At 58.9% G+C, this 111,626-nt stretch carries 120 protein-coding genes, 2 tRNA genes and 1 pseudogene (1 of these 123 running past the window's edge); 35 read left to right on the top strand and 88 right to left on the bottom strand.

Features of this window, described 5'->3' with window-relative positions; translation table 11 throughout:
- The 7 genes from AMM33_RS12155 to AMM33_RS12190 form a co-directional block, all read right to left on the bottom strand.
- Positions 1–297 (bottom strand): helix-turn-helix domain-containing protein (locus tag AMM33_RS12155; RefSeq protein ID WP_194945429.1); only part of this gene is annotated, 297 nt, incomplete at its 3' end.
- Positions 298–625: 328 nt separating this feature from the next.
- Complete coding sequence (locus AMM33_RS12165; protein ID WP_090141596.1) at positions 626–868, bottom strand: hypothetical protein; 243 nt, start codon at positions 866–868, stop codon at positions 626–628.
- A gap of 64 nt (positions 869–932) precedes the next feature.
- On the bottom strand, positions 933–1,568 hold the full coding sequence (locus tag AMM33_RS12170) for a response regulator transcription factor (protein WP_090141597.1): 636 nt from the start codon (positions 1,566–1,568) through the stop codon (positions 933–935).
- Positions 1,569–1,774: 206 nt separating this feature from the next.
- Complete coding sequence (locus AMM33_RS12175; RefSeq protein WP_228768100.1) at positions 1,775–4,243, bottom strand: Lon protease family protein; 2,469 nt, start codon at positions 4,241–4,243, stop codon at positions 1,775–1,777.
- A 286-nt stretch (positions 4,244–4,529) separates the two neighbouring features.
- Positions 4,530–5,090 carry a PAS domain-containing protein gene (locus AMM33_RS12180; RefSeq protein ID WP_194945430.1) on the bottom strand — a complete coding sequence of 187 codons (561 nt, stop codon included), beginning with the start codon at positions 5,088–5,090 and terminating at the stop codon, positions 4,530–4,532.
- A 35-nt stretch (positions 5,091–5,125) separates the two neighbouring features.
- Entirely contained in the window at positions 5,126–7,711 is a 2,586-nt protein-coding gene (locus tag AMM33_RS12185) for a chemotaxis protein CheB (RefSeq protein ID WP_369802437.1), read from the bottom strand.
- Positions 7,708–8,406: a Crp/Fnr family transcriptional regulator gene (locus AMM33_RS12190; protein ID WP_228768101.1), complete on the bottom strand. Its 699-nt coding sequence runs from the start codon at positions 8,404–8,406 to the stop codon at positions 7,708–7,710. Before AMM33_RS12190 ends, AMM33_RS12185 begins: the two co-directional genes overlap by 4 nt.
- A gap of 313 nt (positions 8,407–8,719) precedes the next feature.
- Here AMM33_RS12190 and AMM33_RS12195 point away from each other — a divergent pair, with 313 nt between their 5' ends.
- Positions 8,720–8,989 carry a VF530 family protein gene (locus AMM33_RS12195; RefSeq protein ID WP_369802438.1) on the top strand — a complete coding sequence of 90 codons (270 nt, stop codon included), beginning with the start codon at positions 8,720–8,722 and terminating at the stop codon, positions 8,987–8,989.
- On the opposite strand, the gene mgtA is transcribed toward AMM33_RS12195, so the two are convergent.
- The 14 genes from mgtA to AMM33_RS12265 form a co-directional block, all read right to left on the bottom strand.
- On the bottom strand, positions 8,980–11,568 hold the full coding sequence (gene mgtA / locus AMM33_RS12200; RefSeq protein WP_228768102.1) for a magnesium-translocating P-type ATPase: 2,589 nt from the start codon (positions 11,566–11,568) through the stop codon (positions 8,980–8,982). The genes AMM33_RS12195 and mgtA overlap by 10 nt on opposite strands.
- 508 nt (positions 11,569–12,076) lie before the next feature.
- Positions 12,077–13,891: an aspartate--tRNA ligase gene (aspS, locus tag AMM33_RS12205; protein WP_090141602.1), complete on the bottom strand. Its 1,815-nt coding sequence runs from the start codon at positions 13,889–13,891 to the stop codon at positions 12,077–12,079.
- A 60-nt stretch (positions 13,892–13,951) separates the two neighbouring features.
- Positions 13,952–14,617: a DUF502 domain-containing protein gene (locus AMM33_RS12210; protein WP_090141603.1), complete on the bottom strand. Its 666-nt coding sequence runs from the start codon at positions 14,615–14,617 to the stop codon at positions 13,952–13,954.
- Positions 14,618–14,654: 37 nt separating this feature from the next.
- Positions 14,655–14,978 carry an FmdB family zinc ribbon protein gene (locus tag AMM33_RS12215; RefSeq protein WP_090141604.1) on the bottom strand — a complete coding sequence of 108 codons (324 nt, stop codon included), beginning with the start codon at positions 14,976–14,978 and terminating at the stop codon, positions 14,655–14,657.
- A gap of 189 nt (positions 14,979–15,167) precedes the next feature.
- Positions 15,168–16,643, bottom strand: a complete 1,476-nt coding sequence (locus AMM33_RS12220; RefSeq protein ID WP_090141706.1) for a high affinity choline transporter 1 — start codon at positions 16,641–16,643, stop codon at positions 15,168–15,170.
- A 24-nt stretch (positions 16,644–16,667) separates the two neighbouring features.
- Positions 16,668–18,236 carry a ubiquinone biosynthesis regulatory protein kinase UbiB gene (ubiB, locus tag AMM33_RS12225; protein ID WP_090141605.1) on the bottom strand — a complete coding sequence of 523 codons (1,569 nt, stop codon included), beginning with the start codon at positions 18,234–18,236 and terminating at the stop codon, positions 16,668–16,670.
- On the bottom strand, positions 18,233–18,670 hold the full coding sequence (locus tag AMM33_RS12230; RefSeq protein WP_228768103.1) for a hypothetical protein: 438 nt from the start codon (positions 18,668–18,670) through the stop codon (positions 18,233–18,235). The genes ubiB and AMM33_RS12230 overlap by 4 nt, the downstream gene beginning before the upstream one ends.
- Before the next feature lie 206 nt (positions 18,671–18,876).
- Positions 18,877–19,857, bottom strand: coding sequence for a Tim44 domain-containing protein (locus AMM33_RS12235; protein ID WP_090141607.1), 981 nt, complete (start codon positions 19,855–19,857; stop codon positions 18,877–18,879).
- A 38-nt stretch (positions 19,858–19,895) separates the two neighbouring features.
- Complete coding sequence (gene ubiE / locus AMM33_RS12240) at positions 19,896–20,630, bottom strand: bifunctional demethylmenaquinone methyltransferase/2-methoxy-6-polyprenyl-1,4-benzoquinol methylase UbiE (RefSeq protein WP_090141608.1); 735 nt, start codon at positions 20,628–20,630, stop codon at positions 19,896–19,898.
- A 113-nt stretch (positions 20,631–20,743) separates the two neighbouring features.
- On the bottom strand, positions 20,744–21,190 hold the full coding sequence (gene trxC, locus AMM33_RS12245) for a thioredoxin TrxC (protein WP_090141609.1): 447 nt from the start codon (positions 21,188–21,190) through the stop codon (positions 20,744–20,746).
- A 135-nt stretch (positions 21,191–21,325) separates the two neighbouring features.
- Positions 21,326–21,580, bottom strand: coding sequence for a translation initiation factor IF-1 (infA, locus tag AMM33_RS12250; protein ID WP_053171832.1), 255 nt, complete (start codon positions 21,578–21,580; stop codon positions 21,326–21,328).
- Between the two features lie 14 nt (positions 21,581–21,594).
- Positions 21,595–21,810: a hypothetical protein gene (locus AMM33_RS12255; RefSeq protein ID WP_228768104.1), complete on the bottom strand. Its 216-nt coding sequence runs from the start codon at positions 21,808–21,810 to the stop codon at positions 21,595–21,597.
- Positions 21,811–22,186: 376 nt separating this feature from the next.
- Positions 22,187–22,381, bottom strand: a complete 195-nt coding sequence (locus tag AMM33_RS12260) for a DUF2905 domain-containing protein (RefSeq protein WP_090141610.1) — start codon at positions 22,379–22,381, stop codon at positions 22,187–22,189.
- Between the two features lie 19 nt (positions 22,382–22,400).
- Positions 22,401–23,558, bottom strand: a complete 1,158-nt coding sequence (locus tag AMM33_RS12265) for a class I SAM-dependent methyltransferase (protein WP_228768105.1) — start codon at positions 23,556–23,558, stop codon at positions 22,401–22,403.
- Positions 23,559–23,635: 77 nt separating this feature from the next.
- Between AMM33_RS12265 and AMM33_RS12270 the strand changes: the two genes are divergently transcribed.
- From AMM33_RS12270 to AMM33_RS12295, 6 genes are read left to right on the top strand one after another with little or no spacing between them, the layout of a single operon-like run.
- Positions 23,636–24,409: an SDR family oxidoreductase gene (locus AMM33_RS12270; RefSeq protein ID WP_090141611.1), complete on the top strand. Its 774-nt coding sequence runs from the start codon at positions 23,636–23,638 to the stop codon at positions 24,407–24,409.
- Positions 24,406–24,801: a dihydroneopterin aldolase gene (locus tag AMM33_RS12275; protein WP_089953340.1), complete on the top strand. Its 396-nt coding sequence runs from the start codon at positions 24,406–24,408 to the stop codon at positions 24,799–24,801. Before AMM33_RS12270 ends, AMM33_RS12275 begins: the two co-directional genes overlap by 4 nt.
- Positions 24,798–25,169 carry a dihydroneopterin aldolase gene (locus AMM33_RS12280; RefSeq protein WP_090141612.1) on the top strand — a complete coding sequence of 124 codons (372 nt, stop codon included), beginning with the start codon at positions 24,798–24,800 and terminating at the stop codon, positions 25,167–25,169. Before AMM33_RS12275 ends, AMM33_RS12280 begins: the two co-directional genes overlap by 4 nt.
- A 5-nt stretch (positions 25,170–25,174) precedes the next feature.
- Positions 25,175–26,113, top strand: coding sequence for a tRNA 2-thiocytidine(32) synthetase TtcA (gene ttcA / locus AMM33_RS12285; protein WP_090141613.1), 939 nt, complete (start codon positions 25,175–25,177; stop codon positions 26,111–26,113).
- 17 nt (positions 26,114–26,130) lie between these two features.
- Positions 26,131–26,772: a DUF4136 domain-containing protein gene (locus AMM33_RS12290; RefSeq protein WP_090141614.1), complete on the top strand. Its 642-nt coding sequence runs from the start codon at positions 26,131–26,133 to the stop codon at positions 26,770–26,772.
- 24 nt (positions 26,773–26,796) lie between these two features.
- A complete protein-coding gene (locus AMM33_RS12295; protein ID WP_090141615.1) occupies positions 26,797–27,441 on the top strand; it encodes a histidine phosphatase family protein in 645 nt (214 codons plus the stop codon).
- An 84-nt stretch (positions 27,442–27,525) separates the two neighbouring features.
- On the opposite strand, the gene arsB is transcribed toward AMM33_RS12295, so the two are convergent.
- The 4 genes from arsB to AMM33_RS12315 form a co-directional block, all read right to left on the bottom strand.
- Positions 27,526–28,566, bottom strand: coding sequence for an ACR3 family arsenite efflux transporter (arsB, locus tag AMM33_RS12300; RefSeq protein WP_090141616.1), 1,041 nt, complete (start codon positions 28,564–28,566; stop codon positions 27,526–27,528).
- Between the two features lie 72 nt (positions 28,567–28,638).
- A complete protein-coding gene (locus AMM33_RS12305; protein ID WP_090141708.1) occupies positions 28,639–28,971 on the bottom strand; it encodes an ArsR/SmtB family transcription factor in 333 nt (110 codons plus the stop codon).
- Positions 28,972–28,994: 23 nt separating this feature from the next.
- Positions 28,995–30,245 (bottom strand): organoarsenical effux MFS transporter ArsJ, encoded by a 1,251-nt coding sequence (arsJ, locus tag AMM33_RS12310; protein ID WP_090141617.1) that lies wholly within the window; start codon positions 30,243–30,245, stop codon positions 28,995–28,997.
- 1 nt (position 30,246) lies between these two features.
- Positions 30,247–31,290: an ArsJ-associated glyceraldehyde-3-phosphate dehydrogenase gene (locus AMM33_RS12315; protein WP_090141618.1), complete on the bottom strand. Its 1,044-nt coding sequence runs from the start codon at positions 31,288–31,290 to the stop codon at positions 30,247–30,249.
- Positions 31,291–31,512: 222 nt separating this feature from the next.
- Here AMM33_RS12315 and AMM33_RS12320 point away from each other — a divergent pair, with 222 nt between their 5' ends.
- Positions 31,513–33,738: a PhoX family protein gene (locus AMM33_RS12320; protein ID WP_090141619.1), complete on the top strand. Its 2,226-nt coding sequence runs from the start codon at positions 31,513–31,515 to the stop codon at positions 33,736–33,738.
- Between the two features lie 207 nt (positions 33,739–33,945).
- Here AMM33_RS12320 and ruvB read toward each other — a convergent pair whose 3' ends face one another.
- A complete protein-coding gene (gene ruvB, locus AMM33_RS12325) occupies positions 33,946–34,992 on the bottom strand; it encodes a Holliday junction branch migration DNA helicase RuvB (protein ID WP_053171811.1) in 1,047 nt (348 codons plus the stop codon).
- A gap of 13 nt (positions 34,993–35,005) precedes the next feature.
- Positions 35,006–35,581: a Holliday junction branch migration protein RuvA gene (ruvA, locus tag AMM33_RS12330; protein WP_090141620.1), complete on the bottom strand. Its 576-nt coding sequence runs from the start codon at positions 35,579–35,581 to the stop codon at positions 35,006–35,008.
- 93 nt (positions 35,582–35,674) lie between these two features.
- Between ruvA and AMM33_RS12335 the strand changes: the two genes are divergently transcribed.
- Both AMM33_RS12335 and ybeY read left to right on the top strand, forming a co-directional pair.
- A complete protein-coding gene (locus AMM33_RS12335; RefSeq protein ID WP_090141621.1) occupies positions 35,675–36,655 on the top strand; it encodes a PhoH family protein in 981 nt (326 codons plus the stop codon).
- A 20-nt stretch (positions 36,656–36,675) separates the two neighbouring features.
- Positions 36,676–37,131: an rRNA maturation RNase YbeY gene (gene ybeY / locus AMM33_RS12340; protein ID WP_090141622.1), complete on the top strand. Its 456-nt coding sequence runs from the start codon at positions 36,676–36,678 to the stop codon at positions 37,129–37,131.
- A gap of 74 nt (positions 37,132–37,205) precedes the next feature.
- Here the strand turns inward: ybeY and AMM33_RS12345 are convergent, their stop codons facing one another.
- Positions 37,206–38,003, bottom strand: a complete 798-nt coding sequence (locus tag AMM33_RS12345; protein ID WP_090141623.1) for a DUF3047 domain-containing protein — start codon at positions 38,001–38,003, stop codon at positions 37,206–37,208.
- A gap of 230 nt (positions 38,004–38,233) precedes the next feature.
- On the opposite strand from AMM33_RS12345, the gene AMM33_RS22470 reads away from it, so the two are divergent.
- On the top strand, positions 38,234–38,515 hold the full coding sequence (locus AMM33_RS22470; protein ID WP_228768106.1) for a tripartite tricarboxylate transporter substrate-binding protein: 282 nt from the start codon (positions 38,234–38,236) through the stop codon (positions 38,513–38,515).
- Between the two features lie 286 nt (positions 38,516–38,801).
- Here AMM33_RS22470 and AMM33_RS12355 read toward each other — a convergent pair whose 3' ends face one another.
- The 8 genes from AMM33_RS12355 to AMM33_RS12390 form a co-directional block, all read right to left on the bottom strand.
- Positions 38,802–40,169 (bottom strand): ABC transporter substrate-binding protein, encoded by a 1,368-nt coding sequence (locus tag AMM33_RS12355; RefSeq protein ID WP_369802440.1) that lies wholly within the window; start codon positions 40,167–40,169, stop codon positions 38,802–38,804.
- A gap of 317 nt (positions 40,170–40,486) precedes the next feature.
- Complete coding sequence (locus AMM33_RS12360) at positions 40,487–41,494, bottom strand: ABC transporter ATP-binding protein (RefSeq protein ID WP_228768107.1); 1,008 nt, start codon at positions 41,492–41,494, stop codon at positions 40,487–40,489.
- Positions 41,491–42,459 carry an ABC transporter ATP-binding protein gene (locus AMM33_RS12365; protein WP_090141624.1) on the bottom strand — a complete coding sequence of 323 codons (969 nt, stop codon included), beginning with the start codon at positions 42,457–42,459 and terminating at the stop codon, positions 41,491–41,493. Before AMM33_RS12365 ends, AMM33_RS12360 begins: the two co-directional genes overlap by 4 nt.
- Positions 42,456–43,367: an ABC transporter permease gene (locus tag AMM33_RS12370; RefSeq protein ID WP_090141625.1), complete on the bottom strand. Its 912-nt coding sequence runs from the start codon at positions 43,365–43,367 to the stop codon at positions 42,456–42,458. The genes AMM33_RS12365 and AMM33_RS12370 overlap by 4 nt, the downstream gene beginning before the upstream one ends.
- A gap of 2 nt (positions 43,368–43,369) precedes the next feature.
- Positions 43,370–44,959 (bottom strand): ABC transporter substrate-binding protein, encoded by a 1,590-nt coding sequence (locus tag AMM33_RS12375; RefSeq protein WP_228768108.1) that lies wholly within the window; start codon positions 44,957–44,959, stop codon positions 43,370–43,372.
- A 41-nt stretch (positions 44,960–45,000) separates the two neighbouring features.
- On the bottom strand, positions 45,001–46,251 hold the full coding sequence (locus AMM33_RS12380; protein ID WP_090141626.1) for a M20 aminoacylase family protein: 1,251 nt from the start codon (positions 46,249–46,251) through the stop codon (positions 45,001–45,003).
- A gap of 2 nt (positions 46,252–46,253) precedes the next feature.
- The gene (locus AMM33_RS12385; protein WP_090141627.1) at positions 46,254–47,234 is read right to left on the bottom strand and encodes an ABC transporter permease; all 981 of its coding nucleotides are present in this window, start codon (positions 47,232–47,234) and stop codon (positions 46,254–46,256) included.
- On the bottom strand, positions 47,234–48,841 hold the full coding sequence (locus tag AMM33_RS12390) for an ABC transporter substrate-binding protein (RefSeq protein ID WP_090141628.1): 1,608 nt from the start codon (positions 48,839–48,841) through the stop codon (positions 47,234–47,236). Before AMM33_RS12390 ends, AMM33_RS12385 begins: the two co-directional genes overlap by 1 nt.
- 185 nt (positions 48,842–49,026) lie before the next feature.
- On the opposite strand from AMM33_RS12390, the gene AMM33_RS12395 reads away from it, so the two are divergent.
- Together AMM33_RS12395 and AMM33_RS12400 are read left to right on the top strand one after the other, a co-directional pair.
- On the top strand, positions 49,027–49,710 hold the full coding sequence (locus AMM33_RS12395; RefSeq protein ID WP_090141629.1) for a glutathione S-transferase family protein: 684 nt from the start codon (positions 49,027–49,029) through the stop codon (positions 49,708–49,710).
- A gap of 14 nt (positions 49,711–49,724) precedes the next feature.
- Positions 49,725–51,047: a multifunctional CCA addition/repair protein gene (locus tag AMM33_RS12400; protein ID WP_090141630.1), complete on the top strand. Its 1,323-nt coding sequence runs from the start codon at positions 49,725–49,727 to the stop codon at positions 51,045–51,047.
- An 80-nt stretch (positions 51,048–51,127) separates the two neighbouring features.
- Here the strand turns inward: AMM33_RS12400 and AMM33_RS12405 are convergent, their stop codons facing one another.
- Positions 51,128–51,547 (bottom strand): gamma-butyrobetaine hydroxylase family protein, encoded by a 420-nt coding sequence (locus tag AMM33_RS12405; RefSeq protein WP_090141631.1) that lies wholly within the window; start codon positions 51,545–51,547, stop codon positions 51,128–51,130.
- A 41-nt stretch (positions 51,548–51,588) separates the two neighbouring features.
- Positions 51,589–55,464, bottom strand: a complete 3,876-nt coding sequence (locus tag AMM33_RS12410; protein WP_090141632.1) for a DUF3683 domain-containing protein — start codon at positions 55,462–55,464, stop codon at positions 51,589–51,591.
- A 291-nt stretch (positions 55,465–55,755) separates the two neighbouring features.
- Here AMM33_RS12410 and ugpB point away from each other — a divergent pair, with 291 nt between their 5' ends.
- The 5 genes from ugpB to ugpQ all read left to right on the top strand — a co-directional run bounded on the left by ugpB (position 55,756) and on the right by ugpQ (position 60,744).
- Positions 55,756–57,060, top strand: coding sequence for a sn-glycerol-3-phosphate ABC transporter substrate-binding protein UgpB (gene ugpB, locus AMM33_RS12415; RefSeq protein ID WP_090141633.1), 1,305 nt, complete (start codon positions 55,756–55,758; stop codon positions 57,058–57,060).
- A gap of 100 nt (positions 57,061–57,160) precedes the next feature.
- The gene (gene ugpA, locus AMM33_RS12420; RefSeq protein WP_090141634.1) at positions 57,161–58,042 is read left to right on the top strand and encodes a sn-glycerol-3-phosphate ABC transporter permease UgpA; all 882 of its coding nucleotides are present in this window, start codon (positions 57,161–57,163) and stop codon (positions 58,040–58,042) included.
- 9 nt (positions 58,043–58,051) lie between these two features.
- On the top strand, positions 58,052–58,906 hold the full coding sequence (gene ugpE, locus AMM33_RS12425; protein ID WP_090141635.1) for a sn-glycerol-3-phosphate ABC transporter permease UgpE: 855 nt from the start codon (positions 58,052–58,054) through the stop codon (positions 58,904–58,906).
- 60 nt (positions 58,907–58,966) lie between these two features.
- On the top strand, positions 58,967–59,980 hold the full coding sequence (gene ugpC, locus AMM33_RS12430; protein WP_090141636.1) for a sn-glycerol-3-phosphate ABC transporter ATP-binding protein UgpC: 1,014 nt from the start codon (positions 58,967–58,969) through the stop codon (positions 59,978–59,980).
- Positions 59,977–60,744 carry a glycerophosphodiester phosphodiesterase gene (ugpQ, locus tag AMM33_RS12435; RefSeq protein WP_090141637.1) on the top strand — a complete coding sequence of 256 codons (768 nt, stop codon included), beginning with the start codon at positions 59,977–59,979 and terminating at the stop codon, positions 60,742–60,744. Before ugpC ends, ugpQ begins: the two co-directional genes overlap by 4 nt.
- A 61-nt stretch (positions 60,745–60,805) precedes the next feature.
- Here ugpQ and AMM33_RS12440 read toward each other — a convergent pair whose 3' ends face one another.
- A complete protein-coding gene (locus AMM33_RS12440) occupies positions 60,806–61,081 on the bottom strand; it encodes a hypothetical protein (RefSeq protein WP_090141712.1) in 276 nt (91 codons plus the stop codon).
- 135 nt (positions 61,082–61,216) lie between these two features.
- Between AMM33_RS12440 and hemA the strand changes: the two genes are divergently transcribed.
- From hemA to grxD, 4 genes are all read left to right on the top strand, one after another.
- Entirely contained in the window at positions 61,217–62,488 is a 1,272-nt protein-coding gene (gene hemA / locus AMM33_RS12445; RefSeq protein ID WP_090141713.1) for a glutamyl-tRNA reductase, read from the top strand.
- 119 nt (positions 62,489–62,607) lie between these two features.
- Positions 62,608–63,696 carry a peptide chain release factor 1 gene (prfA, locus tag AMM33_RS12450; protein ID WP_090141638.1) on the top strand — a complete coding sequence of 363 codons (1,089 nt, stop codon included), beginning with the start codon at positions 62,608–62,610 and terminating at the stop codon, positions 63,694–63,696.
- Positions 63,696–64,553 (top strand): peptide chain release factor N(5)-glutamine methyltransferase, encoded by an 858-nt coding sequence (gene prmC, locus AMM33_RS12455; RefSeq protein ID WP_090141639.1) that lies wholly within the window; start codon positions 63,696–63,698, stop codon positions 64,551–64,553. The genes prfA and prmC overlap by 1 nt, the downstream gene beginning before the upstream one ends.
- 85 nt (positions 64,554–64,638) lie before the next feature.
- Positions 64,639–64,962: a Grx4 family monothiol glutaredoxin gene (gene grxD / locus AMM33_RS12460; RefSeq protein WP_053171770.1), complete on the top strand. Its 324-nt coding sequence runs from the start codon at positions 64,639–64,641 to the stop codon at positions 64,960–64,962.
- Positions 64,963–65,012: 50 nt separating this feature from the next.
- Here grxD and AMM33_RS12465 read toward each other — a convergent pair whose 3' ends face one another.
- Positions 65,013–65,645 (bottom strand): lytic transglycosylase domain-containing protein, encoded by a 633-nt coding sequence (locus AMM33_RS12465; protein ID WP_228768109.1) that lies wholly within the window; start codon positions 65,643–65,645, stop codon positions 65,013–65,015.
- Positions 65,646–65,731: 86 nt separating this feature from the next.
- Positions 65,732–67,477 carry a proline--tRNA ligase gene (locus AMM33_RS12470; protein ID WP_090141641.1) on the bottom strand — a complete coding sequence of 582 codons (1,746 nt, stop codon included), beginning with the start codon at positions 67,475–67,477 and terminating at the stop codon, positions 65,732–65,734.
- 100 nt (positions 67,478–67,577) lie between these two features.
- Here AMM33_RS12470 and AMM33_RS12475 point away from each other — a divergent pair, with 100 nt between their 5' ends.
- On the top strand, positions 67,578–68,195 hold the full coding sequence (locus AMM33_RS12475) for an RNA pyrophosphohydrolase (RefSeq protein ID WP_090141642.1): 618 nt from the start codon (positions 67,578–67,580) through the stop codon (positions 68,193–68,195).
- A 26-nt stretch (positions 68,196–68,221) separates the two neighbouring features.
- Here the strand turns inward: AMM33_RS12475 and proB are convergent, their stop codons facing one another.
- The 4 genes from proB to rplU all read right to left on the bottom strand — a co-directional run bounded on the left by proB (position 68,222) and on the right by rplU (position 71,229).
- Positions 68,222–69,358: a glutamate 5-kinase gene (gene proB / locus AMM33_RS12480; protein ID WP_090141643.1), complete on the bottom strand. Its 1,137-nt coding sequence runs from the start codon at positions 69,356–69,358 to the stop codon at positions 68,222–68,224.
- A gap of 57 nt (positions 69,359–69,415) precedes the next feature.
- Positions 69,416–70,540, bottom strand: coding sequence for an Obg family GTPase CgtA (gene cgtA, locus AMM33_RS12485; RefSeq protein WP_090141644.1), 1,125 nt, complete (start codon positions 70,538–70,540; stop codon positions 69,416–69,418).
- A 104-nt stretch (positions 70,541–70,644) separates the two neighbouring features.
- Entirely contained in the window at positions 70,645–70,905 is a 261-nt protein-coding gene (gene rpmA / locus AMM33_RS12490) for a 50S ribosomal protein L27 (protein ID WP_019430604.1), read from the bottom strand.
- Between the two features lie 12 nt (positions 70,906–70,917).
- On the bottom strand, positions 70,918–71,229 hold the full coding sequence (gene rplU / locus AMM33_RS12495) for a 50S ribosomal protein L21 (RefSeq protein ID WP_090141645.1): 312 nt from the start codon (positions 71,227–71,229) through the stop codon (positions 70,918–70,920).
- A gap of 212 nt (positions 71,230–71,441) precedes the next feature.
- Here rplU and AMM33_RS12500 point away from each other — a divergent pair, with 212 nt between their 5' ends.
- The 8 genes and pseudogenes from AMM33_RS12500 to AMM33_RS12535 all read left to right on the top strand — a co-directional run bounded on the left by AMM33_RS12500 (position 71,442) and on the right by AMM33_RS12535 (position 78,158).
- Entirely contained in the window at positions 71,442–72,425 is a 984-nt protein-coding gene (locus tag AMM33_RS12500; protein WP_228768110.1) for a polyprenyl synthetase family protein, read from the top strand.
- 657 nt (positions 72,426–73,082) lie between these two features.
- Positions 73,083–73,159, top strand: a tRNA-Pro gene (locus AMM33_RS12505).
- A 129-nt stretch (positions 73,160–73,288) separates the two neighbouring features.
- Positions 73,289–74,515 (top strand): annotated as a pseudogene (locus AMM33_RS12510) (GspE/PulE family protein); the annotation flags it as partial.
- The gene (locus AMM33_RS12515; protein WP_090141647.1) at positions 74,512–75,720 is read left to right on the top strand and encodes a type II secretion system F family protein; all 1,209 of its coding nucleotides are present in this window, start codon (positions 74,512–74,514) and stop codon (positions 75,718–75,720) included. The pseudogene AMM33_RS12510 and the gene AMM33_RS12515, both read left to right, overlap by 4 nt.
- 1 nt (position 75,721) lies before the next feature.
- Positions 75,722–76,552, top strand: a complete 831-nt coding sequence (locus AMM33_RS12520) for a prepilin peptidase (protein ID WP_090141648.1) — start codon at positions 75,722–75,724, stop codon at positions 76,550–76,552.
- Positions 76,549–77,166: a dephospho-CoA kinase gene (coaE, locus tag AMM33_RS12525; RefSeq protein WP_090141649.1), complete on the top strand. Its 618-nt coding sequence runs from the start codon at positions 76,549–76,551 to the stop codon at positions 77,164–77,166. Before AMM33_RS12520 ends, coaE begins: the two co-directional genes overlap by 4 nt.
- 24 nt (positions 77,167–77,190) lie before the next feature.
- A complete protein-coding gene (gene zapD / locus AMM33_RS12530; protein WP_090141650.1) occupies positions 77,191–77,946 on the top strand; it encodes a cell division protein ZapD in 756 nt (251 codons plus the stop codon).
- Positions 77,943–78,158 carry a DNA gyrase inhibitor YacG gene (locus AMM33_RS12535; protein WP_090141651.1) on the top strand — a complete coding sequence of 72 codons (216 nt, stop codon included), beginning with the start codon at positions 77,943–77,945 and terminating at the stop codon, positions 78,156–78,158. Before zapD ends, AMM33_RS12535 begins: the two co-directional genes overlap by 4 nt.
- Positions 78,159–78,173: 15 nt before the next feature.
- Here AMM33_RS12535 and AMM33_RS12540 read toward each other — a convergent pair whose 3' ends face one another.
- From AMM33_RS12540 to secA, 4 genes are all read right to left on the bottom strand, one after another.
- Entirely contained in the window at positions 78,174–78,644 is a 471-nt protein-coding gene (locus tag AMM33_RS12540) for an NUDIX domain-containing protein (RefSeq protein WP_090141652.1), read from the bottom strand.
- A complete protein-coding gene (locus tag AMM33_RS12545) occupies positions 78,641–79,525 on the bottom strand; it encodes an ATP-binding protein (RefSeq protein ID WP_090141653.1) in 885 nt (294 codons plus the stop codon). Before AMM33_RS12545 ends, AMM33_RS12540 begins: the two co-directional genes overlap by 4 nt.
- Positions 79,522–80,751, bottom strand: a complete 1,230-nt coding sequence (argJ, locus tag AMM33_RS12550; protein WP_090141654.1) for a bifunctional glutamate N-acetyltransferase/amino-acid acetyltransferase ArgJ — start codon at positions 80,749–80,751, stop codon at positions 79,522–79,524. The genes AMM33_RS12545 and argJ overlap by 4 nt, the downstream gene beginning before the upstream one ends.
- 111 nt (positions 80,752–80,862) lie before the next feature.
- Complete coding sequence (secA, locus tag AMM33_RS12555) at positions 80,863–83,610, bottom strand: preprotein translocase subunit SecA (protein ID WP_090141655.1); 2,748 nt, start codon at positions 83,608–83,610, stop codon at positions 80,863–80,865.
- 217 nt (positions 83,611–83,827) lie between these two features.
- Here secA and AMM33_RS12560 point away from each other — a divergent pair, with 217 nt between their 5' ends.
- The gene (locus tag AMM33_RS12560; protein WP_090141715.1) at positions 83,828–84,136 is read left to right on the top strand and encodes a DciA family protein; all 309 of its coding nucleotides are present in this window, start codon (positions 83,828–83,830) and stop codon (positions 84,134–84,136) included.
- 92 nt (positions 84,137–84,228) lie between these two features.
- Here AMM33_RS12560 and AMM33_RS12565 read toward each other — a convergent pair.
- From AMM33_RS12565 to petA, 6 genes are all read right to left on the bottom strand, one after another.
- A tRNA-Thr gene (locus tag AMM33_RS12565) sits at positions 84,229–84,304 on the bottom strand.
- A gap of 58 nt (positions 84,305–84,362) precedes the next feature.
- Positions 84,363–84,806: a ClpXP protease specificity-enhancing factor gene (locus tag AMM33_RS12570; RefSeq protein WP_090141716.1), complete on the bottom strand. Its 444-nt coding sequence runs from the start codon at positions 84,804–84,806 to the stop codon at positions 84,363–84,365.
- Between the two features lie 18 nt (positions 84,807–84,824).
- On the bottom strand, positions 84,825–85,436 hold the full coding sequence (locus tag AMM33_RS12575; protein WP_090141656.1) for a glutathione S-transferase N-terminal domain-containing protein: 612 nt from the start codon (positions 85,434–85,436) through the stop codon (positions 84,825–84,827).
- Positions 85,437–85,528: 92 nt separating this feature from the next.
- Entirely contained in the window at positions 85,529–86,284 is a 756-nt protein-coding gene (locus AMM33_RS12580) for a cytochrome c1 (protein WP_090141717.1), read from the bottom strand.
- A 29-nt stretch (positions 86,285–86,313) separates the two neighbouring features.
- The gene (locus AMM33_RS12585) at positions 86,314–87,723 is read right to left on the bottom strand and encodes a cytochrome b (protein ID WP_194945432.1); all 1,410 of its coding nucleotides are present in this window, start codon (positions 87,721–87,723) and stop codon (positions 86,314–86,316) included.
- Between the two features lie 11 nt (positions 87,724–87,734).
- Entirely contained in the window at positions 87,735–88,331 is a 597-nt protein-coding gene (gene petA / locus AMM33_RS12590; protein WP_090141658.1) for a ubiquinol-cytochrome c reductase iron-sulfur subunit, read from the bottom strand.
- Positions 88,332–88,471: 140 nt separating this feature from the next.
- Between petA and mscL the strand changes: the two genes are divergently transcribed.
- The gene (mscL, locus tag AMM33_RS12595) at positions 88,472–88,897 is read left to right on the top strand and encodes a large conductance mechanosensitive channel protein MscL (RefSeq protein WP_090141659.1); all 426 of its coding nucleotides are present in this window, start codon (positions 88,472–88,474) and stop codon (positions 88,895–88,897) included.
- Positions 88,898–88,916: 19 nt separating this feature from the next.
- Here the strand turns inward: mscL and pdxA are convergent, their stop codons facing one another.
- Positions 88,917–89,984, bottom strand: coding sequence for a 4-hydroxythreonine-4-phosphate dehydrogenase PdxA (gene pdxA / locus AMM33_RS12600; RefSeq protein WP_228768111.1), 1,068 nt, complete (start codon positions 89,982–89,984; stop codon positions 88,917–88,919).
- Positions 89,981–90,733 (bottom strand): Nif3-like dinuclear metal center hexameric protein, encoded by a 753-nt coding sequence (locus tag AMM33_RS12605; protein WP_090141661.1) that lies wholly within the window; start codon positions 90,731–90,733, stop codon positions 89,981–89,983. Before AMM33_RS12605 ends, pdxA begins: the two co-directional genes overlap by 4 nt.
- A gap of 92 nt (positions 90,734–90,825) precedes the next feature.
- Between AMM33_RS12605 and AMM33_RS12610 the strand changes: the two genes are divergently transcribed.
- Entirely contained in the window at positions 90,826–91,977 is a 1,152-nt protein-coding gene (locus AMM33_RS12610; RefSeq protein ID WP_090141662.1) for a S1C family serine protease, read from the top strand.
- 194 nt (positions 91,978–92,171) lie between these two features.
- Here AMM33_RS12610 and tatC read toward each other — a convergent pair whose 3' ends face one another.
- The 9 genes from tatC to AMM33_RS12655 all read right to left on the bottom strand — a co-directional run bounded on the left by tatC (position 92,172) and on the right by AMM33_RS12655 (position 95,922).
- A complete protein-coding gene (gene tatC / locus AMM33_RS12615; RefSeq protein ID WP_053171718.1) occupies positions 92,172–92,960 on the bottom strand; it encodes a twin-arginine translocase subunit TatC in 789 nt (262 codons plus the stop codon).
- 42 nt (positions 92,961–93,002) lie between these two features.
- Positions 93,003–93,470: a Sec-independent protein translocase protein TatB gene (gene tatB, locus AMM33_RS12620; RefSeq protein ID WP_090141663.1), complete on the bottom strand. Its 468-nt coding sequence runs from the start codon at positions 93,468–93,470 to the stop codon at positions 93,003–93,005.
- 34 nt (positions 93,471–93,504) lie between these two features.
- A complete protein-coding gene (gene tatA / locus AMM33_RS12625; RefSeq protein WP_090141664.1) occupies positions 93,505–93,747 on the bottom strand; it encodes a Sec-independent protein translocase subunit TatA in 243 nt (80 codons plus the stop codon).
- 96 nt (positions 93,748–93,843) lie between these two features.
- On the bottom strand, positions 93,844–94,200 hold the full coding sequence (locus AMM33_RS12630) for a histidine triad nucleotide-binding protein (protein ID WP_090141718.1): 357 nt from the start codon (positions 94,198–94,200) through the stop codon (positions 93,844–93,846).
- Positions 94,201–94,229: 29 nt separating this feature from the next.
- On the bottom strand, positions 94,230–94,592 hold the full coding sequence (locus AMM33_RS12635) for a DUF4870 family protein (RefSeq protein WP_090141665.1): 363 nt from the start codon (positions 94,590–94,592) through the stop codon (positions 94,230–94,232).
- Between the two features lie 9 nt (positions 94,593–94,601).
- Positions 94,602–94,970, bottom strand: coding sequence for a phosphoribosyl-ATP diphosphatase (locus AMM33_RS12640; RefSeq protein ID WP_090141666.1), 369 nt, complete (start codon positions 94,968–94,970; stop codon positions 94,602–94,604).
- Between the two features lie 5 nt (positions 94,971–94,975).
- Positions 94,976–95,365, bottom strand: coding sequence for a phosphoribosyl-AMP cyclohydrolase (hisI, locus tag AMM33_RS12645; protein ID WP_053171708.1), 390 nt, complete (start codon positions 95,363–95,365; stop codon positions 94,976–94,978).
- A 54-nt stretch (positions 95,366–95,419) separates the two neighbouring features.
- The gene (locus AMM33_RS12650; RefSeq protein WP_090141667.1) at positions 95,420–95,674 is read right to left on the bottom strand and encodes a Txe/YoeB family addiction module toxin; all 255 of its coding nucleotides are present in this window, start codon (positions 95,672–95,674) and stop codon (positions 95,420–95,422) included.
- Positions 95,671–95,922 (bottom strand): type II toxin-antitoxin system Phd/YefM family antitoxin, encoded by a 252-nt coding sequence (locus AMM33_RS12655; RefSeq protein ID WP_090141668.1) that lies wholly within the window; start codon positions 95,920–95,922, stop codon positions 95,671–95,673. Before AMM33_RS12655 ends, AMM33_RS12650 begins: the two co-directional genes overlap by 4 nt.
- Before the next feature lie 364 nt (positions 95,923–96,286).
- Here AMM33_RS12655 and AMM33_RS22015 point away from each other — a divergent pair, with 364 nt between their 5' ends.
- Positions 96,287–96,433 carry a type II toxin-antitoxin system RelE/ParE family toxin gene (locus AMM33_RS22015; RefSeq protein WP_194945433.1) on the top strand — a complete coding sequence of 49 codons (147 nt, stop codon included), beginning with the start codon at positions 96,287–96,289 and terminating at the stop codon, positions 96,431–96,433.
- A 115-nt stretch (positions 96,434–96,548) separates the two neighbouring features.
- Here the strand turns inward: AMM33_RS22015 and AMM33_RS12665 are convergent, their stop codons facing one another.
- The 22 genes from AMM33_RS12665 to AMM33_RS12770 all read right to left on the bottom strand — a co-directional run.
- Positions 96,549–96,812, bottom strand: a complete 264-nt coding sequence (locus AMM33_RS12665; RefSeq protein ID WP_090141669.1) for a Txe/YoeB family addiction module toxin — start codon at positions 96,810–96,812, stop codon at positions 96,549–96,551.
- Positions 96,809–97,051 (bottom strand): type II toxin-antitoxin system Phd/YefM family antitoxin, encoded by a 243-nt coding sequence (locus AMM33_RS12670; RefSeq protein WP_090141670.1) that lies wholly within the window; start codon positions 97,049–97,051, stop codon positions 96,809–96,811. Before AMM33_RS12670 ends, AMM33_RS12665 begins: the two co-directional genes overlap by 4 nt.
- 89 nt (positions 97,052–97,140) lie before the next feature.
- Positions 97,141–97,701, bottom strand: coding sequence for a GNAT family N-acetyltransferase (locus AMM33_RS12675; RefSeq protein ID WP_090141671.1), 561 nt, complete (start codon positions 97,699–97,701; stop codon positions 97,141–97,143).
- A 115-nt stretch (positions 97,702–97,816) separates the two neighbouring features.
- Positions 97,817–98,194 (bottom strand): VOC family protein, encoded by a 378-nt coding sequence (locus AMM33_RS12680; RefSeq protein ID WP_090141672.1) that lies wholly within the window; start codon positions 98,192–98,194, stop codon positions 97,817–97,819.
- A gap of 145 nt (positions 98,195–98,339) precedes the next feature.
- Entirely contained in the window at positions 98,340–98,702 is a 363-nt protein-coding gene (locus AMM33_RS12685; protein WP_090141719.1) for an antibiotic biosynthesis monooxygenase family protein, read from the bottom strand.
- 32 nt (positions 98,703–98,734) lie between these two features.
- The gene (locus tag AMM33_RS12690) at positions 98,735–99,571 is read right to left on the bottom strand and encodes a VOC family protein (protein ID WP_090141720.1); all 837 of its coding nucleotides are present in this window, start codon (positions 99,569–99,571) and stop codon (positions 98,735–98,737) included.
- 97 nt (positions 99,572–99,668) lie between these two features.
- The gene (locus AMM33_RS12695) at positions 99,669–100,118 is read right to left on the bottom strand and encodes an SRPBCC family protein (protein ID WP_090141673.1); all 450 of its coding nucleotides are present in this window, start codon (positions 100,116–100,118) and stop codon (positions 99,669–99,671) included.
- 157 nt (positions 100,119–100,275) lie between these two features.
- Positions 100,276–100,797 (bottom strand): cysteine dioxygenase family protein, encoded by a 522-nt coding sequence (locus tag AMM33_RS12700; RefSeq protein ID WP_194945434.1) that lies wholly within the window; start codon positions 100,795–100,797, stop codon positions 100,276–100,278.
- 70 nt (positions 100,798–100,867) lie between these two features.
- Entirely contained in the window at positions 100,868–101,281 is a 414-nt protein-coding gene (locus tag AMM33_RS12705; RefSeq protein ID WP_090141675.1) for a GNAT family N-acetyltransferase, read from the bottom strand.
- 486 nt (positions 101,282–101,767) lie between these two features.
- On the bottom strand, positions 101,768–102,568 hold the full coding sequence (gene hisF, locus AMM33_RS12710) for an imidazole glycerol phosphate synthase subunit HisF (RefSeq protein ID WP_090141676.1): 801 nt from the start codon (positions 102,566–102,568) through the stop codon (positions 101,768–101,770).
- 3 nt (positions 102,569–102,571) lie between these two features.
- Complete coding sequence (locus tag AMM33_RS12715) at positions 102,572–102,781, bottom strand: hypothetical protein (RefSeq protein WP_194945435.1); 210 nt, start codon at positions 102,779–102,781, stop codon at positions 102,572–102,574.
- An 8-nt stretch (positions 102,782–102,789) separates the two neighbouring features.
- Positions 102,790–103,320, bottom strand: a complete 531-nt coding sequence (locus tag AMM33_RS12720) for a zeta toxin family protein (RefSeq protein WP_090141678.1) — start codon at positions 103,318–103,320, stop codon at positions 102,790–102,792.
- The gene (locus AMM33_RS12725) at positions 103,317–104,171 is read right to left on the bottom strand and encodes a D-hexose-6-phosphate mutarotase (protein WP_090141679.1); all 855 of its coding nucleotides are present in this window, start codon (positions 104,169–104,171) and stop codon (positions 103,317–103,319) included. Before AMM33_RS12725 ends, AMM33_RS12720 begins: the two co-directional genes overlap by 4 nt.
- Before the next feature lie 21 nt (positions 104,172–104,192).
- Entirely contained in the window at positions 104,193–104,933 is a 741-nt protein-coding gene (gene hisA, locus AMM33_RS12730) for a 1-(5-phosphoribosyl)-5-[(5-phosphoribosylamino)methylideneamino]imidazole-4-carboxamide isomerase (protein WP_053172214.1), read from the bottom strand.
- 49 nt (positions 104,934–104,982) lie between these two features.
- Positions 104,983–105,639 carry an imidazole glycerol phosphate synthase subunit HisH gene (gene hisH / locus AMM33_RS12735; protein ID WP_090141680.1) on the bottom strand — a complete coding sequence of 219 codons (657 nt, stop codon included), beginning with the start codon at positions 105,637–105,639 and terminating at the stop codon, positions 104,983–104,985.
- A gap of 2 nt (positions 105,640–105,641) precedes the next feature.
- Positions 105,642–106,232, bottom strand: a complete 591-nt coding sequence (gene hisB, locus AMM33_RS12740) for an imidazoleglycerol-phosphate dehydratase HisB (RefSeq protein ID WP_090141681.1) — start codon at positions 106,230–106,232, stop codon at positions 105,642–105,644.
- Positions 106,229–107,311 carry a histidinol-phosphate transaminase gene (hisC, locus tag AMM33_RS12745; protein ID WP_090141682.1) on the bottom strand — a complete coding sequence of 361 codons (1,083 nt, stop codon included), beginning with the start codon at positions 107,309–107,311 and terminating at the stop codon, positions 106,229–106,231. The genes hisB and hisC overlap by 4 nt, the downstream gene beginning before the upstream one ends.
- Positions 107,308–108,702: a histidinol dehydrogenase gene (gene hisD / locus AMM33_RS12750; protein ID WP_090141721.1), complete on the bottom strand. Its 1,395-nt coding sequence runs from the start codon at positions 108,700–108,702 to the stop codon at positions 107,308–107,310. The genes hisC and hisD overlap by 4 nt, the downstream gene beginning before the upstream one ends.
- Positions 108,703–108,716: 14 nt before the next feature.
- On the bottom strand, positions 108,717–109,358 hold the full coding sequence (gene hisG / locus AMM33_RS12755) for an ATP phosphoribosyltransferase (RefSeq protein ID WP_090141683.1): 642 nt from the start codon (positions 109,356–109,358) through the stop codon (positions 108,717–108,719).
- Positions 109,355–110,620 (bottom strand): UDP-N-acetylglucosamine 1-carboxyvinyltransferase, encoded by a 1,266-nt coding sequence (gene murA / locus AMM33_RS12760; RefSeq protein WP_090141684.1) that lies wholly within the window; start codon positions 110,618–110,620, stop codon positions 109,355–109,357. Before murA ends, hisG begins: the two co-directional genes overlap by 4 nt.
- A 103-nt stretch (positions 110,621–110,723) precedes the next feature.
- The gene (locus tag AMM33_RS12765) at positions 110,724–110,966 is read right to left on the bottom strand and encodes a BolA family protein (RefSeq protein WP_090141685.1); all 243 of its coding nucleotides are present in this window, start codon (positions 110,964–110,966) and stop codon (positions 110,724–110,726) included.
- A 6-nt stretch (positions 110,967–110,972) separates the two neighbouring features.
- On the bottom strand, positions 110,973–111,626 hold the 3' portion of the coding sequence (locus tag AMM33_RS12770; RefSeq protein ID WP_090141686.1) for an ABC transporter permease. Its footprint extends 102 nt past the window's final position; 654 of the gene's 756 nt are visible here — the last part of the coding sequence; its start codon lies beyond the right edge, outside the window; its stop codon occupies positions 110,973–110,975.

A 111,626-nucleotide genomic window follows, 5' to 3' on the forward strand; every position in this document is an offset into this window, starting at 1 on the left:
GACAGCCACCTTGCCTGCAATCTGCTCGGGGCTCCATTGAATGCCCAGGTAGAAATCCACATCGGACCAGACTTTGGAATCTACACGGCGGGCATTACGGCTTTGCTGTGCCCGCTCAGTCGCCTTGGCGCAGGCTTGTTCGGCGCGATAGCCACGCTGGCCACGACCACGGCTGAGTTCGCGGCTGATGGTGCTGCGGCTCCTGCCCAATGATCGGGCGATCTCGGTGATGGTCTGTTTGGCTTTCAAGAGGCTGTGAATTTGATATCGTTCTTCTCGGCTGAGGTGCTTGTACATCTGGCAACTTGGACTTGGCGGTTTGAGTGGCCATGATGCCTTGACATCCTCAGCCACCCATCACCGGGTTCATCTTTGTTGCACCTCGTACTTGAATCCGCCGATACTCCTTGAAGCTAGCGGTAAAAAAACTGTTACATGGGTTCCGTGATCCAAACATGCAACTGCCCCCAAAAAAGACGGCTGACCTCTACGTCACTGGGAAAGTGTAAACAGCAATACCCTAATTGAATGTGCGGCGTAGCACATATGGACAGCATTTTTATCTGTCTTGCATCACTGAGAAAAATGTCCACCGCCAACATCACCAGATGCACTGAGCGGCGCATCAGGACCGTGCATTTTTTTCGCAAATGGTGAGCACCTCTTTCAGGTGTTCGTGTGCATCAAAAGTATGTTGTTTGGAAAGCCTGGCGTGATGCAGCGCCGCCTTGAAGGCACCGACCTCATGGTGGCGAGCGGCTTCCTTGTTGCGCTGGTAGGCGTGCAACAAATTTTCCGAAGCCTTGCGGTAATGATTGCAGACTAGATCAATGGAGACGTTGCACAGCAACTTTTTTTCTTCACTCATATCAACTCCTGATTGAAGTGACAGGAAGTTCCGGCAACAAGCCATTGAACTCCGAGAGACAGTTTCAAGCCAATCCTTGCTCTTGCATATAACGCTGCAATGACATGCGCCCTGGGCAGTTGAGCTTTTGATAGATATGGTGCAGATGCAACTTGGCAGTACCTTCACTGATGAACAACTTGGTGGCGATTTTTTTATTCGGCCAGCCTTCCGTCACCATCCGTGCCACCATCATTTCACGGGGCGTGAGCAGTTGAGATGCCTGAGCATTTTTCTTTTGCTGTTCGAGCAAAAGGGACATGGTTTTCACAGTCAAATCCCTGTCCAGCCACTTCTCACCTTCGTGCACAGACTTGATGCAACGCGTCAGGACTTGACTGGACTTTTCCTTAGAAACCAGACCAGGAATGTCCAAGTCGATGGCGCGCATCACCTCGCCTACCGAAGCGCCCGTGAACACAATGGGACGAGTCTGCAATTTTTGGGCTTTCATCTCCTCCAGCAAGGCCAACCCACTGCGCTGCGTCAAAGACAAATCCATCACCAAAATATGCGGTGCATGCTGGCGCACTGCATGCAACGCATCTTCGCCATTCCTGACGCAGGACTTGACCGAAAAATCGGGCGAAGCACCAAACACATGAGACAAGCCGTCCAGCATGACTGGATAGGGGTCGGCCAGTACGAGATCAATACACATAGGCGCAATCCTTATCAATGAGCCATTCAACCGCCGTTCTGTATCTTGAAAAAGATGACGACTGTCGAATCTCTTTAACAGAATAAAGTCAAATCCCAGAGATGAACATCCTCGGAATTGGTGAAGTGCCATACTGCAAAACCAGTAAAGCCTCTGAATACTGGCACCCGCAAACACCTAAAAATGCAGGGTCTGCATGCGGCTCTTTACAGGCCTGACCTGCGCTGATGCGCCACAGCCACATGCGCGGCATGTGGACGACGGGCAGCAAGTCCCTCGCATGCACGCCGGTACCGCAGCAAGGTTTTTTGGGCTCGACCCAATACCGTGTCCGCACCATAACCGCCCACTCTCCCATCACCGAAGGGCCAACCCGTCAACAAACTCATACCTTCAGCGACACGATCAGCGGTGTAAATGTGAAATCGCCCTTCAGCGACCGCAGACACCACACGCCTGTCCAACATCAAATGCCGCACGTTGCGACGAGGCATCAAGATGCCCTGCTGACCATCGAGACCCAAGCATTCACAACTTCGGAAATAACCTTCAATTTTTTCGTTGATGCCCCCGACCGGTAACACTTGCCCATGCTGGTTGATGGCCCCCGTGACGGCTATGCCCTGGCGAAGGGGCAATGCCGACAAACTCGAGAGCAGGGCATAGAACTCGGCGCAAGAGGCAGAGTCGCCCTCCACACCGATGTACTCCTGCTCAAACACCACGGAGGCATTCATGGCCAAGGGCGCGATGTGGGCGAACAAGGCCGATAAATAACTGTGCAAAATCAAAACGCCCTTGTCATGTATGGGGCCAGACAATTCGACTTCCCGCTCCAGATTGAGCAAGCCCTCCTCACCTGCACAAGTGCGCGCCGTCACACGAACCGGAAAACCAAAACGGTAATCCCCCAAATCCACCACCGTGAGGCCATTGATCTGCGCCACCTGTTCGCCTGTGACTTGCAGCAAGCGTTCGCCATCGGCAATCGTTTCCTGCAAGCGCTGCTCGGGGTAATTGAGGCGGTGGGTGCGCGCTTGCATGGCAGCCCACACATCGCAGGCCTGCACCGAAGTGCTCGCACGCGCGCGCGCCAATGCGCTGCTTTCCAAGACCAAGGCCTCTGACAACGCAAAGATGGCGCTTTGGCGCGCCTGATCATCGGCCTCACGATGGGTTTGCTCAATCAGCACCGCCACCGCCTCGGCGGAAAAATGCAACAACTCCAAGCGACGACAGGTGTGCGCCACAAACACAGCTGTGGCATGTGCCGACTCCGGTGTAGCCAGAAAACTTTCAGCAAAATCAACCTTGCAACGAAAGCGCCGGGCAAATTCCGGGTCGCCTTCTTGCACGGCATAGTACTCTTCGACCGAAGCGATCAGGATGATTTTCACAGCCACATCCACCATCTCAGGCTCCAGCGACACCGCAGCTACAGGCGCATACATCATGCCCGGCTCTTCAATCTGCAAACGACCGCTGCGCATGAAGCGGCGCAATTTTTCCCAAACAGGAGGGTCGGCCAGCAAGTCACGCAAATGCAACATGAGAAACCCCCCATGCGCCTTAAGCAGACTGCCCGCTCGGATGCGTGAAAAATCCGTCATCAGATCACCATCGTCTGATTCATATTCAATACTGCCAAACAACACCCTGAACACGGGGTTGTCCTCCCGAATCACCGGGGCACCCTGAAGGGCGTGGTTGTCAACCGCCACATTCACACTGAACAAGGCCAATACGGCAGCGAGTTCATCGAGCCGAGTGTCTTCATCATCGCCCGCTTCAAAAAGCATCAGATTCTCAAGCACGCAGTGTCGCACCTGATCCAGAAAGGCGCTCAATTTCACGCTGTCCACAGAAGATGGCGTCATGGCAGCAGTGATGGATTGCAGTTCCTGCTCCAGCAATGGCTGAACGGTTTGTCGACGCAAAGCCATCAGGCTGTCGTTCATCACACGCTCCATGTCGCGTACCTTATCCAGATGGCGAGTGATTTCACTGCGCAATGCATCCTCGTCTGCATCAATTTGCGCACGCTCGTCGCGACTGAGCGCCAGTGCTTTGCCTGCAGTCACAGGCTCGCCCTGGGCATCCTTCAAGGTGAACACCATATGCCCTTCATCGCGCATCAGGGCAAACCGGTGTGCTTCTGCATAGGCACTCAGTTCAAGATAACTCTGATCTTCCTGCGCCTTGGAGGCACGGGTGATGCGTTGACTTTGCGTCTTGAAATCGTCTTGTGCTGTGCGTTTGGGAATATCGCTTTGCAAACGCTTGGCCAGTTGCACCATCATCTGGCGCAACACACGCCCCTGGCCTGCAGGCAAGCGCAATGCACGGGGGTGTTCGGGTTCATCAAAATTGTGCAAAAAACACAAATCTGACGGGACAGGGTGCTGAGCGGCCTCAGACTGCATCATCTGTGCGAGCAAGGTGGTTCGGCCACTGCCCACCTCGCCCAATACAAACAAGTTGTAGTCAGGCTGGTTCATCTGCATGCCAAATTGGGCCGCTTGCTTGGCGCGCTCCTGCCCGATCCACGGCAAGGGCAAATGCATCAACTCCGACGTATCCGCGAAGCCCAGAGCAATTGGATCAATCGTGCGACGCAATTCAGACGCAGACAGAGGACGGACCATCATGACCCGCAAGAAGCGAAAACTGGGCATTCCCATAACTTCTCACTTCTTTGATGTTGAGCAAAAAGGTGGGACTTCAAGGGCAGCCCCAAACAGGACCCATCAGGAATAGAAAAGTCTGCTGAAAACAAGAAGTAACCTTTCCGACAAGCACTGACAAATGCGCCTTCATACAGCCATTGCCCGCAAGCGTCATGCACGCTCACAAAGGAGAAGTTACCTTACGCCATTCAATCGGCCAGCACTGTGCCGCATCGCACAAACTGCGTTCACCGATCTGCACAGCATGCCGGGGTTTTCGAGCGCCCCAAAAAATTCAACACGCAGGCCATGGCAACCAAGCGAGTACATGACCGTTTCCCTCTGGGTGAGGGCGAAGCGATGCACAGACCTGATAAGCATTGTTCCCCTGTATTTTCAAGATCAAAAAAAACGAAGACATGCGGTCCGCTTGTTGCATGGCCTTGACCTGAGACTGCAGTTGAAGAACACTTTCGGCTGTCAAACAAGCATCCATTCTTTGCCCCATCAGTCGCTTGCAAGCTTTAGCATCCAAACCCAGGTCATGCGATGCGGTTTCATTCATGTCAACCAATCTTCCTTGGGTATCGATCAGCAGCTGGGCACAAGGGGATGCATCGAAGAGTTGTCGCTGACGAGCCACCATCGACTCCAGTTGCAGCAGAGACTGACTCATCTCCTCGGTCTGCAAATCCAGCTCTACCTGATGAACCTGCAGTTCGTGCAAGAGCGCCAGGGCATCGGATGCAGTGTCTGCGTTGGCGGCCAAATCAAACAACACACGCAAGGCCTGCGTGGCGTCGATCCATGCGCCTGTGGAATTCCCTTTCAACTGGGCTTGGGCACGCGCACGCAAAGCGGTGGAAGAAGAAGTGATTTTTTTGGACGAAGTCATGGCAATGGCATCTGGTTAGGGGTACTGGCTTGGGTTTGACGCAATTGCAGCTCAAGGGCTTTTGACTGCGTGATGTCGACAAAGGTCATCACAGCGCCCTGAATAGTGTTTGACAAGGTTCGATAAGGCATGATCCGAACCGAGAACCATCGCCCATCGGTCGAGACAATCGACTTGGTGCATGGTGTCAATGTCCTCAAGGTCTCCATCAAGTCAAGCTTCAGGTCGGGGTAGTCCAATGTATTGGCCAGATCACTCAATGGCCGTCCCACATCACCCTCCCGAAAATGAAAGATGCCCGCAGCTTTCTCGGTGTAGCGCCTGACATTCAGATCATTGTCCAAAAACAGCGTGGCAATGTCTGTGCTGTTGAGCAGGTTTTGCATGTCGCTTTGAGCCAATGCCAACTCATCGAGTCGACTTTGCAATTCACCATTGAGTGTCTGCAACTCCTCATTCATTGACTGGCCTTCTTCCTTGGAAGTGGTCAACTCCTCATTGGCCGATTGCAACTCTTCATTCATGGATTGCAAGGATTCATTGGATGCTTGCAAAGTTTCCTTGAAAGTTTTCATCTCATGGCGCAATGTCAAGATTTCTTCGCGCGCATTGTGCAACTCTTGCACGAGAGAGTCATTCGGCGCCGGCATGGCCTGCACGCTACTGATGCCCACTGGTATGTCCAACTCTTTGAAAATCACCAACGCCATGCCAGCCAAAGTCTGGGGCTCTTTCAGCGCCTGGACAGTCAGCAGCAGACTGCAAGGCATTTCGTCCTCTAGGTGGAGAACCTGAACAGACACCAATTGTTGCGTTTTAAGGGCCTGGCGAAGGGCTATGGCCAAAGAGGCTCGCAAACACGGGATGGCCATCACATGGACATTCCAGTTGGCCTTACCCGCAGCAGGCTCCAGATATCGGCCTGTGCGTCCATGGATGTACAAAATATCACCCGCTTCATTGACCAGCACTGCAGGTGGGGTGAAGGTTTGGAGCAGGAGCTTCTCAACCAGCGTTTGCAAGTTGGGAAAACTGGGACTGGGCACGGTCATCTCTGGTACAGGCATAGACATCAGGATTTGGCGTTGAACGGGAAAGTCGACCGAGCCAGGCAACAAAGGCAAATCATTGCGCCGGAAAATACGCGATTTGGACACCAAAGGGGTGAACAATGCCTGCGATCGCCCCACACTCTCTGCGCCTCCCAAAATCAACACGCCGCCCGAACGCAGGCTGTAGTGAAACAGTGGCAACAGTCGATGCTGCAAAGTCGCATTGAAGTAGATCAGAACATTGCGACAGGACAACACATCGAGTTGCGTGAACGGTGGATCGAGGATCACGTCATGCCTTGCAAAAAGGACCATGCCGCGTATGAACGGACGGATCGAAAACCCACCCAAGTGAGGGGTGAAAAACCGCTCCAGCCGCTGCTGCCCCATGCCTTGCAGGGCCTTGGCGCAATACCAGGCTTTGCGGGCGACTGCAATGGCATGGGCATTCAAGTCGGTGGCAAATATTTGCATGCGCAATCCCTGTAGACCAGGTTGACTGTCTTTCAGTTCCTGAAAAACCATGGCCAAGGTGTAGGCTTCTTCACCGCTTGAGCAACCCACAATCCAGGCGCGCAAAGTCCCCCCATGAATAGGCGATCGAATCAGGTCTGGCAACACCTGATTTTTCAAATCAAGCCACACCTCGGGATCTCTGAAAAACGAGGTCACACCGATCAGCATTTCCGCGAACAAAAAATCCAGCTCTTGTGCATTGCCCCGCAGTAACTTGATGTAATCATCCATGGTCGTCAGGCTATGCGCCGACATGCGCCGCTTGATGCGACGCATCAAGGTGCTTGTCTTGTAAAGCGACAAGTCGCTCTTGCTGTGTTCATGCACCAAACTCAAAATTAAGGCCAAGGCCTGGCCCTGTGCCGTTTCGGAAACCACGGTGCCACTGCTTTGTTCACGCACCATCTGTATGATCAGCTCAGGCATATCTTCGGGGGCTGCGACCACTTGAACGCACCCTGCAGCAATGGCACTTTGTGGCATGGATGAGAAGCCCGCTGTTTCGGGCTGCTGGGCAAGGGTCAGGCCACCTTGAGCATGAATGGCCTGCAGGCCTGCGACACCATCTTGCCCCATACCAGACAACACCACCCCGATTGCATGACGCCCTTGCTCTTGGGCCAAGGTCTTGAAAAAACCATCAATCGGATAATGCGTCATTTGCGCAGATGTGGACGCCAGAAAGTGCAAGCAACCATGCGCCAGTTTCAATTCCCCACCTGATGGCATGACATACACCGTATTGGCTTGCACCACCATCAACTCTCGCACTTCATGCATTGACAGACTGGTCACCCGGGACAGCAAATGGGACAAAGTAGTTTTGTGATCAGGCCCCATGTGCTGCAGCACGACATACGCCAATCCTGAATCCAATGGCACATGGGAAAAGAAGGATTTGAGGGCTTGCAATCCACCGGCAGAAGCCCCCAAGCCCACTACGCGGATCATCCCTCTGGACGCATCAAGCGACACCTTTTTGGACTGAGCGATCGTTTGCGCACTCGACATCATGGTGCCCAATTTGGAGGTAAAAGTCGTTCATATTCTTTTTTAATTGCCGCGTAGCACTCACAGCTCACATGCTGCAAAGCGCTGCGATCAGGCACCACAATGCGACCGCGGGAATAGTGGATCAAGCCCCTGCGTTGCAATCGGACAGCGGCCTCACTGACCCTCTCCCTGCGCAGCCCCAGAATCTGTGCGATCCAGCCTTGCGTCAAGCTCAGCTCGCTCGACTGCACACAATCCAGCCCCAAGAGCAGCAAACGGCTCATGGCCTGGTCGACTGAATGGTATTGATTGCACAGCGCGGTCTGGGCCATTTGAGAAATGAGTGCTTGCGTGTAACGCAACATCAAATACATCACCGCATTGGAGCTTTCAAATTCATGCCGCAATGCCAAAGCCCCCATTCGCAGGGCAGGTCCTGACGACAAAACAACTGCATCGTTGGTGCTGGAGCCTCCGCCCAGAAAACTGACGATTCCAACCAGCCCTTCTCTTCCGACCAAGGCCAATTCAGACATCAAGCCACTTTGGCTCATGCCATGCAAGGCCACGATGGACCCCATTGGAAAGTACACATAATTCAAGGCCTGCCCCGATACATAAAGTGATTGGCCTTGCTTCAATTCCACGTGTTTCAGCAAGGGCAGCCATCGTGCCTTATCAGCTGCAGGCAACAAAGCCAACAATTGATTGTTCAATGGGTCCTCAGGAAGCGCCAATGGGTTTATCCATTGTGGAAATGGACTACTCCCGTTAAGAACCAGCGTACATGCATGATGTTCAAACACCTATTCATCGTAGTGACAAGCGCAAATCATTGAAGACACACTTGGTAGTGAATCGCGGATATCTTTGTCAATGCGGCGGGTAAAGACTCTCAAGATCCAGCGCCATTTTTGATAAAACACTTTCACCTGTCTGTGCGCTAACGCACCCAGATACCCAAAGGTGCGCAGCCCCCCCAGATCCGTTCATTCGGTGTGCATTGCAAATCAGAAGACAATGGCGGTCATGGACTCAATACATGCCCCATCCACACAAACGCGAAACCCTCTGCATGGCCTGACACTGGAAGCCATCGTCATTCAACTGGCCGACCATTACGGCTGGGCCGATCTGGGCAGCCGCATCCCGATTCGATGCTTCACCCACGAGCCCTCAGTGGGCTCCAGCTTGAAATTTTTACGCAAAACCCCTTGGGCGCGTGACAAGGTCGAAAGTCTTTACCTGTTCATGTTGCGGGAACAAAAACGCTACAACGCTCAACTTGGTCATCGCTGATGGGGCACCCACGCCAAACCGAAGTGTTGATAGAAGATTTTTTTGCACACCTCGACCGCCACCACATAAGTCAAGGTCAAACCGACCAAGCCCCCCATCAGTGAGATCGGCAACGGCACAAAACCCAACATGGCGCTCCAAGGCCAATACGGCATGCTCAGCGCCACACACAGCACCACTGCACTGCTCACCCACAAGCCCGTGCCGGGTCGGCTGCGGTAGAACGGCCTTCGCGTTCTGACCACCATGGCGATGACCAATTGCGTCATCAGGGACACCACGAACCAGCCGGTTCTGAATACTTCTGGGGTTGCCTGAAACACCCACAGCAACACCCCAAACGCCATGAAGTCGAAGGCCGAACTCAGCAATCCGAACACCAGCATGTAGTTGCGAATGAACAGGGTGTCCCAATGGCGCGGCTGGGCCACCGACTCCGGGTCCACCCGATCCCCGGCAATGGTCGTGGCCGGTATGTCGGCCAGAAAACTGTTGAGCAAAATTTGCGAGGCCAGCAGCGGCAAGAAGGGCAAGAAAACCGAGGCCACAGCCATGCTGACCATGTTGCCAAAATTGGCACTGATCGTGGTCAGGATGTATTTCAGCGTGTTGGCAAAGGTCATGCGCCCTTCGTCAATGCCTTCGCACAAGATGTCCAGGTCTTTGCGAAGCAGCACAAAGTCAGCCGCATCCTTGGCCACATCCACGGCCGTGTCCACCGAAATGCCCACATCGGCTGCATGCAAGGCCAGCGCATCGTTGATGCCATCGCCCATGTAGCCCACCACATGCCCTGTTTTTTGCAACGCCAAAATGATGCGTTCTTTTTGGTTCGGGTCCACCTCGGCAAACACCGTGGCCTGCCAGGCAATGTGCATCAAGGCTTCATCGCCCACATCGTGCAACTCACGGCCCGTGACCACCTGAGTCACTGGCAAACCCACCGCCTGCGCCACATGCCGGGCCACCTTGTGGTTGTCACCCGTGATGATCTTGAGCTGCACGCCCCGCTGCGTCAGATCCCGCAAGGTCTGCTGCACATCTAACTTGGGCGGGTCCATGAACAGCAAAAAACCTTCAAAGTTCAAACCGCTTTCATCGTCCCGTGTGTAGGGCACGCTTCGCGCATCGATCACCCGCGATGCCACCCCCAAGACCCGAAAGCCCAGCTCACTCCAGCTTTCAAACTGCGCGTCGATGCGCTGCGCCCAAGCCTCGTCCAACAGCAGCCCTGCGCCCACACTGACGCAACGCCCCAGCACCTTGTCAAGAGCGCCCTTGGTGATCAACGTGCTCACACCGGCCTCATCCACCACCACCGACAAACACTTGCGCACGAAGTCGTACGGAATTTCATCGCGCTTATGCACCTGCGCCACATCCAGCTGCGCTTTTTGCAAGGCCGCTGTCACTGCCTCATCCAGCGGATTGGCCAGCCCCGACTGAAACTGTGCATTGATCCCTGCCAGCCTGAGCACACGCGCCGAGGCCTGGCCCTGCACATCGAAAGCGCCGTCCAGCGCGACCACACCTGCCGTCAGGGTGCCGGTCTTGTCCGTGCACAACACGTCCATGGCGCCCAGGTTTTCAATCGAATTGAGACGCCGAACAATCACGCCCAGCCGGGCCATGCGCTTGGCCCCATGCGACAAGGTGATGCTGACGATGGCCGGCAAGAGTTCAGGCGTCAGGCCCACTGCAAGCGCCAAAGCGAACAGCAAAGAATCAATGGGTGGTTTGGCCATGAATACATTGATCGCCAAAACAATCACCACCATCACCACCATGATGCGCGTGAGCAAATAACCAAAGCGGTGGATGCCCCGCTCGAATTCGGTCATAGGCGGACGCAGCGCCAGCTTGCTCGCGATCTGACCGAACACTGTGGATTTGCCCGTTTGCACCACCAGCATGCGCGCGGTGCCACTGCTCACACTGGTGCCCATGAACACCGCATTGCTGCGCTCACTCAAACTGGCTGCCACGTTGACCACCCCGGGCTTTTTTTCCACCGGAAAGGTCTCGCCCGTGAGCACCGCCTGGTTGATGAAAAAGTCTTTGGCCTCCAGCACCACCCCGTCTGCGGGAATCAGGCTGCCTGCCGACAGCAAGACCACGTCGCCTGGAACCACCCTGTCGGAGGGCTGGTTGCGGGCCTGGCCATCGCGCAACACCAGCGAATGAATCTTGACCTGAGTGCGCAGTTTTTCAATCGCATTGCCCGCCATGAACTCCTGCCCGAAACCCAGCAAAGTACTGCCCAGCACAATGGCCAGCACCACTGCGGCGTCGATCCACTCGGCGGCAAACATCGAGATGACCGATGCCACGATCAAGATCAGGACCAGGGGACTTTTGAATTGACTGAGCAGGAAACCCCAACCTGATGTGCTCGTGGAAGCGGCTAAAGCATTGGGGCCTAAGCGATTGAGCGTGGTTTCTGCCTGGCTCTGCTTGAGGCCATTGGACGATGACGACAGCTCTTGCAACAACTTGTCAGTGGGGCAGCTCCAATATTCGCCATCCACCACGGTCCGGCCGGACAGTGAATCTGTGGGACGCGGGCGAAATCTGTCCAACAACGACATCCATGGACTTTCGGGGCATTGCGAAGGTGCACCCTAAAGAATGACAGTAATTGAGCTACTGGCCCGCACTGAATTCACCTTTTTTGACCCTGGTCAACCCCTTCCCATAAGTCCCCAAGGAAGCTGGTTTTACGGATCTTGGGGCTTGGGTTCAAATGACATGACTTTTTCTTGCGAACAACAGCGTATTTCCTTATAGATTCGGCCCGATGAAGTCTGAGCCGTGTTGCCAGTTGGGAGGAGTTTGTGGGAGCTTCCAGCCAAGCGAAAAGCCAGTGGTCCACAAGCGTCTGATCGCCAGCAGGGCCAGCTCCCACAAGGTGCAAGATTGAAGTCACCCTGCACACTTCACAGGGCCGGATCAATAGATGCCTGGGTCACGGGCCCACATGACCGTTTGCGTGCTCACTGTGTGCGCGTATGGACTCATCGTCTTGATTATTCAATTGAAAAAAGCGCTGAATTCAGCGCTTTTTTTGTGGGTGATCCTCCGCGGGAATCAAGCCGCCTTGACAGCGTCAGGGTTGCGCAAACGGATGTGCAATTCGCGCAACTGCTTTTCGTCCACCACGCTGGGCGCCTGGGTGAGCAAGCACTGGGCACGTTGGGTTTTGGGGAAGGCGATCACGTCGCGGATCGACTCGGCGCCGGTCATGAGCGTGACGATGCGGTCCAGGCCGAAGGCCAGGCCGCCGTGCGGTGGCGCGCCATATTGCAGCGCGTCGAGCAGGAAGCCAAACTTGAGCTGGGCTTCTTCGGGCGTGATTTTGAGCGCGTCAAACACTTTTTGCTGCACGTCGGCGCGGTGGATACGCACCGAACCACCGCCCATTTCCCAGCCGTTGAGCACCATGTCGTAACCCTTGGAGATGCACTTCTCGGGCGCGGTGACCATCCAGTCTTCGTGGCCGTCTTTGGGCGCGGTGAAGGGGTGGTGCACGGCGGTGTAACGCTGGCTTTCGTCGTCGAACTCGAACATGGGAAAGTCGACCACCCACATGGGGGCCCAACGGTCTTCGAACAAACCGTTCTTTTTGCCGAACTCGCTGTGGCCAATCTTGATGCGCAAGGCACCGATAGCATCGTTGACGATCTTGGCTTTGTCGGCACCGAAGAAAATCAGGTCGCCGTTTTGTGCACCCGAACGCTCAAGCACAGCCGTCAAGGCCGCGTCATGGATGTTTTTGACGATGGGCGACTGCAGTCCATCACGGCCTTTGGACAGGTCGTTGACGCGGATGTAGGCCAGGCCCTTGGCACCGTAGATCTTGACGAACTCGGTATAGGCATCGATCTCGCCACGGCTGATGCCGCCGCCCTCGACCGAGCCACCCGGCACGCGCAGGGCCACCACGCGGCCGCCCTTCATGTTGGCCGCACCGGAGAACACTTTGAAGTCCACATCGCCCATGACATCGGTCACTTCGGTGAACTGCAGTTTCACGCGCAGATCGGGCTTGTCCGAGCCGTAGAGGTGCATCGCGTCCTGGTAGGTCATGACCGGGAAATCGCCCAGGTCCACGCCAATGGTTTTCTGGAACACGCGTTTGATCATGCCCTGGAACATGTCGCGAATTTCTTCTTCGGTCAGGAACGATGTTTCGATATCGATCTGGGTGAATTCGGGCTGGCGGTCAGCGCGAAGGTCTTCGTCGCGGAAGCACTTGGTGATCTGGTAGTAACGGTCATAACCCGCCACCATCAAGAGCTGCTTGAACAGCTGGGGCGACTGAGGCAAGGCAAAAAACTGACCATCGTGCACTCGGCTGGGCACCAGGTAGTCGCGCGCGCCTTCGGGCGTGCTCTTGGTGAGCATCGGGGTTTCAATGTCCACAAAACCGTTTTCGTCGAGGTACTTGCGCACTTCCATGGCCACTTTATAGCGCAGCATCAGGTTGTTTTGCATGTAAGGGCGGCGCAGGTCCAGCACGCGGTGGGTCAGGCGGGTCGTCTCCGACAGGTTGTCTTCGTCGATCTGAAAAGGAGGCGTGACGGATGCATTGAGCACAATCAGCTCGTGGCACAGCACTTCGATCTTGCCGCTTTTGAGGTTGTCGTTGGTGGTGCCGTCTGGACGGGCACGGACCACGCCTTTGATCTGCACGCAAAATTCGTTGCGCACGTCTTCGGCCACTTTGAACATCTCTGGACGGTCGGGGTCGCACACCACTTGCACATAGCCTTCACGGTCGCGCAGGTCGATGAAGATCACGCCGCCGTGGTCACGGCGACGGTTGACCCAGCCGCACAGGCTCACGGATTGGCCAGTCAGGGCTTCGGTCACCAGACCGCAATAGTGGGAACGCATGGACATGTTGTTGGTCTTTCTAAATTCGGAAATTGACGGGCGAGTGATTCGCACGGCACACAAGGTTTATTGAGGGGTTGCGGGTGCGGCCAGTGGCAGTTGTTCGGGACCACCGGGCACCACCACCCCCATGGAGATGATGTATTTCAAGGCGTCATCGACCGTCATGTCGAGCTCGATCACGTCGGCTTTGGGCATCATCAAAAAGAAGCCTGAGGTCGGGTTGGGTGTGGTGGGCACATACACGCTGACCAAGGGCTGGTCGAAATGCCGGGCCACGACACCACCGGGCGTGCCTGTCAAAAAGGCAATGGTCCATGAACCTTCGCGTGGATACTGCACCAGCAGGGCTTTGGAAAACGCATGACCACTGCCCGAAAACAAAGTGTCGGCCACCTGTTTGACGCTGGTGTAGATGCTGCGCACCACAGGGATGCGGTTCATCAAATTGTCCCACTGACGAAACAACCACTGACCAAACATATTGGCCACAAAGACACCGGTGGAAAAAATGACCAGGGCCACCAGGATCACACCCAGACCGGGCACACCCCGCAGGTAATCGGCCAGCGCATGCATGCCAGGGATGAGCGTGTCGGCTGCATGCAAGACCGCCAGAAAAATACTGTCCAGCAAGCCCACCAGCCAGGTCAGCACCCAGACGGTGATACCCATGGGCAACCACACCAGCAGGCCGGTGATGAAGTACTGTTTGAAGCTGCGTTGTTTCATGGGGTGGGGCAATCGGTGAAGTCAGCGTTCAGAATAATCAATGGCAGGCGCACGAAGCGGCGCAGCCTGCGGCGCTGGCCGTTGCGGCAGGCGCTGCAGTGTCGCTGGCTGGAGCTGGTGACGGTGCGGCGACAGCATCTGCTGCGGTGCCCGCTGCGGCAGGCACTGCGGCTGCTCCGCCGCCCTTGAAGTCAGTGGCATACCAGCCTGTGCCCTTGAGCTGGAAACCCGGGGCGGTGAGCTGTTTGTTGAATTTGGGAGCGCCGCAAGCGGGGCAATCGGTCAATGGATCGTCGCTCATTTTTTGCAGAACATCCTTGGCATGGCCGCAGGCGTCGCATTTGTAGGCGTAAATGGGCATGTGAAGAGCCTTTGAAGGTGATGCAAGAAAACCTTCAATTATAGGCTTGGCATCGCCCTTCAAGCCCCAAGACCCAAGGCAACACCCCAGCGCTGGCCCGGCCTCACGGCTTGGGTTGTGGCCAAGGGGCCTTGTCGGCCGATGGCCAAAATGTCCGCGCTGGCCACAGAGGCCACTGCGGCCGCGGCTTCAGCGGCTGGAGGTGTCCCGGGCGGCGTGGTCCAAGGCGCTGGCCATGGACTGACCCCGGTTGGTGATCACGCTCGGTGCCAAAGAGCCCAGCAGCATGCCCACGATGGACGCCATCAGGCCGAGCAAGTTGGCCGGCACCAGGGTTTCGGGAGCCAGGAAGTTGAACACCAGCCAGGTGCCCACGCCCAACACCACCGAAAACAAGGCCCCCTGGGTGTTGGCCCGCCGCCAGAAGGCTCCGGCCACCAGCGGCACAAAGGCTCCGGTCAAGGTGACGTTGTAGGCGTTTTGCACCATCTCGTACATGGTGCTGGTGCTGTTGAGGGCAAACAACAGGGCAAACGAGGTGAAAGTGACCAAAATGACGCGCAGCAGCAGCAAGAACTGGCGGTCGCTCATGTGGGGCACAAAAGGCTTGAGCACGTTCTCGGTAAAGGTAGCGGTGGGGGCCAACAAGGCACCGCTGGCGGTCGACAAAATGGCCGACAACAAAGCACCAAAGAACAAAATCTGCGCCCACATGGGCATCTTGCCCAGCACCAGATCGGGCAGGATGCGCTGGATGGTCCGGGCGTCTTCCGACTCGAACAAGGCTTTGAGCTCGGGATGGGCGATCAGGGCCGCATAAGCGATGTACAGCGGAATGAAAGCGATCACAAAGTACATCAAGGCCCCAATGACGGTGCCGCGCACGGCAGTTTTTTCGTCCTTGGCGCTGGTCATGCGCTGAAACACGTCCTGCTGCGGAATGGAGCCAAAGGCAAAGGCGAAGAAAGCACCCGCCATGGCCCACCAGGCGGCGGCGTCCATATCAACCGGGAACATGTCGAACTTGCCGTCGGCCGCCGCTTGCGCCACCACCTTCTCAAAGCCGCCCGCATTGCCGCCCACCAAGGTGGCCACGAGGACCAGGCCCACCACGATCACCACGGTCTGGAACAAATCGGTGAAAGCGACCGACCACATGCCGCCAAACACGGTGTAGACCAGCACCACGGCGGCGCCCATCATGATGGCGTAGTTCAGATCAATCGCCCCGGACGAGAGCACATGAATGACCAAGCCCAGCGCCGTCAATTGCGCAGAGGTCCAGCCCAGGTAAGACAACACAATCGCCACACTGGTCAGCACCTCCACCGACTTGCCGTAGCGCACCTTGTAGAAGTCGCCAATGGTGAGCAGGTTCAGGCGGTAAAACAGCTTGGCAAACAGCAAAGCCGCCAGCACCAGGCAAACCGTGGCACCAAAGGGGTCACCGGGGATGCCATTGAGGCCATCCTTGGCAAAGGTGGCCGACACCGACAGGACCGTCTCGGCCCCGAACCATGTGGCAAAGACGGTGGCCACGTTCATGTACAGCGGCAAACTTCGGCCCGCCACCAGATAGTCCTTGGCCCCATGGACCCGGCGTGCAGCCAACAAACCAATGCTGATGGTCACGGCCAAGTAAGCGATCACAAAAGTCAACAGCACCTTCATACCCTCCAGAATTCAGGCTTAGTAAATCAGTTGCAGGTGCATGCCCACCTGCAAAACGAGCAAGGAAACTACAAAGCCCAGTCCGGCGTAAATCAGGGTTTGCAGCAATCTGTTGGTGCGCCTCTGCTCTGCCAACAACTGATCAAGCTGTTTTGCATCACCTTGACGTGGCTGCTTGAGGTAGTCGTGCAACAAGCGCGGCAATTGTGGCAGCAATTTGGCGTAATGCGGCGCTTGCGCCTTGAGCTCTTCCCACAGCTTTTTGGGGCCGATCTGGTCAAGCATCCATTTTTCAAGGAATGGCTTGGCGGTGCTCCACAGGTCGAGTTCCGGGTCGAGCTGCCGGCCCAGTCCTTCAATGTTGAGCAAGGTCTTTTGTAAGAGCACCAGCTGCGGCTGAATCTCGACCTGGAAACGGCGCGAGGTCTGAAACAGCCTCATGAGCACCATGCCCAGAGAGATTTCTTTCAAGGGCCGGTCGAAGTAAGGCTCGCAGACAGCGCGAATGGCCGACTCCAGCTCATCCACCCGCGTGTCGGGCGGCACCCAGCCGGACTCGATGTGCAGCTCGGCCACGCGCTTGTAGTCGCGGCGAAAAAAGGCCGTGAAGTTTTGCGCCAGATATTCTTTGTCGTACTCGGTCAAAGTACCGACGATGCCAAAGTCCAGCGAGATGTAGCGACCAAAACTCTCTGGGTCAAGGCTGACCTGGATGTTGCCCGGGTGCATGTCCGCATGGAAAAAACCATCACGAAAGACTTGCGTGAAAAACAGGGTCACACCGTCTCGCGCCAACTTGGGGATGTCCACCCCGGCTTCGCGCAGGCGATCCACATGGCTGATGGGCACGCCATGCATGCGCTCCATCACCAGCACTTCGTTGTGGCAGTAATCCCAGATCATCTCGGGAATCAGCACCAGATCGAGGCCTTCCATATTGCGGCGCAGTTGCGCAGCATTCGACGCTTCGCGCACCAGGTCCAGCTCATCGTTGAGGTACTTGTCAAACTCGGCCACGACCTCGCGGGGCTTAAGGCGCTTGCCATCTGCGCTCAGGTTCTCGACCCAGCCGGCCATCATGCGCATGAGGCTCAGGTCTTTCTGGATGACGGGAAGCATGCCCGGACGCAAAACCTTGACCGCCACTTCACGCAGTTCGCCCGTTTTGCTGCGCAAGGTCGCAAAGTGCACCTGCGCAATGGAGGCGCTGGCCACTGGCTGGCGCTCAAACGACTCGAAGATGGTGTCCACCGGTTTGTGAAAGGCCCGCTCTATCGTGTCTACCGCGATGTCCGAGCTGAATGGCGGCACCCTGTCTTGCAGCTTGGCCAGCTCTTCGGCGATGTCCAATGGAAGCAGGTCGCGGCGGGTAGACAGCACCTGTCCGAACTTGACAAAGATGGGACCCAAGCGCTCGAGTGCTTCGCGCAAGCGGACAGCACGGGGTGACCTCAGATCGCGCCCCACCGACAAGATGCGGGCCAGCAGGCGAATCCAAGGCTTTTGAAAACTGGAAAGCACCAACTCGTCCAAGCCATAACGCAGAACGATGAAGACGATGAATGCACCGCGACCCAAGCGGCTCATGTTGCGCTACCAAAGGTGTTTGCAAGCTGACCCGAAAAGGCCTTGCCATCAGCGCCTGAACCCTCTGAACGCGATGCGACGAAACCGCGTAAACCTTCAAAAGCTTTGCGTGCAGCCTCTGCCAAGGTGTGGGCTGCAGCATCACCCACCAGACGTGCCAAATCTTCCTCGGCGTCCCAGCGCACATGGTCAATCAGCCAATTGATTTCGGCAGCCAATTGCACATCGCCTTCGATGCGGACCTTGGGTTTGTTGCCTTGTGCCAGGGCGGAAGCCAAAGAAAAAGGCGAGGTTTCGACCACAGTCAGTCTCAGGTCAAACCCCTCGAATCGGCCTCGTTCCAGCAAACCCGCAGGCGTTGGAGTCAACAGCAGCAGCAAGCGGTCCCAAACAAACTCGATGCGTTGGCTTTTTTGACGGGCCAAGCGTGCCATGGCTTCCGGTTCACTTTGCAGAACATGGTTCAAAAACAAAACGAGACGGTTGACCGTCTCATCGACGGCCCAAGCTGGTGGCTGAAAATGAGCGGCCAAGTCGTTGGCCAGTTGAGGCAGCGCCTGAGCGGCCCAAGAAAAAGGGGACTGTTTTGACATAGTCCCCGATTATTCCCGAAAGAAGGAGCCCACCAAGGGCCACGTCTTTATTGAAGCGCTTGCACGCCCGCCACCAGCCAACCACCGCCCTGTTTAGACTTGGTCATATTCCAGACTTCGCGGAATGGGCTTGGGCCTGCCGATGCATCTTCACGGATCATGCCGTTGAACTCGACACTGGCCAGGTAAGCTTCGGCTTGCTCTTCAATACCCAGCAACTGAGCATCCAACATGACCACTTCAGTCTTGTTGGGCTGACCTGGGAACTGGGCTTCGCGTTCAGCCAACTGACTTCGAATTTCAACCACCATGGCGTCTGTCATCATGGCGCGCAGTGCGCCAATGTCAGATCGGTCCCAAGCGTCTTGCAAAGTCACAAAGTTGCGTTTGGCAGCAGTGACAAAGCCCTCGACATCAAAACCAGCGGGAATGCCCCAAGTCTGCGAACCGCCCAATGCGGCACCAATCATGGAACCGCTGGTTTGCGTGGCAGCCGAACTGTCAAAACGGGTGTTTTGACCCTCCCAAGGCCGAGCAGATGCATCGTTACCCACATTTTGAGGGCTGTATTGCTTGAGTGAAGCGGGGTTATCAGCGGAAGCGCCTGCACCCTGATAGGCCAGACCACCCGTCTGGGCAGCACCACCACGTCGGGCACGCATGATCATGCCGATCACAGCCAACACGGCCACACCAATCAACAAGGCCATCAAGATATTGCCAAAGGCTGCACCCAAGCCTAAAGAACTGGCCAGCCAGGCCAGGCCCAGGCCAGCAGCCAAACCACCCAACATGGCACCCCATGGTTTCTTGGGGGCAGCAGCTGGTGCTGCTGCAGGCTTGGCAGCATTGGTGGGCGCAGCACTTTGAGCCGGTGCACTGGGAGTTTGTGGCGCAGCCTCACGTTTGGTGACCTGGCTCGATTGCTGACCAACAGATTTACCGCCACCCATGCGGCGAGCCGCTTCGGCATTGAGACTACCCAAGGCCAAAACGCCCGCGAGCATCAGTGTCATCAACTTATTCATGGAGTCTCCAACTCAAATCAAAACTCAGTTTTCAGGCATCAACACTTGATACCTGCGTGCAAGGCTACCACCCCGGCCGACAAGTTATGAAAGTCCACATGGGCAAAACCGCTATTTTTCATAAGGGTTTTCAATTCCTCTTGACCGGGGTGCATGCGGATGGATTCAGCCAGGTATCGGTAACTGTCAGCATCACCCGCGACCAGTTGCCCCATGTGGGGCAGGACCTTGAAGCTGTACCAGTCATATATTTTCTCGAGGGGCTTGGCCACTTTGGAAAACTCCAAAACCAATAATTTCCCCCCTGGCTTGAGTACGCGGCACATTTCCTTGAGGGCAATATCCTTGTGCGTCATGTTTCTCAGACCAAAGGCAACACTGACCACATTGAAATGCTGGTCCGGAAACGGCAACTTTTCAGCATCACAAACCAGTGTGGGGAGCACCAAACCGTGATTGATCAGGCGGTCGCGCCCGGTGGACAACATGGCTTCATTGATGTCGGTGTGCACCACGCGACCCGAGGCACCTACTTTTTTGGCAAAGGCCATCGACAAATCGCCCGTGCCCCCTGCGATGTCCAGGACTTGATCGCCCTCCTTCAGATTGGCCACCTGCACGGTGTAAGCCTTCCACACGCGGTGCAAACCCATGGACATCAGGTCGTTCATCACGTCGTATTTGGACGCAACCGAATCAAACACACCACGGACGTGTTTGGCTTTTTCTTTTTCGTCGACGGTCTTGAAACCGAAATGGGTGGTATTGGTCATAGCCGGCATTGTAGAAGGCTGCCTTGAAAACCCTTCATGTTGCTGTTCGGGATGCACTCGTGTTTCATTCACGCTTGCATTTCAGGAATGCGCAAGTTGGATTTCGACAGCTCTCAAAGGTGTGAACGCGCCCACTGCGCAATGTCAGCAGCCGAGCGAAAAGCGCCAGCCTGACCGGCAACCTCTTTGCCGTTCACAAACAAGGCGAGCGTGGGGATGCTGCGGATATTGAAACGAGCAGCAAGGGCCTGCGCTTCTTCGGTGTTGAGCTTGGCGAGCCGGACATGGGGCTCCAAAAGACCCGCCGCTTGCTCGAACGCCGGGGCCATCATGCGACACGGCCCACACCATGGCGCCCAGAAATCCACCAGCACGGGAATCTGGTTGCGGCCAATGTGGCGGTCAAAACTGGTGGCGTCCAGCGCCAGCGGCTGCCCGCTAAAAAGTGCTTGGTGACATTGCCCACATTCGGGTGATTTGTCCTGATCAGCCACACGCACCCGGTTGGTGGTGTGGCAATGAGGACAAACAATGTGCAAACTCTCGGCAGAAGTGGTCATGTCATTCCTTCATGGGTATGAAGAAACACGTGGGGGTCATCTTCAGCGCTTCAAGGGCCAGTAGTCAGGGCCATCACCGCCCAAGAATGACATGGCTCGGGCCAGCGACACAGCAAGCGCCGCAGATTCAATCAATCAACGGGGGTTGCGTGGCGCCATCGGGGGGCGGCCAGCCAGGTGACGGAAGCTGATGCGACCCTTGCTCAGGTCATAGGGCGACAACTCCAGCGTCACGCGGTCACCCGCCAAAATGCGGATGTGGTTCTTGCGCATCTTGCCTGCGGAATAAGCAATCAATTGGTGGCCGTTGTCCAAGGTCACGCGAAAACGGGTGTCGGGCAACACCTCGTTGACCACGCCCATCAGTTCAATCAGTTCTTCTTTAGCCATTTAACACGTCTTTCTCAAAACAGAATCGGTTTGGTTGTCTGGCGCTCCACCCAAAGCACGCCTTCATCGAGGGCGTACTGGCTGGCAGCGGCAGGTGTTGCAAATTCGGGCACAAACCGCATCACGCGGTCGGTGCTGGCGCTGCCGTGGCCACTGGCCACCGACACTTGCGCGCCATAAGCGCCATTGGGCAAAGCCCGGGAGCAAGGTTCAATACGGTACTTGCCCATCGAAATGGGCTTGTGAAAACAATGGTGAATCGACATGGATTTTAACTAATGGAGTTCTTGCCGTTTTTACTGCCTCTTTGGGGGCGGCTTGGCGGCTCGGTTTTGGCATGTCCCGGTGCCAAAAAACGCCTCCATATGAACGCCAAGACAGGCGGATCACACAACGTCACCGTGCAGAGGTGAGCGAAAAGGAAGCAAAAAATCGTCTGAGCCCAGCTCTTGAAAAGCATGGCGGGCGATGAGCACAGTGGAGGACAAGACTGGCACCCCTCTGCCGGGATGCGCTATCGGCTCAGCAAGAGCAAGATGGGCATAAGTCGCCAATGGCGTGATGCACTGTAACACAGTTCGCAATTTTGATACTTTCACCCAAGACTCACAGCCACTTGGCCACCAAGCTGGCCAGCATGCTCAAAAGCAAGGTACTGGTGATGGGCAAAAACCATTCACGACGAAACAGCCTGAACCGGAAGTCGCCGGGCAATCGCCCAAAACCCAACTTTTGCAGCCACGGCTGCAGACCGCTGAACACAATCAAAATCAGAAACACCACAATCAGCCAACGCAACATACCGTTCCTTCCAAAGTGTTCAGAGACGGTGCGATCGGTCACCCCGGGCAAAGCCCAAGGCCGATCCATCGGCCGATGTGGAAAACCCGATCACCTTGAACAGCTCGCCCATTTCATGCTCGTTGATCAGGCGCTGGGCTTGGCTGCGCTCGGCCAAGCTGGCGGCAGCCATGCGCTCTGCCAGACCCAGATTCAGCAAAAACCAGGCTTGGCTGGTGTAGCCCAGCACATTCAAACCGGCGTTTTGACCAGCCAAGGCCACCCCGGTGAAGTTGACATGTGCGGTGATGTCTTTTTGGCCCACTGCCACCAAGGGGTTGTCGTCGGCCTGGTGCAATTGGTGGCACATGACGGTGCCCATGTGGCGCTGCGGGTGAAAGTATTCAGCCTCAGGAAAACCGTAATCCAAAAAGAAGGCCGCCCCGCCCCGCCCGGCCAGCAGCCGCTCAGCCAGGCTGGCCACAAAGGCCTCGGCCTGGGGGTGGATTTCGGTCAGGTAATCGTGCTCGCCGTCGATCTCGACGGGCGGGCGCAAGTCGGTGACCCGGTCTTGCCAAGCGAATTCTTCACCAGTGCTGACCACCCCGCGCTCGTGCCAGATGCCCTGCGTGCGCTGCAGCAGCTGCACCGGCATGGCGTCCAGCACCTCGTTGCCCACCACCACGCCCTCGATGGCGTCGGGCCAGGCGTCCAGCCAACGCACTTTGTCGGCATGTTTGAGCAAAGTGTCAGCCTGACGGGCGCGCAAAGTGCCCGACAAATCGATGATGGTGTAACGCTTCACGGCGTCGCCCAGACTGTCCAGTAATTGCAAGGCCAGGACTCCGGTGCCCGCACCAAACTCCCAGACTTCATCCGTGCCTGTGGCCGCCAGTGCCTCTTTCACCTGCACCGCCAGGGTCTGGCCAAACAGGGGCGACATGCCCGGCGCGGTCACGAAATCGCTGCCTGAAGCGGGCATGGCGCCGAACTTTTGCAGGGCGTTGGTGTAGTACCCAAAGCCCGGCTCGTACAAGGCCATGGCCATGAAACGGTCAAAACCGATCCAGCCCCCCGCCTGGGCGATGGCCTGGTGGATAAGTGGGGTCAGCTCGAAAGGGGGATGGGGATTTGGCTTGGACACTCGGCGATTGTCGCCGAAGGCGTACGGGGGTTTGCCGGGGTGCCGGGGGCCCAATCCATGGCTTGCCCGATAATTCAGCCCTTTGTCAACTTGGATGTTCCTGCGCAGCCCCATCTGCCCAGCCCCCCTTCATGAAACAAGTTCTGGTCACCGGAGGCGCTCACCGCCTGGGCGCAGAGATCGTTCGCCAATTCGCAGCGGCGGGCTGGCGCGTGTGGTGCCATTACCAACGCTCCGCAGCTGCGGCGCAGGCCTTGCAGGCCGAGCTGCAGTCGCAGGGCGCCAATGTCGAACTGGTGCAGGCCGATCTGGCGCAAAGTGCCGAGGTTGAACGCATGGTGGCCCACATCGCGCAAGCCACAGGGCCGCTGGACTGCCTGGTGAACAACGCCTCGCTGTTCGAGCCGGACGAGGGGACCGACATGGATTTACCCGGCGCGCGCTTGCAACTCGAAGTGAATTTGATCGCGCCCATGCTCTTGGCCTCGCTGATGGCCCAGCAGGCCGCGCCCAAGGCCACGCCCGGCCAGCGCAGCGTGGTCCACATCCTGGACCAGAAGGTGTTCAACCTGAACCCGGACTATTTTTCTTACACCGTGTCCAAACTGGCGCTGGAGCGCGCCGTGGCCTTGCAGGCCCAAGCTCTGGCCCCCTTGCGCGTGTGCGGCGTGGCGCCAGGCCTGATGTTTTTGAGCGGCCCGCAAACCCAAGAGAACTTTGACCGCAACAGCCGCGTGAACCTGCTGAGCGAGCCGATCGACCCGGCGCAGGTGGCGGCCACCTGCCTGTTTTTGGCACAAAACCCCTGTATCACGGGCACCACGGTGTGTGTGGACAACGGCCAGCACCTGGTGCCTTTGGCGCGCGACGTGATGTTTTTGGGTGAACCGAAAGACCCTGCATGAGCGAGCTGATGACCGATTTGGCGCTGAACTGCCGACGCCTGTTTTTGCGCAACCACACGGTGGATGTTCGCATTGGTGCGCACGACTTTGAAAAGCTAGGCCCCCAGCGCATCGTGTTCAATGTGGAACTGTTCGTGCCCTACAGCGCGTCCACCCCCACGCAGGACGACCTGGCCGAGGTGGTGGACTACGACTTCATCCGTGAGGTGATTGCGCGCCGGGTAGCCCAAGGCCACATCGTGTTGCAAGAGACTTTGTGCGACGACCTGATGCGCGAGCTGATCGCCCACCCGCAGGTGCAGGCGGTGCGCCTGTCCAGCTGCAAACCCGATGTGTACCCGGACTGCGAAGCGGTTGGGGTTGAAATTTTCCAGATTAAATCTCCGACATGAAAACCCCAGCCGGACACCAAACCCTGGAGCTGACCGGTTTGCGCTTTGACGCGAACCTGGGCATCCTGGAACATGAAAAAATCGACCCCCAGCCGATCCAGGTCGATGCCGAGCTGAACCTGGGTACGCAGCCCCTGCTGCCCAGCGACGACGACATCCACCATGTGCTGGACTACCGCAAGGTGCGCAAGATCATCATCGATGAGTGCACCGCCGAGCACATCAACCTGCTCGAAACCATGATCGGCAAACTCTCGAACCGCCTGATGCAACTGCCCGGCGTGTTGGGCGTGCGCGTCAAGATTGCCAAACTTGAAATTTTTGAAGACTGCGAAGTGGCCATTCGCATGGAAACCGGACAGTGGTGAACCTTATGAACACAGACACAGAAGCCGACAACGCCTGGGTACAAGCACAAGCCGAATCAGAGGCTGCCAAAGCCATCAAGATCGAACGCGAAACCCACAAGCTTGAAAAACGCCTGTGCCGCCAAATGGGCCAAGCCATCAGCGACTTCAACCTGATCGAAGCGGGCGACCGCATCATGGTCTGCATGTCGGGCGGCAAAGACAGCTACGGCATGCTCGACATCTTGCTCAAGATGAAGGCCCGCGCCCCGGTGGACTTTGAACTGGTGGCGGTCAACCTGGACCAAAAGCAGCCGGGTTTCCCGGACCACATCCTGCCCGCTTACCTCAAAGAGCTGGGCGTGGAGTTCCACATCGAGACGCAAGACACGTATTCGATCGTGAAGGACAAGATTCCCGAAGGCAAGACCATGTGCAGCCTGTGCTCGCGCCTGCGCCGGGGCATTTTGTACCGCGTGGCACGGGAGCTCAAGTGCAACAAGCTCGCGCTCGGCCACCACCGCGACGACATGCTGCAGACCTTCTTTTTGAACATGTTTTTTGGCGGCAAGCTCAAGGGCATGCCCCCGAAGCTGGTCAGCGACAACGGCGAGTTCATGGTGATCCGCCCGCTGGCCTATGTGGCCGAAACCGACCTCATCCGTTGGGCAGAGCACCGACAGTTCCCCATCATCCCGTGCACCCTGTGTGGCAGCCAGGAAAACCTGCAACGCCTGCAGGTGGGCAACATGCTGCGCGAGTGGCAAAAGAAGCACCCTGGCCGGATTGAAAACATGTTCTCGGCTTTGCAAAATGTGGTGCCCTCGCATTTGATGGACGCCAAGCTGCACGGCTTCAAGGACCTGAAAATCACAGGCATCGAGTCAGACGACGGCGACAAAGCCTTTGACGAGGAAGAGTTCAAGGAGCCCTCTTTGCCAGGCATCCAGGTCATCTCGATGTAAACCCAAGGAGACCCAGCATGCGCCAAGTCACACCGCAATTCACGCGACGGATTTCATGGACCCTGGCCGCATTGGCCCTGACGCTTTTGACAGGCTGCGCCTCGATGCGCCTGATCGACAGCGATGTGGTCTCTGTAGCCGCCGTGCCGCCCGGCATGAGTTTGCAGGGGGCCAAATACCGCTTTGAGCGCCTGCCCTCGCAAGTGCACAACCCTGAAGCCGGTTTGGCAGAGCAACAAGCACAGGCCGCCATGGCGGCTGTGGGTTTGGTGCGTGATGACGCCGCCGCCAGCCTTAGCGTGATGGTGGGCTTCAGCGGCACGCAGTACCTGGCAGACCCTTGGGGCCGCCCATTGGGTCCGGGCTGGACGCCTTACGGCAGCATCGCCATCGGATCAGGCTTTGGCGGGGGCTTTGGTTCGCACATCGGTCTGGGCATGGGCATGCGCTTTCCGCCGCCCACGCATTACCGCCGTGAAGTCAGCGTCGTCATGCGCGACCTGAAATCAGGCCAGGTGGTCTATGAAACCCGCGCCAGCCACGCCGGCCCCTGGAGCGACAGCGTGCCGATTTTTGCCACCTTGTTTCAGGCTGCACTGGCCAACTTTCCCTACCCGCCCGCAGGCCCACGCCGGGTCAACATCGAACTGCCGCGCTGAAGCGCTGCCCTCCCCCAAGAATTCATGGAACCCACCCGCATTCTGGCGATTCGCCACGGCGAAACCACCTGGAACGTCGACACCCGCCTGCAAGGCCATCTGGACATCCCGCTCAACGAAGTGGGCATGCGCCAAGCGCAGCATCTGGCCCAAGCACTGGTGCAGCAAGACGCCATTGATGCGATTTATGCCAGCGACCTGTCGCGCGCCCACACCACCGCCCACGCCATAGCACAGGCCTTAGGTCATAGCGTGAACACGCACCCTGGTTTGCGCGAACGCCACTTTGGTGCATTTCAGGGCCGCACCTTTGCCGAGATCGAAGCTGAGCTGCCCGAGCAGGCCTGGCACTGGCGCAAACGCACCCCCGACTGGACGCCCCCCGAAGGTGGCGAATCATTGCAGATGCTGCGCGAACGCATCGTCAACACCGTGAACGAACTGGCCGCACGCCACCCCGGCGAGCAAATCGTGATGGTGGCGCACGGCGGGGTTCTGGACATCCTGTACCGCGCCGCCACCCGGCTGGAATTGCAAGCGCCGCGCACCTGGCAACTGACCAACACCGCCGTCAACCGGCTGTTGTGGACGCCGCAAGGCTTGTCGATGGTGGGCTGGGGCGATACCTCCCACCTGGATGCCCTGGGCAAGGAAGAAACCATCACCTGAGGGCTTCGTGTTGCGCAGCGCTCAACACCTTCTTGCCATCCAGTTCCCCAGCTTGTCACGGCAAGGGGAGCCTTCCTCAACCGTTCATGGGCCGGACAGGTCAGCCATTGGGTCGACTGCTGGCGGTGCCCAACGGTTGATCAGCGCCACCAGCGACAGCATGACTGGCACCTCGACGAGCACACCGACCACGGTAGCCAGGGCTGCGCCCGAGTGCAGGCCAAACAGCGAGATGGCCACCGCCACCGCCAGTTCAAAAAAATTCGACGTGCCGATCAAGCAAGCGGGCCCCGCCACGCTGTGTGGCAGTTTGAGCCAACGAGCGCCCCACCAGGCGATGAAGAAAATGCCATAGGTCTGCAGCACCAGAGGCAGGGCAATCATCACGATAACGAGCGGCTTGTCCACGATGGTGGGTGCCTGAAAGCCAAACAACAAGACCACGGTGGCGATCAAGCCCGTGACCGACCACGGCTTGAGCTGGGCCATGCGCTGCTGCAAGTGTTCAGCCCCGCGAGAGAGCCATAGGCGGCGGCACAGCATGCCTGCGGCCAGCGGCAAAACCACATACAAAACGGTGGAGAGCACCAGGGTTTCCCAGGGCACGGTCACATCGGTCACCCCCAGCAAAAAAGCCGCAATGGGCGCAAAGGCCACCACCATGACCAAGTCGTTCACCGAGACCTGCACCAAGGTGTAGCTGGCATCACCCTTGACCAGCTGGCTCCACACAAACACCATGGCGGTGCAAGGCGCCACGCCCAGCAAGATCATGCCAGCGATGTATTCTTGGGCCGATTGCGGATCGACCCAGGGCGCAAAGAAGTATTGAAAAAACAGCACACCCAAAGCGGCCATGGTGAAAGGCTTGATGAGCCAGTTGACCACCAGCGTGAGCAGCAGGCCTTGCGGCTTTTGGCTCACCTCTTTCACGGCGTTCCAGTCGATCTGCACCATCATCGGGAAAATCATCACCCAGATGAGCACCGCCACCACCAAGTTGACGTGTGCAAATTCCAAGAGGGCCACCGCTTGAAACAAGCCAGGCACCAGCAGACCCAAACCCGCCCCGGCAGCTATGCCCAAAGCCACCCAAATCGACAAGAAGCGTTCAAATATTCCCATGTCCTGTTTGTACCCTATCCCTGCGCCGTCCTTTGGAATGGATGAGCTGCATGGGCGTGTCGATGGGCAGGCTCAGCAGCGACCGGGCTCGCAAGCCAGATTGAGCACATCACCGCAGGGCACGCCCTGGCAGCAATGCGCCATTAAAAAGTCCATCAGGCTTTGCATGGCACCCAGGTCGGCGCGGTAGCGCAAAAAACGGCCCTCGCGCTGCACGCTGACCAAGGCCGCGTGGTGCAGTTCTTTGAGGTGAAACGACAGCGTGTTGGCTGGAATGTCGAGCGCTGCAGACAGCTGCCCGGGTTGAATGCCCTCTGGCCCCGTGCCCACGATGGCGCGAAACACCTTCAGGCGCGAGCTTTGCGCCAAAGCCGCCAAGGCCTTGACGGCCACGTCCTCGTCCATGACGCTGAACAAAGAAACGGGGTTCATGGCGTGGCCTTTTCTGCAGGGTTGGGGGTGAGCAAGCCCATGGGCAAACGCAGTGTGGCCAGCCAGCACAAGAGCAGCATCAAAGCCGAGCCCAAGAGTGCGTACATCAACCCGCCCCATTGGTAGAGCAGGCCCGACAGCAGCGTGCCCATGAAGCGGCCCAGCGCATTGGCCGCGTAATAAAAGCCCACGTCTTCGGCCGCTTTTTCAGAACCCGCATAGGCCAGCACCAAGTAGCTGTGCACCGACGAATTGATGGCAAAAGCAAAGCCGAACAAACTCAGGCCCACCACCACCCACCACTGCAGCTGCGGCGCCTGCAGCCACATGGCCGCGGCAATGCCCAGCGGAATGAGCATGAGCACCGCCGACCACCAGCGCGCAGCGGGCACCTCGCGGCTCAGGCCATCGGCGCTGCGGCGCACGATCTGTGGCGCCAGCGCTTGCACCAGGCCATAGCCAATGGTCCACGCGGCCAAAAAGCCGCCCACCATGGTGAAGGTCCAACCCACCGAGTAGAGGAACACCGGCACGCCCACCACAAACCACACATCACGCGCCCCAAACAAAGCCACGCGTGCGGCCGCCAGCGCGTTGATGCCGGCGTTTTTGGCGAACAACTCTTTGGCCGAGCCCGAAGGCTTGCTCTTGCCCATCATGGGCGGCAAACTGGTCACCACACCCAGCAGCACCAAAGCGAGCAGGCCCGCCATGGCCCAGAGCGAGCCCTGAAAACCCAGCGTCTCGAGCAGCAAACCCCCCAGAAAAAAGCCAAAGCCCTTCATGGCATTTTTGCTGCCGGTGAACCAGGCCACCCACTTGAACAGCTGGCCGTTGCCTTGGTCTTTGGCTTGCGCCTGCGTGATCTTGATGGCCGATTTGCTGGCGGTTTTGGTCAGGTCTTTGGCCACGCCACACACGCCTTGCGCCAGCACCACCCAGGCCACCGACATGGCCGCTGTCCATTCAGGCTGCAAGGCCGAGAGCAAGCCAAAGCCGATGATCTGCGTGACCAGGCCCACGGTGAGCATGCGGGCAATTCCAAAACGCGTGGCCAGCCAGCCGCCGATCAGGTTGGCCAAGACGCCCGCGCCTTCGTACAGCAAGAACAAAAAGGCCAGCGTGAATGGCGAGTAACCCAGCTTGTAAAAGTGCAGCAGCACCAACATGCGCAAAGCGCCGTCGGTCAGGGTGAAGCCCCAATAGGCGGCAGTGACGATGCCGTAGTGGCGTTCAGCAGCATTCATCTCAGATGCCCACCTCGTTCATGTGGCAGGCCAAATCGACCATGCGGCAGGCGTAGCCCATCTCGTTGTCGTACCAGGCGTAGATTTTGAGCAGCGTGCCGTCGGTCACCAGGGTGGACAGCGCGTCCACAATGGCGCTGCGTGTGTCGCGGGCGTAATCCACGCTGACCAAGGGCCGCTCTTCGTAACCCAAAATGCCCGCCAGCGGGCCTTCGGCCGCAGCGGCAAACAGGGCGTTGACTTCCTCGGCGCTGGTTTCGCGCTTCATCTCGAACACGCAGTCGGTCAGCGATGCATTGAGCACCGGGGCACGCACGGCGTGGCCGTTGAGCTTGCCCTTGAGTTCGGGGTAAATCAAAGCAATGGCTGTGGCACTGCCGGTGGTGGTGGGGGCCAGGCTGACCATGGCGCTGCGGGCGCGGCGCAGGTCTTTGTGCGGGGCATCGACCACCAAGTTGGTGTTGGTCGGGTCGTGGATGGTGGTGATCTGACCGTGCCGGATGCCAATGGCTTCGTGCACGACTTTGACCACCGGTGCCAGGCAGTTGGTGGTGCACGATGCGGCCGTGACGATGCGGTCTTTGGCCGGGTTGTACAGCGTGTGGTTGACGCCCACCACGATGTTCAGCACATCGCCCACCTTGACGGGCGCGGCCACGATCACGCGCTTGGCGCCCCTGTCCAGGTGGCCTTGGATGGTTTCGGGTGTCAAAAATTTGCCCGTGCATTCCAGCACCAGGTCCACACCCAGGTCGCCCCATGGGATGTCGGCTGGGTGGGCGTGCGATGAAAAGCCCAGGGTGCGGTCACCGATGCGAATCTGGCTATCGCCTTCAGCCGCAATGCGCTCACGCCACTTGCCCTGCACGCTGTCAAAGGCCAGCAAATGCGCGGTGGCCGCTGCGCCGCCTTTGAGTTCGTTCAGGTGCACCACCTCCAGGCGGTTGCCTGCGCGGGGGTCGTCTTGCTGGCGCTCGGCAGCGCCCATGGCCGCACGCAGGGCCAAACGGCCGATGCGGCCCATGCCGTTGATACCGACTTTCATGGTCTATCCTTCGATGGTTCTGGAAATGTCAATGACCGAACTTTGCCACGTTTGTGTGACGCAACCATGACAAGATTTAGCCGCCCTTGCGAAACACTTGGACTCGCCGCAATGAGTTTCTGGCTCATCCACTGTGTGAGCGGTGCACTCGCCGCGAAGGCTGGTTTGACATCAAACGGTCACAGAAACACTCTCCAATCGGTGTTTTCAAATGGAGTTTTCATGTCGCACCACGATCACGACCCCGTCTTCAACACCTCTGGCAACCCCCACTTTCAAGATGTTTTGGCGCAATCCCTGCAAAACCCGTCACGCCGTGGTTTGCTGCGCGGTGGTTTGGGTTTGGCTGGCTTGGCCATGCTGCCCGGTTGCGCCAGCCTGACTTCGGGCAGGGCCGCTGCGCCATCTGCTTTGGGATTTGCCGCCGTTGAGAAAAGCCTGCTCGACCAGGTGATGCTGCCGCCAGGCTACCAATACAGCGTGTTGCACGCCACGGGCGATGCGCTTGATTCGGCCTTGGCCGCCTACTCCAACAAAGGCACAGAAACGGACGACTGGTCGCGCCGTGTGGGCGATCACCACGACGGCATGGACATTTATTACATCGACGCCCATGGCCGTTACTCCGAAAAGGAAACCGGTCGTGCCGTGCTGTGCGTGAACCACGAAAGCTCGGCCGACTCGCATTTCTTGCACCCCAATGGCCAGACCTCCAAGCAAGTCAGTGGCAAAAAATTCACCCAATTTGGCGACTGGGATTTGGGCACGCGTCCTGAGCTGGAAGTGCTCAAAGAGATCAACTTGCATGGTGTGAGCGTGGTGGAGATCGTGAAAACCCCACAAGGCTGGCGCATTCGTCAAGACTCGCCGCTGAACCGCCGCATCACGCCGCAAACGCCGGTACGCATCAGCGGGCCTCGCGCGCACATTGAGCAAATTCGCGGCTTCATGAGCACCCGCTGGGACACGGCCGGGGCCATGTCCCGTGGCACGCTGAACAACTGCGGCCACGGCAAAACGCCTTGGGGCACCTATCTGGGCTGCGAAGAAAACTGGGCTTACTACTTCCACACCACGGCGGGTGGCGCAGCCTTTTCGGCCAAAGAAGCGGCCTCGCTCAAGCGCTATGGCCTGGCGGGTGTGGCCCCGGCAGCCGGTGCAAGCAAAGCGCAAGGTCAAGGCTGGCACACCGTATCGGCCACCGACGACCGTTTTGCCCGCTGGAACCTGGCCGCCACAGGCGCCAATGCCGAGAAAGATTTCCGCAATGAAGCCAACACCTTTGGCTTCAACGTCGAAATCGACCCACTGGCCCCCAATTCCACGCCCGCCAAGCGGGTGGCCATGGGTCGCTTTGCCCACGAAGCGGCGGTGTGCGGTGTGCCCAAGGCGGGCGAGCCCTTGGCGTTTTACATGGGCTGCGATTCGCGCAACGAATACATCTACAAGTTCGTGAGCACTGCTGTGTGGGACCCCCGCGATGTGGGCGGTGGCTTGGTCGCCGGTGACAAATACCTGAGCGAAGGCAAGCTGTATGCCGCCCGCTTTGACGCCACGGGCCAAGGCGAGTGGCTCGAACTCAGCTTCACCGACCCGCGTATCGCCCAGCACAGCGCCTACACATTTGCCAACCAGGCCGATGTTTACGTCAACGCCCGCTTTGCGGCCGATGCCGTGGGTGCAACCAAGATGGACCGGCCGGAGTGGGGTGCGGTCAACCACCGCAACGGCGAAATCTATTTCGCCCTCACCAACAACAGCGCAGCCAACCGCACACCGAGCAAAGTGGATGCAGCCAACCCCCGTGCTTACATGGACATGGATGGTGTCAAAAGCATGGGCAACCCCAATGGCCACATCATCCGATTCAAAGAGGCCGATGCCAAATCCACCGCCAAAGCCTTTGCCTGGGACATTTTTGTCTTCGGTGCCGAAGAAGATTCGGGCGATGCCAACTTGTCGGGCTTGACCTCCAGGAACGCGTTTTCTTCGCCTGACGGCCTGTGGTTCAGCCAAGCCACAGGCATTTGCTGGATCCAGACCGACGACGGCGCTTTCACCGACGAGACCAACTGCATGATGCTGGCGGCGATTCCGGGCCAAGTGGGTGACGGGGGCAAAGTCACCGTCAAAAACAAGATGCTGGTGGGCGGTGCAGAGCAAACCGGCACGCAAGAAACCTTTTTGGGCGCAGCTTTGGGCGAAGCCAAACTGCGCCGCTTTTTGGTGGCGCCCAAAGGTGCTGAAGTGACGGGTATCACCGAAACCGCCGACGGCCGCACCTTGTTTGTCAACATCCAGCACCCCGGCGAATTGTCCAAGCCACTGGCATCGGGCTCTGCACCTCAAAGCATGTGGCCAGGCAACGCCGGTTACGGCCCGCAAGGCCGTCCACGTTCAGCCACCATCGTGATCACGCGCCAAAATGGCGGTGTGATCGGGCTCTAAGGCGCAAGAAGCACGCGCCTCGGTGAGGCTGTGTGCGGTACTCAAAGTGCCCCCATTCACAGGGGCATTTTTTGTCGCTGGCTGTTTGTTGCTGGCTGTGGGTCTGATCGGTTCAATGTTGGTAGCGCAGCTCAGACCTCAACCATGGGGCGAGCTGTTGCCCCACCACATCCAGACACATTGTGGTTTTTCGAGGCACCCAGCGCGTCACTGCCCAAACGACTTGGGCGGCGTGACGCCCAAATGCTTGAAGGCCGCCAGCGTGGCGATGCGCCCACGCGGGGTGCGCTGCAAATAGCCTTGCTGAATCAAATACGGCTCGATCACGTCTTCGATGGTGTCGCGCTCTTCGCCGATGCTGGCGGCGATGTTGTCCAAGCCCACAGGCCCGCCGTCAAAACGGTGGATCACCGCTTCCAGCAGCTTGCGGTCCATCAGGTCAAAGCCTTCCGGGTCCACGTCCAGCATGACCAGGGCCTTTTGCGAGATGGCCTTGTGGATGGTGCCGTCGCCCTTCACATCCGCATAGTCACGCACCCGGCGCAGCAATCGGTTGGCGATGCGCGGCGTGCCGCGTGAGCGGCGGGCGATCTCGAACGAGCCTTCGGGGTCAATCGGTGCTTTGAGCAGACCGGCACTGCGGGTCACGATGCGGGTCAGCTCCTCAGGCGTGTAAAACTCCAGCCGCGACACGATGCCAAAGCGGTCGCGCAAGGGGTTGGTGAGCATGCCCGCCCGCGTGGTCGCACCCACCAGCGTGAAAGGCTGCAGGTCCAACTTGATGGACCGCGCTGCTGGCCCTTCGCCGATCATGATGTCGATCTGATAGTCCTCGAGCGCGGGGTACAAAATCTCTTCGACCACAGGCGAGAGGCGGTGGATCTCGTCGATGAAGAGCACATCGTTGCGCTCCAAGTTGGTGAGCAGCGCCGCCAAATCCTTGGGTTTTTCGAGCACCGGACCGCTGGTCTGACGCAGGTTCACACCCAACTCAGCAGCAATGATGTGACTCAGCGTGGTCTTGCCCAGACCGGGCGGGCCAAACAGCAGCACATGGTCCAGCGGTTCCTCGCGCATCTTGGCCGCGCTGATGAAAATCTCCAGCTGCTCACGCACCTTGACCTGGCCCACATATTCATCGAGCAGCTTGGGGCGCAAGGCGCGCTCAATGGCCTCTTCTTGATGGGACACGGGGGCCGCAGAAATGACCCGGGGTTCGGGCTGGGGGGCGAAGTCGTCGGTGCGGATGCTCATGGCTCAGATCGCTTTATTTGTTCAAGGCCTTGAGCGCCAGCTTGATGCCCTCGCTCACTCCTACATCCACAGGCAGGCTCTTGAGTGCGGCAGCGGCTTCCTTGTCGCTGTAGCCCAGCGCCAGCAAGGCTTGCTGGATGTCGCTTTGTGCGTCGCTGGTGTTGACGGCAAACAAGCCGCCGATGTCGCCGCCCAGTTTGCCTTTGAGTTCAAGCAGCAAACGCTCGGCGGTTTTTTTGCCGATGCCGGGCACCTTGACCAAGCGCCCGACTTCTTGCGTGGTGATGGCCTGCGCCAAATCGGTCACGCTCATGCCCGACAACACGCTCAGGGCCGTGCGGGGGCCCACACCAGAAATCTTGATCAGCTGGCGAAAGGCCTCGCGCTCGCTAAAAGTAGCAAAGCCGTAGAGAATTTGTGCGTCTTCGCGCACCACAAAGTGCGTGACCAGACTGACTTTTTCGCCCGTGGCGGGCAAGTTGTAGAAAGTGCTCATCGGCACATTCACCTCGTAGCCCACGCCGTGGCAGTCCACCACCACCTCGGGGGGGTTCTTGTCGCTCAGGATGCCGGTGAGTTTGCCAATCATGGGGGGTGACGCCTTAAATGCCTGCGATGGGAGAAAATGCGCATTCGCCCGGTCGATCCGGGCTACAAACCGCGCACAGCTAGGATTATCAACTTGATCGTCAGACACACCTTCACGCCGCACAACAACACCCGCCTGTCGCACCTGTGCGGCCCCATGGATGCGCACCTGCGCACCATCGAGGCGGGCTTGCAGGTGAGCATCGCGCACCGCCATGAGCAGTTCAAGGTGGATGGCCCCAAGGCTGTGGCGCTGCGGGCGATGGAGATTTTGCAGGCGATCTACGAACGCGCCGACCGCCCGATTTCGCCCGACATGGTGCAACTCATGCTGGTGGGTGACAGCGGGGGCGAAGAAGCCAACCTGCCCGCCCTGCAAACCCGCCGCGCCGACCTGAAGGCGCGCACCCCGGTGCAGGCCGCCTATCTGGAGAGCATTGCCTCACACGACATCACCTTCGGCATTGGCCCGGCCGGTACGGGCAAGACCTACCTGGCCGTGGCTTGCGCGGTGGATGCGCTGGAGCGCGCCAGCGTGCAGCGCATTGTGTTGACCCGCCCAGCGGTGGAAGCGGGCGAGCGACTGGGCTTTTTGCCGGGTGACCTGTCGCAAAAGGTGGACCCGTATTTGCGCCCGCTGTACGACGCGCTGTATGACCTGATGGGCTACGACAAGGTGCAAAAGGCCTTTGAGCGCAACGCCATCGAGATCGCGCCGCTGGCCTTCATGCGCGGGCGCACGCTGAACAACGCGTTTGTGATCCTGGACGAGGCGCAAAACACCAGCACCGAACAGATGAAGATGTTCCTGACCCGCATTGGCTTTGGCGCCAAAGCCGTGGTCACGGGCGATGTGAGCCAGATTGACTTGCCCAAAGGCCAGCTCAGCGGGCTGATCGACGCCGAGCGGGTCTTGAAGCGCGTCAAGGGCATTGCCTTCACACGCTTTTCGAGTGCCGACGTGGTGCGCCACCCGCTGGTGGCCCGCATCGTGGACGCCTACGACGCGCAAGGCAGCGCCGCCATGCGGGCGGGCGTCACGACCCGCCGCAAGCCTTTGCCCACCGACGATTGAACTCCGAATCCAGCACACCCATGGCCCTCCAAAAACTCCAGCTGTCCCTGCAATTTGGCGACATTCCCTATGCAGCCCGCCACCGCGCCGCCCTGCCCCGCCATGCGGTCATCCGCGCCATTCGCCATGCCTTGGCCGATGACGCCGAAATCACGGTGCGCATCGTGGGCGAAGAAGAAGGCCGCGAGCTGAACAAGAGTTACCGCAAAAAAGACTACGCCACCAATGTGCTGACCTTTGATTACGAGCAGGAAACGGTGGTGATGGCCGATTTGGTGCTGTGCGCCCCGGTGGTGGCGCGTGAGGCCAAGGAGCAAGGCAAGACGCTGGCGGCGCATTACGCGCATTTGCTGGTGCACGGTACGCTGCACGCGCAAGGCTGGGACCATGAGACCAGCGCCGCCGACGCCGAAGAGATGGAGGCCTATGAGGTGGCCATTTTGGCGGGGTTGGGCTTGAAAAACCCTTACCGCTGATTAAGCGGTGTCTTCGGGCGCGTGTACTGCGCTCAACCGGGGGCGCGCGTCTCGAGTGAGCTATTGCGCTCGCATCATGGGCGCTTTACCCATTGCGTCGTGTCCGCCACATGGCTGGGACCCATCAAGCGGATGTCTCCGTACCAGGCCCGAACACTGCTGCGCGTGTTGTCGCTGTCGGTCATGATGGCCAGATTGAGGAGTGCGCCAGGCGCTTCGCCAAAGGCTTTTTCAAAGTCGGCACGAATGTCGCGCTCATACAGCAACCATTGCTTGAGCCGGTTGCCACCTGACTCGACCACCAGTTTGCGGATGCGGTCGCTGCGTGGGTTGTTGATCACCGACTCCACAGGGCGCTGGTTGCACCAGACGTACATCAGCGTTGCATAAGGCAGCGGTTCGCCCGTCAAGGCTTGGGTCAATTCGCTGAGCATGGCGTTTTTGGCAGAAAACCGACTGCGGTCACCGTCAAATGTCAGAATCAAACGTACCGGGGAATCTTCTGCTTCGCGCTGCGCCATGTCAGCGCCCGCTATCAGGTTCTCCACTTGCCACTGAAACTGTAAACGCCCCAATTGATCAGGCGGCAGATTCAGGCGCTGCCTCAACAGGCTGGCAGACGATTCAGCTTGCGCCTGCACCGCAGGCCGATTTTGATGTCTCTCCAGCCTGAATGCCGTGCGCAGTTTGCCGGGCAGCTGCACCCTTTCCCACTGGACACTGGCATCGGGCGTGAAGTGCAAGATGCCATGGGTGGGCTGAGGACCTGTGTCGGCCCTTCTGGCGGGCGCATCTACCGTGCTGCAGCCCAAAAGGACGAACAGCAGGCTCCCCCATAAAACCAAACGCCCCCAAAACCATCTTGATGCCATGAAAGTTCCGTCAATTGTGTGTATGCAAACCACGCTTTTGTCTGTCTTGCATTCTGACATGCATGTATGATTTTTTCAATTTTGAAGGATTTTCAATGTGTCAGCGTCGCCTTTGGTGACCCCACAAAAACCTGGGGAAATTGGTCAACTTTGTTCAGCCGCCCCGGCAAGCCGAAAATTGGATCGATCAACCAGGGCAGCACCCAGCACTTGGCGGCTCAATTGCCACCTTGGGCAATCTGCTGGTGCAAGTGTTTCCTTACAACGGCACACATGCAGTCATGAACGCATTGCGCGGGGGTCAAATTGACGCTTCGGTTGCAGTTTTAGGCCTGCCGAAACCACACATCAGTGCCAAGTCCGTGCGGCTGCTTGGCGTGATGGGCCAGCGTCGTCCCCAAGACATGCCGCAAGTGCCCACTGTGCGCGATTTGCTCGGACTGAGCCAGCTCAACGTGTCCTCGTGGAACGCCTTAGAGCCCCTGAAAACCCCTATAGATTCGGCCCGATGAAGTCTGAGCCGTGTGTTGCCCGTTGGGAGGATTTTGTGGGAGATTGCCAGCCAAGCGAAAAGCCTGTGGTCCACAAGCGTCTGATCGCCAGCAGGGCTAGCTCCCACAAGGTGCAAGAATGAAGTCACCGTGCAAACTTCACAGGGCCGGATCAATAAGGTCATCGTGAATCGCCCGAACCAGGAACTGGTCAACGTGCTTGCTCAGCCCGAGTTGGTCCAGCGCATGGCCTACTTCATCGTCCAAGCCAAATTTAAGCAACCATGGTGCTCAGAAGCGATGGAGATCAATCCACCCGAACCAGATGCCAGTCGATGCGGTTGTCAGGCCTGAAAACGACGCTGATGTTTTTGGTCATCGCCCATGAAATGAGCTGATTGTGCAGGGGGATCATGGCCACGTCGTCGCTTTGCAATTGCAAAGCGGTCGTCAACAAGCGCGAACGGGTGACGGGGTCAGACTCGGTTTTGGCGCGATCAATGAAGTTATCCAAAGCCGGGTTGCTGTATCGGCCCAGGTTGTAGGCGCCGTCACCACCTTTGCCGGTTGTTCGAACGAGCGATTGCAAGGTGTACAAAGCATCAAACGTGGGCACGCCCCAGCCAATCAAATAAATGCTGGCCTCATAACGCTGCATCATGGGCAGGTAAAGGGGCGCATTGATGATCCGCAAACGGGCTTTGATGCCCACCTTGGCCCACATGCCTGAGATGGCCTGGCAAATTTCACTGTCGTTGACATAGCGTCCGCTGGGACAAGCAAAGTCCACCGTGAGACCCTCTGCATAACCTGCCTGAGTCAACAGTTTTTTGGCGATCTCCGGGGAATATGGCTGGCGAGCATGCAGCTTCTCGGTCCAGCCATTGACTTGGGGTGACACCAAAGCTCCGGTATTTTGGGATTGCTTGCGCATGATGATCTCGTGCAGGGAAGTCATGTCAATAGCTTGGTATAGCGCACGCCTGACCCGCAAGTCCTTCAGCGGGTTCTTGCCCTTGACACTGGAGCCAATCAATTCCGTTCTGAACTGGTCCATGCCCAGCATGATGGTTCGAAATTCCGGACCCGTGAGCACTTTCAGATCATCATTTTTTTGCAACCTGTAAAGATCTTGCGGATTCGGGTCTTGCACCACATCCACGGTTTGATCTTGCAAAGCGTTGATGCGGGCGGTGTCCGAGCGAATGGGGGTGTACACAATCTCAGTGACATTGCCTCCCATCTTGCCCCACCACTTGGGGTTTTTCACCAGGATGAATTGTTGACGTGGCACCCATTTCTTCAGGATGTAAGGTCCCGTTCCGTTGGTTTGACGGTGTGACGCCGTGTCCTGGTTGTTATTGATGTCTTTAGGCTCAACGGAGTCATTGGCCTGGGCCCAGGCTTTGCTCATGATCCGCAATTCAGTGAGCTGGGCCAGCAACACGGGGTCAGGCGCTTGCGTGAAGACATCCACTGTGAAATTGTCTACCTTCTCCACTTTTGCGATGCTGCCCATTTGCGCTATGAAGGTGGATGTCATGGCCGTAGCACGTCTCAATGAATACACCACGTCATCCGCAGTGAAATCGGAGCCATCATGAAATTTGACACCCTGGCGCAGGGTGAAGCGCCATTGCAAAGGCGTCACCATTTTCCAGCTGGTGGCCAGCATGGGTTCCGGCTTGAAGTTACGAGAATTGAAATACACCAAGGACTCATAGACCGCAGCGTGCACGCCATTTTGAAAGCCATTGATTTGGGAATGGATGTCCCAAGTCGTAACGTCACTGGCGCCCGTCCATCGCACCGTTTTTGACCACGCTGGAAGTGTTGTGCAACAGATTGCCAATCCCACCAGCCCCGCGTGCACGGTATGTCCAATCAAACTCAACTTGCGTAAATGTTGCATATGCACCTCGAATGGGTGCATTTTGGGCAATTTGGATGAATTGAAATATTAAATAATCAAAATTCAACTAAAAAACTACTTTAATTTACAGCATGACATGCGATTTTGATCCCTCTGAGTTCGCGCAAGGGCGGACGCTCTGATCTGCAGATATCGGTGGCCTGAGGGCAGCGCGGGTGGAAAGTGCAGCCGCTCGGTGGGTTGAGCGGGTTGGGCACCTCGCCTTGCACCGGGGTGCGGGCTCGGCCGGTGTCGTGCATCTTCGGAATCGCGTCCAGCAGCATCTTGGTGTAGGGGTGCTGCGGGTTGCCAAACAGGGTGTGTTTGTCGGCCAGCTCCACCAGTCGGCCCAAATACATCACGCCCACCTGGTCACTCACATGGCGCACCACAGCCAGGTTGTGGCTGATGAACAGATACGTCAAGCCGCGCTCGCGCTGCAGGTCCTTCATGATGTTGAGCACCTGCGCCTGCACGCTCACGTCGAGCGCTGAGGTTGGCTCGTCACACACCAAAAATTCCGGCGCGGTGGCCAAAGCGCGGGCGATCGAGATGCGCTGGCGCTGACCACCCGAGAACTGGTGCGGGTACTTGACCATGTCGAGCGGCGACAAGCCCACCGACTTGAGCAACTCGGCCACACGGGCTTTGAGCTCTTCGGCATCGCTGATCAAGCCGTGCTCTTTGAGCGGCTCGCCAATGATGTTGTCCACCGTCCAGCGCGGATTCAGGCTGGCATAGGGGTCCTGGAAAATCATCTGGATGCGCTGGCGCATGGCCTTGGCATCGTTCGATTTGAAAGCGGCGTGCGCGTCTTGGCCATCGAAGGTCAGGCCGCCGCGTGTGGGCTCGTAAAGGCCCACCAGCAAGCGGGCCACGGTGCTTTTGCCACAACCGGACTCGCCCACCAAGGCGAGTGTTTTGCCGCGCTCGATCTCGAAGCTCACGCCGTCCACGGCGTTGAGCATCTGGCGCGGCTTGCGCTCGATCACACGGTTGAGCCACGGGGCCGACACGTCAAAGGTTTTGGCCAGGTCGTGTGCCACGACCAGAGGTTGCGTCTTGGCGTTGGTCATGTTGTCGCTCATGCCGCGCTCCCGTCGTGCAACCAGCAAGCGGCCTGGGTCACACCAGCCTGGACCAAATTGGGTCGGTCCTGGCGGCAGCGGTCAAAGGCTTTGGGGCAGCGCGGGTTGAAGGCGCAGCCTTGCGGGATGGCGTTCAGGCGCGGCATCGCGCCGTCAATTTGGTTCAGGCGTTCGCGGTCACTGTCCATGTCGGGGATCGAGGCCATCAGGCCTGCGGTGTAAGGGTGGGCCGGGTGGTTGATGACCTGGTGCACCGGGCCGATTTCGGCCACGCGCCCGGCGTACAACACGGCCACGCGGTCACAGGTCTCAGCGATCACACCCATGTCGTGCGTGATCAGCATGACGGCAGCGCCCCGGTCCTTGCAGACCTTTTTGAGCAAGCTGATGATCTGCGCCTGGATCGACACATCGAGCGCCGTGGTCGGCTCGTCGGCCACAATCAGTTGCGGCTCGGCCGCCAGGGCCAAAGCAATCACCACGCGCTGGCGCATGCCGCCCGAAAACTGGTGCGGGTAATGGTCGATGCGCTCTTCGGCAGCCGAAATGCCGGTGTCCTTGAGCAGTTGGATGGCGCGTTGCCGCGCCTCTTGGGGCGTCACGGGCAGGTGGGCCAAAATGGTTTCGGTCAGTTGCCTGCCGATGCTGTACAGCGGGTTGAGCGAGGTCAACGGGTCCTGAAAAATCGCACCGATCTTGCGGCCCCGGATGTGACGCATCTCGTCGTTGTTCAGGTGGTCGATGCGCTGGCCCTCGAGCAAGATTTGCCCCCCGGCCACACGGCCCGGCGGCTCCAGCAGGCCAATGATGGCCGCGCCCGTGAGCGACTTACCTGCGCCCGATTCGCCCACCACCCCCAGAATTTCACCGGGGGCGATGTCGAAAGAAATATCGTCCAGCGCACGCAGTGTGCCGTGGCGACTGGGGAATTCCACCACCAGGTTTTTGACTTGTAAAAGACTCATCGCAATCTCGGATTCAGCGCGTCGCGCAACCAGTCACCCAGCAAGTTGACCGACAAGGCGATCAGCACCAGCATCAGGCCCGGGAAAATCGTGATCCACCACTCACCCGAGAACAAATAATCGTTGCCCACGCGAATGAGCGTGCCCAGCGATGGCGAGGTGGGCGGTGCGCCCACCCCCAGAAACGACAGCGTCGCCTCGGTGATGATGGCGGTCGCCACCTGGATGGTGGCCAGCACCATGACCGGGCCCATCACGTTGGGCAGCACATGCTTGACCATGATGCGCAGCGAGGGCACGCCCGTCACACGCGCGGCTTGCACGTATTCCTTGTTGCGTTCCACCAACGTGGTGCCACGCACCGTGCGGGCGTATTGCACCCAACCCGTGAGCGAGATCGAGATGATCAGCACGCCGAAGGCCAGGGACTCGTGCGCATTGGGAAACAGCGCACGACCCACACCCGCGATCAAAAGGGCCACCAAAATGGCGGGGAAAGACAGCATCACATCGCACAGGCGCATGAGCAAGGCGTCGATCCAGCCCCCCCGAAAACCCGCCAGCAAACCCAGACCCACGCCCACCACCACCGACAAAATGACGGAAGCCAGGCCCACCACCAAGGAGATGCGCGAGCCGTAGATGATGGCCGACAAAATGTCCCGGCCCTGGTCATCGGTGCCCAGCAAGAACTTGGTGCTGCCACCCTCCATCCAGGCCGGGGGCAAGCGGGCGTCGCTCAGCTCCAGCGTGGCCAGATCAAACGGGTTGGTGGGTGACACCCAGCCGGCGAACACGGCCGCGAACAGGCACACAAAGGCAATCGCTGCCGCCACCATGGCGGTGGGCGACTGGCGGAAGCTGTAGCCCACATCGCTGTGGAGCCAACGGGTCAAGGCATTGCTCATGGTCACTTCACAGAGATGGACTTGAAGGGCATGTAGTTGTCACCACGCTGGACCAGGGTGACCTTTTTGCTGGTGCCCCAGGCCAAGGCCTGTTGGTGCAAAGGCAGGTGACCGATGTCGGCGCTGTGCAGCTCAAAGGACTCGCGGATCATGGCGTTGCGCTTGGCTTGGTCGGTCTCGCTTTGCACCTTGATCATCAACTCGTCGACCTTGGGGTTGCAGTAAGAGCCCAGGTTGAACTGGCCTGCACCCTTGTCGTCGGGGCAACGCATCAGCGCGTTCAGGGCGTTGTGCGCGTCATAGGTGCTGGGGGTCCAGCCCAACAAATAGAAGCTGGTGTCGCGGCGCAGGATTTTGGGGAAATACGTGCCCTTGGTTTCGGCCTTGAGGTTGACCTTGATGTTCACGCGTGCCAGGTTGGCCGCCACGGCTTCGCAGATCTGGCCGTCGTTCACATAGCGGTCGTTCGGGCAGTTCATGTCGATGGTGAAGCCTGTGGGGTAACCGGCTTCGGCCAGCAGCTTTTTGGAGGCCTCGGGGTCGAAGGGCAGGCGCTTGTTCAGATCGGGGTTGAAGCCGTTGATGCCCGGGCCCACCATCAGGGCGCTGGGGTTGGAGGCACCGCGCATCACCACACGCTTGATGCCTTCGATGTCGATGGCTTGGTAGAAGGCCTGGCGCACGCGCTTGTCCTTGAAGGGGTTCTTGCCCTTCACGCTGGAATACAGCAACTCGTCACGTTTTTGGTCCATGCCCAAAAAGATGGTGCGCAGCTCGGGAGCCACCAGGGCGCGGGCATTGGGGCTGGCGTTGATGCGGGGCACGTCCTGCACAGGCACGGGCTCCATCACGTCGATCTCACCGGACAACAGGGCCGCGACGCGGGTGGGGTCGTTGGCAATGACCGAGAAGATGACTTCGTCCACATTGCCTTCGATCTTGCCCCAGTAGTTGCCGTTGCGAACAAAAGTGGTGCGCACATTGGGCTGGCGCTCGCGCAGGCGGTAGGGGCCTGTGCCGTTGGCGCGGAAGGAAGCGGCGTTTTCAATGCCTTTGCGGCGGTCTACCGGGCGCGTGGCCTGGTTGTCCTCGCACCACTTCTTGCTCATGATGTACACGGTCGACAACACGTTGGGCAAGATCGGGAACGGGGCTTTGGTCTCGATCTCGATGGTGTGGCTGTTGATCTTGCGCACTTCCTTGATGTCGTTGGTGTTGCTGCGCATGTCCGAGCCTTCACCTGCAGCGCGGTTGAGCGAGAACACCACGTCGTCGGCGGTGAAAGGCGTATCGTCATGGAAGCGCACGTTCTTGCGCAGTTCAAAGCGCCACACGGTGGGTGAGGTCTGCTTCCACGAAGTGGCCAGGCCGGCCTCGAACTTCAGGTCTTTGCTGACACCGACCAGCGATTCGTAGATGTTGTTGGTCACGCTCAATTGCAGCGACTCGTTGAGCGAATGCGGGTCCATGGACAAGGCATCGCCCTGGTTGGCCACGCGCAGTGTGGCCGCGTGGGCACCGCCCGCAGCCAAGGCCAAGGCAGACACCACGGCCAAAGCGGTCAATGTGCGGTTAAAGGAATGCATGCGCATGAAAAACTCCTGATAGTGGTCAGTGAAAGAGGTTGAAAAAATCATGAACTGCTCAAGGCAGAACTCAATGGCAAAGCCTGCTCGATCAAGCTGGCATGTAAAGCTGCACCCAAGGGCAGGATGTCGTCGTTGAAGTCGTAGCGGCTGTTGTGCAGCGGATGCGGGCCAGGGCCATGCGGCAGGCCTTGGCCAATGCGGATGTATGCGCCGGGCTTGGCCTGGAGCATGAACGAGAAATCTTCGCCGCCCATGCTGGGCAGCATGTCGCGCCAGACCTTGTCTTCGCCCACCAAAGCGGCTGCCACGTCGCAGGCAAACTGCGCTTCGGGCACGGTGTTCACGGTGGCGGGGTAGACGCGCTCGTAAGTCAGTTCGGCCGAGGCCCCAAAGCCTTGGGCCACACCGTTGCACAAGGCGCGCAGGCGGTCTTCGATCTGGTCTTGCACGCGCTCGCTGTAAGTGCGCACCGTGCCCACCAAGGTGGCCTCGCCCGGGATCACGCTCATGGCGCCGGGGTGGCCGGCCTGCATCGAGCAGATGCTGATGACCGCTTGGTCGAAAGCCGACAGGTTGCGCGAGACCACGCTTTGCGCGGCCGTGATGATGTGGCCGGCCACCAGCACCGGGTCCACCCCCTGGTGTGGACGTGCGCCATGTCCGCCTTTGCCGATGATGCGGATCTCGATGCGGTCTACCGCCGCCTGCATGGGGCCGGGGGTGATGCCGATCACGCCCAAGGGCGTCTCGGGGGAGTTGTGCTGGGCATAGACCTGCTCGCAGGGAAAGCGCTCAAACAGGCCGTCTTGCATCATGGCGCGGGCACCCGCATAGCCCTCTTCTCCGGGCTGAAAAATCAGCACGGCCGTGCCATCAAAACGACGGGTTTCAGCCAGATAACGCGCCGCACCCATCAGCATGGCGGTGTGGCCGTCGTGGCCACAGCCGTGCATCAGGCCGGGCGTGCCCGATTTCCAGGTGCATTCGTTGTGCTCGGTCAACGGCAGCGCGTCCATATCGGCACGCAGGCCGATCATGCGGCCCGGGTTGCTCGCCGAACGGCCCTGGCCATGCACCAAAGCCACCACGCCGGTTTTGCCGATGCCGGTGTGGATGCTGTCCACGCAACAGACCTTGAGCATCTCGGCCACGCGGCCCGAGGTGTACACCTCTTCAAAGCCCAGCTCGGGGTGGGCGTGCAGGTCGCGCCGAAAAGCCGTGAGTTCGGGGTGGAACTGGGCAATTCGGACAAAAGCAGCGCCCCGCCCCAACACCGATTGCAAAGAAGCGCCCATGCTCAATGCCCCCCGGGCTTGCCCACGCGCAGACGTGGGTCGACCACAAAATAAAGCAAATCCACCACCAAATTGATGACGACAAAAATCAGCGCAATCAGGCACAAATAAGCCGCCATGACTGGAATGTCGGCAAAGGTCACTGCCTGAATGAACAGCAAGCCCATGCCGGGCCACTGAAACACCGTCTCGGTGATGATGGCGAACGCGATCAAACCGCCCAACTGCAAACCGGTGATGGTGAGCACGGGCACCAAGGTGTTCTTGAGCGCATGGCCAAAGTGGATGGCGCGGTTGGACAGGCCGCGAGCCCGGGCGAACTTGATGTAGTCGGTGCGCAGCACCTCCAGCATCTCGGCGCGCACCAGGCGCATGATGAGCGTGAGCTGAAAAATGGCCAGTGTGACGGCGGGCAGCACGATGTGGTGCCACCCCTTGGCCGTCATCAAACCGCTGGACCACCAGCCCATCTGCACCACTTCACCCCGACCAAAACTGGGAAACCAGCCCAGCATCACGGCAAACACCAAAATCAACAAGATGCCGATCAGGAAAGTAGGCAGTGACACCCCCAAGAGCGACACCGTCATGATGAGCTGGCTGGCCCAGGTGCCCCGGCGCAAGGCCGCGTACACCCCCATCGGGATGCCAATGAGCAGCGCCAGCGTGGCCGCCACCAGCGCCAACTCCAGCGTGGCCGGCAAGCGCTCGGCAATCAGGCGCGAGACCTTGGCGCCTTGGCGCAGGCTCAGGCCAAACTCGCCTTGCACCGCGTTGGACAGGAAGTGCCAGAACTGCACAAAAAACGGTTGGTCCAGGCCCAGGCCTTGGCGCAGCTCCTTGATTTGATCGGGCGTGGCGTCTTGGCCCAACAAAAACACCACCGGATCACCCACATACTGGAACAGCAAAAACGCAATGAACGCGACTGTCACCATGACCACCACGGCCTGAATCAGCCGCTGCAAAATAAAAGCGAGCATCAGTTGACCTTGATCAGTGTCCAGTCGAGGCGGTTATCAGGACGGTGCACCACTTCGACATTTTTCTTCATCGCCCAAGGAATCACCTGGTTGTGCAGCGGGATGTGCGACACCGTGTCGTTGGACAACTGCAAACCTTCGGTCAGCAAGCGGTTGCGCACCGGCAAGTCGGTCTCGGTCTTCACGCGGTCCACGATGTAGTCCATGCGCGGATTGCTGTAGCGGCCCACGTTGTAATTGCCGTCGCCACCGGCGCCCACCGAGCGGGTGAGCGACTGCAGGCTGTACAGCGCGTCAAAGGTCGGCACGCCCCAGCCCAGCATGTAGATGCTGGCTTCGTAGCGCTGGATCATGGGGAAGTAAGTCACCAAAGGCATGGTGCGCAGCTTGGCCTTGATGCCCGCTTTGGCCCACATGGCCGTAATGGCCTGGCATATTTCTTCGTCGTTGATGTAGCGGTTGTTGGGGCAGGCAAAGTCCACCTCAAAGCCATTGGGATAACCAGCTTCGGCCAGCAGCTTTTTGGAAGCGTCGAGCGAAAAAGGGAAACGGGTGTCCACAGCTTTGGTCCAGCCATTGACCTGCGGGGCCACCAAGGCGCCCGTGTTTTGCGACAGGCCGCGCATGGCCACGCGGTGGATGGTGTCCATGTCGATGGCCTGGTACAGGGCCTTGCGCACCTTCACGTCCTTGAGGGGGTTCTTGCCCTTGACGCTGGAGCCGGGCAACTCATCGCGGTGCTGGTCCATGCCCAAAAAGATGGTGCGGTTTTCAATGCCGTCCACCACTTTCAGGTTGGCGTTGTTGCGCATGCGGCCCAGGTCTTGCGGGCTGGGGTCGAGCACCAAGTCGATCTCGCCCGAGAGCAAGGCGGCTGCGCGCGTGGCTTCGTTCTTGATGGGGGTGTAGATGATTTCAGTCACGTTGGTGGCGGCATCTGACCAGCCCCACCAGTTGGGGTTTTTCACCAGCGTCAACTTTTGGTCAGGCTGCCAGTCTTTGACCATGTAAGGGCCGCTGCCCATGGCGTTGCGGTGGGCAAAGTTTTCATCCTTGGTCTTGATGTCCTTGGGCTCCACCGACTTGTTCTTTTCAGCCCAGACTTTGCTCATGATGCGCAGCTCGGTCAGCTGGTTGAGCAGCACCGGGTTGGGCCCGCTCAAAATGATGTCTACCGTGTTGGCATCGACCTTGACGATGCGGCTAAAACCTTGAGTAAACACGTTGAAGTTGGAGGTTTTTGCGCGGGCGCGATCTAGCGAGAACACCACATCGTCGGCTGTCAGAGGCGTGCCATCGCTGAACTTCACGCCTTTGCGCAAATTGAATCGGTACTGGCTGTCCGACATTTCTTTCCAAGCGGTGGCCAACTTGGGTTCGATCTTGAAGGTTTTGCTGTTGTAGTAAACCAGCGAGTCAAAAATGGCGGCGTGCACGCCGTTGCCCAAGGCGTTGTTTTGCGAATGGATATCGAGCGTTGGGATGTCGCTGGCGCTGGACCATTTGAAAGGCTTGGCCTGCACAGCCGTGGTACCGCAAAGGCCCACCAATACCAAAGATGCCACCAAGGCCGTCGTGCGAGCTGTCAAACCAGAGAAATGTTGCATTTGGTACACCTGTATCGATCAATGGAAAGAATGATCCCCTGACTATGCAACATTCAGACCCGAGTGAGGGAGAGGGAATTCCCCCAAATGGCCTGTCACGCACAAGACTGGTGCGTCGGCGCACAAACTTTTTGGAGCACACCCAGAGGTCGCTAACATGTGGCTATTGAATCACGGGAAAAACAATGCTCAAGCTTTACATTGCCAACAAAAATTATTCATCCTGGTCCATGCGCCCCTGGGTGCTGCTGCGTCAGGCGGGCATCGCCTTTGACGAGGTCTTTGTCCGCTTTGACAGCTTCGCGCCCGACTCGCAGTTCAAGGCTGCGCTCAAGGACGTCAACCCGGTGGGCAAGGTGCCTGTGCTGGTGCACGATGGCTTGGCCGTGTGGGACACCCTGGCGATTGCGGAATATGTGGCCGAGCAATTCCCTGAAAAGCAGCTTTGGCCTGCGGACCGCGCTGCCCGTGCACGCGCCCGCAGCATCTGCGCCGAGATGCACAGCGGCTTTGTGGGCCTGCGCAGCGCCTGCCCCATGAACATCGAAGCGCATCTGCCTGATGTCGGCGCGCTCGCCCTGCGGGACAAGCCCGCCGTGCGCGCCGATCTGGCGCGCATCTGCAGCCTGTGGAGCGGCCTGATCAGAGAACACGGCGGCCCCATGCTGTTTGGCCACTTCACCGTGGCCGACGCCTACTTTGCCCCGGTGGTCATGCGCCTGAAAACTTATGCCCTGCCCGTGCCAGCCGATGTGGCCGCCTACATGGACCGTGTGTGCGCCTTGCCCGGCGTGAAGGCCTGGATGGACGACGCACTGGACGAGCAGGACTTCATCGACTTCGAAGAGCCCTTCCGGGTGTCTCGCTGAAGGCAGCTGCGGTCATGCAGGTTTTTGTCGTCGGCGGTGCAGTGCGCGATGCCTTGATGGGCCGAAGCGTCAACGACCGCGACTGGGTGGTGGTGGGCAGCACGCCCGAGGCCATGACCGCACAAGGCTATGTGCCGGTGGGCAAGGACTTTCCGGTGTTTTTGCACCCGCAGACCCGCGAGGAATACGCCCTGGCCCGCACCGAGCGCAAGACAGCGCGAGGCTACAAAGGCTTTGCGGTGCAGGCATCCCCCGAAGTCACGCTCGAAGAGGACCTGGCGCGGCGCGACCTGAGCATCAACGCCATGGCCTTGCCTGAAGCAATGGCTTCTGCCTTGAATGCCGTCGCCCCGCCTGAATCCGGAAAAACCACTGCACATGCCCAGGCACACACGACGCCCGCCTGGCTTGGCGAAGTCATCGACCCCTGGGGTGGCCTGGCCGACTTGCGCGCCAAGCGACTGCACCACATCACCCCTGCCTTTGCCGAAGACCCGGTGCGCATCTTGCGCGTGGCACGTTTTGCGGCCCGCTTCACCGACTTCGAAGTTGCCCCCGACACCTTGGCGCTGATGCGCCAGATGGTCGAAGACGGCGAGGTCGACCACCTGGTGCCCGAGCGCGTCTGGCAAGAACTGGCACGCGGGCTGATGAGCGAAAAACCCTCGCGCATGTTGGAGGTGCTGCGCGACTGCGGAGCCCTGAAGGTGCTGCTGCCCGAACTGGACCGCCTGTGGGGCGTGCCGCAGCGCCCTGAATACCACCCCGAAATCGACACGGGCGTGCACATGATGCTGGTGATGGACATGAGCGCTCGCCTGAACATGCCGCTGCCAGTGCGTGTGGCCTGCCTGATGCACGACCTGGGCAAAGGCAACACGCCTGCCGACGTGCTGCCCAGGCACATCGGTCACGAAGGGCGCAGCGTCAAGTTGCTGCAAAAGGTGTGCGAGCGCCTGCGCGTGCCCACCGATTGCAAAGAGCTGGCCGAGGTGGTGGCGCGTGAGCACGGCAACATCCACCGCAGCGCCGAGCTGAATGCCCAAGCCGTGATGCGCCTGCTGGAGCGCTGCGATGCCATTCGCCAAGCCGAGCGATTTGCGCTGGTGCTTCAAGCCTGTGAGTGCGACGCGCGCGGACGACTGGGGTTTGCCGATGCGGCTTACCCGCAAGCTGAACGCTTGTGGAAAGCCCAACAGGCAGCGCTCTCGGTCGAGACCGCGCCGATTGCCCAGGCAGCGGCTGCGCAAGGCCTCAAAGGCCCACAAATTGGCGAGCAGATCGCCAAAGCCCGCGTCCAGGCGATGGCACAAACCCTGTCACAGGTCTCCGGCTGACGAACAAACGATCACGACGGTCAAAACGTCAAACCACCACCGGCCGGGGTCGAGCAAGCCGATCTCAGACGCCGGACAGTTCAGTGCTTGTGACCGCAGCTGCCACCCGCGGAGGCTTCGACCATGGGCGCGTCGCGGCTCATGCCCGCTGCTTGCAAGCGATCTTCGTACTGCTTCCAGAGAGCCGCTTCCTGGTCGCCCAGAAAGTACAGGTACTCCCAAGTGAACAGGCCCGACTCGTGCCCGTCAGAAAAAGTGGGCTTGACCGCGTAGTTGCCCACAGGCTCGATCTCGACAATGCCGACCTCGCGCTTGCCGGTTTGCAGCACTTCCTGGCCAGGGCCGTGGCCTTGCACCTCGGCCGAGGGCGAGTACACGCGCATCAGCTCAAACGGGATGCGGAACTGCGCCCCATCAGAAAACCCGATCTCCAGCACCCGGGTCTGACCGTGCAGGGTCAGTGACTCGGGGTGGGGCATGTCTTTTTTCAATCCGGCCATCTTTTGCTTTCGAAATCTTGCTGTCGGGTTGCGTGCTGGCCTTACACCAGCACGCGCTCAATGCCGCCCGCATTGGCGGCACTCACGTATTCGGGCATCCAGTTTTCGCCCAGGATGTGCTTGGCCATCTCGACCACGATGTAGTCGGCTTCGAGCAGGCCGTTTTGCAGGTCGTCCTGGTAACGGTTCAAACCCATCAAACAGCTCGGGCAAGACGTGAGAATTTTGACGTTTTCATTGGCCTTAACCGCACCTGATTGACGCAAAGCAAGCTCACCTTTGCGAATTTCCTCTTCTTTTCGGAAGCGAATTTGAGTCGAGATGTCGGGCCGCGAAGAAGCTAAACCACCACTCTCGCCGCAGCAACGGTCCGACTTGAGCACTTGATCACCCAACAAGCCCTTGACGGTCTTCATGGGTTCTTGCTGCTTCATCGGGCTGTGGCAGGGGTCGTGGTACAGATAAGCGCCCTGTGCCTCGAGCTTGATGCCTTTTTCGAGCAGGTATTCGTGGATGTCCACGATGCGGCAGCCCGGAAAAATCTTGTCGAACTCGTAGCCCTGCAACTGGTCGTAGCAGGTGCCGCAGCTGACTACCACGGTCTTGATGTCGAGGTAATTGAGCGTGTTGGCCACGCGGTGGAACAGCACCCGGTTATCCGTGATGATCTTCTCGGCCTTGTCGAACTGGCCAGAACCCTTTTGTGGATAACCGCAGCACAAATAACCCGGCGGCAGCACGGTCTGCACACCCGCGTGCCAAAGCATGGCCTGCGTCGCCAAGCCCACTTGGCTGAACAGGCGCTCCGAACCACAGCCGGGGAAATAAAACACCGCTTCGGTCTCAGCATTCGTGGTTTTAGGGTCCCGGATGATGGGGACGTAATCTTTGTCTTCAATGTCCAACAAAGCGCGGGCACCCTTTTTAGGCAGGCCTCCGGGCATTTTTTTGTTGATGAAATGAATCACCTGTTCCTTGATGGGCGGAAGGCCCACCGTTGCAGGAGGTGTCTTGGTTTGTTGACGGGCAAATACATTCAACACACGGTTGCCCAGGCGTTGCGCCTTGAAACTGATTTTGGTCAAAGCCTGACCCAATGCAATCGCATTCGGACTGGCTGTGCCGATGAACCAGGACTGAAACTCAGCCGCAGGCCTGAAACTCTTTTGCCCCATTTTGCGCAGCAGATTGCGCATGTTCATGGACACATCGCCAAAGTCGATGTTCACCGGGCAAGGCGTCAGGCACTTGTGGCAGACGGTGCAATGGTCGGCCACGTCTTCAAACTCTTGCCAATGCTTGATCGAGATGCCCCTGCGCGTCTGCTCCTCATAAAGGAAAGCCTCGACCAGCAAAGAGGTCGCCAAAATCTTGTTGCGCGGGCTGTAGAGCAAATTGGCACGCGGCACATGCGTGGCGCACACGGGCTTGCACTTGCCGCAGCGCAGGCAGTCCTTCACGCTGGCGGCGATCTCGCCAATGTCCGACTGCTGCATGATCAGCGATTCGTGGCCCATCAAACCAAAGCTGGGGGTGTAGGCGTGTGTCAGGTCAGCCGCGTGCACATCGTCGCCCAAGCCCGTCAGGGCCGCGCCACGCAGCAGCTTGCCTTTGTTGAAGCGCCCTTCGGGGTCCACTTTGGCTTTGTAGGCGGTGAAGTTGGCCAATTCGGCGTCGGTCAAAAACTCCAGCTTGGTGATGCCAATGCCGTGTTCGCCCGAGATCACACCGTCCAGGCTGCGGGCCAGCACCATGATGCGGGCCACCGCCTCGTGCGCGGTCTGCAGCATCTCGTAGTTGTCGGAGTTGACCGGGATGTTGGTGTGCACATTGCCGTCACCGGCGTGCATGTGCAGCGCCACCCACACGCGGCCTTTGAGCACGCGCTGGTGAATGGCGTTGACCTCATTCAGGATCGGCAGGAAAGCCGAGCCGGAGAAGATGTTCTGGAAAGCCGGGCGAATTTGTGTCTTCCAGCTGGCCCGCAGGCTGTGCTCTTGCAGCTGCGGAAACAGCGTGTCGACATCGGTCAACCAGCCTTGCCACTGCGCACGCACCTCCCGCACCACCGCCAGGGCTTGCGCCACGCGGTCTTCCAGCAACTCGGCAGAAGGGATGTCGCTGGCGTCGTCTTGCTTGCCCAGCGGCAGGTTGCCCCGCTCCAAAAAGGCTTCGATTTCGCGGCAAAGTTTGAGCTTGTTGCGCAGGCTCAGCTCGATGTTGATGCGCTCGATGCCGTCGGTGTACTCGGCCATGCGCGGCAGCGGAATGACCACGTCTTCGTTGACCTTGAAGGCGTTGGTGTGGCGCGAAATGGCGGCGGTTTTTTTGCGGTCCAGCCAGAACTTTTTGCGCGCCTCGGGGCTGATGGCGATGAAGCCTTCGCCGCTGCGCGAATTGGCGATGCGCACGATCTCGGACGTGGCTTTGGCCACGTCGTCGGCGTTGTCACCGGCGATGTCGCCGATCAAAACCATTTTGGGAAAGCCGCCGCGCTTGCTCTTGGTGGAGTAACCCACTGCGCGCAAATAGCGGTCGTCCAAGTGCTCCAGGCCCGCCATCACGGTGCCGGTGCGCTTTTGCTCGGCAAACATGAAGTCTTTGATCTCGACGATGCTGGGCACCGCCTCGCGGGCGTGGCCAAAGAACTCCATGCATACGGTGCGGGTGTGGGTGGGCATGCGGTGCACGACCCAGCGGGCGCTGGTGATCAGGCCGTCGCAGCCTTCTTTTTGCACACCGGGCAAGCCGCTCAGGAACTTGTCGGTCACGTCCTTGCCCAGGCCTTCCTTGCGGAAAGTCTTGCCCGGGATCACCAGGGTTTCGGTGCGGATCGGGGTTTTGCCATCGGCCTTGAAGTAACGCAACTCAAAGGTGGCGACCTCGGCGTCGTGGATCTTGCCCATGTTGTGGTCCATGCGGACCACGTCCAGCCATTCGGCGTCAGGGGTGACCATGCGCCAGCTGGCCAGATTGTCGAGCGCCGTGCCCCACAAAACCGCTTTTTTGCCACCCGCGTTCATGGCGATGTTGCCGCCAATGCAGCTGGCTTCGGCCGATGTCGGGTCCACCGCAAAGACAAAACCACCGCGCTCGGCCGCATCGGCCACGCGCTGGGTCACCACTCCGGCTTCGGAGTAAATGGTGGGAATCTTGTGCGCAATACCGGGCAGGTCGACCATCTCGACCTCGGTCATGGCTTCGAGCTTTTCGGTGTTGATGACCGCGCTCTTCCAGGTCAAGGGAATAGCGCCGCCCGTGTAACCCGTGCCGCCGCCCCGAGGGACGATGGTCAGGCCCAAATCGATACAGCCTTTGACCAGCCCCACCATTTCGACTTCAGAGTCAGGGGTCAGCACCACAAAGGGGTATTCCACGCGCCAGTCGGTGGCGTCGGTCACATGGCTCACACGCGAGAGGCCGTCGAACTTGATGTTGTCCTTGGCCGTGAGGCGGCCCAAGGTCTTTTGCACCTGGCTGCGCAGCTTGGCCATGCGGGTGAAACGCTCGCTGAACTGCGTCACGGCCTGGGTGGCCATGGCCAGCAGTTGGCCCACCAAAGCATCGCGGGCCGTGTCGACCTCAGGGGTGCGGCGCTTTTGCACCTCGCCCAAGCGGTGGTGCAAGGCCTCGACCAGCAATTTACGGCGGCCCGGGTTGTCCAGCAGGTCGTCCTGCAAATAGGGGTTGCGCTCGACCACCCAAATGTCGCCCAACACTTCGTACAGCATGCGGGCAGAGCGGCCCGTGCGGCGTTCTCCGCGCAGTTCATTGAGCAGATCCCAAGCCGACTCGCCCAGCAAGCGCAGCACGATTTCGCGGTCCGAGAAGCTGGTGTAGTTGTAAGGAATCTCGCGCAGGCGCGGCGCATCGGCATCGGCTTGCATCAAAAGTTGGAGCGTGGTGGGTGCATTCATGGGGGCTAGGCTCAGTCATACGCGTCGCTGAAGACGCTGTCAGCCAGACCCGAAACAAGTATCAAACCGGCTGAGGCTGAATGTTACCGCAGTGCAACAAACACACGCCAAGGAGAGGGACACCTGTCGCCCAAGGGTCTGGACTCATGGAAAGTCCGGGTTGTCATGGTTTTTTCACATGGTTTTAATCCCAACGACATGTGAATCGGCCCCAATATAAGGCGATGGCCTTCAGGCTTGGACACCCCAAGCGGTCGATTCTTTCTTGTTTTACCCCTTTCAGGAGCCCGCATGAAACTCAAACTCTCCCTCACCGCCCTCGCCTTGGGTCTGGCCAGCGTGTCAGCCCAGGCCCAGGTTGAAATTCAATGGTGGCACTCCATGGGCGGCGCTCTTGGCGAATGGGTCAACGACCATGCCAAAGACTTCAATGCCAGCCAGACACAGTACAAAATTGTGCCCACGTTCAAGGGCAGCTACGACGAGTCCATGACCGCGGCCATCGCCGCCTTCCGTGCGGGCAATGCGCCGCACATTTTGCAGGTGTTTGAAGTGGGCACCGCCACCATGATGGCCAGCAAAGGCGCCATCGTGCCCGTTGGCAAAATCATGTCGGATGCTGGCGTCAAGTTTGACCCCAAAAACTACGTGCCTGCCGTGGCTGGCTACTACACAGCCCCCAGCGGCCAGATGCTGAGTTTTCCCTTCAACAGCTCAACCACTGTTTTCCACTACAACAAAGATGCCTTCAAGGCCGCCGGCCTGGACCCAGAAAAGCCACCCACAACTTGGCCAGAAGTGGCGTTGGCCGCTGGAAAACTGAAAGCCAGTGGCCACAGGTGCCCTTTCACCACCAGCTGGGTGAGCTGGACTCAACTGGAGAGCTTCTCGGCCTGGCACAACACCGAATTCGCCACCAAGGGCAACGGCATGCGTGGCATCGACGCACGCCTGACTTACAACACGCCACTGCATGTGCGCCACATCGATAACTTGGCCAACATGGCCAAAACCGGTTTGTTCGTCTACAAAGGTCGCGGCAATGCTGCCGATGCCGTGTTTGTATCTGGCGAGTGCGCCATGATGACGGGCTCTTCAGCGCTTTACGGCAACATCAAGCGCAATGCCAAGTTCGCCAGCGGCATCAGCACATTACCTTATTACCCGGATGTGGCCGGTTCGCCACAGAACACCGTCATCGGTGGCGCCAGCCTGTGGGTGATGTCGGGCAAAAAAGCCGACGAATACAAGGGCGTGGCCCAGTTCTTTGCCCACCTGTCCAAGCCCGAAGTGGACGCGCGCAGCCACCAGCGCACGGGTTACCTGCCTTTGACACCCGCTTCGTTCGAAATGACCGACAAAAGCGGCTTTTACAAGCAAAATCCAGGCACTGACGTTTCTGTCAACCAGATGATCCGCAAAACAACCGACAAGTCGCGCGGTATCCGTTTGGGCAATTTTGTGCAAATCCGCACCATCAACGACGAAGAACTCGAACAGGTTTGGTCGGGTAAAAAATCCCCCCAAGAGGCCTTGGATACAGCGGTCAAACGCGGTAACGAGCAATTGGAACGCTTTGAAAAAGCCAACAAGTAACAACCTCCTCGGGCCGCTTAATGCCCGGGTCTTGACTTGAAAGCAGGGGCCACGCGCCCCTGCTTTTTGAGCTTTTGTGGCTCGCCTAAACTCTGCCCCTATGGAAAAACGCGTTCGATTTCAATCCCGCTGGTTGCCTTGGCTTTTGATCGCGCCACAAATGGCCATCGTGCTGGTGTTCTTTTTTTGGCCAGCCGGGCAGGCGCTTTACCAGAGCGTGCTGTCGCAAGATGCTTTTGGCACCAGCACCGAATTTGTCGGCCTGGAAAATTTTGAGCGCCTGTTTGCCGACAGCACTTACCTCGAATCCTTCAAGACCACGGCGGTTTTTTCTCTGCTGGTGGCTTTTTCCGGCCTGAGCATTTCGCTGCTGCTGGCCGTGATGGCCGACCGCGTGCTCAAGGGCGCTGCCATCTACAAAACCCTGCTGATCTGGCCTTATGCCGTGGCCCCGGTGGTGGCGGGCGTGCTGTGGCTGTTCATGTTCGCCTCGCCCATGGGCGTGATCGCTTTTTACCTGCGCTCGGTGGGCATCGAGTGGAACCACCTGCTCGATTCGGGCCACGCCATGACGCTGATCGTGGTGGCCGCCGTGTGGAAGCAAATCTCCTACAACTTCCTGTTTTTCCTGGCGGGGCTGCAGTCCATCCCCAAATCCCTGCTGGAGGCGGCGGCCATCGACGGGGCCAGCCCCTGGCACCGCTTTTGGACCATCGTGTTCCCGCTCTTGTCGCCCACCACGTTTTTCCTTTTGGTGATCAACGTGGTCTACGCCTTTTTTGACACCTTCGGCATCATCGACGCCACCACCCAGGGCGGTCCCGGCAAAGACACGGCCATTTTGGTCTACAAGGTTTATTACGACGGCTTCAAGGCGCTGGACATGGGCGGCTCGGCCGCTCAGTCGGTCATCCTGATGCTGATCGTGGTGGCGCTGACGGTGGTGCAGTTCCGTTTTGTCGAGAAAAAAGTCCAGTACTGAGCCCGCCCCATGATTGAAAAACGCCCCGGCCTCACGGTCCTGTCCCACCTGGTGCTGATCCTGGGGGTGGTGATCGTGGCCTTCCCGCTGTACCTGACTTTCATCGCCTCGACCCAAAGCGCCACCGAGATCGCCCAATCGGTACCCATGTCCATGTGGCCCGGCAGTCACGCCCTGGAAACTTACAAAACCGCCCTGTTTGGCGGCGAAACCAGCGCAGGCAGCCGCATCCCGGCGGCAGCCCCCATGATGTGGGTCAGCCTGGTCAGTGCACTGGTCATTGCCATTGGCAAGATCGCCATCTCTTTGCTCTCGGCCTTTGCCATCGTGTATTTCCGCTTTCCGCTGCGCAACCTGGTGTTCTGGATGATTTTTGTCACCCTGATGCTGCCGGTCGAAGTGAGGATCGGCCCCACCTACGAAGTGGTGGCCAACCTGGGCATGCTCAACAGCTATGCGGGCCTGACGGTGCCGCTGATCGCCTCGGCCACGGCCACGTTTTTGTTCCGGCAGTTTTTCCTGACGGTGCCCGACGAGCTGGTGGAAGCCGCCCGCATGGACGGCGCGGGGCCGATGCGGTTTTTCATCGACATCCTGCTGCCGCTGACACGCACCTCGATTGCGGCGCTGTTTGTGATCCAGTTCATCTACGGCTGGAACCAATACCTGTGGCCACTCTTGGTGACCACCAACGAAGACATGTACCCGGTGGTCATGGGCATCAAACGCCTGATCGCTGGCGAGGCCTACACCGAATGGAACGTGGTCATGGCCACCGCGATTTTGGCCATGCTGCCCCCGGCGCTGGTCGTGATCCTGATGCAAAAATGGTTCGTCAAGGGCCTGGTTGATACCGAAAAATAATGGACCCGGGGACAGACCAATGCGAAGCGTTGCTCTGTCCTCGTCTGATTAAAAAAACATATGGCTGCCATCACCCTCTCTCACATCCTCAAAACCTATGGCCAAGGGGCCAAGGCCAACACCGTCATCCACGACCTGAGTGCTCAGATCGCACACGGCGAGTTCGTGGTCATCGTCGGGCCTTCTGGCTGCGGCAAATCCACCCTGCTGCGCATGGTGGCGGGCCTGGAAGACATCTCGGGTGGCACGATTTCGATTGGCGATCGCGTGGTGAACGACCTTGAGCCGGCCGAGCGCGACATCGCCATGGTATTCCAGAACTACGCGCTGTACCCGCACATGAGCGTGTTCGACAACATGGCCTATGGCCTGAAAATCGCCAAAGTGCCAGTGGACGAGATCAAGGCCCGGGTGGACAAGGCCGCAGGCATTCTGGAACTCTCCCACCTCTTGCAGCGCAAGCCGCGCGAGCTGTCCGGCGGCCAGCGCCAGCGCGTGGCCATGGGCCGCGCCATCGTGCGCCAGCCCCAAGTCTTTTTGTTTGACGAGCCGCTGTCGAATCTGGACGCCAAGCTGCGCGCCCAGACGCGCCTCGAAATTCAAAAGCTGCACCGCGAGCTCGGCATCACCAGCCTGTTTGTGACGCACGACCAGGTCGAAGCCATGACCCTGGCCCAGCGCATGATCGTGATGAATGGCGGCCACATGGAACAGTTCGGCACGCCCGAAGAGGTCTACAACCGCCCGGCCAGCACCTTTGTGGCCAGCTTCATTGGCTCACCGCCCATGAACTTGCTCCAACAAGCGCCTGACACCCCTGCAGGCCGCATCCTGGGCATTCGCCCTGAGCACATGGACATCACGCCCACAGGTTGGCCTTTGCAGGTGGAAACCGTGGAGCTGCTTGGCGCTGAGCGGCTGGTGCACGCCCGTTTGGGCACAGAAAACCTCACGCTGCGCCTGGACGCCTCCCTGCCCGCCCCTTCAGCTGGCGAGTCCTTTTGCATCACCCCCCGCGCGGACAAACTGCATTGGTTTGACGCCCAAACCGGTCAACGCATCGCCACGGCATGAAACCCGAGACATTGGCCACCGCCGCCCCCCTTCCCGCCTGGCCCTACCCGCTTTGGATCGCGCACCGGGGTGCTGGCAAGCTCGCCCCGGAAAACACCCTGACCGCCTTCCGGCTGGGCGCGGCGCACGGCTACCGCATGTTTGAATGCGACGCCAAGCTCAGCGCCGACGGCGTGGTCTTCCTGATGCACGACACCACGCTGGAGCGCACCACCAAGGCCCAAGGCATCGGCGGTGAGCTGCCCTGGCATGCCCTGTCGCAGCTGGACGCGGGCAGTTGGCATTCACGCACCTACGCAGGCGAGGCCCTGCCTACGCTCGAAGCGCTAGCACGGTTTTGCTTGGCCAACCGTTACCTCCTCAACATCGAAATCAAGCCCACGCCAGGCACCGAAGCCGCCACAGGCGAGGCAGTGGCCCGCTTGGCCGCTCGACTGTGGGAGGGCGCTGCCGTGCCACCGCTCCTGTCCTCGTTCAAACCCGAGGCCCTGGCCGCCGCCCAGCAAACCGCTCCTGAATTACCCCGTGGCCTGCTGGTCGACACGCTGTGGGACGGCTGGTTTGAAAAAGCCCAGGCGCTGGGCTGCGTGGCCGTGGTGGCCAACTATGCGCTGTGGGACGCGGCCACCGTGGCCCAAGTCCACGGCGCAGGCATGCGGTGCCTGAGCTACACCGTCAACGACGACTGGGCCGCACAGCACCTGCTGGCTCTGGGCACCGACGGCATCATCACCGACCGGGTGGACCTGTTCAGCCCGGTTTGAAACCAGGGGCCATCTGAAACCAAGGGGCGTGGGCCCACACAAGATGGTCTGCAGGTTGGTCTTACTTGGCGGCCCAGCCGCGCTGCATCAACCACTCGGCCGTCGCGGCCACCAGCACCAGGGCGATGTAAGTGCTCATCTTGCCGTCCTGGCCGTGCAGCAACAGCCCACCCACCAGCACCGCCAGCCCGCACAGGGCCTGCACCCCCATGCGGCGGCGCAGGCTGGCCCGGCCTAGCCCGATGACCCAGCGCCCGGCCCAAGGCATGAACAGCGCCATGGCCAAAGCGGGCAGGGCAAAATTGAACAGGTGCAAAACCAATTGCCAAAACGTCATGAAGTCTCGCTCCGAGTGGTCCGAGTTGGCCACAAGTGCCCCCGGAGCCTGAAATTGTGCATGCAAAACCACGTCTACTTTTCTTGCAGTCATTGTGTCAAGCAAAGTTGACAGGTCGTGCCTATAATGGCCCTCATGGCTGTATGGACCCTGGGTTTGAACCACACCACTGCACCGCTGGATCTGCGCGGTCGGTTTGCGTTCGCCGTGGACAAACTGGTCCCCACCCTGCAAGGCCTGCGCCGTGACCTGTCCCAACGCATTTCGCAAGAGCCCGAAGCGGCTATTTTGTCGACCTGTAACCGCACCGAGATCTATTGCGCCGCCGACCAGGCCGCCACCAACGACACCCTGCGTTGGCTGGCCCAAACCGGCGGCGTGAGCGCTTCCGAGCTGCACGCCCACACCTATTTGCTCGAAGGCAACGAAGCCGCTCGCCATGCATTTCGCGTGGCCAGCGGGCTGGACTCCATGGTCTTGGGCGAGGCCCAAATTCTGGGTCAGCTCAAAGATGCCGTGCGCGCCGCCGAACAGGCCGGCGCTTTGGGCAGCACCCTGAACCAACTTTTCCAGCGCAGCTTTGCCGTGGCCAAGGAGGTGCGCAGCTCCACCGAAATCGGGGCCCACTCCATCAGCATGGCCGCCGCCTCGGTGCGCCTGGCCAGCCAGTTGTTCGAAAACCTGCAAGACATCCGCATCCTGTTTGTCGGCGCGGGCGAAATGAACGAGTTGGTGGCCACCCACTTTGCAGCCAAACAACCCAAAGGCATGGTGATCGCCAACCGCAGCCTGGACCGCGCCGAATTGCTGGCCCACCGCTTTGGGGCCGATGTCATGCCCCTGGCCGACCTGCCCGAGCGCCTGCACGAATTCGACGCCGTCATCAGCTGCACCGCCAGCACCCTGCCCCTGATTGGCCTGGGCGCGGTCGAGCGGGCCCTGAAAAAACGCAAACACCGCCCCATGTTCATGGTCGATTTGGCGGTGCCGCGTGACATTGAACCCGAAGTCAAGTCGCTGGAAGACGTCTACCTCTACACCGTGGACGACTTGGCGAGCGTCGTGCAAACCGGCCAGGCCCACCGCCAAGCGGCCGTGGCCGAAGCCGAAGTCATCATCGATGCCGGCGTGCAAAGCTTCATGCACTGGATGGGCCAACGCGGCACCGTGCCCCTGATCCAGCAACTGCAAAACCAGGCCGACGCCTGGCGCGAAGCCGAGCTGGCCCGCGCCCGCAAGCTGCTGGCCCGGGGCGATGACCCGATCGCCGTGATGGAAGCCCTGTCCAAGGGCCTGACCCAGAAGATGCTGCACGGCGCCTTGGCCGAGCTGCGCGGGGCTGAGCCAGAGCACCGCGAGCAGACCATGCAGACGGTTCAGCGCGTTTTCCTGCGCAAAGAGCGTTAGCGGCTGACTTGGCAGGTCGGGGCTTGCGCGCCGACACTTTCTCTGTCCCTGCTGCCTGCAGCGTCTGCACCGACTCAGGGCCAGCGCCGCGATCCAAGCTCCCAACCGTTCCCGCCCGCATGAAACCTTTCCTCATCCAACAACTCGAACGCTACGCCCTGCGCCTGACCGAGCTGGACTTTTTGCTGTCCCGCGAAGACATCATGGCCGACATGACGCAGTTCCTGAAGCTCTCGCGCGAACATGCCGAAGTCAGCGCCGTGGCCTCGCGCTTTGCCCGCTTTCAGCAGCGCAGCGCCGACCTGGCCGCCGCGCAAGCCATGCTGGATGAGGAAGACATGCGCGAGATGGCCGAAGAAGAAGCGGCCAGCGCCAGCGCCGAACTGCAAAGTCTGGAGGCTGAGCTGCAGCGCATGCTGCTGCCCAAAGACCCCGACGACGCCCGCCCGGCCTTTCTCGAAATCCGCGCCGGCACCGGGGGCGATGAGTCGGCCCTGTTTGCAGGGGACCTGCTGCGCATGTACACGCGCTATGCCGAAAGCCAGGGATGGCGGTGCGAGATCGTCTCGGAATCAGTGAGCGAGTTGGGTGGCTACAAGGAAGTCGTGGTCCGCATCGAGGGCGACCAGGTGTATGGCGCGCTCAAGTTCGAATCCGGTGGCCACCGCGTGCAACGCGTGCCCGCCACCGAAACCCAAGGCCGTATCCACACCAGCGCCTGCACCGTGGCGGTGCTGGCCGAGCCGGACGAGGCCGAGGCCATCAAGATCAACCCATCGGACCTGCGCATCGACACCTACCGCGCCAGCGGTGCGGGCGGGCAACACATCAACAAAACCGACTCGGCGGTGCGCATCACCCACCTGCCCACCGGCATCGTGGCCGAATGCCAAGATGGCCGCAGCCAGCACAGCAACAAGGCCCAGGCCCTGAAGGTGCTGACGGCCCGCATCCAGGAAAAAGACCGGGCCGAGCGCGCCGCCAAAGACGCGGCCGAACGCAAAAGCCTGATCGGCAGCGGCGACCGCTCGGACCGCATCCGCACCTACAACTTCCCGCAAGGGCGCCTCACCGACCACCGCATCAACCTGACTTTGTACAAGCTGCTCACCATCATGGAGGGCGATTTGCAGGACGTGGTCCACGCCTTGCAAAGCTACGAAGCCGCCGAACAGCTGGCCGCGCTGGAAATCGGGGCCACAGCCTGATGCAAAACACAACGACCGTGGCCGAGTGTCTGCGCCAAGCCCAAGCCAGAGGCTTGGCCCGGGTGGACGCGCAGATCTTGCTGCTGCACAGCCTGCAGCGCCCACTGCACGACCGCGCCTGGCTGCTGGCCCACGACAGCGACACCTTGACGCCAGTACAAGTCGCTGCGTGGCAAGACGCGCTCAAGCGCCGCTTGCAGGGTGAGCCCGTGGCCTACATCACCGGGCGCAAGGATTTTTTTAGCCTGACGCTGGCCGTGGATGCGCGTGTGCTGGACCCGCGCCCCGACACCGAAACCCTGGTGGACTGGGCTCTGGCGTGTCTGCCTGAATCCGCACCTGAAACACACTCGCCCCGCATTTTGGACTTGGGAACGGGCAGCGGCGCGGTGGCCCTGGCCTTGCAACACGCCCGCCCCAATGCTACGGTGTGGGCCGTGGACGCCAGCGAAGACGCCCTGGCCGTGGCCCGCGCCAATGCCGCCCGCTTGCAGCTGGGTGTGCAATTCATCGCCAGCGACTGGCTGGACGCGGTAGATGTTCAGCACACAGGCCACTTTGACCTCATCGTCTCCAACCCGCCCTATGTGGCCGAGGGCGACCCGCACCTGGCCGCCCTGACGCACGAGCCCCTGCAGGCCCTGACCAGCGGCCCCGACGGCCTGGATGACATCCGCCAGATCATCGCCCAAGCCCCTGCCTGTCTGGCCCCGGGCGGCTGGCTGCTGCTCGAACACGGCTGGGACCAGGCTGCCCCGGTGCAGGCGCTGCTGCGCGAGGCCGGCTTTGAGCAGGTGCAGTCGCGCCGCGATCTGGGCGGCATTGAGCGCTGCACAGGCGCGGCCATGCCGAAGTGACAGCAACATCCCTGTGAAAATGGCAGACTTTCAATCAGAGACATAATTCACCCCATTCGACACCGACCCCATTTGGAGCAACACCATGAGCGACACCCAGCAACGCATCGACGAACTCGTCAAAGGCAACGAGATCACCCTGTTCATGAAGGGCAGCGCCAGCTTCCCCATGTGCGGTTTTTCCGGCCGTGCCATCCAGATCCTCAAAGCCGTCGGTGTGGACCCCAAAACGGTCAAGACCGTGAACGTGCTGGACGACGCCGAAATCCGCCAAGGCATCAAGGAATACAGCAACTGGCCCACCATCCCCCAGCTCTACGTCAAGGGCGAGTTCATCGGCGGCTCGGACATCATGATGGAAATGTACGAATCGGGCGAACTGCAGCAAGTGATCAACGGCCAAGCATAATCGACCTGCAACCCATGCCAGAGCCACCTTCGGGTGGCTTTTTTGCGGCTTCAATCCGCCGCATGCACCCACTGCCGCTGCGCCGCCAGTACCGCTTGCGGGTAGACTGCCTGCCCCCGGCTACCGTTGTAGCGGCCCAGGCCCAGAAACAGGTCACCCCGTTCGCGGTCGAGGTAGTGGCGCAGGATGACGCAGCCAAAGCGCAGGTTGGTCTGCATGTGGAACAGGCGGCCATCGTCGCCGTCGCCAATCAGGCGCGCCCAAAAAGGCATGACCTGCATGTAGCCGCGCGCCCCGGCACTGGAGATGGCGTATTTGCGAAAACCGCTCTCGACCTGCACGACGCCCAGCACCAAAGATAGCGGCAAACCGGCCCTACGGGCCTCGTACCAGAGGGTTTGCAGGAATTCTTGCCGTTCAGCGGCGTGTTTTTTGTACCGCGCCAGGCGCTGACTGGCATGGGTTTGCCAGTCTGAATAGGTCTGTTGCGCAGCTGCGTTGGCAAGCAGCGGCTCAGGCGGGGCCGCAGCAGCCACTGCTGCGCTCAGCGCGGTGCGCACGGCATGCGACAAAGGCTCTTCGATCTGCGGGCCTGCCCAAACGCCCGAGCTCCAGAGACCGGTCCCACATCCCGCAACATAGCCAGCAGCCCAATGCAGCAGGGCCAGGCGGCGGCTGGGCATGGTCAGAACTGAGGGCATGACGAGCAGGTCAGACCTGCCGTCAAGATCGGGAGTACCAGACTTTGCGGCCATCAGGCCCCCACGGTTCAGGCGGCCAGTCGCGCCCGGATGTGGGCCAGGATGTCGGCCACAGCCACTTTGCTGGATTCGGCATCGCGGCGGTGCTGGTACTCGACCAGACCGTCTTTGAGGCCCTTGTCACCGATGGTGATGCGGTGTGGCACACCGATCAGCTCCCAGTCGGCGAACATGGCACCGGGGCGCTCGCCCCGGTCGTCCAGGATCACGTCCACGCCGACGGCCAACAAGGCGGCGTAGATGCGCTCGGCTTCAAGCTTGACGGCTTCGCTGCGGTCCATGCCGATGGGGCAAACCACCACGGTGAAGGGTGCAATCGCGTCGGGCCAGATGATGCCGCGCTCGTCGTGGTTTTGCTCGATGGCGGCGGCGGGCAAGCGGGTGATGCCGATGCCGTAGCAGCCCATTTCCAGAAACTGCGGTTTGCCGGTTTCGTCCAGGAAAGTGGCGTTCATGGCCTTGGAGTATTTGGTGCCCAAATAGAACACATGGCCCACTTCGATGCCGCGCTCAATGGCCAGCTCGCCCTGGCCGTCGGGCGACTTGTCGCCCACCACCACGTTGCGGATGTCGGCCACCAAAGCGGGCTCGGGCAGGTCGCGGCCCCAGTTGACGCCGGTGATGTGGAAGTCTGGCTCATTGGCACCGCAAATCCAGTCGGCCATCACGGCCACGTCGCGGTCAGCTACCAGGTGCACAGGTTTTTTAAGATTCAGGGGGCCGAGGTAACCCGGCTTGCAAGCAAAGTGGTCTTCGATCTCGGCCAGGGTGGCAAAGCGGAAGCCGCCTTCCATGCCGGGCAACTTGCCCACTTTGACTTCGTTCATGTCGTGGTCACCGCGCAGCAACAAGAGCCAGACTTGGGATTTGACGATCTCGCCCTGTTCGTTCAGGGTGTCGGTGGCAAGCACCAGCGACTTGACGGTGGTAGACAGCGGCACATTCAGCAAGACTGCCACGTCTTCGCAGGTGCTCTTGCCGGGCGTGGCGGTTTTCGTCAGGGCTTGCGTGGCCGCACCGCGTGGCTGGCTGGGGGCCAGGGCCTCGGCTTTTTCGATGTTGGCGGCGTAGCTGCTGCTGGGGCAATACACGATGGCGTCTTCGCCTGTGGCGGCGATCACCTGGAACTCTTCGCTCAAGTCACCCCCGATGGCACCGCTGTCGGCGGCCACGGCGCGGTAGGTCAAGCCAAAGCGGTCAAAGATCTTGCGGTAAGCCCCGGCCATGACCTGGTAGCTGGCCTTGGCGCTGGCCACGTCACGGTCAAAGCTGTAGGCGTCTTTCATGGTGAATTCGCGCCCACGCATCAGGCCAAAGCGGGGGCGGCGCTCGTCGCGGAATTTGGTCTGAATCTGGTAGAAGTTCTTGGGCAGCTGCTTGTAGCTGCGCACTTCCTGACGCACCACGTCGGTCACCACCTCTTCGCTGGTGGGCTGGATCACGAAGTCGCGGCCGTGGCGGTCCTTGATGCGCAACAACTCGGGGCCCATCTTGTCAAAACGGCCCGTTTCCTGCCAAAGCTCTGCGGGCTGCACCACGGGCATGGTCATCTCGATGGCGCCTGCCCGGTTCATTTCTTCGCGCACGATGGCCTCGACCTTGCGGATCACACGCAAGCCCATGGGCATGTAGTTGTAGATGCCCGCGCCCAGTTTCTTGATCAGCCCCGACCGGGTCATCAGCTTGTGGCTGACCACCTCGGCATCGGCTGGAGCTTCTTTGAGGGTGGAAATGAGAAATTGGGAGGCTTTCATCGCGACGGGCTAACTCAGACAAGGGGATCAGGGAAACATCCAACAGCCAGCGGCGATGCGCCGTGCATAATGGACACAATTTAAAAATTTGAGGTTGATTATGCTTGACCGTGAAGGCTTTAGGCCGAACGTCGGCATCATTCTGCTCAACCAGAAAAATCAGGTTTTCTGGGGCAAGCGCATCCGCACCCACAGCTGGCAGTTTCCACAGGGTGGCATTGACCGGGGCGAAAGTCCTGAACAAGCCATGTTCCGCGAACTGCACGAGGAAGTGGGGCTCCACCCGGAGCATGTGCGCATTGTGGCCCGGACCCGTGACTGGTTGCGCTATGAGGTGCCAGACCGCTTCATCCGACGGGATGCGCGCGGTTTTTACAAGGGCCAGAAGCAAATCTGGTATCTGCTGCAGTTGGTTACCCACGACCACCACCTGAACCTGCGCGCCACCGACCACCCCGAGTTCGACGCCTGGCGCTGGAACGATTACTGGGTGCCGCTGGATGTGGTGGTGGAATTCAAGCGCGGTGTTTACGAAATGGCGCTGACCGAATTGGCCCGTTTTTTGCCACGACACGAAAGACACAACCGTTACCTGCGTGGTGGCCCACGCACGGGGCGTGAAGGACTCGATCAAGAGCAGTCATCGGCAGACATGCACGCACCTTTTCAGATGGAGTTGCCGCCTGGTGCCAGTTTCGATCCAAATCCTCAAGGCTAAGTGTCGGGATAACCTGATCTGATCAGTTAACGAGACAAAATCAGGTTATCCCGGTGCACCATTTCGGTTTCAGCGGTGTAGCCCAACAAAGCCACATAGTCATGCGAGGGTTTGCGGCAAAGCAGGCGTGCTTCAGCGCTGGCGTAATTGGCCAAGCCCCGAGCGATTTCCGAACCTTGCTCATCCTTGATGGCAATCACGTCGCCGCGTGAAAAATCACCCGCCACACCCGTCATGCCAATGGGCAGCAGGCTCTTGCCTTCGGTCAGCACTTTGTGGGCGGCTCCCGCATCGACCGTGACCGAGCCGCGCAATTGCAGGTGGTCGGCCATCCATTGTTTGCGGGCTTGCTGTTTGGCGGTCTGGGCCACCAGCAATGTGCCCATGTTGTCGCCCTGGCTCAGGCGCAGCAGCGCATCGGGTTCACGCCCCCAAGCGATCACGGTGGACGCGCCCGAACCCGCGGCACGCTTGGCCGCCAAGATTTTGGTGATCATGCCGCCCTTGCCGATGCTGGAGCCCGCACCGCCCGCCATGGCTTCCAGGGCAGGATCACCTGCATGGGCTTCGTGCACAAAGGTGGCCGAGGCGTCTTTGCGCGGGTCGGCGGTGTAAAGGCCTTTTTGATCGGTCAGGATGACCAGCAGGTCGGCTTCAATCAGGTTGGCCACCAAAGCGCCCAAGGTGTCGTTGTCACCGAATTTGATCTCGTCGTTGACCACCGTGTCGTTTTCGTTGATCACGGGCAAGACACGGTGCTGCAGCAAAGTGAGCAAGGTCGAGCGGGCATTGAGGTAACGCTCGCGGTCGGCCAGGTCGGCGTGCGTGAGCAGCACTTGGGCACTGCCCATGCCGTTTTCGCGGAGTTTGGTTTCGTACATCTGCGCCAGGCCCATTTGGCCAACGGCAGCGGCGGCTTGGAGCGCCGGCACTTCGCTCGGGCGGGTGGTCCAACCCAGGCGCTTCATGCCTTCGGCAATGGCGCCGCTGGAGACCATGACCACTTCCTTGCCCTGGGCGCTGAGCAGCGCCATTTGGCGGCACCACTCGCCAATCGCGCCTTCGTCCAAGCCCCGGCCTTCGTTGGTCACCAGGCTGGAGCCGACTTTGACGACGATGCGGCGGGCATCGCGCAGCAGAGTGGAAACGGCGGCAGAAGTCATGCTGAGAAGTTGGCTTGGCATTGAAACAGCGCTGGACAGGGAACGGGGTTGGCCACGTCAGTCGGCATCCGAAGGCAGCGGCTTGAAGCGCGGATCATCGGCATCGGGCTCTTGCGGCTTGTCTTGCTCTTTGAAGCGGGGGTCAATGTCCACCACGCCTTGCTCGATGATTTGCTGCGCACGGATGTGCTTGTAAATCTCTTTGATCAGCGGCTCGCAGCCTTCGCGCGTCAGGGCCGAAATCTGGAAAACCGGACCTTTGTAGCGCATGCGCTTGATGAAGTCCTTGACGCGGGCTTCGCGCTCATCGGCGGGCACCATGTCCAGCTTGTTGAGCACCAGCCAACGCGGCTTGCTGTAAAGGCCCGGGTCGTATTTTTTCAGCTCGGCCACGATGGCCTTGGCTTGCTGCACCGGGTCGACGTTCTCGTCAAACGGCGCAAAGTCCACCACATGCAGCAACAAGCGAGTTCGCTGCAGGTGGCGCAAAAACAAATGGCCCAGGCCCGCGCCTTCAGACGCGCCTTCGATCAGCCCCGGCACGTCGGCCACCACAAAGCTTTGCTCGGGGCCCACGCGGACTACGCCCAGATTGGGGTGCAAGGTGGTGAAGGGGTAATCGGCGATTTTGGGGCGGGCGTTCGAGACGGCCGCGATGAAAGTGGACTTGCCCGCGTTGGGCATGCCCAGCAGGCCCACATCGGCCAGCACCTTCAATTCGAGCTTGAGCTCTTTCTTTTCACCGAGCCAACCCGGTGTTTTCTGACGAGGGGCGCGGTTGATGGCACTCTTGAAGCGCATGTTGCCAAAACCACCGTCACCGCCCTTGGCGATCATGATGGTTTCGCCTGGCACCAGCAGCTCATACAGCACTTCGCCGGTTTCGGCGTCGGTGATGATGGTGCCCACCGGCATTTTGAGGGTGACGTCGTCACCCGCTGCGCCGAACATGTCAGAGCCCATGCCGTGCTGGCCACGCTTGGCCTCGTGGCGGCGCGAATAGCGGTAATCGACCAGGGTGTTCAGGTTGATGTCGGCAAAAGCGAACACATGGCCGCCGCGCCCGCCATCGCCCCCGTTGGGACCACCGAACTCTTTGTACTTTTCGTGGCGGAACGAGACGCAGCCGTTCCCGCCGTCACCTGCAGCGATGTCAATATAGGCTTCGTCAACGAACTTCATGGGGTATCCAGTGTAGCGGTGGGTCCGCCGTCAAAAGGTCAGCGGACCAGAATGCGAAAAGCCCCGGCTTGCGGGGCTCCTCTTTGCAGATGGACGAGACAGGCTTAAACAGCCGGTGTCACGTTGACCATGTGCTTGCTGAGCTCACCTTTGGTGGAGAACGACACGTGGCCGTCAACCAGGGCAAACAAAGTGTGGTCCTTGCCGATGCCGACATTGTTGCCAGCATGGAACTTGGTGCCACGTTGACGAACGATGATCGAGCCTGCGCTGATCAGTTCACCACCGAAAGCCTTGACGCCGAGCATTTTTGGCTTGGAATCACGACCGTTGCGCGTAGAGCCGCCGCCTTTTTTCTGTGCCATGACCTATTCTCCTCAGGCAGCGATCGCGCCGATTTGCAGTTCGGTGAACTGCTGACGGTGACCCTGACGTTTCTGATAGTGCTTACGACGGCGCATCTTGAAGATGTGCACTTTGTCGTGCTTGCCATGTGCCAAAACAGTGGCTTTGACTGTGGCGCCGGACACCAGGGGCGTGCCGATCTTCAGGTCTGCGCCGTTGCCGACTGCGAGAACTTGATCGATCACGATTTCCTGGCCAACGTCCGCAGCAATCTGTTCTACTTTAATTTTTTCGCCAGCGACAACACGATACTGTTTGCCACCGGTTTTTATGACCGCGTACATATTAGACCTCTTGAATGGAAGTTTCCAAGGGCTGATCCCCAAGGAACCGAAGATTCTAGCATGGCCACCCCATGCCTGGCAAATCTGCAGCACGCTCCACACATCCGCCTCAGGTGGCCCGACACGGCGGTCCCTATAATTGCGACGCGCACTGGGTGCGTTTTTGTTCCAACCGCCTCGGCCCCACCGAGCCTCCCAGCCGGATCCTCCATTTGTCTGCCTCAGAAAACAGCACCGCCGCCGTTCTTGAACTGGTGGCCCCGGACATGGCCCAGGTCGACCGTGTCATCGCCCAGCGGCTCGATTCGGGTGTGCCCTTGGTGGCAGAGGTGGCCCGCTACATCATCTCGGCCGGTGGCAAGCGGCTGCGCCCGGTTTTGCTGCTGCTCACTTGTGGTGCCTTGGGCTACACCGGTGCCCAGCGCCACAACCTGGCGGCCGTGGTCGAATTCATCCACACCGCCACCTTGCTGCATGACGACGTGGTCGATGAGTCCACGCTGCGACGCGGCCGCCCCACTGCCAACGAAAGCTTTGGCAACCCAGCCAGCGTGCTGGTGGGCGACTTTTTGTATTCTCGCGCCTTCCAGATGATGGTGGACGCGGGCAGCATGCGCGTCATGCAAACCCTGGCCGATGCCACCAACGTGATCGCCGAAGGCGAAGTGTTGCAACTGATGAACATGCACGACGCCTCTCTCGACGAAGAAGGCTATCTGCGCGTGATCCGTTCCAAAACCGCCAAGCTGTTTGAAGCCAGCGCACGCCTGGGCGCCATTTTGACGGGCAGCCCCGCCCCCATTGAGGCGGCCTGCGCTGAATATGGCCAAGCCTTGGGCACGGCTTTTCAGGTCATTGACGATGTGCTGGATTACGACGGCAACGCCGCCGAAATGGGCAAAAACCTGGGTGATGACCTGCGCGAAGGCAAAGCCACCTTGCCGCTGATCTTGGCCATGCAACGCGGCTCCCCAGCGCAAAGCCAGACGGTGCGCCAAGCTATTGAAACCGGCAGCGTGGACAAGCTTCACGAAATTGTCAGCATCGTGCGCGAAACCGGCGCCCTGGACGCCACCCGCGATGCAGCAGCAGTCGAAGCACAACGCGCCATCGAGGCGGCCTTGCAACTGCCCGACAACACTTACAGCCGGGCCATGATGATACTGGCCTCGCAGCTGCTCAATCGCAGAACCTGAGCGGGTATCGCTCAGCCGGCCCGGCGTAATTGAGGGTCATCAGCCCTGCTCATTCAATCGGCCATCTTTATTGATCCGGCCCTGTGAAGTCTTAAATGTTTTCGCAATGTCCCCCTATAAAGTCGGCGGCAACAGATTCGACATGCAGCTACAGCCAGCCGTGTCGGAGCTGAAGCTGCCGAGCTACAAATCTCCCCGTAGGTCAGTGGATTCAGCCCCAACAATTACCCGCCCCCAACCACCACTGTCGGAGCTAAAAATGCCGACCTACAAAACCTTTGATCATTGAATTCTTCAAAGGTCCGGATCAATAGAAGCTGACAAGGTCTCCAGCAGACCACGCGCTCCGACACATCAGAGGCTTCTGGGGACTTGGCATGGTGCCAACCCAATACCGCATCGGGCATCAATGTCGACTTTTTCAGCGTCCGGACCTGGTCCACATATGCTTTGTCCTGGGTCTCATCTGAGTTCGCCAGGTCAGCCGCCAATGCACACGCCACTCACATCACCGTGTTTTTTGAGGATTTTGTCCATCAGACAATGCTCCTTTGATTCATGTTTTCTATTTTGAAAAAATCATCAATATCGAGATATACAGGCCAGAGAGAGTTTCTGTGACTGACAGTAGTTTTGCTAGAATTTTCCGCTTCACTGCGGGGTGTAGCTTAGCCTGGTAGAGCGCTACGTTCGGGACGTAGAGGCCGGAGGTTCGAATCCTCTCACCCCGACCACATCACGGCCAAAAGCCGCTGACTGAACACCGTCAGCGGCTTTTTTATGGTCTGGTTGGCTGAGGCGTCCATTTACAAACCGCAAGGGACGGCCCATGATCCGCATACAGAGGTATTCATTACCCATCAGGAGACGTCATGCTGGACAGTGCGAGCAACAAGACGAAGATCGGGGCCATCGAGGATGCGCCCGTGGTGAACTATGTGCAGCAATTGCTGGAGCAGGCTGTGACCATGAAGGCGTCCGATCTGCATTTCGAGCCCTACGAGCACCACTACCGCGTGCGCATGCGCATTGATGGAGAGCTGCGGGAAATGGCCACCCCGCATCTGGTACTCAAGGACCGTTTGTCTTCGCGCATCAAAGTGCTTTCGCGTCTGGACATTGCAGAAAAACGCTTGCCGCAAGACGGGCGCATGAAGCTGCACATGCCCGACGGCCGTGAGCTGGATTTGCGCGTCAGCACTTTGCCCACGCTGTTTGGCGAGAAATTGGTGATCCGGGTGCTGGACTCTGCACAGGCCCAGCTGGACCTGAACCGGCTGGGCTATGAACCGGCCGATTTGGCCCGGTTGACGCAGGCCATTCGCCGCCCGCACGGCATGGTGCTGGTCACCGGCCCCACGGGTTCGGGCAAGACACAGTCACTGTATGCCTGCCTGAATTTGCTGAACACAGCCGAGGTGAACATCGCCACGGTCGAAGACCCCTGCGAAATTCAGCTTCAGGGCATCAACCAGGTCAATGTGCAGGACAAGCCAGGACTGAGCTTTGCCGTGGCCTTGCGCGCGTTTTTGCGGCAAGACCCGGACATTTTGATGGTCGGGGAGGTGCGCGACCTGGAGACAGCCAACATCGCGATTCAGGCGGCGCAGACCGGGCATCTGGTGCTCTCGACGCTGCACACCAACGATGCGCCCAGCACCTTGGTGCGCCTGCGCAACATGGGCACGGCGTCTTACAACATTGCAGCCAGCGTGACCTTGATCACCGCCCAGCGGCTGGTGCGCTGTTTGTGCCCCCATTGCAAGCAAAGTGTGAAGCTGCCCACCTCGGTGCTGGTGCAGGCAGGGCTGCCGCAAGACCAGCTCAGCAGCGACAGCGTGACGGTTTATGGCCCCGTCGGCTGCGATCAATGCCACAAAGGTTTTGCAGGGCGCACAGGCATTTTTCAGGTCATGCCGGTCAGCCCGGAGATGCAAAACCTGGTCTTGCGCGACGCAGGCAGTCAGGAACTGGCCCTGCAAGCACAGCGAGAGGGCGTGGCCACCTTGCGCCAGGCGGGTTTGCGCAAAGTCTTGCAAGGCATCACGTCCCTTGAGGAAGTGCTGGCCGCCACACGGGACGGCGCATGAGCACCGGCAACCGCCGCCATCCCACCTTTGCCTGGAAAGGCCGGGACCGACAAGGCCAGCCTGTGCAGGGGCAAATCAAAGCGCTCAACGCCGAACTGGCGCGCGCACAGCTGCGCAGGCAAGGCGTCGAACACGTTCAGTTGCAACGTTTGTGGTGGTACAGCACCCCCAAAGTCAGCACACGCGAGATGGCCCAGATGACGCGGCAATTGGCCGCCTTGCTGCGGGCAGGCGTGCCCTTGATGCAGGCGCTGCACATGCTTTCTCGCAGCCTGACATCAACGCTGCTGACGGAGCTGATCGGGTCTATTGAAAACGATGTGACTTCGGGCACGGCTTTGCATGCGGCACTGGCGCGCCACCCGCAATACTTTTCAGCGCTCTACATCAGCATGGTGCAAGCGGGCGAGTCTGCGGGCATTCTGGACACGATGATGGAGCGCCTGGCCAACACGCTGGAAAAGAATGAAGCCGTGCGTTCGCGTGTGCGCTCCGCGCTGATGTATCCGTGCATCGTCTTGGTGGTGGCCGTGGCGGTGCTGGTGTTGATACTGGTGTTTGTGGTGCCCGTCTTTGAAGATGTTTTCAAGTCTTTTGGTGCCGATTTGCCCTGGCCCACGCAAGTGGTGGTGACCCTGAGCAGGGGCTTGAGCGCTTCAGGGCCATTTGCTTTGGTCGCCCCGTTGCTGGGGGTCTGGCTCTGGCAGCGGCACACCGCCAAGGCCGAGCAGTTCAAGCTCTGGCTGGATCGCTGGCTGCTGCATTGGCCGCTCTTGGGTGCGCTCATTCGCAGTGCCGTGGTGGCGCGCTGGGCGCAAACCTTGTCGGCTTTGCTGGCGGCAGGTGTCCCCTTGGCCGAAGCTTTGGGGCCCGTGGCACAGGCATGCGATCATTCCGTCTTTGAACGCGCCACGCTGCAAGTACAGCGTCGCGTAGCTCAGGGCAGCGGATTGAGTGAGGCCATGGCCCAAACGGGGCGTTTTCAGCCCATGATCGTGCAGTTGTGTGCAACCGGAGAAGAGACAGGTGCCATGGAAAATTTGTTAGCGAGGGCCGGTGGCCTGATGGAGTCCGAACTCGATGACCGCGTGAACGGTCTGTCCAGCATGCTGGAGCCCCTGATCATCGTGGTGCTGGGAGGCTTGATCGGCGGCATCCTGGTGGCCATGTATCTGCCCATCTTCCGTCTTGGTCAGGTGTTTTGACATGAGCCCTGACAGCCTGGTGATGCTGCTGGCCGCTGTGCTCGGCTTGGCCATCGGCAGTTTCCTGAACGTGGTCATTCACCGCCTGCCACGCATGCTGGAAGCGCAATGGCAAGCCCTTGACGACAAAGACACGCCAAAGCCCGCGGCCCGCTACAACATCGCCACGCCCAGCTCCCACTGCCCCCAGTGCGGGCACGCCTTGAATTGGCATGAAAACATCCCCGTTTTGAGCTATCTGTTGCTGCGGGGTCGCTGTAGCCAGTGCCGCGCCCCTATTGGCTGGCGGTATCCAGCGGTTGAACTGCTCACGGCTGCGCTGTTTGTGTGGAGCTATTCGAAACACGGCTTCAGTCTGCAGGCCGTGATCTGGGCAGGCTTTGCATCGGCCCTGGTGGCGCTGGCTGCCATTGATGCAGACACCACCTTGCTGCCCGATGCCCTCACCCAACCCCTGACTTGGTCTGGTTTGCTGGCGGCCAGCTTGGGGCTAAGCGGCGTGAACTTGCACGAGGCCTTGTGGGGCGCGACAGCGGGATACTTGTTTTTGTGGTCGGTGTATTGGCTGTTCAGACTGTTCACCGGCAAAGACGGCATGGGGCAAGGCGATTTCAAATTGCTGGCGGCGCTGGGCGCCTGGTTTGGCTGGCCCGCGCTGGTCTCGCTGGTGCTGATCGCCTCTGTGGGTGGCGCCATCGTCGGTTTGGGGCTGCGTGCCTCGCAGCGCCTTGCTGGCGATGGCTATATCCCGTTTGGGCCGTTTTTGAGTCTGGCAGGCTTGTGGGTCATGGTGTTTGGCCCCCTGCCCATCTTGCATGTGGGAATGACATGAACGTTTCACGACTTTGGCGCCTGGGCCTGACCGGCGGTATCGGCAGCGGTAAAAGCACCGTGGCAGGCATGCTGGCCGCCCGGGGCGCTGCGGTGATGGATGCAGACGCCATTTCACGCAGCGTGACCGCCCCCGGTGGCTTGGCCATTGCGCCCATTACAAAGGCTTTTGGGGCCACCATGATTGGGGCAGACGGCGCCATGGACCGCCAGGCCATGCGGGAGCGTATTTTCAAAGACCCCGACGCCAAACGCCAGCTTGAAGCCATCATCCATCCGCTGGTCAGCCAGATCACAGCAGAACAGGTGCAAGCTGCGCTGCACAGCGGCAGCCGCTGCCTGGTATTTGATGTGCCGCTGCTGGTGGAATCCGGAGACCGCTGGCGCCGCCAGGTGGACCAGGTGCTGGTGGTCGATTGCGACACCGACACCCAGCGCCAACGGGTCATGGCGCGCAGCGGCCTGGCCCTTGATGAGATCGACCGCATCATCGCCTTGCAGGCCCGCCGTGAGCAGCGCCTGGCTTGCGCCGATGTGGTCATCTTCAACCAGTCATTGAGCTTGATCGAATTAGAGGTCCAGGTCACTCAAGTGGCCGCTGACTTCGGGCTATGATTGGCCGCATCTGGAAGATGCCGCGTGATACTGTACGAATACCCCTTTAACGAACGCATCCGCACCTATTTGCGCCTGCAGCAACTGTTCACCCGCCTAGGGCAATTGATCGCCCGCCCTGACGCGCTGGACCACCACTTTGCCCTGACCACCCTGTTTGAAATCATGGAGGTGGCAGCACGCCCGGAACTCAAATCAGATGTTCTGAAGGACCTGGAGCGCCAAAAGCAGCTCTACAACGGCTACCGGGGCAACCCGGCCATCTCTGAAAAAGCCCTGAACACGCTGATTGACCAACTGGACGAGCATTTCGCCGTGATCAACCAGCTGACCGGAAAAATCGGCCAAAGCCTGCACGACAACGACTTTCTGATGGCCCTGCGCAGTCGGGCCGTGATCCCGGGCGGCACCTGCGAGTTTGACCTGCCCGCCTACCACGCTTGGCAGCACCATGACGCGGCACAGCGCATGGCCGACCTGAATCAGTGGATAGCGCCCTATGCGCGCCTGGCCCAGTCCATCCAGTTGCTGCTGCAGATGCTGCGCGAGTCCGGCACCACGCAAAAGGTGATGGCCACTTCGGGCATGTTGCAACAAACCCTGCCGCAGGGAAGGACCTTCCAATTGCTGCGCCTCAAAATCGATCCGGCCTTGGGCATCACACCCGAAATCAGCTGCAACCGTCTGCTGGTCGTCATTCGCATGATGCGCCAGCAATCGGACGGACGACTGCTGCCCTGTGCTGACGAAGTTCCCTTTGAAATGGCCTTGTGCGCATGAGCGATTCGAACCACCCGGCCCCCATCCAGCCACGCCAGGTGCGCTGCCCCGCCTGCGGTGGCAAGAGCCTGTACAGCAGCACCAACCCTTACCGGCCTTTTTGCAGTGCCCGCTGCAAAGGCGTGGACCTGGGCGCCTGGGCCAGTGAAGAATTCAAGTTGCCTGACAACACGCCCCCTGACGAGAGTTTTGGCGATCCTCGTCTGCAGTGACCGCCACGGGCGTGTTCAGCCGGTGTGTGTAGCGCCTTCAAACTGGCGCTCCTGGGCCAGCCAGGTCAGCACCGGAATGGTGCCTGGCAAGACAGGCACGACCTGCACTGGCAAATCCTGCCAGGCATGTGACTGGCCTTCCCGCATCTGCAATTCACCCTGCCATGCCCACACCTTGCAAAAGTGCAGCTGCACCAGGGCGTGGGGGTAATCCACCATTTGGGTTTTCCAGAGTTGGGTGTCACCGATGGTGATGCCCAACTCTTCCTGCAATTCGCGGCGCAAGGCTTGCTCAACCGTCTCGCCCGCTTCCAGCTTGCCCCCCGGAAACTCCCAATAGCCCGCATAGACCTTGCCGGGCGGTCGAGATGTGAGCAAGAAGCGGCCATCGGTCTGCATCAGCACGCCGACGGCGACATCCACCACAAGGCGTGCGGGCCCGCCCTCGCGCTGACGTTCGCCATCTGCAACCAGCAAATCGCTCATACCTGAATGCCCGCCTGGCGCCCCATCATGTCGCGGGCGAACTGGTAGGCAATTCGGCCGCTGCGTGAGCCGCCGCGCTCCAGCGCCCAGAGCAAGGCGTCTGGTCTGGCCGCCTCGATTTGCGCAGGTGTGGCACCCAAAGCGCCCAACCACTGGGCCACGATGGTGAGGTATTCGTCTTGTGAAAATGGGTAAAAGCTGATCCACAAGCCAAAACGCTCTGACAGGGAAATCTTTTCTTCCACGACCTCGCCAGGATGCACCTCACCGTCATCGGTGTGGTTGTAGCTCAGGTTTTCGTGCATGTACTCCGGCAGCAAATGGCGGCGGTTGCTGGTGGCATAGACCAGCACATTGGGCGTGGCGGCGGCCACGGTGCCGTCCAGAATGGATTTGAGCGCCTTGTAGCCGGGCTCGCCATCTTCAAAACTCAAGTCATCGCAGTACACGATGAACTTTTCCGGCCGACCGGCCACCACCTCAATGATGTCAGGCAGATCGGTCAGGTCTTCCTTGTCCACCTCAATCAGGCGCAGGCCTTGTGGGGCGTAGGTGTTCAGACACGCCTTGATCAGGGACGACTTGCCCGTGCCGCGCGCCCCGGTCAAAAGCACATTGTTGGCCGGACGCCCGTTCACAAATTGCTCGGTGTTGCGCTGCAATTTTTCCTTTTGGTCCTCAATTTCCTTGAGGTCGGCCAGCGTCATGGCCGCCACATGGCGAACCGGCTCCAGCACACCGTGGCCCGTCGAGCGTTTGCGGTAGCGCCAGGCAATGGCCTGCGTCCAGTCGGGCGCCGACAGGGGCTGGGGCAACACCGCTTCAATGCGGCTGACCAGTTGGCTGACCTGAGCCAGCAGTTGTTCCAGGGTGGTGCTCATGACCGGTAATCCGCATTGATGGTGACGTACTCGTGGCTCAAATCGCAGGTCCAGACCGTGTCACTGGCTGTGCCACGCCCCAAACCCACACGCACGGTGATTTCACTGCCTTTCATGACACGCTGGCCGTCTTCTTCTCGGTATTGAGGATGGCGCCCGCCTTGGGTGACCACATGCACATCGTCCAGGTGCAACTCGATCAGCCCTTGATCCAGGTCCGCAATACCGGCATAACCCACGGCCGCCAGGATGCGTCCCAGATTGGGGTCGCTGGCAAAGAACGCTGTTTTCACCAAGGGCGAATGCGCGATGGCATAGGCCACCTGGCGGCATTCCTCACCGGTGCGACCGCCGTCAACCTGCACGGTGATGAATTTGGTCGCGCCTTCGCCATCGCGCACGATGGCATGCGCCAATTGACGAGCCACCTGCATCAAGCCCTGAGTCAGGGCCTGACCGTCTGCACTGTTCAGCGCTGTGATGGGGGCGTGGCCCGCTTGGTGCGTGGCAATCAGCATGAACGAATCATTGGTCGATGTGTCGCCATCAATGGTGATGCGGTTAAACGACCCATCGGCCAAATGTTTGACCAAGGCCGGCAACAAGGCGGGATCAATGCAGGCATCGGTGGCCACAAAGCCCAGCATGGTGGCCATATTGGGCCGGATCATGCCTGCGCCTTTGCTGATGCCGGTGATGCTCACGGTCTTGCCACCCACCTGAACCTGCACACTGGCCGCTTTGGGCAAGGTGTCGGTGGTCATGATGCCCTCGGCCGCTTGCGCCCAACGTGCAGGCTGTGCGCTGGCCAAGGCGGCGGGCAGGCTGGCCACGATGCGCTCCACCGGCAAGGGCTCCATGATCACGCCCGTGGAAAACGGCAGGATCTGGCCAGGCTGACACTGCAGCAAACTGGCCAAGGCGTCACAGGTTTGGCGCGCATGGGCCAAACCCGGTGCGCCCGTGCCCGCATTGGCGTTGCCCGTGTTGATGACCAAGGCACGCACGGCACTGCCTGCCGCCAAGTGCTCACGGCACACCTGCACCGGCGCTGCACAAAAACGGTTGCTGGTGAAAACCCCCGCAACGCTGGCGCCTTCATCGAGCAGGAAAACCGTCACGTCTTTGCGGTTGGCCTTGCGCACGCCCGCTTCGGCGGTGCCAATGCGCACACCGGCAATTGGACTGAGTTGGGCAGGGTCCAGAGGGGGGAAATTCACAGGCATGTCGATCCTTCAGAAAACAGGAAAAACGCAGAAAAACTCAGGAATTCAAGTTTGGAGGCTGCTTTGCACAAAGAAAACGGGCCGAAGCCCGTTTCCATCTGCCAACCCCACTCAAGCCAGTTTGCCGTGGCACTGCTTGTATTTTTTACCGCTGCCACAGGGGCAGGGGTCGTTGCGGCCCACGGGACCCCATTCTTTCGCCAAAACGGCCACATCGGCAGCCACCGTCTGCGCCTGTCCATTTTCGTCCGGTGCGGTGTAGGTGATATGGCTGACGTTTTCGGCTCGCTCTTCGATGGCTTGGGCCGCTTGCTCCATCTCTTCGCCCGAAGAAATGCTCACATTCATCAGGGTACGGGTGACTTCGTTTTTCACCGAATCGAGCAACTGACCAAACAGCTCAAAGGCTTCGCGCTTGTATTCCTGCTTGGGCTGCTTTTGTGCATAACCCCGCAGGTGAATGCCCTGGCGCAGGTAGTCGAGCGAACTGAGATGTTCGCGCCAGTGCGTGTCGATGCTTTGCAGCAGCACCATGCGTTCAAACGGCGTGAAATTCACCGCGCCGACCTGGTCAAGCTTGCTTTGGAAATGGGCGTGGGCTGCCGCCACCACCGTCTCCAGAATGTCCTCATCGGTGATAGCGTTTGATGCCTGCACCTTGCCGTGCAAGTCCAAATGCAGTTGCCACTCTTGTGCCAGCACTTTTTCCAGGCTGGCCAAATCCCACTGCTCCTCCACCGATTCAACTGGTACGTATTGGCGCACCAGATCGGTGAAGCAGCCTTCGCGCAGTGACGCGATCTGGCTTTCCATGTCCTGGGCATCCAGAATGTCGTTGCGCTGTTGGTAGATCACCTTACGCTGGTCGTTCGACACATCGTCGTATTCGAGCAATTGTTTGCGGATGTCGAAGTTGCGGCCTTCGACCTTGCGCTGGGCGCTTTCAATGCTGCGCGTGACAATGCCCGCCTCAATGGCTTCACCCTCGGGCATCTTCAGGCGGTCCATGATGGCGCGCACGCGGTCACCCGCAAAAATGCGCATCAAGGGGTCGTCCAGACTCAGATAAAAGCGTGACGAGCCAGGATCACCCTGTCGGCCGGAACGGCCTCGCAACTGGTTGTCAATGCGGCGGGACTCGTGGCGCTCTGTCGCAATGATGCGCAGGCCCCCATTGGCCTTGACCAGCTCGTGCACAACTTTCCACTGCTCGCGCAATTCGTCCACACGCTTTTGACGCTCTTGGGCCGACAAGCTCTCGTCGGACTCGATGGCCTGGATGTCTTTTTCAATGTTGCCGCCCAGCACGATGTCGGTGCCTCGACCGGCCATGTTGGTGGCGATGGTGATCATGCCGGGACGACCTGCCTGTGCCACGATGTCGGCTTCACGCGCATGCTGCTTGGCATTGAGCACCTGGTGCGACAGTTTTTCCTGCGTGAGCATCTGGGAAATCAGTTCCGAGTTCTCAATCGAGGTGGTGCCCACCAGCACAGGCTGGCCGCGCTCATGGCATTCGCGGATGTCGGCAATCGCTGCAGCATAACGCTCTTGCGAAGTTTTATAGACCCGGTCCAGCTGGTCTTCACGCTGACTTTTACGGTGTGGCGGAATCACCACCGTTTCCAGGCCGTAAATCTCCTGGAACTCATAAGCTTCGGTGTCGGCCGTCCCGGTCATGCCGCCGATTTTGTTGTACAGACGGAAATAGTTCTGGAACGTGATCGAGGCCATGGTCTGGTTTTCGGCCTGGATCTGCACGCCCTCTTTGGCTTCAACGGCCTGGTGCAGGCCATCGCTCCAGCGGCGACCGCTCATCAAGCGGCCGGTGAACTCGTCCACGATGATGATTTCCCCCTCCTGTACCACATAGTGCTGGTCACGGTGGTACAGGTGCTGCGCACGCAATGCGGCATTGAGGTGGTGCATCAACGTGATGTTGGCCGGGTCGTACAGGCTGGCCCCCTCCGGGATCATTCCCATCTGGGCCAAAACGGCTTCGGCTTTTTCATGCCCCTGCTCGGTCAGGAAAATCTGGTGGGCTTTTTCATCCACGGTGAAATCACCGGGGGTGATGATGCCTTCGCCGGTGCGGGGATCGGCCTCGCCCTCTTGGCGGGTGAGCAGTGGAATGACCTGCTTCATCGCCATGTAGGTGGCGGTGTGGTCTTCGGCCTGTCCACTGATGATCAAAGGCGTGCGGGCTTCGTCAATCAGGATCGAGTCCACCTCGTCGATGATGGCAAAGTTCAGCGGGCGTTGAACACGGTCTTGCGCTTCATAGACCATGTTGTCACGCAGGTAATCGAAACCGTATTCGTTGTTGGTGCCGTAGGTGATGTCGGCGTTGTAGGCGGCTTGCTTGTCCTCTCGTGGCATTTGCGGCAGGTTGATGCCCACGGACAGGCCCAGGAAGTTGAACAGCTTGCCCATCCACTGTGCATCGCGGCTGGCCAGGTAATCGTTCACAGTGACCACATGCACGCCCTTGCCTGCCAGCGCATTCAGATAGGCAGGCAGTGTTGACGTCAGTGTTTTGCCTTCACCGGTGCGCATTTCAGCAATCTTGCCGTTGTGCAGCGCAATGCCACCCGCCAGCTGCACATCGAAATGCCGCATCTTCATGACCCGCTTGGAACCTTCGCGAACCACGGCAAAGGCCTCAGGCAGCAAGGCATCCAGAGTTTCACCCGCTGCGACGCGGTCTTTGAAACTTTGGGTCTTTGCTCGCAAGTCATCATCACTCAGGCTCTCCAGACTGGTTTCGAGCGCATTGATGCGTTCAACATGCTTGCGGTATTGCTTGAGCAGGCGGTCATTGCGACTGCCGAAAATTTTGGTAAGGAATGGGATGGCCATGTCTACAAGATCCACCTTCAGCCCAAGGGCTGAGAAACAGACCGTCTATCCTGTCAGGTTAAAGGGTTCATATGATGCCGGTCCGATGGGACACAAGACCCATCGTGACAAGCTGGCCGCCTCAGGCACCAGCTCAATGGTCTGATTTTAGCCTTTGTGCCCAATGCCTTTTCAGCTTCGCACCTCTGGTCACCATGTACCGGATAATCAGCCATCCATGCAAAGACGACATCACGCCATTCCCTTACAACAAGCCGTTCAGGAATCCCCCAACTTAGCTCTTCTGGTCAGCCGTTTGCGTGAATCCTCCGAACGTCTTCAAACCATTCGCAGCTTGTTGCCTGCACCGCTTAAAGCCTGTGTTCAGGCCGGCCCGATTGAGGATGGCGCATGGTGTTTGTTGGTCAACTCGAATGCTGTAGCTGCCAAACTGCGTCAATTGGTGCCCGCTTTACAGGCGCACCTCAACACCAAAGGGATGCCAGTCAACTCCATTCGCATCAAGGTCCAAAGCCGAGTCGTGTGATTGACTCAATCCACTGACTACTGCAGGTGTGCGCCTATGCTGTGCGCACAAGAAAAAAGGCCCTGATCTTTTAATCAGGGCCTTTTGATGCATGGTGCCGCTTGTCGGATTCGAACTGACGACCTACCGCTTACAAGGCGGGTGCTCTACCAACTGAGCTAAAGCGGCACGGGTCATATTTTAACGTGCCCCAAGGCCAATTTCAGAGCCCTCACTTGTTATTTTTTCACTTGATCCTCTTCAAGGCAGGTCTTACTGGCGCTGCTGGAGGGTTGGGATGGTCGCCATCACTGTCGACAGAAGATGGCGTCTTCACTTCGGACAAGCTCAATACATGTTTTGACTCATCGCTGACCGGAAACGCCATACCTTGCCCGTTTTCACGCGCATAGATGGCCATCACACGTTCAATGGGCACCATGATGTCTCGGGGCTTACCCCCAAAGCGGGCCTTGAATTCAATGAAGTCATTACCCAACTTGAGGGAGCTGGTGGCATCCATGCTGACGTTCAACACGATCTCGCCACCTTGCACATATTCACGCGGCACCTGCACCGAGTTGTCCACCTTGACGGCCACATAGGGTGTGAAGCCGTTTTCAGAGCACCACTCATACAACGCCCGGATCAAATACGGGCGAGTGGAAGGCAATTCGGTGTCACTGATCATTGTGAACTCCATGCGTATTTATTTGCGCATGACCTTTTCAGATGGGGTCAATGCTTCAATGTAGGCCGGGCGCGAGAAGATGCGTTCAGCATACTTTAGCAAAGGCGCAGCATTCTTACTCAGCTCAATGCCGTAGTAATCCAGGCGCCAGAGCAAAGGTGCAATCGCCACATCGAGCATCGAGAAGTTGTCGCCCAGCATGAACTTGTTTTTCAGGAACACCGGTGCCAATTGGGTCAGGCGATCACGGATGTGCGCTCGGGCTTTTTCCAGGGCTTTGTCATTGCCTTTGAGGGCACGGTTTTCCAGCGTCAGGACATGCGAGAAAAGCTCTTTCTCGAAATTGAGCAAGAACAAACGCACACGCGCGCGGTCCACCGGATCTCCGGGCATCAATTGGGGGTGCGGAAACCGCTCATCAATGTACTCATTGATGATGTTCGACTCGTACAGGATCAGGTCACGCTCAACCAGAATCGGCACCTGCCCGTAAGGGTTCATCACATTGATGTCTTCAGGCTTGTTGTAGAGGTCCACATCACGGATTTCGAAGTCCATGCCTTTTTCAAACAGTACAAAACGGCAACGATGGGAAAAAGGGCAAGTGGTTCCGGAATAAAGCACCATCATGGCAAGAGGCTCCTCAAAAAATCAAAAAGAGTGGGAGGCCTTCTCAGCCCACCACTCTGCAGAACCCGGCAGCTTGCCGGGTGAAATATCAATTACTTGATATCTTTCCAATACGCAGCATTCAGACGCCAAGCGATAAAGGAGAAGACTGACAAGAACAGCAAAACCCACACACCAATGCGCACACGGCTGTTTTGGGCGGGCTCAGCCATCCACTGCATGTAACCGACCAGATCACCGATGGCCTGGTCATATTGCAGCGGTGTCATCGTACCGGGTTTGGTCTGCTTCCAGCCTTTGAAAATCTGGACCTTGTGGCCGTGCTCTTCTTTTTCTTCAAAAATAGGTTCACGCTCGCCTTGCAACTCCCACAGGGGGTTGGGCATGCCCACATTGGGATAAGCCAAGTTGTTCCAACCCGTGGGCTTGGTCTCGTCGCGGTAGTAGGTGCGCATGTAGGTGTAGAGGTAATCAGCACCAGTGCCACCATGGCCTGAACGCGAACGGGCCACCAGTGTCAAGTCGGGCGGGTTCTTACCGAACCACTCTTTGGCTTGCAACGGGTCGATGGCCGCCTTCATGGTGTCGCCAACCTTGATGGTGGTGAACAACAGGTTGTCCTTAATCTGTTGCTCGGTCAAGCCGATATCTTTCAGACGGTTGTAACGCATGAAAGCGGCAGAGTGGCAATTCAGACAGTAGTTGACGAACAATTTGGCGCCGTTTTGCAGGGCAGCCAGATCGTTGGTCTTTGCGGGCGCCTTGTCCCAAGAGATGCCGCCGCCAGCGGCTTGGGCACCTGTCACCAAACCAAGGGCCATCACAAAGCCCAAAGCGAGTTTCTTGATGTTTTTCATTTTCTTGAATCTCCGTGATCTCAGTGAGGCGTGAAGGTCACGCGGTCAGGCACCTGCTTGGGCGTACCCAGCTTGCTCCACCAAGGCATCAACAAGAAGAAGCCGAAATAAAACAGGGAACCGACTTGAGATACACGCTCACCAATCGGCGAGGGTGGCTGTACACCCAAATAGCCCAAGACCAAGAAATTGATCACGAACACCGCATACATGTACTTGTGCCAGTCAGGACGGTAGCGGATGGACTTTACGGGGCTGTAATCCAGCCATGGCAAGAAGAACATGATGATCACAGCACCGCCCATGACCACCACACCCCAGAACTTGGCATCAATGGCAAGCATCAGCGCAGAGATCACCACTGCAGCGCCAATGACGGCACCTTTGAGCAGTGTAGGCAGCTTGCCTTTGGCCACAGCCAACACAGCACCGACCACCACGCAAGCGATCAACACGTACATCATCTCACTGGTGATGGCACGCAGCATGGAGTAGTAAGGCGTGAAGTACCAAACAGGTGCAATGTGCAAAGGCGTGGTCAGCGGATCGGCCGGAATGAAGTTGTTGTATTCGAGGAAGTAACCACCGAATTCAGGCGCGAAGAACACCACCGCAGTGAAAGCCATCAAGAAGATGCTGACCGAGAAGATGTCGTGCACGGTGTAGTAAGGGTGGAAAGGAATGCCATCCAATGGGTTACCACGAGCGTCTTTGGGCGCATCGGGTGCCTTGATCTCCACGCCGTCGGGGTTGTTGGAACCCACTTCGTGCAAAGCAATGATGTGGGCAACGACCAAGCCCAAGAGCACCAACGGCACGGCAATGACGTGGAAGCTGAAGAAACGGTTCAAGGTGGCATCGCCCACCACGAAATCACCACGGATCAACAAAGCCAAGTCAGGCCCAATAAATGGAATTGCTGAGAACAGGTTAACAATAACCTGAGCACCCCAGTAGGACATCTGGCCCCAAGGCAGCAGGTAACCCATGAAGGCTTCAGCCATCAGGCAAAGGAAGATGGCGCAGCCGAAAATCCAGACCAGCTCGCGTGGCTTGCGGTAACTGCCGTAGATCAGTCCACGGAACATGTGCAGATACACCACCACAAAGAATGCAGATGCGCCAGTGGAATGCATGTATCGAATCAGCCAGCCCCAAGGAACATCACGCATGATGTACTCCACCGAAGCGAAGGCCAAAGCAGCATCTGGCTTGTAGTGCATGACCAGGAAAATACCGGTCACGATTTGGATCACGAGGACCAGGAGCGACAGAGCACCAAACACGTACCAAAAATTCAGATTTTTGGATGCGTAATACTCGGACAAATGGTCTTTATAGAGCTTGGACAACGGGAATCGGTTGTCCACCCAGTTGAGCAGTTTTTCGCCGGCAGGGGCGTTGGGGGAGATTTCTTTGAATTCAGCCATGTCAGTCTCCATCAAGCCTTCTTGTCTTCACCGATGATCAGCTTGGTGTCCGACAGGTACATGTGTGGCGGCACTTCCAGGTTGTCTGGTGCGGGTTTGTTCTTGAAAACACGTCCAGCCAAGTCAAATGTCGATCCGTGGCATGCACACAGGAAACCACCTTGCCAATCATCAGGCAGGGAAGGCTGGGCGCCGGTGGCAAACTTGTCGCCAGGTGAGCAGCCCAGGTGGGTGCAAATGCCCACAGCGACCATCACCTCGGGCTTGATCGAGCGGTGGCCATTCTTGGCGTATTCGGGTGTGGGGTAAGCCGTGCGACTCGATGTCGGATCGGCCAATTGCCCATCCAATTTTTTCAGGGATTCGAGCTGTTCTGGTGAACGCTTCATGATCCAAACCGGCTTGCCACGCCACTCGACGGTGAGTTTTTCACCTGTCTTGAGCGCAGAAATATCCACTTCGACGGCGGCGCCAGCGGCTTTGGCTCGTTCGGATGGCTGGAAGCTACTGATGAAGGGGGTGGCCACAAAGCCAGCGCCTACGGCGCCCGCGCCAACGGTGGCTGCAAGCCAAGTCCGTTTGCTGCTGTCGACTGGGGTGTCACTCATGGGATTCCTCTAGCGAGTCGTTATCAGGGTCAACCCGGGATTGTAGCGGAGTGAAACAGACAAGCGACTTACAAGTCGATGCCAGTCCAGCTGCATGGTTCACAATAAGCAGTCTTAGTTTTTTTTATGGAGCATTTTCAATGTCCTTTGTTCAGGAATTCAAAGCTTTTGCCCTCAAAGGCAACGTCATGGACCTGGCAGTTGGTGTGATCATCGGCGGCGCTTTTGGCAAAATAGTTGATTCGGTGGTCGGCGATCTGATCATGCCGCTCATCAGCAAGGCCTTTGGCGGACTTGATTTTTCCAACTACTACCTGGCCCTGGCAGGTCAAGCCGCAGGGCTGCCCTTGGTGGAGGCCAAAAAGTTGGGGGCCGTCTTTGCCTATGGCAGCTTTATCACGGTGGCATTGAATTTCATCATTTTGGCGTTCATCATTTTCATCATGGTGCGTCAGATGAACAAACTCATGGCCGCAGCCCCCGCAGCGCCAGCAGAAACTGCCGTCACACCAGAAGAAGTGGTGTTGCTGCGTGAAATTCGTGACAGCCTGAAAAACAAAGCCTGATCAATTTACTGCGCGCAGGTCAGATCAATTGTCTGGCCATTTGGATGGCCTGGATCATGCTGCGGGGGTCGGCCACCCCCTGGCCGGCCACATCCATGGCTGTGCCGTGGTCTGGGCTGGTCCTGACCAAAGGCAAGCCTAAAGTCACATTCACCCCCTGCTCCACCCCCAAATATTTGACGGGAATCAAGCCCTGGTCGTGATACATGGCAATCACCACATCAAACTCGCGACGACCATCTGATTGTTGTCGGGCTCGCATGAATACGGTGTCTGGCGCAAACGGCCCATGCACATCCAGGCCGTCTTGCCGCGCCGAAGCCAAACAAGGCTGCAAGACCTCGATTTCTTCACGGCCAAACAAGCCTCCCTCGCCTGCGTGCGGATTCACCCCTGCAACAGCGATGCGGGGTCGACGCCCCAAAATCCGGCTCAGCGATGCGTCCGTGATGCGCAAGGTTTGTAGCACACGTTCCTGCGTGATGGCATTGAGCGCATCGCGCAAAGACAGGTGGATGCTGACCAGGACTGTGCGTAACTCATCATTGGCCAGCATCATGCGCACCGGCATCTGCGCCAGCGGCAAGCCTGCATGACGTGCTGCCTCGGCTTGCAGCAATTCAGTGTGACCCGGGTATTGGTCATAGGGCGCACCGGCCGCGTGCAAGGCCTCCTTGTGCAAGGGCGCTGTCACCAAGGCCGCGACCTCGCCGCGCAAGGCGGCACGCGTAGCCCACAACACCGCCTCCCCGGCCAATTGCCCAGCCCGTGCATCGACAATTCCCCATGGCAGCACAGGCGCAGTAGGCACAACCTGCAACACCGGCAAACAACGTGGGGGCACACTCAGCGCTTGTGAAGGCTCAGTGATTTCAAACACCGGAAACGCTGGCCCCGAATGCACCAAATCCAAGGCGCGTCGCATCAGCTGCACATCCCCGGCAACGAAACAGCCCTGCGTGACAGCCGGCGCATGACACCAGGCACGCGCAATGATTTCCGGGCCAATGCCGCAAGGGTCGCCGGGTGTGATGGCAATGGGACGGGTGATGCAAGGCGTATCCGAGGACATGGCGTATCTATTCATGCGGGGTTGTCAATTTCAATGAAGCGATGGGTCAAGCCCAGGTCGTTTGCCACGCGCTCGCCTACAGCAGGTGCGCCATAGCGCTCACTGGCATGGTGTCCACACGCCAAAAATGCCACGCCGGTTTCACGGGCCAAATGGGCTTGCGGCTCCGAAATTTCGCCGGTAATGAAGGCATCTGCACCCGCTGCAATGGCCGACTCGAAATACCCTTGCGCCCCGCCTGTGCACCAGGCCACTCGCCGAACCGGTCTTGCGGCATCACCCACGCAAGTCACATGACGACCCAATTGCTTGGCCACATGATCAGCCAATGCTTGAGGTTTTGACCACGTCTGTGCGCCAGCACCCACAAAACCCAAGTCCTGCTCACCAAAACGAGCATCGGCGCGCAAATCCAGCACACGGCCCAATTGCGCGTTGTTACCCAATTCAGGGTGCGCATCCAGTGGAAGATGGTAGGCAAACAAATGAATCCCATGGGTCAGCAACAAACGCAATCGCTCACGCATCCAGCCTGTGACGCGCCCATCTTGCCCCCGCCAAAACAAGCCATGGTGCACCAAAATGGCATCGGCATGAGCCTCAATGGCCGCTTCAATCAGTGCTCTGCTGGCCGTGACGCCACTGACAAGCAAGCGAATGTCCCGGTCGCCTTCTACCTGCAGGCCATTGGGTCCGTAGTCACGAAATTTTTCAGGTTGCAGCAAGGCATCAAATGCCTGGCCCAGGGTTTTGGCATCAGTCATGGGGGTGAGTGTTTGTCATGAACATCTCATTGTGTCTGAAGCACGCCAGCAAAACGCCACATCAACCGCACAGATCAAGGACAATCCCCCACATGAAACGCTATTGGCTCCTCTTTTCTCAATGGGTGACAGTTTTTCTGGCCATCTGGTTTGTCGTCGCCACCTTGCAGCCCGATTGGTTGCGCAGAGCGCATGACTCGGCCAACGGCATGACGCTATTGCAAAGTCCGCCCAACGCCACTAACCATCGCCCCATGGGCAGTTTGAGCGGGCCTGCCCAAAAAGCCTCACCAGCGGTCGTCAGCATCAACACCAGCAAAGCCAACAGCCAGACGCCGCAAGACCCTTGGTTTAAATTTTTCTACGGCGAACAAGATGAGCCCAACACTGCGGGCTTGGGCAGCGGGGTCATCGTCAGCCCCGAGGGCCACATCCTGACCAACAACCACGTCATCGAAGATGCAGATGACATCGAAGTTGTTTTGACTGACGGGCGCCGTGCTGCGGCCAAAGTCATCGGCACCGACCCCGACACCGATCTGGCCTTGCTCAAGATCAAGCTCGATAAATTGCCCGTGATCGTGCTGGGTCAAACCCAAAACCTGCAAGTAGGCGACGTTGTGCTGGCCATCGGCAATCCTTTTGGCGTCGGTCAAACCGTCACCTCCGGCATCGTGAGCGCGCTGGGCCGCAACCAACTGGGCATCAACACCTTTGAGAACTTCATTCAGACCGATGCCGCCATCAACCCTGGCAACTCGGGCGGAGCTCTTGTCGATGTCAACGGTCACCTGATGGGTGTCAACACAGCCATTTACTCGCGCTCCGGGGGCAATATGGGCATAGGTTTTGCCATCCCTGTATCCACCGCCCAACAGGTCATGCAAGATCTGCTCAAAGACGGCAAAGTCACGCGAGGCTGGATCGGCGTAGAGCCGCAAGACATGTCACCCGAATTGGCCGAGAGTTTTCAGCTGCCCAAATCCGGTCAAAACACCCTGCCCAAGGGCGTTGTGATCACCGGGGTTTTACAAAATGGCCCCGCCGCCAAAGCCGGCATTCGTCCGGGCGATGTGATCGTGAAAGTGGGCGGCAGCCCCGTCAGCAACGTGTCTGAGTTGCTCACGCAAGTGGCAGCGCTCAAACCTGGCACGCCGACAGATGTCCAAATCTGGCGGCGACAGGGTGAAACCAACTTGCGCATCACCCCGGCCGAACGCCCTTCCATCAAGAAGGCTCGCTGACATCGCGTTTTCATTGCATTGACCAGGGATAAATCCGCAAAAAAGGGGCCAACAGGCCCCTTTGTATATCAAGGCCATCGAAGCCCTCAATGGCCGGTTGATGTGATTGCAATTGGTGGCACCATCCACCGGCGATCGATTGGCAGCCTGTACAGGCTGATGCCCAAAACCGATCGAATAGCCCGGTGATTACATCAAGAAGCGCTGGAAGCTTCGTCTGGCGCTTGCGTGTGTTTGATGAACACTTGCGCTGCCCAAATGCCCAACTCGTAGAGCAGGCACATGGGAATGGCCAGCGCCAGCTGAGACACCACATCAGGGGGCGTGACCACGGCGGCGATCACAAAGGCCAGCACCACGAAGTAACCCCGAAAATCCTTGAGCTTTTGAATGCTGACCACGCCCATACGGGCCAGCACAACCACAGCCACGGGCACTTCAAACGCCAGACCAAAGGCCAGGAACATGGACAACACAAAGCTCAGGTAAGCCTCGATGTCAGGCGCAGCAGTGATGCTTTTGGGGGCAAAACTCTGGATAAAACTGAACACCTGGCCAAACACGAAGAAGTAACAAAACGCCACCCCGATGAAAAACAGCACCGTGCTGGACACCACCAAAGGCATGACCAGCTTTTTTTCGTGGCTGTACAAACCGGGGGCCACAAAGGCCCAGACCTGGTAAAGCACCACCGGCAGAGCGATCAAAAAGGCGCTCATCAACAAAATCTTGAGCGGCACCATGAAAGGCGAAATAACCGAGGTGGCGATCAATGTGGCCCCCTTGGGCAGATGCACCACCAGGGGGGCAGCCAAGATGTCGTACAAATTGCCAGGGCCGGGGTAAATGGCCAAGGCAGCCGCAGCGACAGCCACAGCGGCCACCGCCCAGATCAGGCGGTCGCGCAACTCGATCAGGTGCGCCACAAAAGGTTGTTCGGAACCTTTGAGTTCGTCGTCGGGCTGGGAGGGGGTATCGGACATAGCGGGATCGGTTGGACGGGGCGCACCGCAGGTGCGCAACCGTCACACAGAATTGAGGGGCTTGGGCCGATAACGGGCCACCCGTGCGGCACCCGATAACGCCTTGGTGCGCACGCCAGAGCGTGCTTTGTACCACTGGGGCACAGCACCACGCTTGAGACGCCAGTTTTTGTCTGGGCGAACGTAATAAGGCGGTGGCGGCTCGATGGTGGGCAGGTCGCTGTTGAGCCCGGCTGTTGTCTCAGCCCAGTCTTTTTCAAAATCAGAAGCCGTGGTTTGGACCGTTTGCTCGACATCGCGAGCCGCCGTCTCCATGGTTTCTTTCATCTTTTTGAGCTCTTCGAGGTCCATGGACCGATTGACCTCGGCCTTGACATCTGAAACATAACGCTGCGCCTTGCCCAAAAGGGTGCCCAGCGTGCGGGCCACCTTGGGCAGTTTTTCAGGACCGATAACGATCAACGCCACCACCCCGATGAGCGCCATTTTCGAAAAGCTTAAATCCAGCACAGTGCGGCGTTCAGTCGTTCAAAAGTGCAAGCGTTCAAGACTTGGTCTTGGCTTCGACGTCGATGGTGGTCTTTTCGGGCTGAGCCGTAGTCGATGCTGTGACCTGACCGGCGACAGGGGCTGCCTCGTCCTTGGTGCCGCCCTCTTTCATGCCGTCCTTGAAGCCTTTGACTGCGCCACCCAAGTCAGAGCCCATGTTTTTGAGCTTTTTGGTGCCGAACACCATGACCACGATCAGCAGCACGATCAGCCAGTGCCAAATGGAAAAAGTACCCATGAAACTCTCCTGTTAATGCAAGGATTCTAAGGGGATAGACACCCGGTATCGGATCGGCCCTGAGGAAGGAAGGATTTGGGGGGCAAAAGCGCCTTTTCAACCCCGCAACCATGGGCGCGGGCCGCCCATGACGTGCATGTGCAGGTGGTGCACTTCCTGTCCGCCTTCGCTCCCATTGTTGACCAAAAGACGAAAACCGCCGTCCGGGTAAGGGTTGCAACCTTCTTGCAAAGCCAGCTTGGGTGCCAGGGTCATCATGTGGCCCATCAAAGCAGCGTGCTCAGGGACCAGCTGCGCCATCGACGGGATGTGCAGCTTGGGAATGATCAGGAAATGGATGGGCGCCCAAGGTGCGATGTCATGAAAGGCGAACACATGCTCGTCTTCGTACACCTTGCGCGAGGGAATCTGGCCCGCGATGATTTTGCAAAAAATACAGTTGGCGTCGGTCATGTCTTGATGGGATTCAAAGTCAAAAAATGTCATTCGGTCACAGGCCGCTGCGCGTTCAAGCGCACCATGCCCAGCACAATGCGGTACAAAAACCAGATCGAAATGGCCACCCAGGCCAGCCAGCCCGGAAAGACAAAGAAAAACCAGAGCGGCAAGGTCACCAGGTACAGCAAAGCCGCCCAGATCACGGTGCGGATGCGGTAGCTGAAATGCGTGCCCTCCCAGCCATGGGCATCGCCTTTTTTGACCAGATCAATGATGAGCGCCACCACCAGCAAGGCCGGCCCCATCTGCGCCCCAGGAATGACCGCGCTCACGGCCACAATCAGGTGCAGGATGTAACTGACCCAGCTGATGGTGTGGGTGCTGTCGTTGGAAGGTTGTGTGTTCATGGCTACAGCTTACTCCCCCAAGCGCTCGCGCTCTTGCACTTTGCGCAGGGCTTTTTCTTCCAGGCCGCTCAGGCCCTCCCGGCGGGCCAGCTCATTGACCACGTCGGCGGGGGTCAAGCCATAGTGCGCCAGCGCGATCATGCTGTGGAACCACAAATCGGCCACCTCGCCCACCAGCTTGGTTTTGTCCCCGCCATGGTCCACGTCTTTGGCGGCCATCACGGTTTCGGTGGCCTCTTCACCGATTTTCTTCAAAAAGGCGTCCGGCCCCTTGTGCAGCAGGCGGGCCACATAGCTTTTCTCGGGGTCGCCGCCGTTGGCGGGTTTGCGGCTTTCGACCACGGCCGCGAGGCGGTCAAGGATGTCCTGGTTGGTCATGGCATTCACTTGTAAATGGTTTCGGGGTCTTTCAGGACCGGATCGGCCGCCTGCCACTCGTCGGCTTGCAGGCTCTGGAAAAAGCAGCTGTGGCGGCCCGTGTGGCAGGCAATGCCCGGCTCGTGGCCCAGCTGCGTGACTTTGAGCAGCACCACATCGTTGTCGCAATCGATGCGGATGTCGTGCACCGTCTGCACATGGCCGGACTCCTCGCCCTTGAACCACAGCTTGTTGCGGGAGCGGCTGAAATACACCGCCCTTTTCAGCTCGGCCGTCTTTTGCAGCGCCTCGCGGTTCATCCAGGCGAACATCAACACGTCGCCGGAGCCTTGTTCCTGGGCAATGACCGGCACCAGGCCTTTGTCATCCCATTTGATTTTGTCGAGCCAATTCATAGGGGGGTGATCTTAATGCGTACGCACTGGCCTATCGACCAGCGCCTTCAAAACTCAGTAATGCAGCCTCAATTGGGCGATTTGCAGCTGATCACCTTCAACGCGATAGACCATGCGGTGCTCTTCGTTGATGCGGCGCGACCAAAAACCAGAGAGCGCATGCTTCAAGGGCTCTGGCTTGCCCACGCCTGCAAAAGGATCACGCGCCGTGGCCTCGATCAGCTTGTTGATGCGGTCCACCATTTTGCGGTCCTGCTTTTGCCAATAGAGGTAATCCTCCCAAGCCAGCTCGGCAAAAACGAGTTTCACTTGAGCAACTCGCGTTCAACGCCCTGCCCCGCTTGGAGTTGCCCCACCGCCGCCAGCAAACGCCGTGCATTGGCAGGCGTGCGCAAGAGATAGGCCGTCTCTTCAAGCGCTTTGTAATCTTCAAGCGAAAGCATCACCACCGATTGATCCCCATTGCGGGTGATGATCAGGGGCTCGTGGTCCTCGCACACACGGTTCATCACGCTCGCCAGATTGGCGCGTGCGGTGCTGTAAGTCATGGCATCCATGGTGGCACTCCTGTACGTTTATTGGTACAACTATATCAGCTCATGACCCTTCTCGTCGGCGAAGCTGAAGAAGCGTTTTCGCTTGAATTCAGGCTGCAATAAACATTCATAGCTTGCAAAATACAACCTCATCAAGGAAAAGCACCATGGCTGTTGCAATGAAACTTTCTGACGAATTGGTCGAGGCCGCCAAACCCTATGCTGCAGCGGAGCACCGCTCTGTGCCAAGGCAAATCGAGTACTAGGCCCGCATCGGCAAAGCCGTGATCGACAACCCCGACATGCCCCTGCGCCTGATCCAAGACACCATGCTCGCGCGAGAAGAAGCCAAAACGGGACTGGCTGCCCCTTATGAGTTCGGCTGATGCTGGCCGTCAGCGCCACACCGTCGTTCAGCAGGGTCGCCAAGAAGCTACACGCCCGCGATAAAAAAGTGCTGGACGAGGCCACCGAGGCCATGCTGCTGGCGGTCGGGCCAGATGAGAACTTTTATGCGGGATTGAAACGGTGATGGGCATTGACATGCGCCGTGGCGTTAACCACTTCGTTCATGCGATCCATCCGCTGGCAGCCGTGCAATGACCCATAGCGCATGACACCGAGCGAAAGCATTCCCAATCTATGGCTCACTCATAGTGCGACCACATGCGCAGAACCTTGATGGTTTTCTGGTCCTGCAGCACTTCGTAAACAAGGCGGTGCTGAATGTTGATCCGACGCAAAAAGGCACCAGAAAGGTCGCCCACCAGTTTTTCATAGGGCGGCGGATTCTGAAAAGGATTTTCCTGGATGACGGCCAGAAGCTCTTGGGCTTTGGTCTTCAACCCACTTGCAGCGAGTTTTTGCGCATCCTTTTGTGCATGCTTGGCAAAAACCACTTGCCAACTCACCAGTCGAGCTCCTTGGCACAGGCCTCGACGGGTTCTTTCATACCCTCCTTGAGGGTGTCACGCATGCCTGGCACCGAAAGCAAGTAGAGCGTTTCCTGTATGGCTTGCCAGTCTTCTGCGGACAAAAGCACCGCGTCATGGCGTTTGCCTGCAATGGTGATGGGCTGATGCGACTCGGCAGCCTGATCCATCAGGCGGTAGAGATTGGCGCGTGCTTCGCTGGCGGAGAGGATTTGCATGGTGAACTCCTGAGCCGCGAAGCGTACGCCAATTGGTACGATTGGTCAATGACTGGTTTTCGGCTTACCTGGGAGCGAGTAACAAAAGCTTAGACCGCATTCTCTGTTCGCCACTGCCCATTGAGCAGTGCGTATTGAAGAAGGTCGTGATGCTGTCCCGCCCAGTACCCAGCTTCCCGTTGTCGCCCCTCTTGCTGAAACCCAAGCGCCTCGAGTAAGGCCAGAGATGCTGAGTTGTCAGGGTGAACCTGCGCCTCGATTCGATTCAACTGCACCTCTCGGAAACCCCAGGTGATGATTGCTATTAGCGCTTCTTTGACATAGCCGCGGCCCTGATGCGCCGCAGCGATTTCGTAACCGACGATGCAGGATTTCCAGTTGCGATTCCAGCGAAACAAGCCGCATGTGCCGATCAGTCCGGCTTGGTCTTTCAATTCCAAAGCCCAGCGTGCACCGGAAACCGGCTCTTTCCGCCAACTGGCAAACGTAGCGACCAACTTCGTGGCACCGTCAAGATCGCGAATCGGATCCGACCCGAACCATCTCATGTACTCGGCGTTGCCATGTATTTGCAAAATATTCTCCGCATCCGATTCCACAATCTCACGCAGCGTGAGTCGGGATGTCTGCAGCGTTGGAAAATCGACCATAAGCTTTTAGTGGTTTAACTTGGACCAAACCGGACTGCGACAGATAAACGAAGCCGGTTAAGAATGAAATGATGCCCGACGCAGCCACGCTGAAGCACGTCCGGTTAACAAGGGGCTAGGCCTCAACTCGCCACGGAGGATTTAGGCGATTGCTGCCGGCCCAGTACAGGCAGATGACGTTGCCCGCTGGGTCTTTGGCTCTTGCCTCACGCCACAACCACGGTTCATCACGGGGCTCCTGAAAGAATTCGATTCCATTCGCCTGGAGGTGCTTGACCGTTTGATCGAGTGATTCATCCTCGAAGTAGACCACCACATCCGACGATTCGGATACGCCCCCGACCTGATGCACCGAAAACGAGGCGCTGCCATTTGGGCACTTGAAGCGGGCGTAGTGCGGGGCGTTAACAATGAGTTCAAACCCCATGCGCTTGTAGAAGTCAACCGACTCCGCAACATTGACAGCCGGCAGGGTGACTTGGTTCAGGTTCATGGGGCCTGACGCTCGCTGTAGGCTGCTTCGCAAGACACAAAGCGAGTGGGTGGAACCAAAAAGTGCATGGTCCTTTTTGGCGTGAACTTGACCAGCCACCCAGGCCACACACCGTGTTCCGAACACTTGAATACGGCAGTTGATTTCATGCTTGCCGCTCCTGATGCGCTTCACTTTGTGTGGTGACAACACGACCAGCCAATGGATGTTGGATTCCATTGTCGCCATACGTGCCGGTGACTTGAGCGATGACCACTTGAAAGCCATTGAGCCAACGCGATTGCTGCTGCTTTGCCTTCATGTGCTCAGGGTGCTTCATCAATGATTGCAATGCAGCCATGGACTCCCAGTAGTACACATTTGAGATGAGACCGGTTTGTTGGTTTTCCCAAGACTCTTCACCCAAGTAACCTGGGATGGACTTCGCTATCTGTGCAATGACATCGTCAAGGGCATAGAACTCTGCGTCGTATTGCCTTTTTGCAAACGTAAAGGTGGATGTGTACATGTGTCCAGTCCGCATGACCGAAGGGATGGGCGTCATTGCGCGGCCTCCCTTGCTTGCCTGAACTTCATTCGCAGCCCGCTGATCGCCGTTGACTCAAGTGAAATTTCATGTTCTGACGACGCGCCAAGCAAACCATTCGCCGATAGAAAATCTCTGGCGGATTCCAACGATCTGACTCCGAAAGTCAGTGATTGAATAACCTGGCGGCTGCCCTGAGTCAATCTTAGGACCATGTCCGCGGTCAGCTCGATCCCTGTTCCCGATGACTCCGTGAGAAGCCTCCATTTTTTCTCTGCGTCAGACAAATTCGGAGTTGACATCTCGATTGCCGACAGCCCGACAAGCCCAATCGTTCCGCCTCCACACTTTGCCATCTCAAGTTGATCCCTGGATCTCCGTTCGGCTGTAGTCAGCCGCTCCTTCCACGGATAGATTGTTCCTTCAGGATTCCATGCGCAAAAAAAGATGCAACAGGAATCGGAAGAGAGATCAAGCAATACCGAGTTTGTGAAGTTTGTAGTGAGAGAACCGTCTGCGGTCTTGGTCTGGTAAGGCCGGGGGGATTTGCATTGAAGTCCCGCTTGGGTAAGGTGCGCAACGCTGGCCTCCAAGTCAACAGGTTCCAGAGCGAATCCATGAATGAGCGGCGGCTGACTTTCTTTGGGAAGATCTGAATTGCTCGCAAATGCCCACAACTCAAGTTCAGTGTTTCCCACATGCACCCATGCGAACGTCGCAAAGCTGCTGCTTTGCTTTGGCCATGAAACGGGAAGGCCAAACACATCGGCAAAGAGCGAGAGCAAGGGATCGATGTCCAACAATCGGATCATCACATGGTCAACGGAGGAATAGACAGCGGTGTTGCTCATTGCGCACTTGTGTTCGAGGTAAGTTGCCGGCCTCGGCAAGACCCTGGGTGTGTTTGTGGGGCCTAACGGCTCAATTCACCGGCGCTGCGCGGCGTCATCACGCGGCGTCCAGCGGAATGATGAGCTGGGCCGCACTTCGAGCCTCTGCAAGTGCCCTCAGGTTTCGGAGCGTGACGGGCAGACCTGAATTGATTTGTTTCGCAAGCATCGGGCCCAGCACAATGGATAGCAGCCCAGAAAAAGTAACTCGGTGAACTACCTCCGTGGCACCCGGCACCGGGACAAGCTCATGCTCGAAAACCATACGAAACAGAGGAATCCTCGACTCAACGGTGAAGCACCTGGCGGGCACGACTTGCGTGAGGACCATAGGAACCGTGTTGCCCTTCGTAGGAGTGAGACGGCCACGGCTTCCAACTTGGAACGGACCATCAATATTGGCTCGCTTTGTGTCTGGATCCCAAGTCGGCCAGTTCTCTACATCCGCATAGATTTCAAAAATCACCTCCGGCGAGGCGGCCACTGCGATTCGGTGTTCAATTTGCATTGGATTTAAGGAGCTGTGAGGACATGGTTTGTGCGGTCAGCGCTGAGGTTGAACAGCGGCTTGCATGGGCCGGCGCGGAGCGGACCATTCGCGGGCTACAGAGCGCCGGCCCATGCAAGCCGTCCGCTCCAACTTTGAGTTAGGCACTCTTTCTTTCCTAATCATGCTTTGCAAAAACCCGAGAGGCGAAACCATCCAATTCGCTTAAAGGCCTGCCGTAGAGGTGAAGATGAAACGTCGGTCCATCTCCGACAACCTCTGTTGAATGAATGGCGTCTGCCGCAAGAACCATTGACTCACCGGGGCCGACGACTACGCGGTTGATTGGCGCGACACGTCTGCCCGGAACCCTCCGATACAGATCATTGGCCTCATTCCCGCGGACCCCGGCGATAACCGTCCATGTTCCGTGTTCGTGGGGCGGACTTGTGACGCCCTGACCATCCGACACCAGATACAGCGACGGGGCGCCCGCGAGAACGGCCAACTCGTAGAGTAGTTCCTCGCTCGGAGCCGCCGCGCGCCAAAATGTTGCCCTCCAGTGCGGCGATCGCGCAAGGCGCTGAAGGACAGCGGCGACCTCCTCCAGCGCGCTTTCGCCGCTTCGCTGCGTTAACGAGCGGATCGTAGACATCGCCGCGATTGAATCGCGCAGCGCCTCGGAAGAAGAAGTCGTCATGTCTGCCTAACGTTGGAGGTAATTGGGCCGTTGCGGTATGTGGCTAAAGGCCCAGAATGAAATAGCGAGGTCATGCCGCATTGCGCATTGATACCACTGACATCAGACGTTTTGGCATACGGAAGCCTCTTTCGAGAAAGAACGCCTCGGTCTCCTGAAATGGTGTGGCGTAAATGGGAACACCACGGCACTTCTCGACCACATGCGCCAGTAATGATGAACCAATGCCCCGATGTTGATGACTCGGACGAACGACAAGCTCACCGACAAAGGTTGAGAATGCGCCATCCGTGAAGGCACTGAGGTAACCAACGAGTACGCCATCAGAGTCTCGGCAATAGGCAATGATCGGATAGGCCGACAATGATCTTTCGATCTCTGCGGCGTTGTAATTCGTCTCTTTGCCCCATCCCACAGAGGCCATCAAATTGGCAACCTCTGTTGGGGCGACGTTCTTGTCGGAAATTACCTTGAAACTAGACATTGCAATCTCCTACGAGAGTGGATGCGGCATATGTCATGTAAACCGCAAAACCTGGTTGACACATCCGGGCCGTGTCGATACATCTTTCAGATAAATTGGCTGCAAGCCGCTTGCGCCTAGGCTTACAGATTCACAGACTGTCTTTTGATGCAGGTACAAAATTGCCATGAAACCCTGCGCCCCTTCCTTGCAGTCCACCCGCTTGCTCGATCAGGTGCGCGAGCGGCTTCCAAGTCCAAACTATAGCCTCAAAATATAGATAAATTAATTCTATTGAATTCTTTTTTTAATCGAAAGGAGAGCTATTTAGGATGGTGGCATGCAACACCCTCGCGAGAAGTGTGTGGCCGTATTGGAAGCGTTTTTGGCCATGCTAACCAAAGACGAGGTAGCTGGCCTATTGGCGCAAATGGAGGGGGTGACCGCGCTGCTGGCGGGTGCCTACCGCCAGCACTTTGGATTTATTGCTTCAAATCTGAACAGACCTCATAAGCGCACAGGAATCCCACGCTCCCGCATCCGCTCTTTGGCCTGCTGCACGGTGTATTCACCATAGTGAAAGATGCTGGCCGCCAGCACCGCGTCCGCCCCGCCGATGCTGACGCCGTCGGCCAAGTGGTCGAGGTTGCCCACGCCGCCGGATGCGATCACGGGCACGCTCACGGCGTCGCTCACGGCGCGGGTCAGTTGCAGGTCAAAGCCGCTTTTGGTGCCGTCGCGGTCCATGCTGGTGAGCAGGATTTCGCCCGCGCCGTACTCGGCCATTTGGGTGGCCCAGGCCACGGCGTCCAGGCCCACGTTTTTGCGGCCGCCGTGGCTGTACACGTCCCAGCCGGGGCCCATGGGCAGACCGTGGGTGCCGATGCGCTGCTCGTCTTCGGCGCTGCGGCGTTTGGCGTCGATGGCGACCACGATGCATTGCGCGCCGTATTTGGCAGACGCTTCGCGGATGACCTGCGGGTTGGCGATTGCCGCTGAGTTGAAGCTGGTTTTGTCGGCGCCGGCATTCAGCAATCGGCGCACGTCTTCCACCGTGCGCACACCGCCGCCCACGGTGAGCGGAATGAAGACCTGGCTAGCCACGGCTTCGATGATGTGCAGGATCACGTCGCGCCCGTCGCTGGTGGCGGTGATGTCCAAAAACGTGAGTTCGTCAGCGCCTTGCTCGTTGTAACGGGCCGCGATTTCGACCGGGTCTCCGGCGTCGCGCAGTTCAACAAAGTTGACGCCCTTGACCACGCGACCGCCGGTCACGTCGAGGCAAGGGATGATGCGTTTGGCGAGCATGTTTCAGTGACCCTCTTGCGGTTCGATGGAGACGGTGATGGGCTTGATGTCAGTTTGTGTGGCCGAGATGTACAGATGCTCCAAAACACCATTGCGCTCGACCACCACAGCGGTTTGGGTTTGCGCAGCCGTTCGCCGGGCTTGATTGGCCGCCCTGGCCATGGCAGCCACCGATCCTCTCAGGCTGCTGCTGCGTGCTTGTTCAATTGACATCATCTGACTCATTTTTCACCCCAATCCAATAAAACAGGCTCTGGCCCACCATTGTCGTACACAGCCCAAGCATCGACGATGGGCTTGTAGATCTTCTCAAAATTGCAATAGCCTGATGCAAAGCGGCGTGCAATGACGTCTTCAGGAATGTTGTGCCCACCTTGCAAAACCCTTTGACGAACCCGAGCCACCGCCTCTTGAACATTGGAAAGCTTGAGGAAAATCAAGGTCACTCGGTAGCCTGCAGCTTGCCAACGCGCAATTGAATTCAGGTACGCACGACCAGACAAAGTTGTTTCCAGGGCAAAAGATTGTCGCTTTTGAAAACTTTGATCCAGCTGTTCAATCATCAGACGACCCGCCTGAAATGCAGCGGTTTCAGGTTCAAATGGAGCCAATCCCGCTGCAATCAAATCGGCATTCACAAACACTTTGCAGTGGGCCTCTTGCGGCAAAAACTCACGCGCAAAGGTTGTCTTTCCCGCCCCGTTCGGACCAGCAATGATGAAAACCTCAAGATCAGAATGGGCTTGAGTCATGCATACAAGCTCAAGCGCTGCCAGCCCGCCCATCGCCCGCCTACAGGCAAGGTGATGGGCGTGTAGACCTGCGCGGCTTCGACACACAGCATCTGCTGCCAGCCGTCGTCGGGCATGTCGGTCAGGCGTTTGCACAGGTCTTGCGCGGGGTTCCAGACCACGGTGTTGGCCCAGCTCGGGCTTTGGCTGATGTGCAGGGTCTGGTTCAGCGTCAGGGGCAGTGGCCCGGCTTCATACACGCGGTCAAACTCGGCGGCAAAGCGGATCGTGTCGGCCGCTTGTGCATGGGTGTCGGTGAGTGAATCCCACTCGGGCTGACCACCCAGGCCATGCAGCGTGGCCTGCGTCACATCGGGCACGGCCAAATAGGTGTGCAGTGCACCAGAGAACGCCAGCGCTTGGGTGTCTGTGTTGTGCACGTCCAGCGTCAGTTGCACGGCACCCGGGCTTAGGTCGATGTGCAGCGCCAAGGCAAAGGCTTGGGGCCACCAGGTGCGGGTCTGAAAGTTGTCGTTCAGACGCAGCGTGAGGCGGGCATGCTCGGCTCCCAGTTCGGGCGCATCGGCCTGCCAAGCCACGTTGCGGGCAAAGCCGTGTTTGGGCAGGCGCTCGGCCATGGGGCCGCGTTGGTTGAACTGCGGAAAGCACACGGGCACACCGCCACGAATGGCGGCTTGGCCGTCCAACATGCTTTGGGGGCTGAGGTACAGGCGCTCTTGCCCGCCCGACACCCAAGACAGCACATGCGCACCGTGCAGCGCGACCAGCAGGCGGTCGCCTTGCGGCAGCGCCAATTCGCAAGCGGGCAGGCCCGCGAACGCGGTGTCGCGACAAGTGGCCTGAGCGCTCATGTGCTTTCGCGAGGGGATGGGTTAGCCGTTGAGTTCGTCGGCGCGTTGCTGCGCCAGCGCGAAGTCGAGGTCACCCGAATACACGGCGCGGCCGCAGATCACGCCTTCCACGCCTTCGTCTTCGACAGCGCACAGCTGCTCGATGTCGGCCATGTTGGAAAGGCCGCCCGATGCGATCACGGGGATGGTCAGAGCTTGGGCAAGCTTGACGGTGGCATCGATGTTGATGCCGCTGAGCATGCCGTCACGGCCGATGTCGGTGTAAATGATGGACTCAACGCCCCAGTCTTCGAACTTCTTGGCCAAGTCCACCACTTCGTGGCCGGTGAGCTTGCTCCAACCGTCGGTGGCGACTTTGCCGTCTTTGGCGTCCAGGCCCACGATGATGTGGCCGCCAAAGGCGGTGCAGGCGTCTTTCAAGAAGCCGGGGTTCTTGACGGCGGCGGTGCCGATGATGACGTAGCGCAGGCCGCTGTCGATGTATTTTTCAATCGTGTCCAGATCGCGGATGCCACCGCCGAGCTGCACCGGGATGTCGTCGCCCACGGCCTTGAGGATGGACTTGATGGCGCTGAAGTTTTGCGGCTTGCCCGCGAAGGCGCCGTTCAGATCCACCAGGTGCAAGCGGCGTGCGCCTTTTTCGAGCCAGGTGCGGGCCATGGCGGCGGGGTCTTCGCCAAAAGTCGTGGCTTGGTCCATATCGCCTTGCTTGAGGCGAACGCAGTGGCCGTCTTTGAGGTCAATGGCGGGGATCAGAATCATGGCGAATTAAAAAAAGACTGAGGGGCTGAAAAACGGCAGTGAAAACTTCTCAAGGCTGCCAGTGGAGGAAATTGCGGAACAAGGCCAAACCTTGGGCCGCGCTTTTTTCGGGGTGAAACTGGGTGGCAAAAATGTTGTCACGGGCAATGGCGCAAGCAAAGCGGCCGCCGTAATCGGTCTGGGCCGCGCTGTGCGCCGGGTTGGCCACCTGGGCATAGAAGCTGTGCACAAAATAATACCAGCTGCCGTCCTCAACGCCTTGCCACAAGGCATGCGCTGGTTGGTCTTGCCAAACCTGGTTCCAGCCCATTTGCGGCACTTTGTAGCGGGTGCCGTCCGGCTGAATGCGCCCGGCCAAATCGAACTTGACCACGCGGCCGGGAATCAAACCCAGGCCCGGCGTGTTGCCTTCGTCGCTGTGGTCGAGCAGCATCTGCATGCCAACACACACGCCAAACAGGGGTTTGGTGGCAGCGGCTTCAAGCACGGCTTCCATCAAGCCCGACTCGCGCAGCTCGCGCATGCAGTCGGGCATGGCGCCCTGCCCTGGCAAGACCACGCGGTGCGCGTTGCGCACGACTTGCGGGTCGGATGTGACGGTGACTTCGGCATGGTCCACGCTGGAGGCGGCATGCATCACCGCCTGCGCCACGCTGCGCAGGTTGCCCATGCCGTAGTCCACAACGGCGACGCGGTTGACGCTCATGTTCAGAGACTGCCTTTGGTGGAAGGGATCACGCCCGCCGAGCGCGGATCGAGTTCAAGGGCTGCGCGAATGGCCCGTGCAAAGGCCTTGAAAATCGTCTCGCACTGGTGGTGCGCGTTAACGCCCTTGAGGTTGTCGATGTGCAGCGTGCACAGCGCGTGGTTCACAAAGCCCTGAAAAAACTCATAAACCAGTTGTGTGTCGAGTGCGCCCAAAGAACCCGAAGTGAACTTCACGTCCATGTGCAACCCGGGGCGACCCGAAAAGTCCACCACCACGCGGCTCAAGGCTTCGTCCAGCGGCACGTAAGCGTGGCCATAACGGCGAATGCCTTTTTTGTCGCCAATGGCCTGCGCAAAAGCCTGGCCCAGGGTGATGCCGATGTCTTCGACCGTGTGGTGGCCGTCGATGTGCAGGTCGCCTTCGCAAGCGATGTCCAGATCAATCAAACCGTGGCGGGCGATCTGGTCGAGCATGTGGTCCAGAAAACCGATGCCCGAAGCCAGCTTGGCCTGGCCTGTGCCGTCCAGGTTGATGGCGACGCGGATGTTCGTCTCGGCCGTCTTGCGGGTCACGTTTGCTGTACGGTTCATAAGGAGACTTTCAGAGCAGCAAGGAGTTGGTCGTTTTCTGCAGCGGTGCCCACCGTCAGGCGCAGGCAATTGGCGAGCAATGGATGCATTTTAGAAATGTTCTTGATCAGCACACCGTGTGCCTTCAGACCGTCAAAGGTTTTGGCCGCATCGGGCACACGGGCCAGGATCATGTTGGCTTCGCTCGGGAAAGGTTGCACGCCGGGCAAGGTGGCCAGTTCTTTCAGCAAACGGGTACGCTGCTCGCGCAGGTCTTTGGCTTGGGCTGCAAACACCTCGGTGTGCTCCAAGGCAAACAAAGCGCATTCGGTGTTGAGCACGCTGATGTTGTAGGGCGGGCGCACTTTGTCGATCTCGGCCACCAAAGCCTTGGGGCCAATCATGTAGCCCAGGCGCACCCCGGCCAAGCCAAACTTGGACAGCGTGCGCATCAAGAGCACATGGGTGTGGCGGGTGATGCGGTCTGCATAGCTGCGGCTGGCAAAGGGCTGGTAGGCCTCGTCCATGACGACTAGGCCGCCTTGTGCGCCTTGGGCGAGGACGATCTTTTCGATCGTCTCGTCGTTCCACAGGTTGCCCGTGGGGTTGTTGGGGTAAGCCAGGTAGACGATGGACGGCTTGTGCTCGGCAATCGCGGCCAGCATGGCGGCTTCGTCAAGTTCAAAGTCGGCGGTGAGCGGCACACCGTGGAAGGCCAGGCCTTGCAGCTGAGCGCTCATGGCATACATCACAAAGCCCGGCAAGGGCGAGAGGATGCTGGCACCGGGAACGTCGCAGGCCATGGCCAGCAAAGAGATCAATTCGTCCGAGCCGTTGCCCAGCATGATGTCGAAGCCTTCTGGCATGCCGGCGTGCTGGGCCAAAGCATGGCGCAGTTCGTTCACGCGGCCGTCGGGGTAGCGGTTGAGCGCCAAGGCACCCAGTCGCTCGCCCAGCGCTTTTTGCAGCTCAGCGGGCAGTCTGTGCGGGTTTTCCATCGCGTCGAGCTTGACCATGCCGACCGAGTCCTGGATGGCGTAGGCGTGCATGGACTTCACGTCCTGGCGGATGCGTTGCATCAGTTGGGGGCTCACGGTCATGTCGGCTCTCGCATGGGGGGAACAGGGTTCAAACGGAGTTCAGCGGCACGGGCGTGGGCTTGCAGGCCTTCGCCATAGGCCAGCTCGGCGGCGATGCGGCCCAGCGGCTGGGCACCGGCTTCGCTCACTTCGATCAGGCTGCTGCGTTTTTGGAAGTCGTACACGCCCAGCGGTGACGAGAAACGCGCCGTGCCGCTCGTGGGCAGCACATGGTTGGGGCCTGCGCAGTAGTCGCCCAGCGACTCGCTGGTGAACGCGCCCAAAAAGATGGCCCCTGCGTGGCGCAGCAGCGGCTCCCAGCGGTGCGGGTCACTGCTCGACACCTCCAGGTGCTCGGGCGCGATGCGGTTGCTGATGGCGCAGGCTTCTTCCATGCTGCGGGTCAAGATCAATGCACCCCGGTCATTGAGGGACTTGGCGATGATCTCGCGGCGCGGCATGGAGGGCAGCAGGCGCTCAATGGCGGCTTGCACCTCGGCGATGTATGCCGCATCGGGGCACAGCAAAATGCTTTGCGCCAGTTCGTCGTGCTCGGCCTGGCTGAACAAATCCATCGCCACCCATTCGGCGGGGGTGGTGCCATCGGCCAAGACCAAAATTTCAGAGGGGCCCGCGATCATGTCGATGCCCACGGTGCCGAACACACGCTTTTTGGCGCTGGCCACGTAAGCATTGCCCGGGCCGGTGATTTTGTCTACTTTAGGGATGGTGGCGGTGCCGTAAGCCAATGCCGCCACCGCTTGCGCACCACCCACGGTGAAGGCACGCGTGACACCCGCCACATAGGCGGCGGCCAACACGAGTTCATTGCGCTCGCCCCGGCTGGAAGCGGCCGCCTCTCCAGAGCCGCCCGTGGCCACGCTGCCGCGCACGGGTGTGGGCACGACCATGATGATGTCCTGCACCCCCGCCACATGCGCGGGGATGGCGTTCATCAACACCGAAGAGGGGTAAGCGGCTTTGCCACCGGGCACATAAATGCCCACGCGGTCGAGCGGTGTGACTTTTTGGCCGAGCAGCGTGCCGTCTTCGTCGCGGTAAGACCAGCTCTCGCCAGACGCTTTCTTTTGCGCTTCGTGGTACTTGCGCACCCGGCTTGCTGCGGCTTGCAGGGCTTCGCGTTGTGCGGCGGGCAGGCTGTCGAGTGCCGCTTTCAGTTCGGCTTGGGTGATCTCCAAGGCCTTCACGTCGGCGGCTTGCAGGCCGTCAAAGCGCTGGGTGTACTCCAGCACCGCCGCGTCGCCACGCTTTTGAACGTCGGCCAGGATGTCGGCCACGCGCTGCTCGATGGCGGCGTCGGTGTCGGCAGACCAATGCAGGCGGGCCGCAAAGGCCGCTTCAAAACCGGGCTCAAACGTGCTCAGTTGCAATGGTTTGGCGTGCAGTGCCATCGGGTCCATGGGATTCAGTCTTTCTTCACTGCGCCCGCAAAGGCGTCGATGATGGCGCGGATGGGCGCTTGTTTGAGTTTGAGCGCGGCCTGGTTCACGACCAAGCGCGAGCTGATGTCCATGATGCGTTCGACTTCAACCAAGTGGTTGGCCTTGAGCGTGTTGCCGGTCGACACCAAATCCACAATCGCATCGGCCAAGCCCGTGAGTGGAGCCAGCTCCATGCTGCCGTAAAGCTTGATCATGTCGACGTGCACGCCTTTGGTGGCAAAGAAGTCTCGCGCAATCGCGGTGTATTTGGTCGCCACTTTCAGGCGCGAGCCGGTGCGCACCGCGCTTGCGTAGTCGTAGTCAGCGCGCACGGCCACACTCATGCGGCATTTGGCAATGTTCAGGTCCAGCGGCTGGTACAGGCCCTGGCCGCCGTGCTCGATCAGTGTGTCAAGGCCGGTCACGCCCAGATCGGCGCCGCCGTATTCCACATAGGTGGGCACGTCGCTGGCCCGCACCAGCACCACACGCACGTTGGGCTGGTTGGTGGGCAAGATCAGCTTGCGTGATTTTTCGGGGTCTTCGAGCACCTCGATGCCTGCGGCTTTGAGCAGCGGCAGGGTTTCGTCAAAGATGCGTCCTTTGGACAGGGCCAGCGTGATCATTTCACTCTTTCAATGTCGGCCCCCAGGCCGCGCAGTTTCAATTCCATGCGGTCGTAGCCACGGTCCAAGTGGTAAATGCGGTCGACGATGGTTTCGCCTTCGGCCACGAGCCCTGCAATCACCAAGCTCGCCGATGCGCGCAGGTCAGTCGCCATCACTGTGGCACCGGACAGCTTTTCCACGCCCTCGATCACCGACACTTTGCCGTCGATCTGGATGTGCGCACCCAGGCGCACCAGCTCGTTGACGTGCATGAAGCGGTTTTCAAAAATGGTTTCGGTGACCTTGCTCGCGCCCTGCGCAATGCAGTTGAGCGCCATGAATTGCGCCTGCATGTCGGTCGGGAAGCCCGGGTATTCGGTGGTGCGAAAGCTCTGGGCTTTCAGGCGGCCATCGGCCTTGACGCGGATAAAGCCCTCGCCCGCTTCGATGGTGGCACCGGCATCGCGCAGCTTTTCGATCACGACTTCGAGGTGGTCGGCGCGGCCGTGGCGCAGGACCACATCACCGCCCGTGGCGGCTACGGCGCACAAGAAGGTGCCTGCCTCGATGCGGTCGGCCACCACTTGGTGCTCACAACCGTGCAAGCGATTGACACCCTGAATGCGAATGCGGCGTGTGCCGTGGCCTTCGATCTTCGCGCCCATTTTGATCAGCATCTCGGCCAGGTCGGGAATCTCGGGCTCCTGGGCTGCGTTTTCCAGCACCGTCTCCCCTTCGGCCAAGGCCGCGGCCATCATGAAGTTTTCAGTGCCGGTGACGGTGACCATGTCGGTGGTGATGTGCGCACCTTTGAGGCGCGTGCGACCCTCGGGCAAGCTGGCCAGCATGTAGCCGTGTTCCACCGTGATCACCGCGCCCATGGCCTGCAGGCCTTTGATGTGCTGATCTACGGGCCGCGAGCCAATGGCGCAACCACCGGGCAAAGACACTTTGGCATGGCCAAAACGGGCCAGCAAGGGGCCCAAGGCCAGCACCGAAGCGCGCATGGTTTTCACCAACTCATAAGGCGCTTCAGGGTTGTTCAACGCGCCAGCGTCCAGCGTGACGCGGCCGTCTTCATGATGCTCAGCCGTCACGCCCATGTTGCGGATCAGCTTGAGCATGGTCGAGACGTCTTGCAGGCGCGGCACATTGGCCAACGTCACAGGCTCGGGGCTCAACAAGGCTGCGCACAACTCGGGCAGAGCGGCGTTTTTGGCACCCGACACATCGAGCGTGCCTTGCAGGCGGTTGCCGCCGCGAATTTTCAGTTTGTCCATGTCAGATCGGATGCGTTGGAACGAACATTGGTCCGTGCGTTGATGCGTAAAAAGATGCGAGTACGGTACGTCACTGCGCGCTTGAGTCAAGGCGCATACGCACTCAACGCGCTTGAGACGCCCATTCGGCGGGCGTATAGGCTTTCATCGACAAGGCGTGCACCTCGTCTGTGTGCATTTTTTGGCCCAGCGTGGCGTACACACGTTGGTGTCGCGCAATGGAACGCAGACCGGCAAAAGCATCGGAAACAACCACGGCAGTCCAGTGACGGCCATCGCCATCGACTTCGAGGTGAGTGCAGTCCAGTCCTGCGGCAATGATGGCGTGAAGTTGTTCGGCGTTCATGAAAGTTCAGCTCCGGATTTTGTAGCCGGTGCGCAAAAGATAAAGGGTCACACTGCTCACCAATGCCATGGCCGCGCCCACCACCCCCAGACTGATCCAGGGCGAGACATCGCTCTGACCGAAAAAGCCGTAACGGAAACCGTCAATCATGTAGAAGAACGGATTAAGGTGGCTCAAGTGCTGCCAAAATGGCGGCAAGGAGTGTATGGAATAGAACACGCCCGACAAGAACGTCATGGGCATGATGATGAAGTTCTGGAAAGCGGCCATCTGGTCAAACTTTTCGGCCCACAGACCGGCGATCACGCCCAGGGCGCCCATCATCGCAGCCCCCATGAAAGCAAACATCAGAATCCAAAGTGGGTACACGAATTGGATGTTGACCATCCAGCCGGTGATGGCAAATACACCCAGCCCCACCGCCAAACCACGCACCACGGAAGACCCCACGTAAGCCACGAACCAGCTCCAGTGCGACAGCGGTGTGAGCAGCAGGAACACGATGTTGCCCATGATCTTGCTTTGCACAAGACTCGACGAGCTGTTGGCAAAAGCGTTTTGCAACACCCCCATCATGATGAGACCTGGCAATAAAAACGAGGTGTAGGACACCTGGTCATAGACCTTGACATGGTCTTCAAGTACATGGCCGAAGATCAG

It is taken from the genome of Limnohabitans sp. DM1, from assembly GCF_001269385.1.
Taxonomy (GTDB): Bacteria; Pseudomonadota; Gammaproteobacteria; order Burkholderiales; family Burkholderiaceae_C; genus Limnohabitans_A.

Coding starts and splice junctions, on each gene's coding strand:
- AMM33_RS12165 (WP_090141596.1), bottom strand. CDS start 868: ATGAGTGAAGAAAAAAAGTTGCTGTGCAACGTCTCCATTGATCTAGTC.
- AMM33_RS12170 (WP_090141597.1), bottom strand. CDS start 1,568: ATGTGTATTGATCTCGTACTGGCCGACCCCTATCCAGTCATGCTGGAC.
- AMM33_RS12175 (WP_228768100.1), bottom strand. CDS start 4,243: ATGCCCAGTTTTCGCTTCTTGCGGGTCATGATGGTCCGTCCTCTGTCT.
- AMM33_RS12185 (WP_369802437.1), bottom strand. CDS start 7,711: ATGATGTCGAGTGCGCAAACGATCGCTCAGTCCAAAAAGGTGTCGCTT.
- AMM33_RS12195 (WP_369802438.1), top strand. CDS start 8,720: ATGGACTCAATACATGCCCCATCCACACAAACGCGAAACCCTCTGCAT.
- aspS (WP_090141602.1), bottom strand. CDS start 13,891: ATGTCCATGCGTTCCCACTATTGCGGTCTGGTGACCGAAGCCCTGACT.
- AMM33_RS12210 (WP_090141603.1), bottom strand. CDS start 14,617: ATGAAACAACGCAGCTTCAAACAGTACTTCATCACCGGCCTGCTGGTG.
- AMM33_RS12215 (WP_090141604.1), bottom strand. CDS start 14,978: ATGCCCATTTACGCCTACAAATGCGACGCCTGCGGCCATGCCAAGGAT.
- ubiB (WP_090141605.1), bottom strand. CDS start 18,236: ATGAGCCGCTTGGGTCGCGGTGCATTCATCGTCTTCATCGTTCTGCGT.
- AMM33_RS12230 (WP_228768103.1), bottom strand. CDS start 18,670: ATGGCACGCTTGGCCCGTCAAAAAAGCCAACGCATCGAGTTTGTTTGG.
- AMM33_RS12235 (WP_090141607.1), bottom strand. CDS start 19,857: ATGAATAAGTTGATGACACTGATGCTCGCGGGCGTTTTGGCCTTGGGT.
- ubiE (WP_090141608.1), bottom strand. CDS start 20,630: ATGACCAATACCACCCATTTCGGTTTCAAGACCGTCGACGAAAAAGAA.
- trxC (WP_090141609.1), bottom strand. CDS start 21,190: ATGACCACTTCTGCCGAGAGTTTGCACATTGTTTGTCCTCATTGCCAC.
- infA (WP_053171832.1), bottom strand. CDS start 21,580: ATGGCTAAAGAAGAACTGATTGAACTGATGGGCGTGGTCAACGAGGTG.
- AMM33_RS12255 (WP_228768104.1), bottom strand. CDS start 21,810: ATGGGCAAGTACCGTATTGAACCTTGCTCCCGGGCTTTGCCCAATGGC.
- AMM33_RS12260 (WP_090141610.1), bottom strand. CDS start 22,381: ATGTTGCGTTGGCTGATTGTGGTGTTTCTGATTTTGATTGTGTTCAGC.
- AMM33_RS12270 (WP_090141611.1), top strand. CDS start 23,636: ATGAAACAAGTTCTGGTCACCGGAGGCGCTCACCGCCTGGGCGCAGAG.
- AMM33_RS12275 (WP_089953340.1), top strand. CDS start 24,406: ATGAGCGAGCTGATGACCGATTTGGCGCTGAACTGCCGACGCCTGTTT.
- AMM33_RS12280 (WP_090141612.1), top strand. CDS start 24,798: ATGAAAACCCCAGCCGGACACCAAACCCTGGAGCTGACCGGTTTGCGC.
- ttcA (WP_090141613.1), top strand. CDS start 25,175: ATGAACACAGACACAGAAGCCGACAACGCCTGGGTACAAGCACAAGCC.
- AMM33_RS12290 (WP_090141614.1), top strand. CDS start 26,131: ATGCGCCAAGTCACACCGCAATTCACGCGACGGATTTCATGGACCCTG.
- AMM33_RS12295 (WP_090141615.1), top strand. CDS start 26,797: ATGGAACCCACCCGCATTCTGGCGATTCGCCACGGCGAAACCACCTGG.
- arsB (WP_090141616.1), bottom strand. CDS start 28,566: ATGGGAATATTTGAACGCTTCTTGTCGATTTGGGTGGCTTTGGGCATA.
- AMM33_RS12305 (WP_090141708.1), bottom strand. CDS start 28,971: ATGGACGAGGACGTGGCCGTCAAGGCCTTGGCGGCTTTGGCGCAAAGC.
- arsJ (WP_090141617.1), bottom strand. CDS start 30,245: ATGAATGCTGCTGAACGCCACTACGGCATCGTCACTGCCGCCTATTGG.
- AMM33_RS12315 (WP_090141618.1), bottom strand. CDS start 31,290: ATGAAAGTCGGTATCAACGGCATGGGCCGCATCGGCCGTTTGGCCCTG.
- AMM33_RS12320 (WP_090141619.1), top strand. CDS start 31,513: ATGTCGCACCACGATCACGACCCCGTCTTCAACACCTCTGGCAACCCC.
- ruvB (WP_053171811.1), bottom strand. CDS start 34,992: ATGAGCATCCGCACCGACGACTTCGCCCCCCAGCCCGAACCCCGGGTC.
- ruvA (WP_090141620.1), bottom strand. CDS start 35,581: ATGATTGGCAAACTCACCGGCATCCTGAGCGACAAGAACCCCCCCGAG.
- ybeY (WP_090141622.1), top strand. CDS start 36,676: ATGGCCCTCCAAAAACTCCAGCTGTCCCTGCAATTTGGCGACATTCCC.
- AMM33_RS12345 (WP_090141623.1), bottom strand. CDS start 38,003: ATGGCATCAAGATGGTTTTGGGGGCGTTTGGTTTTATGGGGGAGCCTG.
- AMM33_RS12355 (WP_369802440.1), bottom strand. CDS start 40,169: ATGCTGGCCACCAGCTGGAAAATGGTGACGCCTTTGCAATGGCGCTTC.
- AMM33_RS12360 (WP_228768107.1), bottom strand. CDS start 41,494: ATGAGCGACAACATGACCAACGCCAAGACGCAACCTCTGGTCGTGGCA.
- AMM33_RS12365 (WP_090141624.1), bottom strand. CDS start 42,459: ATGAGTCTTTTACAAGTCAAAAACCTGGTGGTGGAATTCCCCAGTCGC.
- AMM33_RS12370 (WP_090141625.1), bottom strand. CDS start 43,367: ATGAGCAATGCCTTGACCCGTTGGCTCCACAGCGATGTGGGCTACAGC.
- AMM33_RS12375 (WP_228768108.1), bottom strand. CDS start 44,959: ATGCGCATGCATTCCTTTAACCGCACATTGACCGCTTTGGCCGTGGTG.
- AMM33_RS12380 (WP_090141626.1), bottom strand. CDS start 46,251: ATGGGCGCTTCTTTGCAATCGGTGTTGGGGCGGGGCGCTGCTTTTGTC.
- AMM33_RS12385 (WP_090141627.1), bottom strand. CDS start 47,234: ATGCTCGCTTTTATTTTGCAGCGGCTGATTCAGGCCGTGGTGGTCATG.
- AMM33_RS12390 (WP_090141628.1), bottom strand. CDS start 48,841: ATGCAACATTTCTCTGGTTTGACAGCTCGCACGACGGCCTTGGTGGCA.
- AMM33_RS12395 (WP_090141629.1), top strand. CDS start 49,027: ATGCTCAAGCTTTACATTGCCAACAAAAATTATTCATCCTGGTCCATG.
- AMM33_RS12400 (WP_090141630.1), top strand. CDS start 49,725: ATGCAGGTTTTTGTCGTCGGCGGTGCAGTGCGCGATGCCTTGATGGGC.
- AMM33_RS12405 (WP_090141631.1), bottom strand. CDS start 51,547: ATGGCCGGATTGAAAAAAGACATGCCCCACCCCGAGTCACTGACCCTG.
- AMM33_RS12410 (WP_090141632.1), bottom strand. CDS start 55,464: ATGAATGCACCCACCACGCTCCAACTTTTGATGCAAGCCGATGCCGAT.
- ugpB (WP_090141633.1), top strand. CDS start 55,756: ATGAAACTCAAACTCTCCCTCACCGCCCTCGCCTTGGGTCTGGCCAGC.
- ugpA (WP_090141634.1), top strand. CDS start 57,161: ATGGAAAAACGCGTTCGATTTCAATCCCGCTGGTTGCCTTGGCTTTTG.
- ugpE (WP_090141635.1), top strand. CDS start 58,052: ATGATTGAAAAACGCCCCGGCCTCACGGTCCTGTCCCACCTGGTGCTG.
- ugpC (WP_090141636.1), top strand. CDS start 58,967: ATGGCTGCCATCACCCTCTCTCACATCCTCAAAACCTATGGCCAAGGG.
- ugpQ (WP_090141637.1), top strand. CDS start 59,977: ATGAAACCCGAGACATTGGCCACCGCCGCCCCCCTTCCCGCCTGGCCC.
- AMM33_RS12440 (WP_090141712.1), bottom strand. CDS start 61,081: ATGACGTTTTGGCAATTGGTTTTGCACCTGTTCAATTTTGCCCTGCCC.
- hemA (WP_090141713.1), top strand. CDS start 61,217: ATGGCTGTATGGACCCTGGGTTTGAACCACACCACTGCACCGCTGGAT.
- prfA (WP_090141638.1), top strand. CDS start 62,608: ATGAAACCTTTCCTCATCCAACAACTCGAACGCTACGCCCTGCGCCTG.
- prmC (WP_090141639.1), top strand. CDS start 63,696: ATGCAAAACACAACGACCGTGGCCGAGTGTCTGCGCCAAGCCCAAGCC.
- grxD (WP_053171770.1), top strand. CDS start 64,639: ATGAGCGACACCCAGCAACGCATCGACGAACTCGTCAAAGGCAACGAG.
- AMM33_RS12465 (WP_228768109.1), bottom strand. CDS start 65,645: ATGCCCAGCCGCCGCCTGGCCCTGCTGCATTGGGCTGCTGGCTATGTT.
- AMM33_RS12470 (WP_090141641.1), bottom strand. CDS start 67,477: ATGAAAGCCTCCCAATTTCTCATTTCCACCCTCAAAGAAGCTCCAGCC.
- AMM33_RS12475 (WP_090141642.1), top strand. CDS start 67,578: ATGCTTGACCGTGAAGGCTTTAGGCCGAACGTCGGCATCATTCTGCTC.
- proB (WP_090141643.1), bottom strand. CDS start 69,358: ATGACTTCTGCCGCCGTTTCCACTCTGCTGCGCGATGCCCGCCGCATC.
- cgtA (WP_090141644.1), bottom strand. CDS start 70,540: ATGAAGTTCGTTGACGAAGCCTATATTGACATCGCTGCAGGTGACGGC.
- rpmA (WP_019430604.1), bottom strand. CDS start 70,905: ATGGCACAGAAAAAAGGCGGCGGCTCTACGCGCAACGGTCGTGATTCC.
- rplU (WP_090141645.1), bottom strand. CDS start 71,229: ATGTACGCGGTCATAAAAACCGGTGGCAAACAGTATCGTGTTGTCGCT.
- AMM33_RS12515 (WP_090141647.1), top strand. CDS start 74,512: ATGAGCACCGGCAACCGCCGCCATCCCACCTTTGCCTGGAAAGGCCGG.
- AMM33_RS12520 (WP_090141648.1), top strand. CDS start 75,722: ATGAGCCCTGACAGCCTGGTGATGCTGCTGGCCGCTGTGCTCGGCTTG.
- coaE (WP_090141649.1), top strand. CDS start 76,549: ATGAACGTTTCACGACTTTGGCGCCTGGGCCTGACCGGCGGTATCGGC.
- AMM33_RS12535 (WP_090141651.1), top strand. CDS start 77,943: ATGAGCGATTCGAACCACCCGGCCCCCATCCAGCCACGCCAGGTGCGC.
- AMM33_RS12540 (WP_090141652.1), bottom strand. CDS start 78,644: ATGAGCGATTTGCTGGTTGCAGATGGCGAACGTCAGCGCGAGGGCGGG.
- AMM33_RS12545 (WP_090141653.1), bottom strand. CDS start 79,525: ATGAGCACCACCCTGGAACAACTGCTGGCTCAGGTCAGCCAACTGGTC.
- argJ (WP_090141654.1), bottom strand. CDS start 80,751: ATGCCTGTGAATTTCCCCCCTCTGGACCCTGCCCAACTCAGTCCAATT.
- secA (WP_090141655.1), bottom strand. CDS start 83,610: ATGGCCATCCCATTCCTTACCAAAATTTTCGGCAGTCGCAATGACCGC.
- AMM33_RS12560 (WP_090141715.1), top strand. CDS start 83,828: ATGCAAAGACGACATCACGCCATTCCCTTACAACAAGCCGTTCAGGAA.
- AMM33_RS12570 (WP_090141716.1), bottom strand. CDS start 84,806: ATGATCAGTGACACCGAATTGCCTTCCACTCGCCCGTATTTGATCCGG.
- AMM33_RS12575 (WP_090141656.1), bottom strand. CDS start 85,436: ATGATGGTGCTTTATTCCGGAACCACTTGCCCTTTTTCCCATCGTTGC.
- AMM33_RS12585 (WP_194945432.1), bottom strand. CDS start 87,723: ATGGCTGAATTCAAAGAAATCTCCCCCAACGCCCCTGCCGGCGAAAAA.
- petA (WP_090141658.1), bottom strand. CDS start 88,331: ATGAGTGACACCCCAGTCGACAGCAGCAAACGGACTTGGCTTGCAGCC.
- mscL (WP_090141659.1), top strand. CDS start 88,472: ATGTCCTTTGTTCAGGAATTCAAAGCTTTTGCCCTCAAAGGCAACGTC.
- pdxA (WP_228768111.1), bottom strand. CDS start 89,984: ATGAATAGATACGCCATGTCCTCGGATACGCCTTGCATCACCCGTCCC.
- AMM33_RS12605 (WP_090141661.1), bottom strand. CDS start 90,733: ATGACTGATGCCAAAACCCTGGGCCAGGCATTTGATGCCTTGCTGCAA.
- AMM33_RS12610 (WP_090141662.1), top strand. CDS start 90,826: ATGAAACGCTATTGGCTCCTCTTTTCTCAATGGGTGACAGTTTTTCTG.
- tatC (WP_053171718.1), bottom strand. CDS start 92,960: ATGTCCGATACCCCCTCCCAGCCCGACGACGAACTCAAAGGTTCCGAA.
- tatA (WP_090141664.1), bottom strand. CDS start 93,747: ATGGGTACTTTTTCCATTTGGCACTGGCTGATCGTGCTGCTGATCGTG.
- AMM33_RS12630 (WP_090141718.1), bottom strand. CDS start 94,200: ATGACCGACGCCAACTGTATTTTTTGCAAAATCATCGCGGGCCAGATT.
- AMM33_RS12635 (WP_090141665.1), bottom strand. CDS start 94,592: ATGAACACACAACCTTCCAACGACAGCACCCACACCATCAGCTGGGTC.
- AMM33_RS12640 (WP_090141666.1), bottom strand. CDS start 94,970: ATGACCAACCAGGACATCCTTGACCGCCTCGCGGCCGTGGTCGAAAGC.
- hisI (WP_053171708.1), bottom strand. CDS start 95,365: ATGAATTGGCTCGACAAAATCAAATGGGATGACAAAGGCCTGGTGCCG.
- AMM33_RS12655 (WP_090141668.1), bottom strand. CDS start 95,922: ATGGATGCCATGACTTACAGCACCGCACGCGCCAATCTGGCGAGCGTG.
- AMM33_RS22015 (WP_194945433.1), top strand. CDS start 96,287: ATGCTGGCCGTCAGCGCCACACCGTCGTTCAGCAGGGTCGCCAAGAAG.
- AMM33_RS12670 (WP_090141670.1), bottom strand. CDS start 97,051: ATGCAAATCCTCTCCGCCAGCGAAGCACGCGCCAATCTCTACCGCCTG.
- AMM33_RS12675 (WP_090141671.1), bottom strand. CDS start 97,701: ATGGTCGATTTTCCAACGCTGCAGACATCCCGACTCACGCTGCGTGAG.
- AMM33_RS12680 (WP_090141672.1), bottom strand. CDS start 98,194: ATGAACCTGAACCAAGTCACCCTGCCGGCTGTCAATGTTGCGGAGTCG.
- AMM33_RS12685 (WP_090141719.1), bottom strand. CDS start 98,702: ATGTACACATCCACCTTTACGTTTGCAAAAAGGCAATACGACGCAGAG.
- AMM33_RS12690 (WP_090141720.1), bottom strand. CDS start 99,571: ATGAGCAACACCGCTGTCTATTCCTCCGTTGACCATGTGATGATCCGA.
- AMM33_RS12695 (WP_090141673.1), bottom strand. CDS start 100,118: ATGCAAATTGAACACCGAATCGCAGTGGCCGCCTCGCCGGAGGTGATT.
- AMM33_RS12700 (WP_194945434.1), bottom strand. CDS start 100,797: ATGACGACTTCTTCTTCCGAGGCGCTGCGCGATTCAATCGCGGCGATG.
- AMM33_RS12705 (WP_090141675.1), bottom strand. CDS start 101,281: ATGTCTAGTTTCAAGGTAATTTCCGACAAGAACGTCGCCCCAACAGAG.
- hisF (WP_090141676.1), bottom strand. CDS start 102,568: ATGCTCGCCAAACGCATCATCCCTTGCCTCGACGTGACCGGCGGTCGC.
- AMM33_RS12715 (WP_194945435.1), bottom strand. CDS start 102,781: ATGTCAATTGAACAAGCACGCAGCAGCAGCCTGAGAGGATCGGTGGCT.
- AMM33_RS12720 (WP_090141678.1), bottom strand. CDS start 103,320: ATGACTCAAGCCCATTCTGATCTTGAGGTTTTCATCATTGCTGGTCCG.
- AMM33_RS12725 (WP_090141679.1), bottom strand. CDS start 104,171: ATGAGCGCTCAGGCCACTTGTCGCGACACCGCGTTCGCGGGCCTGCCC.
- hisA (WP_053172214.1), bottom strand. CDS start 104,933: ATGATTCTGATCCCCGCCATTGACCTCAAAGACGGCCACTGCGTTCGC.
- hisH (WP_090141680.1), bottom strand. CDS start 105,639: ATGAGCGTCAACCGCGTCGCCGTTGTGGACTACGGCATGGGCAACCTG.
- hisB (WP_090141681.1), bottom strand. CDS start 106,232: ATGAACCGTACAGCAAACGTGACCCGCAAGACGGCCGAGACGAACATC.
- hisC (WP_090141682.1), bottom strand. CDS start 107,311: ATGACCGTGAGCCCCCAACTGATGCAACGCATCCGCCAGGACGTGAAG.
- hisD (WP_090141721.1), bottom strand. CDS start 108,702: ATGGCACTGCACGCCAAACCATTGCAACTGAGCACGTTTGAGCCCGGT.
- hisG (WP_090141683.1), bottom strand. CDS start 109,358: ATGATCACGCTGGCCCTGTCCAAAGGACGCATCTTTGACGAAACCCTG.
- murA (WP_090141684.1), bottom strand. CDS start 110,620: ATGGACAAACTGAAAATTCGCGGCGGCAACCGCCTGCAAGGCACGCTC.
- AMM33_RS12765 (WP_090141685.1), bottom strand. CDS start 110,966: ATGAACGCCGAACAACTTCACGCCATCATTGCCGCAGGACTGGACTGC.